Genomic DNA, 114,274 nt, shown 5'->3' on the forward strand with positions numbered 1-114,274 from the left:
TGCACGCAAGTGCTCGCTCTCCTTGGCTGCCGGGACCCGCGTACATCTCCGCTTCGGGACGATGGTGGGATTGACTTCTATGGACAGCTCGCGCTGCAGGGCCGACTCAATACTCGCCTGCCACTCGGCGGTATCGACACCCGGACTAACGTCTGGCTAATTGGTCAGGCGAAGCACTATCCGACAAGACCGATACAGACGGCAGTGGTTAGAGAGCTAGTGGGCTCTGTCGAATTGGCGCGCACCAAGGGTGCAATTCATGAATGGGCAGGCTTAGAGCTGCGCCCCTTCGACGCAACGGTGCTGCTCGTATTCACGACTGGATGGTTCTCGTCCGGATCAGAGTCACTTCTCGCTCAATCAGGCGTGCTGTCCATGAACGGTGCGCAATTGGCGACCTTCTTATGCGATGCTGGCGTAGGGTTCAGAGGAGATCCGCCAGTGTACGACAGCGTAACGTTTCAGGCTGACCTCCTCGCCCGCGATTGATCTCCTGGACTTCGTGGTGGCACGTTGACCGCAAAGGTTACTCGGCTACGGAACGTGGTGGAGTTCCGGTTTAACGTATAGCGTTAATGACGCTCGCCGTTATATACTGGTTCCGTGATCAGATCGTTCGGCGACAAGGAGACCGAACGGCTGTGGCGTCGTGAACGCGTGAGGTCGATTGATCCGAGGATCCATCGAGTCGCATTGCGCAAGCTTCGTCAGGTGGGGTCCGCGGAGTCCATCGAGGACCTCCGTGTCCCACCCGGCAACCGCCTCGAAGCTCTCAAGGGCGACCGTGCCGGGCAGCACAGCATCAGGATCAACGACCAGTGGCGGATCTGCTTCGTGTGGACCGCCGCCGGACCAGAGGAGGTGCAGATCGTTGACTACCACTGACAAGATCGAGCCGATCCACCCGGGCGAGGTGCTCATGGAGGACTTCATCGAGGGCTTCGGCATCACGCAGAACAAGCTCGCCGTATCCATCGGCGTTCCGCCGCGACGGATCAACGAGATCGTGCACGGCAAGCGAGGGATCACCGCAGACACGGCGCTGCGGCTCGCGAAGTACTTCGGCACCTCGGCCGAGTTCTGGATCAACCTGCAGAGCCATTACGAGCTTGACCGCGCCGAGGACGCAGCAGGTGAGCAGATCGCGGCGATCGCGCCGCTGCAGGTCGCGTGACCAGCTGCGTCGTGCAGCGCCCCGGAGGCGTCTGTATCGCCGTCACCGACCTCGGCGGCGACGGCCCTGTCGTCGTGCTGCTGCACGGGCTTGCCGGGAGTTCGAGGGAGTTGCTGCGCACGGCGCGAGCCTTGCAGGATCATCGGGTCCTGATCGTGGACCAGCGAGGGCACGGTGCGAGCACGCGGCTTCCCGATGATCTATCCCGTGACGCCTTCGTCGGCGACGTCGTGGCGGCGATCGAGGAGCTCGCCCCAGGGCGTCGAGCGACGCTCGTCGGGCAGTCGATGGGAGCCCACACTGCTTTTCTCGCAGCAGCAGCGCATCCAGACCTGGTCGAGGGGCTCGTGATGCTCGAAGGTCATGTGTCGGGGAGCGACGATCCGCGCGAGGCTGCTGGTCTCGGCGCGTACTTCGCGTCCTGGCCGGTTCCGTTCCGGGGAGAGGCCGCTGCCCGCGAGTTCCTCGGTGATGACGCGATCGTTGATGCCTGGGTGGCGGATCTCCAGTCGACGGATGATGGGCTCGTCCCGCGTTTCGACTCCGCGGTCATGCAACGCACGATCGAGGCTGTGCATGAACCGCGCTGGGACGAGTGGGAAGCTCTGCAGGTTCCGACGCTCGCGATTTTCGCCAAGCACGGGATGTTCAGCGATGCCGACAAGGACGAGCTGATCCGGCGCAGGTCCGAGACGGTCAGAGTCGATCTCTCCGGCGGCAGCCATGATGCGCACCTCGACGCCTTCGACGAGTGGATCGACGTGCTTCGCCGCTGGTTATCCCGCGATCAGGCCAGCGACTCGCGGACCAGTGTCCGCTGAGGTTGGTAGCTGCGGCGACGTGGTCGAGTTTAGATTCAACGTGTAAAGCTGCAAGTCACGATCGATTTCGGGCGCATTTCGGGACTGCCGCATGGATAGGTGGCATCTTGACCTGATCGTGCGGCAGTCCCGTTTTTCTTGCCGCATGTGTAGATGGCGTGGGCTAGCTTCCAAAGGCCCGCACCGATTTCTGGTTGCGCTGACCCCGGCGCGCCCGCGCTACGATGCCGGCACAGGAACGACCCCGCTGCCTGCCCTGGACCTCCGTGGTTCGCCGGCGGCCGACGACCCGGACGGAGCGCAGACCATTACCGGCACCGCCTTCGGCATGCTGCCCATCCTTCCGGACTCAAACAGCAGCGGCATCAAACCCGGGCCGATTCACAACCTGACGGCTAGGTCCGAACCCCGCACTGCGACGCGGTTTCATCATCCCGCGCCGGGTCGCACCGCGAGCGGATCCCGCAGCAACGGATCCCGCTGCGGCACCTCCGCGTACCGATCCTCACGATGAAGACACCCCATGACAAGGTGGTTGAGCCTGTGGCTGCTGTCCAGCCGCGGCTTTTGGGTTGACCTAGGGCGGGCTGCCGTTGTCCTCGACGAGGAGACGTTTACCCATTGAGTGCGTCCGTTCTGGGGGCAGGCGAACTATCGCAGGGCTTCGCCGAGGCGAGCGGCGGGCGTGAGGTCGGCGGCGAGACCGCCGCCGGTCGCAGCCCGGGCAAGAGCGCGACCCAGCGAAGGTGCCTGCTTGAACAGATTGTGACCGGCCACAAAAATGACAGAGTCTGCCTCCCACACGGCCACGCCGTCCTCGCTCCATGGGAGGTCGGTCACCCAGCAGTGAAGAAAGTCGCGCGGCTCTGGGTGGAGACCGGGCAGCGCCCGTGTCACGTATTCGCGCGCGCGTTCGTCCAGCGATCGAATCGCCGCAGGGTCGATGAACGTTCCGTCGTCGCGGACGCCGACGGTGTCGCTGAGTCCGACCGAATAACTGCTGTTGCCCGGTAGCGGCGTCGCGTACACGCCGACTTCGCCGAAGACGCCGCTGCTGTCCTGCAGGCACGCGACTCGTGCCGGGGCGGCGGCTTTCACGTCGAAGGTCAGCCGGACGTGTGCGGCAAGGCGAACCGGCAGCGACAGGCCGACACTGCGGGCCAGGCGGGCGGTTTCGCGGCCGGCGCACACGACCACCTTGGAGTAGACAGCCCGGTCGGTGACGCTGCGCACCTCGACCGTCCCATCGCCGCGGGGATCGATGGAGATGACCTCTGCGGTGGTGACGGCATCTGCGAGAGCACCCGCGAGTGCCGTGATCGCGGCGCGGGTGCGGATCGCGCCGCCCGACTCGTCGAGCACCGCTGGCCCCGAGTACCCAGCGAGCAGCGGCATTCGCTGGGCGAGCTCGGCTGCATCGATTTCGTGCGCTTCCACGCCGCCGACCTCGTCGAGCACCCGCAGCCGCGCCAGGGCGCTGTCGCCGATCGCCACGACACCGTCTGATGAGACCAGCTCGACGTTGAAGTGTTCGGCCCACTCATCCCATACACCGCGGCTTTCGCGCGCGAAAGCGACGAGTCGCGGGTCGTCGTGGGCATGCCGGAAGATCCGCGACTCGCCCGCGGACTGACCCGCTCCGGGCAGACCGGCCTCGTACAAGCGCACCGGCACGCCCTGCTCCCGCAGCGCGTACGCCGTCGACAGACCGACGATCCCGCCCCCGATCACTGCTACCTCGGGTGAACGCGTCGGGGCAACGTCGTCAGTTCCTGTCATCGCGGTTCCTCGATCTGTTAGGGATGTGAGATAGACCTCAAAAGTAAGGGGCCGCTGCCACGACGTCAACGGGCTGTGTCAGCCCGAAGTCACCGCGCGCAACGACTCCTCATGTCGGGGTTAGTACTCCCGGTCTGTGGTGTCAGGCGGGAAGTTTGGAGCCCAACACGTCGAGCTTCTCGATCGTCGGTTCGGAGAACAACGCACCGGTCTGCTCGCCGAGAGCTACCGCAACAGGGCCGGACAGGTGAGCGTCACGTCCGGCGTCATCGGGGAACACGTCGAAGATCCCGAAGGAGGAGGGCCCGAGGCGGATCGCGAACCACGCGGTGGTCGCCGGCTCTTCCTCAACAAGCGCACGGCCGCTGTCAAGGAACTCCTTCACGTCGTCCTCCTTGCCGGGCAACGCGTCAAACCTGACCAGCAATCCCTTGGTCACGCTCATGATGTCTCCTCTTCCTTTGTCGTGGTGCCCGCGAGTTGGGACACGATCGCCTCGGAGAACGCCAGCAGGTCCTTCCGGCGAGCGGCAGAGAATCCCGGCCGATTCACTATGGCTATGGTGATCGCTTCTATGTCGTACGAAAAACGAAAGTATTAGCTCGTTGAGGGATCCCTCAGCGGGCATTCATTCGGGCAGGGCTTACGTACGCCAAGAACTTCAGCCGCACCATCCACCGCCGACCTATTGCCTCCTCAGTGGTCCGGGCCTGCATCGGAGTCCTCTGCACGAGATGTGTCGTCGTTCTGCGCCGCGTCGTGGACCGCGCTGTCATTGTTCTCTGCGCTGCGTGAGCGGCGCCGCGCCTCGCGCCGTTTGCGCTCCCGGTAGCTATAGGCGGCCTCGAGCACCGACTCTTCACTTTCGAAGCCAGACCCAATCGCACCCGCGATCGTCGCAGCGGCGGTCGCGAACAGGGTCACCAGGAGATACTCGCCCAGTCCGTATTCGCCTCCGGCGTACTGGCTGAACACCTCCGGAGTGAAAACGATCAGCGCGGCAGTCAGGTTCAGGACGAACAGCCCCGCATAGCCGCACGTCAGCCCAATAGCGAGGGTCAAGACAGTCGACGCGTTGAACAGCACCGTTCGTTCACGTTCCTGCGGCGGCAGATCTTTGGCTCGTTCCCAGAGTCGGTGATAGACGATGAGCCAAGTGATCATCACCGTAATTGAGGCAACGACGACGGCGACCAGCTGCCACGCTGCCATGGTGAGTGCGAGTTCCCACAGCGTGGCGTTCAACAGATAGAACGCGCTGAACGCGAACGCTCCCACCAGCGCCCCTCGGAGACCGGAGACCAGCCGCCACGGACGATTATCCCGGACCATTCCCACGAGCAGCCGCAGGCGCCCGCGGTTCGCGAAGATACGGACGTCGACCCCGTCTTGGTCTGGGGTCGTCCACTCGAAGGCGCCGCCCAGAGCCGGGACCCGCGACCGCCGATGCGCCTGGGACCCGTCCTTCAGAATGGTCTCGCCGCGCATGTCCCCAATGAGCTGTGTCACCACTTCTGACACTCGCCTTCGTAGGCTCATGGCCCCGAAGGCCGGCAGTGAAACCACCGCCACGTTCCGACTGTGGTCGGCGTCAGCGACGACGGGGCGCCGGTCGATCATCAGTGGGAGGTCGGTCACGCATACCGCGAGGTCCCAGCCATGTTCCCGCTTACGCTCGGCTGCCAGGTCCATCATCTCAAACTGCTTCTCGTCACTGGGAGGCAGCCTCTCTCGGTGCACCTCTACTCTCCAGTGACCGTCAGAGAGCTGCTCGGCGAGTAGGCCAGGCAGTTCCCGTTCGAGATGCTTCGCGACTGTCAGGGTGGTGGCGACCGGATCGGCCATCACCCCGACCACTACCTCCCCCGTCGGGCTTTGCGTCGTCCCGATGGGTTCACTCTTGTGAGTCGTCAAAAGTCGACTCCTTCCGCGTTGTCAGTTCGCGTGCTCCTATCGGCTTCTCTGAATCGGCCCGGGTTCTCTGCCGCTGCTTTGTGGGTGCGGGCTCTCGGGTGAGGGCCTCGTTGTGCAGCGTCTCGGACTCTACCAGGGTCAGCATCCCCAGGGAGCTGTGGAGGCGGCGGTTACTGTACCAGTCGACCCAGCCGGCGGTCGCGTACTCGACGTCCGCGAAGCTCCGGTAAGGCCCTGTGTGGAAGACGGTGGTGCGGATGCACTCGGTCTTGAACAGCCCATTGACCGTCTCCATCAGCGCGTTATCGAACGCATCGCCTACGGTCCCGATCGAGGCAGCGATGCCCTCGAGGTCGAGGTGCTCGGTGTACCGGATCGACGTGTACTGCGATCCGGCATCGCTGTGCGCCACCAAAGAGCCTGGTGAGATCTGTTTTCCCTCGCGTTCCCGCTGCCACAGCGCGATCCGCAGTGGCGTCATGACGAGATCGGTGCGCATGCTCGAGGACGCGTGCCAGCCCACGATCCGCTGAACGAACACGTCGACGACGAACGCGACGTAGACGAACCCTGCCCAGGTGCGGACGTAAGTGAAATCAGTGACCCAGACCAGGTTCGGAGCCGGGGCCGTGAAGTCGCGATTGAGCAGGTCACCGGCACGTTTCCCGTCCAGGCCAGGGATCGTGGTGCGGATCTTCTTCGCCCGCCGGATACCTTCGAGGCCGAGGGTGCGCATCGCCCGGTCCACCGCCCCACGGGAGGTGCCGGCCAGGCCTTCCTGACGGCGGAGCAGCGCGACCCACTTCCGCCGCCCGTAGAGCCCTTCAGGGGTCATCTGCCACCGCCGGGTGGTGGCGTTGAACGTCCAGGCCAGCTCACGGATCTTGTCCTCGACCAGAGCGTCTGTGACGGTCCGATCGGCGACGCGGGCCGGCTGCTTCGAGGACCGGTAGGTGCGTGCAGCGATCGCAAGGCCCTGCTGACGCAGGACGCGGAGGATCGGCTCGACTGCATAGCCCTCGGTGCGCATCTCGTCGATGAAGGCCAGGATCAGCGGTTGCGGGGGTCGAGCTCCCCCGCGAAGAAGATTGAAGCCCGACGTAGGATCTCGTTGTCCTCGCGCAGCCGCTTGTTCTCTGCTTTCAGGCGCTTGACCTCGGCGGACTCCTCGCTGGTGACACCGGGGCGGGTTCCATCGTCGACCTCGGTTTGTGCGAGCCAGCGCCGAACGGACTCCCGCGAGACGCCTTCCTGCCGGGCGACCGCGGTGACTGCGGCGGTCAGGGTGGGGTACTCCTGGAGGTGCTCCCTGACGAGCCGCACGCACCTCGCGCGCAGCTGGGGATCGATTCTCTTCGGCATACTGTCCATCCTTCCGGACTCAAACAGTAGCGGCATCAAACCCGGGCCGGTTCATTACGCGAGTGCTGGTGAGCTCTCGTGGGTTTGATGATAGGCGTTCTCGATCTCGACCGGGGTTCGGTAGTTCAAGGAATCGTGGATGTGGTCGTGGTTCCACCAATGCACCCAGTTCATCGTCGCGAACTCAACCTCGGTCACGGAGGGCCATGCAGGCCGGGCGTAAATCAGTTCCGCTTTATGGAGCGCGTTGACCGTCTCGGCCATCGCATTGACGCTCCTATAGTTGTCAACTCGCGATTTCACCGGTGCGGGGGTTGACCTTAATGAGGTGGTAGACCTCGCGAATGACGTAGCGCTTCAAGCAACGGATGATGTCTCGCTTGCTCTTGCCTTCAGCGGTCCGACGCGCGACGTAGGCGATGGTCGGCTCATGGAACCTCATCCGGACGATCACGGTGCGGTAGATCGCGGCGTTCAGCTGCCGGTGCCCACCATGGTTGATGCGATGTCGACCGCTGGTCATCCCGGACCCGGTCGGGGCGGGGCTGATACCGGCGAGCTTCGCGAATGCGGCTTCGGAGTGGATCCGCTCGGGATTGTCGCCGGCGACGATCAGGACCTCGGCTGCGGTATCGACGCCGATGCCGAACTGCTCCAGCAGTTGCGGTGCGGTGCGATTGACGAGCGCCTCGATCGACGCCCGGAGTTCCTTGGCTTCGCTGTCCAGGTGCTGCCATCGGCGGGCCAGGGAGCGCAGCGCATGGCGGAGAGAGTCTGAGGGCGTCTCGAGGTTCCGAGGGCGCAGTGCTGCGAGGTGGCGAGCGAGCTTGATCGGCGTCATCCGGTTCGTCTCCCGGCGCAGTGTGTCGTCGGCGTGGACGAGCAACGCCTTCATCGAGATCATCGCGGCGGACCGATCGATCACCGCCGAATCGTGCGCGATTTTAAGCTGCCTGATCATCTCGACGCTGCTGTCCGCGGTCTTCGGGATGACCGTCGCGAAGCCCGCGAGCACGGATCGGGCGGCGTTTTCCGCGTCGAGGGTGTCTGACTTCCCGTTCATGCGCCGCTGGCGGCGGTCAGGGCGTCCTGCTTCGACGACCTTGTGTCCGTGTCGGCGCAGGAAGGAAGTGAGGGTGGCGCCGTAGGAGCCGGTGCCCTCGATGCCGAACGCGACGATCTTCCCGAACGAGTCCGCCCAGGTGAGAAGCTGTTTGAAACCGCCGGTATCGGTGGGAACGGTGAGGGTAGCGAGGATGCCGCCGATGGTGTCGAGCACCGCGGCGACGTGGATGTGCTTGTGGGTATCGACGCCGATGACGACGTGCCCGGAGTGGATGGTTTCGAGTGTGCTCATCGTGCCTGTCTCCCTTGACGGTTAGCGTGGTCTCACGCTGTCGCCGGCGGGTGGACAGGACTGTCACGGGGACGCTCTCTACATGCTGCTCCAGGCTCCTATTAGGTCACGCCCGATCCGGCGGCATCGCTTGCTGCGTGCCCGGCCGGACGGTCGACAGATCAACGCAAAGGCACCCTGCGGGCCAATCGTAAGCAAGGGTCAGACCGCGTCGGCCGGGACTCCCCAATCCTTGCGGAACCGGGTAGAAAGAGACTGACAGACGTAGGTGTCCTGCCAGGACCAGAACGAGACGCGGGTATTCGTCCATGGATCGAGCTCGGCCACGCGGGTCATGCATTCCAAGGAACCCTCGTAATCCCCGCGGGCCTCGTGGAAGCGCGCCTTGGCCAGCAACGACGGAACGGACATGCACAGGAAGCTGTCCGCTGGAACCGCAGCCAGGGAGACGTAATGCCGGGCCAGCTGCCAGTCGCCGCGCATCGAATACAGCTCCGCAGCCGTCCAATAGAGCAGCGGACGCAGCATATCCATCTGGGCCGTCTCCAGCTGCGGGGCGGCCCGGGAGATGGTCGCCGCGGCGGCATCCCAGTGGCCGAGGACCAACTGGGTGCGAGCCAACCACGCCTCGGACCAGAGCGAGATGCGCAGTGATCCGCCGCGGAACTTGGTGGGCCCGGCGGACTCGAACTGCGCCTGCGCGGATTCCACCTCGTCCGTGCGTAGCGCGAGCCAACCCGAGCCCATCTCCATGCGCTGTTTCTGCGCGTTCTCCTCGCAGCGTTCAAAGGCCTTGGCGTACGCCTTGCGGGCTTCCTTCAACTGTCCGGTGGCGAACAGCCCCAGCCCGTAAATTGCTTCGGTTTCGATATAAGCGGGCGTCGTGGGCTCGGTCAGGGACATGGCCTTCTCGGCCCACGAGATCATGGCCGGACCATCCCACTGAGCCACTCCGCGCAGCACCAGACGCTGAGCGATCTGGCCGGCGATTGCGGGTTCCTGCTTGATGTTCACGCTGCGCCATGCGGCACCGAGCTGGTTCTCGGCGCTGCGATTCTGGCCGGTGACCACGGAAAGATACCCCAGCACCGAGGACCGCAGGGCGGAAGGTTGCATGTCGTCCACCGCGGCGGCCCATGCCTTGGCCTCGGCGATATTGCCCGAGCCGATAATGGCGTCCACTGCGCGCAGGAGCAGGTTGTTGCGCAGTCTGGTGTCGTCGGTCAGGCGCGAGGCGGACAACAGGGCGTTGGCGGCGTCGTGCCAGGCACCCTGGGCGGCTTGTTCCGTGGCGAAGGCCTCCAGCCGGGCGGCGAGTTCCGGATTCGCCGACGGCGCCGAGCTCACCAAGTGGCCCAGCCGCCGGGACTCGTCCGAGACCGCGCGGCTCGCGCGGTGGTGCAGTTCCACGCGGCGGCTGGGCAGCATGCGCTCGTAAATGGCCCCCGCGGCGGAGGGCTCGAAGAACTTCTCCTGACTGCTCGCCTGATTCAACTCCAGGGTCAGCAGGTCGGCCCGATGTCCCTCGTCCAGCGCGGCGAGCATGCGGGCCTGATCAGTGATGCCGCAGACCTCTGCGATTTCGGTGAGTGAGGAATCCTCACCCAGGAGAGCCACCGCCTCCGCGACCTGGGTGAGATCCTCGGAAGCGGCCGCCATAATGCTGCCAACACGAGCGCGCACCCGGCTGCTGGGTGGGAGGTCGGGGAACCAGGAATACCAAGTGTCCGACGGCATCTCGTGGAGTAACTCGTTGATTTGCTGAGGATTGCCGCGGGTGTGTCGGACCAGCTCGTAACTCGCGGCCGAGGAAAGGTCGATGTTGAAGCGGCGACGGGCCAATTCCTGGGTGCCGCGGGGGTCCAACGGCTCCAACGTGATCTGTTGGATCTCGTGACCGGTGAGTTGGTCCAGGACGGTCGCCGGCATGCCCTGGGCTTGTTTGCGGTCCAGCGCCAGCACGAACATGACCTTCTTGGCATGCAAACGACGAAGCACGAAGGACAGGATGCGAAGACTTGCCTCATCAATCCAGTGCGCGTCGTCGATGACGACCAGGACGGGGGAGCGATCCTGGAGAGATTCCAGGTGGGTACCGAGCGTGGCCGCGTGATTCATGAGACGATCCGGGCTCAGAGCCTGGGAGCCCACGGGAGTCTGGGCGATATCGATGTCGTAGCCCTTACCGGAACGGACCGGGGAGGTCATGATCAGCTGACTGTAACCGGCCAACTGCAACTGGGCCTCCCACTGATCACCCTGGGCCCGCAGAATCCTGGGAGGACGTGCGCCGTTGCGCACGTGGGTGAGGAACTCCGAGATCAGTGAGGTCTTCCCCATTCCGGATTCCCCCTTGATGACTACGGTGTTCACGCGACCGCGGCGCGTGTCCCTGAGTAGGTCGCCCAACCGTTCCAGGGCGGGATCCAGTCCGATCAACACACGATGCATGGTGCCGTGGGTGGGCACAATGGGTTGCGGAGACTGGCTCACGATCACTCCTGACGGTCATCGGCAGCGGGGACTACCTGCGGATACTGTACGCGCCGGGTAAGTCTGTTCGACTCACCCGGCGCGTAGCCAGTGTGGGCTGTCAGCCCATGTCACCACCGCTGACCTGGATCACCGACCCGGTCATGTAGGAGGCCTCGTCGGAGGCCAGGAACACGATGGGTGCGGCTTGTTCGTCCAGAGTTCCGTAGCGCTTGAAGAACGTGGACTCGGTGACTTGGTCCACCACGTCCTTGACCCACGCTTGCTCCTGCTCACCCTCCGGTCCGGGGCCGCGCTGAACCTTGCGCGGGGGTGCCTCGGTACCACCCGGCGCAGTGGCCATCACGCGGATACCGCGGCCCGCGGTCTCCATGGCCAGTGCCTGGGTAATGCCGTTGACACCGCCCTTGGCCGCCGAATACGGCACACGGTTGATGCCGCGCGTCGCATTCGAGGACACGTTGACGATGGTTCCGGATCCCGCTTCCAACATGGTGGGCAGTACCGCGCGGCACATCCACAATGTGGGGAACAGCGAACGGTTGATCTCCTTCTGGATCTGTTCGGCATCGAAGTGCTCGAACGGACGCATCAGGATGGCGCCGCCCACGTTGTTGACCAGGATGTCCGCGCGACCGTGGCGTTGCAAGGTCTCGGACACGGCGAGCTCGGCGCCGGCGAACTGCTCAAGATCGACACCGGTCACCGCGCTCGCGGATCCCTCGGAACCGTTCTTTGCGACGTGCTCGTTGATGCCGTCAGCCACCTGCTCCGCCAATTCGGAACGGTCCACCAGAACCACGGCGCCGCCCTCGGCGCCGATGCGTTCCGCGACCCGCTGACCGATGCCCTGAGCTGCACCGGTCACCAGCACCACCTTGCCGTTGAAACGGCCCGGGCTCAGTGCGCTGAACGGTTCGGGCAACGGGGTCACTCGGACTCCTTCTTGTCGATGGCGCCTTCCATGGTCTCCTTGGCGTCACGTGCGTGAGCCATGATGACATCGCGGGCACGCTCGACGTTCTTGTTCTCGAACGCCTCGACGAAGTCCAGGTGATCCTGGATGACGCGATCGAAGATCACGGTTCCGGACTCGAACGTGGCCTCCATCTGATCGCTCAGGTCCAGGCGACGGTAGGACTCCAGCAGCGAAGGGTTGTTGGAGACCGTGAAGAGGTACTCGTGGAACTCCTTGTTGTAGCGCACGAAGTCTTCGGGCTTCTTGACCTCGGTGCCGCTCACGCAATCCGCGGTGGCCTCGGCCAGGCGGCGAAGGTTCTTCACCTGCTCATCCGTGATCTTCGGCATCATGAGCTCAGTGATGGCGAGCTCAAGGCCCATGCGGGCGTCCAACTGCGCGAAGGAATCTTCCTTGGCGAAGGAGAGACGACCGGTTTCCATGGAGGACACGGCCTCGGACTTGGACATCGAATCACCGGACTCCGCAACGTCCTCGGAGCTGGCCGGCGCACCGGTCTCGGGATCGCCGCCGGTCTTCTCCTTGGGAGCAAAGCGCTCGAAGTAGAAGTTGGCGGGCTCGATGCCCTCGGTCTCGAGCCACTTGGCTACGGCGTTGACCATGAGCGGGGGGCCACACGGGTAGATGTCGACGTCGCCGTCGTTGAGGTGGCCCGGCTCGATGATCTGGGTGACGTAACCGGTGTGGGGTGCGGAGGTGCCCTCTTCGGAGGCGGTGTAGTCCCACGTGAAGTTGGGCAGCTTGGCCTTGTACTCCTCGATCCATTCCAGGCCCACGATGTCTTCCTCGCGGGTCACACCGTAAACCAGGTGCACGGCGTGCTCCGGCGGGTTCTCCGAGAGCTTCTCCAGGATGGACAGCAACGGGGCCAGACCGGTACCGCCGGCCAGCAGCAGCGGACGCTTGGGGTCGCGAAGGAAGAAGGAGCCGAACGGGCCGGACAAAGTGATCTCGTCGCCCACTTCGGCGCGGTCACGCAAGTACTCGGACATGGCGCCCTTGGGAGCGGTACGCACCATGAAGGACGCAGCTTCGGTGTTGGGACCACTGGAGAACGAGTACGAACGCTCGACATTCGCGCCGGGGATCTTGAGGTTCACGTACTGGCCCGGCAGGTAGGCCAACTCGGAACGCTTGTCGATCTCAAGGGTGAAGGACATGGTGGTCTCAGAATGACGGTCCAGCTGCGTGATCCGCGAGGTGTACGAGGAGGCCGAGGTCTTGGCGGACTCGGAGGTCGCGGGAATGTTCACGGCCATGTCCGATTCCGGCATGGTCTGGCAGGTCAGGATGTAACCCTTCTCGAACTCTTCGTCCGTCAGTGCGTCCTCGATGAAGTCTCCCGGGTCGAACTCGCCGGACTCGCAGAAGGACTTGCAGGTACCGCACGCGCCTCGCGGCAGTCGGAAGGAATGTTGATGCGCGCCTTGTAGGACGCGTCCATGATGGTTTCGTAGTCATCGACCTTGATGACCTTGGTGACGCCATCTTCGAAAGTTAGTGCAACCTGGTGCGGCATGGGTGATCTTCTCCTACTAGCGGTGAGCCGTGGTCATGGGACGGGTTCGTTCACCGCACTAGCTGTGGTGTGTAAATGAGCCAACCGGTGCGGACAGCGCCGGTGCCCGGACCCCTGAGGCGGGGGCCGGGCACCGGTCCGTCCGTCACAGCGAGTGGACTTAGATCATGTAGATGTCGACCACGTGGTGAATGTAGTCGTTCTTCAGGACAACCTTCTTGTCCATGATCTTGGGCTGCTCGCCGGCCATGTTGATGGTGTACAAGCTGTAACCGAAGTAGGTCTCGGTCACGTTGTAACGGAAGTAAAGGTTGAACCAGTTGAACCGGACCTTCACCTCGTCACCGTTCTGCTCCAGGATCTCAACATCGGTGATGTTGTGACCGGTGCGCGGTTCCGGCAGGGACGTGGCCGATGAACGGTCGGTCTTGATGCGGAACACGCGGTCCTCGATACCACCGCGGTTGTCGTAGTAGATCAGGGAGATCTCGCGCTGCGGATCCTCGGTCAGCTCGCCGTTGTCGTCCCAGGCGGGCATCCAGTAGGAAGCGCTCGGGTCGTAGCACTCGATCCAGGCATCGAAGTCGCGGTCGTCCAGCAGGCGAGCCTCTCGGTACAGGAAGGCCCGCACCTTTTCGATGGTGGGTGTGCGTTCTTCGGTCAACGTTTCAGTCATGGTCTCGCAATCTTTCGTCGTGTCAGGGAATGGCCGGGCGTGGATCAGGCAGAAGCCGGATCGTTGTCCTGCTCTTCCACGGCAACTTCACCGACACCGATGGCAACCCCATCAAGGACGCGCAGGTTGAGATCTGGCACGCAGATGCTGCCGGCTTCTACTCCCAGTACGCTCCCGGCCTGCCCGAGTGGCTCTTCCGCGGCACCGTCAAGGCTGACGAGAACGGCTACTTCGAGATCAACACCATGCAGCCGGCTCCGTACCAGATTCCCACCGACGGCGCTTGCGGCCAGTTGATCGGGGCTGCTGGTTGTCACGCGTGGCGTTCGGCCCACATCCACATCAAGGTTTCCGCTCCCGGCTACCAGCTGGTCACCCAGCAGCTGTACTTCCCCGGCGACCCGCACAACGAGGACGACATTGCTTCGGCAGTGAAGCCCGAGCTGATGTTGGACGTGAAGGAGCGCCAGGACGGCGAAGGCAACCAGGTCGAGTACAACTACGTGCTCGCCAAGGAGAACGAGAGCAAGTAAGTCGCTCTCAGCCCGTAGCGATCACGCGTGATCGCTACGCTCACAAGAACGCGCCCCGATCCCAACGGATCGGGGCGCGTTCTTGTACCAGATCACCGGCGTGTCGCTCGCGTCGTGAGATTTGAGATCAGCGCAGGCGGTGAGATGCACAGGATTACTGCAGTAGTTGGGACTTGGTATCAGAATTTCTTACTATTCAGTAGTCATAATGTGAAGTCATGAGAATCACCGTGCTTGTTACTTGCATCTGGATGTAAATGACGCCTACAGTGTTGATGTCAGTCGAAGAGGCCCGGGTGCATCCCCCCAAGCGCGCCCGGAAGTTCCCCCGACTGGCCGGCGTCCCGTATCTCCCCCGATCGGGATGTCCGACGGGTCCTGTCGATTCCCCCAAGCGACAGGACCCGTCCCCTGTTTAAGAGCGATTTCGACTCACCGACGGGTAGGTCCCGGGTTCGTATGGCGAACCCGGGCCTGTTAGATCAGGTTCATGTTCTCCAGCCGGGGAATCACCTTGTCCGCCATGTTCACCAGGGCTTGCATCTCCTCGGTGCTGAGGTTGTCCATGAACGCCTCCCGCACCATGGTCAGGTGCGAGGGCGCGGCGCCGTTGATGACCTGGCGTCCGTGCTCCGTGATCTCCACGATGAGACCCCGGGCGTCCTGGGGGCTCGGCTTGCGGCAGACCATACCGCGCTTCTCCATGCGGGACAGCATGTGGGACAGCCTGGAGCGTTCCCAGTCCAGGTACCGCAGCAGTTCACGCGAGGGCAGGCTGCCGTCCTGTGACTCGGACAGGGGTACGAGCACGTGGTATTCGGAGCTCGACAGCTCGCTGTCGCGCTGGAGCTGTCGGTCGATGGCGCGCTCCATGCCACGAGAGAGCGCCAGGAAGCTGCGCCAAGCGGCGTCCTCGTGCTCTGTCAGCCAGGGCACGGAATTCGCGGAGGAGGGCGTCTGCATGATCTGTGGAACTTTCTGTTGAGGCCGGTTCCGGCGGGAGTCAACGGATCAGTCGCGGGGGCCGCGCCGGATCCAATCCGAATCGTAGTAGTTGGGGCCGCGGTCACGATCACGGTCGCGTTGTCGTGCCTGCTCGGCGTAGTTGGTCGGGCGGAGCGGGGAATCGTCGTCATCGGGGCGGGTCAGCATGGCCATGGCCACCAGTCCGAAGCCCAGCACCGATCCCACGACCATGGTCATTCCGGCCACGATGAAAGCCAGAATGTAGTCGTCCACGAGGCCCTCGGGGATGGAACTGCCCATGACCGGCTCCACCAGGAACGATGCGCCGATTCCCAGCAGCCCGATGAGCAAGAGGGACCCCGGGATGAGCCACAGTTTGGATCGTCTGTGGATGGCCACGGCATCCGGATCGCGGAACAACGGGATGATCTGGAACTGAACCATTACGTATCCCACAACACCCAGCAGGGCCAGGGTGGAACCCACGATCCAGCCTTCGGCAAAACCGATCGCCATCAGTCCCAGTCCCACCAGTGCGCCCAGCAGGATTACAGTGAAGGACAGGCCTCGTCCCATGCGGCGCGCGGCCTTGGGGGATACATTGCGCTGCGCGCTTGGTTCCCCATTGAGTTCGACGTTCCGCGGCTCGTTGGCCGTAGCGGACGGTGTGGGCCCGGGGGCGCCGGTCGTGTCGGATTGCGGCACCCGCACGCCGTAGCGGGGGCGCTCCGTGTCGCGATCCCGGGAGTTCTCCGAGTTTTCGGAAGGATTGCTCGTTGAATTCATGATGTTCACCCCGACAAATGAAGCGGCCGATCGCCGCGTCCGACGCGGTATGTATGCAGCCACTGTAGCCCCGGTGGCTGCCCCTGATGACGGTGGTCAGCGTCATAGCAAGCTCGCACAATGATGACGTATCATCAAAATAAACCATTGATGTGAGGATCGCACCGTGACCGACGCGAAAAAGCAGGACAAAGACAAGTATTCGACCGCCGGGGCCTACGTCCACGCCGGTGAGGGATTCAATCGTGACACCACTTATATCGAGGATCGGATCGTCGCCGACCCCGAGTCCGCCGAACTGAGCGAGGGTGCGCAGGTATGGCCGGTCGAGGCGGGGCGCTACCGGCTCGTTGCCGCACGTGCGTGCCCCTGGGCCAACCGGACCCTGATCGTGCGTCGCCTGCTGGGCCTCGAGGACGCCATCTCCGTGGGTCTGCCCGGACCTACCCACGACGTCCGCTCGTGGCAGTTCGACCTGGATCCGGAAGGTAAGGACCCCGTGCTCGGCACCGAACGCCTGCAGGAGAATTACTTCAAGCGTTTCCCCGACTATCCGCGGGGCATCACGGTGCCGGCCATCGTGGACATTCACACCGGTGAGGTCGTGACCAACAACTTCCCACAGATCACGGAGGATTTCGCCAAGGAGTGGGCCGAGTTCCATCGAGAGGGTGCCCCGGATCTATGGCCCGCGGAGCTCGAGGACGAAATGCTCGACGTCATGAAGCGCATCTACACCGAGGTCAACAACGGTGTGTACCGGTGCGGTTTCGCAGGTTCTCAAGAGGCCTATGACAAGGCCTACGACCGGTTGTGGGTCGCCATGGACTGGCTCGAGGAACGCCTGGCGGACAAGCGGTACCTGATGGGCGATCACATCACCGAGGCGGACGTGCGGCTGTTCACCACCCTGGTCCGTTTCGACCCGGTGTACTACTCGCACTTCAAGTGCTCGCGCCAGAAGCTGACCGAGCTGCCCAATCTGTGGGGTTACGCCCGAGACCTGTTCCAGACTCCCGGTTTCGGTGACACCGTGGACTTCCAGCAGATCAAGGAGCACTATTTCATCGTGCACGAGGACATCAACCCGTCTCAGATCGTTCCCGTGGGTCCGGATCTGAGCAATTGGATGTCCGAGCACGGTCGTGAAAAAATGGGTGGTTCCCCGTTCGCGGACGGTGCTACCGCACCGGGTCCGGTGCGCGCCGGTGAAGAGGTCGACCCCGCGCACACGCCCCTGCGCTAATTCCAGTCCAGTAAAGTTTTTTCGAATCAGAGGAGAGTAGTGACTCCGTATCGTAATCAGCGCGCCGCAGATCTGCCCGCTCGGCTGTCGCGTTCATGGCTGTTGACCTCGGCGGCGGACACGTCTTTGTTCGCTCCGGCATTGGCCTCGGAAGCGGACTCGGTGATCTTCGACATCGAAGACGCCGTGCCCGAAGAGGACAAGGACACCGCCCGGGCCAACATGATCCAGGCCATGCACGACGGTGCGAGCGCGTGGGTCCGTGTCAATGACATCACCAGCCCCCACTGGGAGAAGGACCTGGCTGCCCTGAGCGAGGTCAAGAACCTCCGTGGCATCGTACTGGCCAAGACCGAGCACCCCGATCACATCACCAAGACGGCCATGATGAGCCGCGCCGGCACCCCGGTGGTGGCGTTGATCGAGTCCGCGGTGGGCCTGATGAACGCCTACGACATCGCTCGTGCGCCTGGTGTGTTCCGGCTGGCCTTCGGGGTGGGTGATTTCCGTAAGGACACGGGTGCCTCGGGCGATCCCATGGCGCTCGCCTTCGCGCGTTCCACCCTGGTCACCGCGTCTCGCGTGGGCGAGCTGCCCGGCCCCATCGACGGTCCTAGTAACGGCGCCACCGGTGACGAGCTCGAGGCCGCATGCAAGGTAACCCAGTCCATGGGCATGACCGGCAAGCTCTCCCTGGACCCGAACCAGACGGACGCCATCAACCACCTGCTGGCGCCCAGCGAGCAGGAGATCCGCTGGGCTCGCGAAATGATCGAGAAGGCCAATTCCGGTCACGCCGGCGCGGACGGTTCCTACCTCCCGCGCTTGGCTCGCGCCAAGAAGGTCTCGGAATTGGCCGAAACCTACGGTCTCTGGAACAGCTAGTACCGTCCTACGGTCTTTGGAACGGCTAGCGCTTTTCAGGACGACGCCGCTGCGCCCCGTTTCCTGCCTCACGGCGGGTTGCGGGGCGCAGCGGTTTCGTTATGGAGTGCGAGGGTTTCGGCGGCGGGTCACAGGCCCCAGCCGGTCATGAATTCGCGCACGCGCGGGTCCGCCAGGGAATCGGCAATGAAATGGCATGCGAGCGGCTCGTCGTGGCCGTTGGGAACACCCAGCACGTACAACCCCGCCTTGGACGCCGCCGTAGTGCCGGCGGGGGAGTCTTCAATGGCCAGGGCGTGATCGGGATCCACACCCAGTCGGCGAACGGCCTCTTCGTAGATGTCAGGAGCGGGCTTCCCGTGGGGGACATCGTCGGAACTGACCCACGTGGTGATGACTTCGTCCAGTCCCAGGGCGTGCACCTTGCGATCCAAGACCTGCGCCGTGGAGTTACTGGCCACCGCGACGGGCATCCGCTCGGCAAAGGCACGCACTGTTTCCAGGGCGCCGGGCAGGGGTTCCAGCACGGAAGAGACGACCTCTGATTCGACCTCAATCAGGTGATCGTAGACCTCGCTCAAGCTCGGCTTCTCACGGCCTTGCTCCTCGGCTACCTCACCCGCGCGGTCGGTGGTCCACTGCGCGACGTCAGCCGCGGACAATCCCATGAGCTGCTTGTGGGCAGCCTGGTTGTACTCCACGCCGTAGTCCGCCGCGACCCGTTCCTGCACACCGGCCCATGCGGTCTCGGTATCCATCAGGACGCCGTCGCAATCGAAGACCACGGCGGAGGGGTGCCAGTCTGCTGGCGGTGCGGGCAAAGAAGGCTTCACGGGGTAATCCTCACATGACGAGCGTGGTCGGGTACGGAACGGGTAATAGCATCGAAGAGCAAGATCCAGTGGACGGCCGGCGAAAGGACCACACCGTGGTAGCAACCCAGAATTCTCGCGTGAACCTGTCCGCACTGGACCTGGTTCCCATTATCCAAGATCGGCCGGTCGCCCAGTGCGTGCGCGACGCCACAACATTGGCCCAACGGCTCGAAGCGGCCGGATATGCACGGGTCTGGTACGCGGAGCACCATAATTCGGAGTCTTTCGCCTCCTCGGCCACGGCCCTGCTCATGGGGCAGGCCCTCGCCGCCACCTCTACTATTCGTGTGGGCTCCGGGGGCATCATGCTGCCCAACCATGTGCCGCTCACCGTGGCCGAGAGCTTTGGCACCCTGGAGAACTTGTACCCGGGGCGCGTGGATCTGGGACTGGGGCGGGCACCCGGAACCGATATGCGTACTGCCCTGGCGTTGCGTCGTGGTCAGGGTGGTCACGACACGTTCCGGCAGGACATTCACCAGCTCGAGCGGTACTTCGGCGGTCAGAACGGCGAGCCCATTCGCGCGGCGGTCGCCCGTGACACCAACGTTCCGCTGTGGATCCTGGGCTCCTCGACCGACGGCGCCCTGGTGGCGGCATCCCTGGGTCTTCCCTACGTGTTCGCATCGCACTTCGCCCCGGCCATGATCATGCAGGCCCTCGAGGTGTACCGGACGTCCTTCGACGCGTCGGCACCCACGGCCACTCTGGATGAGCCCTATGTCATGATTGCCGCCAATGTGCTCGCGGCCGATACCGAGGCCGAAGCCCGCAGGCAGTTCACGACCCACCAGTTGCTGGTGCGCGGGATGGCCCGCAACAACAGGGGCCCGCTGCAGCCCCCGGTGGATGAAGTGGATGTGACTCCGGCCGAAGCCGCCTTCGTGGAGCAGCACCTGGCGGTCTCCGCCGTGGGAGCCCCGCACCAGGTGGTTGAGCAGCTCGATCAAATCGTGGAGGTCACCCGGGCGGACGAGCTGATGCTCAACAGCTACGCGTTCGATCCGGAGGTGCGGGCGCGCAGCTTCGAGCTCACGGCAAAGGCATGGTCGGAGTCGTGATGCTCTGAGCCGCCGACGGACAGTCGCACAGGTCATGTGCGCGGGGGACCATCACCCGGCTGATTAGAGTGGAACCATGGCGGACAGCGGATCACACTCAGGCGAGACCTCACTGCAAACATTGGCTTCCCGCTACGGCGTGGCCACCGAATACCAAGGCTTTGACGGCCAGCCCAAAACCGTCCCGGACGACACCTTGGGCAAGGTTCTCACCGCGCTGGGTGCGGACGTTTCGTCCGAGGCCGCGGTGCGGGAGAGCCTCCGGGCCCGAGACGAGGCGCCCTGGCGGCGCATGCTGCCTCCCTCGGTGGTCGCCGAGGTCGGAACCTACACCACGGTGGACGTCACCGTCCCCGCGGGTGCCGAGACCCACGTGCGACTGTGGCCCGAAGACCGACCGGAGGCCGCGCGCGACCTGGACGCAGCGGCGTCGTCGGACACCCGCACGGTGGACGGGACGGAACGTGAGCGGCGTCGTTACGAACTCCCCGAAGACCTGGAACTGGGCTGGTACCGCTTGGAAGCGGTGTGCCCGAAGGTCAAGGAGGGGCAGGCCGAAACGATCTACGTGGCCGTGACACCGCAGCGGTTGAACACGACCGACAAGTTGCGCGGGCAGCGGCGCTGGGGGTACATGGCGCAGCTGTACTCCGTGATGTCCTCACGCTCGTGGGGCGTGGGGGACCTGTCCGACCTGGCGTCCCTCGCGGCCATCAGCGGCACCCAGGGCGCGGACTACGTGTTGATCAACCCGCTGCACGCCGCTGAGCCGGTGCCTCCCATCGAACCTTCGCCGTATCTGCCGTCCAGCCGACGCTTCTTCAATCCGCTGTACCTGCGCATCACGGACGTGGCCGAGTTCGCCTATCTTCGTCCCAACGACCGCGAGGTGGTCGAGCACCTGGCCGCCGTGCAGCGCAAGACCGTACTGGACCCGAGCAGCATCGGGCGTGACGCAGCCTACGAGGCCAAGCTCAAGAGCCTCGACCTGCTCTTCACCGTGCGGCGCTCGCCGTATCGCCAGCAGCAACTGGAATCTTTCGTTGCGCGCGGCGGCCAAGCGCTGCAGGACTTCGGGCTGTGGTGCGCCCTGCGTGAGGAGCTCGGCGAGGAGTCACCGGAATGGGACGACGGCGCTGCGTCACCGGACGCTCCCTACGCACGAGAAGCGCGCACGCGCCTCGAGAAGCGGATCAATTTCTACGTGTGGCTGCAATGGCTGCTGGACGAACAGCTCGAAGCGGCGCAGCGCGCGGCCCACAGGGCGGGCATGGACATCGGCGTGGTGCACGACCTCGCCGTGGGTGTGAGCAAGAACGGTGCCGATGCGTGGACCCTGCAGGACACCATGGCCGGCGGCGTGAGCGTGGGTGCGCCCGCGGACATGTACAACCAGCTCGGCCAGGACTGGAGCCAGCCCCCGTGGCACCCTGAGCGGCTTGCCGAGGCCGGCTATCAGCCGTGGCGGGACATGCTGCGCAACATCTTCCGACATGCCGGCGGCATCAGGATCGACCACGTGGTCGGCCTGTTCCGACTGTGGTGGATTCCGGACGGTAATCAGGCCTCCGAGGGGGCTTACGTGTATTACGACCACGAGGCCATGGTGGGTGTGCTGGCCCTGGAGGCAGAACTCGCCGACGTGGTGGTGATCGGCGAGGACCTGGGCACCGTTGAGGCAAGTGCACGGCAGTACCTGGAACAGAAGGGTGTGCTGGGCACGTCCATCCTGTGGTTCGAGATGGCCGAGGACGAGCCCCTGGACCCGTCCGAGTACCGCGAACTGTGCATGGCCTCCGTCAACACGCACGATCTGCCGCCCACGGCTGGTTACTTGGAGGGTGTGCAGCTCGAACTGCGCGAGGACCTGGGGTTGCTCGCTCGTTCCCCGGAGGAAGAACGCAAGGAAGCCCAGCAGCAACTGGATACCTTCTTCACGGCGGTGGAGGCGGCCGGTCTGCTCCCGGAGGGGGCCGACAGCAGCGAAGAGGCCAAGATCGAAGCGCTCTACCGTTACCTCGGGCGGGCGCCGTCCATGCTGTTCAACGTGTCCCTGGTGGACGCGGTGGGGGAGAAGCGGATTCAGAACCAACCCGGCACGAGTGACGAATATCCCAATTGGCGGGTTCCCCTGGCCGACGGGAACGGAATGTACGTCCTGCTCGAGGAGCTGAACCGGATGGATCGGGTGCGGTCGCTCGTCAAGGCCGTGAACGAGACCCTGGGCACGAGCTCGCGCGAACCCGGAGTGTCGGTGCCGGAACCGCTTGAACACCGGGATATCGCGGAACCGCGCGGAAAATGAGGGTCAAAAGTCAGGGGTTCCCCCGTCGGAAAAATTAGGTTAGATTAGTCTTACCTAATCTCCTGGGTGAGGAGTTGGGAACCGCACACGTGTTCTGGGGTGTGCGCCGGGTCATGGACGGCGCACACCCCGAACTCGTGTTAAAAGCACTCGAGTTTGCCCCCTGGGCACCTACCGCTAAGATAGTCCTGCGCTCAATCGCACCGTTTTTAACGTTGAGTTTGCGAGAGAGACCGTAGAAGCCTAGAATTTAAGGTTGTCGTGTGGTGGAGTCCATCTACCGGCACCTGATCTTCACCGTCTTCGTCGTGGCGAGTGCCCTGACCGGTACTGACGCGGGGCAATTAAGCACCACCGCCCAGCGCACGAACGGTGGCATTTTCTTGAGGTGACGGATCACTCTTGGCCGCAGCTGTCAGCGTGAACACAAAACATTGACAGCGACCATGCGTGCCGTCATTTCGTCGACATTAGACATTGGAGGAGAACACTATGGCAGCGCACTGCCAGGTGACCGGAGCTCAGCCGGGCTTTGGACACAGCATCTCGCACTCGCACCGCCGCACCAAGCGCCGGTGGAACCCGAACATCCAGAAGAAGCGTTACTGGGTGCCCTCGTTGCGTCGCAACGTCACGCTCAACTTGAGCGCCAAGGGCATCAAGGTGATCGATGCTCGCGGCATCGACTCCGTGGTCAACGAGCTCATTGCACGTGGGGAGAAGATCTGAGATGGCCAAGGACAAGGACGTACGTCCCATCATTAAGCTGAAGTCCACCGCAGGTACCGGCTTCACCTACGTAACCCGTAAGAACCGCCGTAACAATCCTGACCGCATGGTCATGAAGAAGTACGACCCGGTGGTTCGCAAGCACGTCGATTTCCGCGAGGAGCGCTAAATCCATGGCAAAGAAGTCCAAGATCGCCAAGAACGAGCAGCGCAAGGTCATCGTCGAGCGCTACGCCGCTAAGCGCGCAGAGCTGAAGAAGACTCTCGTGGATGAGAACGCAACCCCGGAGGCTCGCGAAGAGGCTCGCCTGGGTCTGCAGAAGCTCCCCCGCGATGCTTCTCCCATCCGCGTTCGTAACCGTGACCAGATCGATGGCCGTCCCCGCGGTACTTTCCAGCGATTCGGAATCTCCCGTGTTCGCTTCCGCGAGATGGCTCACCGCGGCGAATTGCCGGGTATCTCCAAGTCGAGCTGGTAATTTCTCACTCGGAAGCACTGGGCGCGTATGCTCCCTATTTCCATAGAGAACGCCAATTAAGTCCAGGAGGACAAGCACATGGCTAAGAACCGCAGCGAACTCGTTGCCGAGGTTGCCGAGAAAGCCGGCACCACTCAGGCCGCCGTCAACGGCGTCCTGGATGCAATGTTCCAGGTCTTCGAGAGCTCCGTTTCCAACGGCGAGAAGATCACCATCCCGGGTTGGATGTCCGTTGAGCGCACCGACCGTGCCGCTCGCCAGGGCCGCAACCCGCAGACCGGTGAGACCATTCAGATTCCGGCCGGCCACGGCGTCAAGCTGACCGCCGGCTCCAAGCTGAAGGCTGCTGTTTCCTCCAAGTGAGGTAAGCCTGCGCGGGCGTCATGCTCGTGTTAGTTCAAGGGACCGTCCACGTTTTTCGTGGGCGGTCCCTTGTTTGTCTCCGAGTTCGTGGATTCCCCAGCGGTCGCGCATAATGGAGGGGAATTCATTGGCTGATCAGATCCCCGGAGGTGTGCGGTGTCTTCGCGTGCGCGCCGTCTTGCCCGGGGCTGGGCCGCGTCGCTGATCGCCACGAGCCTGGGCGCCGCGTCTCACGCCGCCGTTGACGGCACGTGGCCTCCGGTCATCCTGATTCTCCTGTCCGCCGCGCTGGCCGCGCCCGTGTGCATGCTGGTCGCGGGTCGCGTGCTGTCCCGCATGAGCGTTGCCGCGGCCGTCGTGGCAAGCCAAGGACTTCTCCACGGACTCTTCGCCCAATCCGGGCACGGCGTGACTGCCGTTGACCACACGCATCACGTCACGGGCGCGGTTGCCGAGGGCACCCCGCAGCTCGTGGTGACCCTGGCGCCGGATCTGGCGCACCACGGCGCGGGGATGCTCTCCGCACACGTGATTGCCGCGGCCGCCACGTACGCCCTGTTACGCCACGGTGAGGTTGCCGCGGTGCGGCTGCTCGACGCCGTGTCGTTGCGCGTGCTCGCATTGGTGAGCGTTCCCGTGCTGCCCGTGATTCGCGCGGTGCCGCGGCGAATCGCGTGGACTTCTCCCCGTGCCCTCACGGATCAATTGCTGCTGCCGGTCGTGCACGGCTTCAGGGGGCCTCCCGCGCGCGGGACGGCCCCGGCTTTCGCCTAGTTCTTCAGCGTCGATCATTGGCGCTGCGGCGGGACCGGGAGTGCCGTCTCGGCCACTCTTCACATTCCGCTTCTTGCCGCCTCCCGCGGCACCAATGCGTCCGAGACGCAGGAGAATTCCATGCACACTTTTGATGCCTCAACCCCCGTTCCCGCCGCGCCCTCAGCACGGACGACGCCGCTTCGCGCGGTTGCGCGCGCCACTTCCGATCGCCGTCCGCTCGCGGTGGTTCTGCTCGCGGTGCTCACGGCCCTGTTCATGCTTGTGAGCACGGCACAGCCCGCGGCCGCCCATGACGAGATGATTGGTTCCGACCCCGAGTCCGGGGCTTCCCTGGACGCTTCCCCCGAATCGCTGACGCTGACCTTCTCCGGAAACGTCATGGACATCGGGCGTGAAATCCGAGTCACGGACTCCGCCGGTGAATCCCTGGTGGAACGTGAGTCCACCGTGGAACGCCAGCGCGTGATCCAGCCGCTCGCCAACCCCGGGTCCACCGAGGATGAAACCTACACCGTGGTGTGGCGTGTGGTTTCCGAGGACGGCCACCCCATCGAGGGAACCTTCGAGTACACCGTGGGACAGGGAGCCGGCGAGCAGGCCGGTCAGGGCCCCACCCAAGAGCCGTCCTCGGCTGCCACGGGTGAACAACGTGACGACACCGCTACCGAGGCCGCAGAGCCCGCCGGTGATTCCGGTACCCCCGGTTGGCTGATCCCTGTCATCGGTGGCGTGGGTGCCCTTGCGCTGCTCATCGTGGTGCTGGTTCTGGCCACCCGTCGGAAACAGCGCTGATCGCCCCGTATCCCCGTAGGTTTCTGGGTTTCGCGTCCTATGTCGGTCGAGGCATGGTTCGCCCGCGCCCGATCTGATCACGGCGGAACTCAGGTTCGAGAAAGACACCATCATGAACATGCCCATTGAGACTTCTACCCGTTCCCTGCCCCGGCCCTTGCGCCGTAGCGTGACCACACTGCTGGCTGCGGGCTTCGCCGTTACGGCACTCACCGGCTGCTCGGCCGACGGCAACCAAGCGAGCGGCGACACCCAAGTCCCGGCGGCGTCGGCAGAGGGAAATGCCGCGACCGAGCAGGTCGTGGAGCTGACCGACGGCTGGGCCAAGGCCGCTGACTCCAACATGACCTCCGTGTTCGGCTCGCTCAAGAACACCGGCGACCAGTCCGTGACATTCGAGTCCATCGACGCGGGGGACACTGCCGGTGTGGCAGAGCTGCATGAAACCGTGATGAACGACCAGACCGGCTCCACCGAAATGAAGCGGGTCGAGGGCGGCTTCGAGATCGCTCCGGGGGAGACCAAGACGCTCGAACCCGGCGGCGACCACATGATGCTCATGGAGCTGCAGTGCGCCGTGAAGTCGGGGACGGATCTCACGGTGGAACTGGGTTTCGACAATGGTCGGACGCAGCAGATCACCGTCCCGGTGCGTGACTACGCCGGAGCGCAGGAGCACTACGCGCCGGGCGAGGAGCACAGCGGGCACGGGGAGCATTCCGAGATGCCCAGCCCGGAATCTTCGGCCCTTCCGGAATGTCATGAGCACTGACGAGACCCCTGCTCGTGAGGGCCTGCAGCGGCGATCGCTCCTGATCGGAGCGGTCGCCGGTGCGGGCGTCACCGGCATCGGAGCGGCCTCGGCAGTAGGCCTGAACGAGGCTTTCGGGGCCGCGGAGGATCCCACCGCCGATCATTCCGACGCCGCTCGCCACGGATTGCAGGTCGAGCCGTTCCACGGTGCTCGCCAAGCCGGCGTGGCCACGCTGCCACAGGCCTTCAGCGCGTTCATCGCGCTGAACCTCAACCAGGGCGCGAGCAAAGATTCCTTGCGGCGCATGCTTCGTGTACTCAGCGACGACGCCGCCGCACTCACCCAGGGCCGCGCCCCGCTGTGGGATCAGGGACCGTGGCTCGCGGAGAATCCGTCGCGGCTCACGGTCACGTTCGGTTTCGGTCCGAAGGCCATGGCGCTGATCGATGCGGCTCGCGCGCCCGAGTGGCTCAAACCGCTACCGGCCTTCGATATCGATCAGTTGCAGGATCGGTGGAACCAGGGCGACCTGTTGCTGCAGTTGTGCTGCGACGACAAACTCACTCTGGCGCACGCCCAGCGGGTGCTGCTCAAGGACTCGAGGTCCTTCGCGAAAGTGCGCTGGATCCAGGACGGTTTCCGCAACACGGTGGGGGCCACGCCCGCGGGTCAGACCATGCGTAATTTGTTCGGTCAGGTGGACGGCACGGTCAATCCGTATCCGGGCGAAGAAGATCACGAGAAGGTGGTCTACGGGCGGGACGGTTTTGAACCGTGGATCGAGGACGGCACATCACTGGTGTTGCGCCGCATCCACATGAACCTGGACACCTGGGACGAGGCCGACACCCCCGCGCGCGAAGACTCGGTAGGGCGGAAACTGGCCGACGGCGCACCCCTGACCGGTTCCCAGGAACACGACGAACCGGACTTCGAGGCCAAGGGGCCTCTGGGGTTCCCGGTGATCGCCTCCTACAGCCATATCCGGCGCTCGCGCACCGACAATCCGGACGAGAAGATCTTCCGCAGGGTGTACAACTACGACCTACCGGTGGCGGACGCTTCCGGTATGAGTCGCTCGGGTGACATCAGCGGGGGAGTGTCCAACACGGGCCTGATCTTCGCGTCCTACCAATCGGATCCGATCCAGCAGTTCGTTCCCATTCAGAAGAAACTGGACGACATGGACATGCTCAACACCTGGACGGTGCCCATCGGCTCGGCGGTGTTTGCGATTCCGCCCGGGTGCGAGGAGGGTGGATTCATCGGAGACGGGCTCTTCTGATCGGATGAATCACTGCATCTCAGGGTCAGCGGATAAGGACACGGGAATGGCCGCCGCGCGCGGGGCCGAAGGAGCACACGAATGAGCACTGCCACTGGGGCGAAAACCCCGGGAAGCACCAAGCCCCAGCGATCCGAGATCTCGGGGTTGAGTCTCAACCCCTGGATCATTGCCGTGGTGGTCGTGGCCGCCATGATCGGCATGACCGCCGCGCTGCTGTACGGCGGTGCATCGGACCCCCGCGAGGTCGCGGACCCGGGAGCTCTGGTTCGTTGGGGTCTGCCCGCGCTGGAAACCGTGCACAACATCTCCATGGCCGTGGTCATGGGCGCCCTGCTGCTGGCCATCGGCGTGGTCCCGCGTTTCGCAGATCTCACTCGGAAGCGTCCGCCGCGCAACAGCCGAGACCAGTCGGCCGAACCGGATCACCCCGTGTATTCCTCGGTGCTCCGGCTGGCGCAGGCGGCTGCGGTCGTGTGGACGGTTTCCGCCATTGCGGTGCTGATCTTCACGTACTCGGACGTCTCGGGTACCGGGCTCGGTTCGGGACAGAACTACACCCAGCAGTTGACCCACTACATCACCGAGATCGCCACGGGCCAGGCTCAGGCGACCGTGGTGATCGTGGCCGCGGTGGTGACCACCCTGATCTTCGGTGTGCGTGCCCTGCTCGGACTGTTCTGCACCCTGGCGCTGAGCATGATCGCGCTGGTGGCGCTCGCGCTCAACGGCCACTCGTCCGGCGGCGCGGACCACATGGGTGCCGTGAACTCGCTGGGTCTGCACCTCATGGGTGTGTGCTTGTGGGTGGGCGGCCTGATCGTCCTGGCGTGGGCCAGCCCGCTGCTCGCCAAGGAATCCACGGTGATCGCCCACCGCGGCGAGACCAAGCACCGCGTCCCGCTGTTGTCCGTGGTGCTGCGCCGCTATTCCGTGGTGGCCCTGGGCTGCTACTTTCTGGTGCTGCTGTCCGGCATCATCAACGCCCAGGTGCGCATCGGCACGTGGGAGCAGCTGAACTCCGGCTACGGGCGCATCGTGCTGGCCAAGCTCGTACTCACCCTGCTGCTGGCCCTGGTCGGTTTCGCTCACCGGCAGTGGCTGATCCCTGGTGTAGAAGACGGCTCCCGGTCCCGCACTGCCACCCTGTGGCGCGTGATCGTGGTGGAGCTGGTGCTCATGGGACTGCTCATGGGTATTGCCTCCGCGCTGAGCCGCACGGCTCCGCCCGTACCGGAGGAGATGCCCACCGATGCTTCCCCGGCGCGTTTGCTCACGTGGTACGAACTGCCACCCGAACCGACCTTCGCCTCGTGGTTCACCACGTGGCGCATCGACTGGTTCTGGGCCGCAGTGGTCGTCTTCTTTGCCATCGTGTACCTCTGGGCCGCGATCAAGGTGTGGCGCCGCGGGGACAAATGGTCTGTGCTGCGAACCGCGTCCTGGCTGATCGGCCTGGTGCTGCTCATGTACGCGACGTCCGGCGGCGTGGCGGTGTACGCCCGCGTGCTGTTCTCCGCCCACATGGTCGAGCACATGAGCCTGACCATGATCGTGCCTCTGTTCCTGGTCTCCGGTGCACCCATCACGGTCATCCTCAAGGCGCTGGAACCCCGCGGCGACGGCACTCGCGGTCCACGCGAATGGATCCTGCGCCTGGTGCACTCCACGTGGGGCAAGATCGTGACCCACCCGATCTTCGCCGCGGCCAACTTCGCCTTCTCGATCGTGCTGTTCTACTTCACGGATCTGTTCCACATCACACTGCGCTACCACGTGGGCCACGAGTTCATGATGATGCACTTCCTGTTCACCGGGTACATGTTCGCTCTGGTCCTCATCGGCATCGACCCCATCCCCAAACGGCCCAGCTATCCCATGCGGTTGGTGCTCCTGCTGGCCACCATGGCCGCCCACGCGTTCATCGGTATCTCCATCATGAGCATGACCGCGGTGCTGCAGGCCGGCTGGTTCGGCAACATGGGCCGCCCCTGGGGCCCCAGCGCCCTGGAGGATCAAGAGCTGGGCGGCATGCTCATGTGGGGGATCGGTGAGTTCCCCACATTCCTGCTGGCCGTGATCGTGGCCATTATGTGGGCCCTCGAGGGCAGCAAGGAGAACCGTCGCGTGGACAGGCAAGCGGACCGCACCGACGACGCCGAGCTCAAGGCCTACAACGAAATGATGGCCAACCTGGCCGAACAGGACGAACGACGCCGCCGCTGACGTCCCAGCACGCGTCCCGATCTCGCCTCGGGCCGGTTCGCACTCGGGCCGGCACGGACATCAAGGTTGCCGACCCGCGGGACGGGGTGAGCGGCGTCGTCGTCCATGGCGCGGGCCCGTTCGCCGAACGCGCGTCACAGACCGCAACGCGCGTGCCCGGGAAGATGCGCGCGGCGGCTAACGTTGACCTGGAAGACCTGATTTTGCATGCCTGGAAGGACTCATCACACTGTGAAGACACAGCGGAGCACTACCCCCGTACGAGCTTCCGAGCTCACCGGCCGCGCCTGGCTCAACACCGGCGACCGGCAGCTGGATCTGGAGGCCCTGCGCGGCAAGATCGTGGTGTTGGACTTCTGGTCCTTCTGCTGCATCAACTGCCTGCACGTGCTGGACGAGCTGCGCCCGCTCGAGGAGAAGTACTCGGACGTGCTGGTGACCGTGGGCGTGCACTCGCCCAAGTTCGAGCACGAGGCCGATCCCGAAGCGCTCGCCGCCGCGGTGGATCGCTACGAGATCACCCACCCGGTGCTCGACGATCCCGAGCTCAAGACCTGGGACGCCTACACGGCGCGTGCCTGGCCCACCCTGGTGGTGCTGGATCCCGAAGGTTACATCGTGGCGCACCTGTCCGGCGAGGGTCACGTGCAGGGCCTGGAATCCCTGGTGGAGGAGCTCGTGGCCGAGCACGACGCCAAGGGCACCCTGCACCGCGGCGACGGTCCCTACGTGCCGCGCCCGCGTCCCGAGGGCGACCTGCGCTTCCCGGGCAAGTCCGTGCGTCTGCCGGACGGCTCCTTCCTGGTCACCGATACCGGCCACCACCGCCTGGTGCAGCTCGAGGACGACCTCACCACGGTGCGCCGGGCCATCGGTTCCGGTACCAAGGGCTGGGCGGACGGCCCCGCGGATGCCACCCGCTTCAACGAGCCGCAGGGCGTGGCCCTGCTGCCCGAATCGGTGCGCGCGACCGTGGGTTACGACCTGATCGTCGCGGACACCGTCAACCACCGCCTGCGCGGCGTGGAATTGTCCACGGGCAAGGTGCGCACCCTGGCCGGTAACGGCGTGCAGCGCCTGCTCGACGACGCTCGCGCTCGCGGCGTGGACCCCAACGAAATTCCCGCCGACGCCGCTCCCACGGACGTTGCGCTGTCCTCGCCGTGGGACGTGCTGTGGTCCACCGCAGCGGACACCCTGGTCATCGCGATGGCCGGCACCCACCAGCTGTTCTCCTTCGACCCGCGCACCGGTCAGGTCGCCGTGCTCGCGGGCACCGGTGACGAGGGCCTGCGCGACGGCGCCGCGAGCGAGTCCTGGTTCGCCCAGCCGTCGGGTCTGGCACAGGATTCCTCCGGGACGGTCTGGGTTGCGGACTCCGAGTCTTCGGCACTGCGCCGCGTGCGCTTCGACGAGTCCGGTGCGGTGTCCTCCGTGGACAGTCCGATCGGTGAGGGGCTGTTCGACTTCGGCTTCCGCGACGGCGCTGCCGACCAGGCCCGCTTGCAGCACTGCCTGGGCGTTGCCGTGCTGCCCGACAACTCGGTGGCGATCGCGGACACCTACAACGGCGCGATCCGTCGCTACGACCCCTCGACCAACGAGGTCTCCACGCTGACCCGCGGGCTGGCCGAGCCGTCCGGCGTGATCCTGGACGACGCGGACGAGCAGCCCGTCATGGTGGTTGTCGAAGCCAACGCTCACCGTTTGGTGCGCGTGCCGGTGCCCAAGGACGCTCAGACCGTGGACGAGGGTGCGGCACAGATGCAGCGCAAGCGCACCCCGATCGCACCGGGTGCCCTGGACCTGGTGGTCCGGTTCTCCGCTCCCACCGGCCAGAAATTGGATACCCGCTGGGGCGACCCCACCCAGCTGAAGGTTTCGTCCTCCCCGGCCGAGGCACTCCTTGAGGGCGACGGCACGGCGCAGGGTCTGACCCGCACGCTGCGCCTGGCCGACGGCGTGACCGAGGGAGTTCTGCACATCACCGCCCGTGCTGCCGCATGCGACGGTTCCCCGGACGGCGAGATCCCCGAGCACGCCGCGTGCCACCTGTACCAGCAGGACTGGGGCATTCCGTTCACGGTTTCCGATGACGCCGAGTCCGAGCTGACCCTGGAGCTGCGCGGGCTCGACTGATCCCGCCGCTGATCGGTGACATGAGAAAGGCCGCTACCGTCCGTGGGGACGGTGGCGGCCGTTCTCATGGTGAATTCTGCCTCGACACGGGGTGGCCAGCACGATTCAGTGCTTGTGGGTCAGTGTCTGGGCGTGACCGTGGCCTCGTCCTCGCTCACGTCCAGGGTGGCCTTGAACGTGAACGGCACTTCCTCCGAGACCTTGCTGGTCTTGCCGTCCATCAGGTTGACCGAGGTGAACTCGATCTTGGCCGTGCCCGGGCTGTCCATGAGCCCCCACTTGTCCGCATTGGGTCCACTCAGCCGGATGTCAGTGGTGGGGTATTCGGTGATGGACCACTTGACGTTGTCCTGGACTCGTCCCGAGAACTCGTAAGAGAACGGGCAACTGGCCGGGTACAGGGTGTCCTGCTCGGCGCACGTGTCCAGGTACGTCTTGGTCTGCTCGCTGACCTGCGACTTCAGTTCATCCGAGGGCCTGGCGTCCAGCGTGAGATCGGTCTCTGCATCTGGATCGGTCACCAGGGTCTGTTCGGGCTCGGCCGTCACCATGGGGGACGTGTAGGAACCGGTGTAGATCCCGGGGTAGAAGACCGCGAAGTCACGGGCGGAGTCGGTCAGCGCCACGGATTCCCCGTTGATGTCCACCGCGGTGGAACCGGGCATGGTCACGTGCATGGTGGGCAACGTGGTTCGGTCGAAATCCCACACCGTGAAGAATCCCCACTGGGTGTCTGCGGGGTGGAGAGTGAACTCGGAACTGTGTTCCTGCCCGTCCAAGGTGTAGTCGGCGCGGACCACGGCTTGGTCGCTGGTCGAGGACACCGTGGAGATCTCCACGTCGTCCAATTTCTCCGCAGCGGCCTCCAACGGCTCACCGTCCAGCAGGGCCGCGTTCGAATCGGGAACCTCGGCGTTGAGCGCACCGAGAGCCGCCGCGCCGTCGCCGGCCTGGAGCGCGTCGAAGTAAGCCTTGACGTCCGTTTCCGGGCCGTACTGGTACTTGTTGACCAGGGCGATCGTGACCGCCGCGGCCGCGACCGAGAGCACAATGAGAAAAAGCCATGCCCCTACGGCCTTCAGTACGCGGTCGGTTTGTTCCATGGATCATCACGTTAGCCCATCTACCGGAGCTAGACCGAAGACGGCGCAATACGACGATTCATTGATCCGGGCCTGCCAAAACTCCGCGTTAAGCTGGTGCGGGTCCACACCAACGGCAGCGGGAGAATCTCAGCACACCATGGCAGAAACAGTTCGGCAGGTTCCGGAGAAATATTCCGCTCCGCAGCATGTCTTTCACCCGCGCATCACCTCGTACGGGCGCAGAATCTGGGCCGCGGTGCCGCCGCTCTTGCTGGTGGCCGTGGTCTTGCTCGCGCTCTACTACCGCCGCCCGCGCGGGCCCGTGCTCGCGGTCCTGATCTTCCTAGCCCTGGTCGGCGGAATCATCGCCTACGGATACCTGCGCCCCGCGCTGACCGTGATCACGCAGACGCACTTCTTGAAGTCGCGCTGGATCGGATTTCACGCCGTACCCCGCGACCGGGTACACCAAGTGGTCACGGTGGACAAGCTCCTGCCGCCGCGCCCCAAGCCCGGGAAACCTCGCGGCCGGCCGTACTTGTGGCTCGTGACGGAGACCGGCAAGCGGGCCATGGCCCTGGACGGCATCGTGTGGGACACGGCCTCGCTCAAGAGTTTCGCGGACCTTTCCGGTGCGCAGCACGTGAACTTCAAACAGGCCACGCCGGACCAGGTCAGTAAGCACTGGCCCAAGTTGGTTTCCTGGCACGTGCGTTACCCACGGTTGCGCTACGCGGCCTCGTCGCTGGCTCTGGTGCTCGTGATCGTCCTGGTCGTCTGGTTGACCTTCGTCCAGACCACGTTCCAGTAACAGCCGCACAAACGCCGACGCCGCCGTGAGACTCCCTGGGGAGTCTCACGGCGGCGTCGGCGTTTCTATGCGCTCGGCGAGCGTCAGGCGCTGGTGCTGCCGCCCTGGCCCTGGCCCTGCCATGGGGCGTCGTCGGCGCGGTGACGGCCACCGGCCTCAGGACGATCACCGGTGGCATTGCCGTCACGGGTGTCCGTGCGGAGAGCGTCGGCATCGGAACGGCCACCTGCCGTAGCGCGATCACCGGCATCCGTGCGGCGCGTGTCCGCCGTGCGGTCGCCCGTGTGAGCGGCACCGTTGTCACGATGGGTGCCACCCGACTCGCGGTCGGCCTTCTGCCGCGCGCGCTCGATCTCGGCTTCGCGCTCCTCGGTGGCCTCGCGGGTCAACTCCGCACCGGCCTCCTCGTCGCGGGTGAGGTTCTCACCGGTCTCGGGATCGAACACGTGCATGCGGCGGGCATCCAACCAAATGTTGGCCGCTGTGCCACCGCGGATGCGGGATGAAGCGTCCAGGGACACGACCACCTGCGAAGGCATCTCGTCCGCGTCCAAGTCCTTGGCCAGCTCGTCGAGCTTGTGCTTGACGGCCTGGTCCTGCTCGAACTGGATGTAGCCGTACTGCTGGTTACCCAGCCACTCGGTGTGGGTGAACTCGGCCTCGAACGTGGTGCCGTGGGGCACCTTGGCCTCGTCCACGAACTTGGAGTCCTCGAAGTGCTCGGGGCGCAGGCCCAACAGCACAATGTCGTTCTTGCCCGACACTTTCTGCTGCACGCGCTCCGGGACGTCGATGTCACCGATGGGCGTCTTGAACACGTTGCCCTCGATGCGCGCCGGCAGGAAGTTCATGGACGGCGCTCCGATGAAGCCCGCCACGAACAGGTTGACCGGCTGCTCGTACAGCTCACGCGGGGACGCGATCTGCTGCAGCACGCCCTTCTTGAGCACGGCCACGCGGTCACCGAGGGTCATGGCCTCGGTCTGGTCGTGGGTCACGTAAATGGAGGTGATGCCCATCCGGCGCTGCAACTGGGCGATCTCCGTGCGCATCTGACCACGGAGCTTGGCGTCCAGGTTGGACAGCGGCTCGTCGAAGAGGAACGCATCCGCGTCACGCACGATCGCGCGGCCCATGGCCACACGCTGCCGCTGACCGCCGGACAGGTTGGCCGGCTTGCGCTCCAGATGATCGTCGAGGTCCAGGGTGTCCGACGCCGCACGGACCTTACGGTCGATCTCGTCGTTGGAGAACTGACCCTTGGACAACCGCAACGGGAACGCAATGTTCTCGTAGACGGTCAGGTGCGGATACAGGGCGTAGTTCTGGAACACCATGGACAGGTTGCGGTCGCGGGGAGCCTTGTCGTTGACGCGCTCGCCGTCGATGAGCAACTCGCCGCTGGTGATGTCCTCGAGTCCCACGACCATGCGCAGGAGGGTGGACTTACCACAACCCGAGGGGCCCACGAGGATCAAAAATTCGCCGTCGGCCACGTCGATGGAGACGTCATTGACCGCCGGAAAACCGTCGTCGTACTTCTTGACGAGGTTCTGCATGGTAATAGCTGCCATGTCTACTCAGTCCTTACTGTGCTTGAGCTTGAAGTGTTGAGGGACCGGCGGGGATCAACCCTTGACCGCGCCCTGGGTCAAACCGGAAACGATCTGGCGCTGGAAGGCCAGGACCAAGAGCACCACGGGAATGGTCACGATGATCGCCGCGGCGGAAATGGCGCCGGCGGGATCCTCGAACTGCGAGGCACCCGTGAAGAACGCCAGTGCCGCAGGGACCGGTCGGGCCGCCGATGTGGAGGTCAAACCGATTCCGTACACGAAGTCGTTCCAGGCGATGAAGAACGCAATGATCGCGGTGGTGAACACACCGGGTGCGGTCAGCGGAACGATCACCTTGCGGAACGCCTGCCAGGTGGACGCGCCGTCGACCTGGGCCGCGCGCTCCAGATCCCACGGGATCTGCTGGAAGAAAGCGGCCAGCGTCCAGATGGAGATCGGAAGGGTCAGGGACAGGTAAGGAATGATCAGACCGAGCCAGGTGTCGTACAGGCCCACCTGACGCCACAGGTTGAACAGCGGCGTCACGATGGAGATCACCGGGAACATGGACACCATCAGCGCGGTGGTCAACACGATGCGCTTGCCCGGGAAGTCCAGGCGGGCGATCGCGTAGGCGCACAGGGTGGCCAGCACCACGGCAATGAACGTGGCGATCAGCGAGATGCCGATGGAGTTCCACAGAGCGGGCAGGAACAGGTCCTTGGCGTCTCCCACGAAGATCTGTTCGTAGTTGTCGGTGACGAACTGGGAGGGCAAGAACTTGCCGGAACTCAGATCGGCCGGGGACTTGAACGAGGTCATCAGGATGGACAGCACCGGGAACAGCGCGTAGATCAACACCAATACGGTGACGATGGCCCATCCGAGCTTTTGTTTAGTGCTCAACATGGCGGTTTACCTACCCTTCCCAGAGCCGGCCAGATCCACCTTGAAGACCTTGATCGCGGTGAATGCTATGAGCATCACGCACAGGAACAAGATCACGGAGATCGCCGAGCCGAGGCCAATTTCCAGGCGTCCGATGGAGGTTCGATACGCGAGCAGCGAGAGCGCCTCCGTGCCGTACTGGCCCTGGGTCATGATGAAAATGTTGTCGAAGATACGGAACGCGTCCAGCGCGCGGAACACCACGGCGACCATGATGGCGGCCTTCATGTTCGGCAGGATCACCTTGGTCAGGCGCTGCCACGCGGAAGCGCCGTCCACGCGGGCCGCCTCGGAAAGTTCACCCGGAACCTGTGCCAGCCCTGAGAGCAGCAGCAGCGAGATGAACGGCGTGGTCTTCCAGATCTCGGACGCCATGATCACGCTCAACGCCGGGCCCTGCGAAGCGAACCAGTTGAAATCGGGGCCGATACCGGGCACCCAGTCGAACCAGTTGTTCACGTAACCGGTGGTGATGTCGAACGCGTAGAACCACGCGAATGCGGACACCACGGTGATGATGCCGTAGGGCACCAGGATCGCGGTGCGCAGCAGGCCACGGGTGGACTTGATTGCGCTGTGCATGACCAGCGCGAGCGCAAGACCCAGCACCAGTTCCACGAGCACAGTGACCACGGTGATCAACAGGGTGACACCCAGGTCTCGCCAGAACAGTCCGTCCGAGAAGACCGTGGCGTAGTTGCCCAGGAACACGAATTCCTTGTCACCGGGTGCAGTGAGGCGGAAGGAGAACAAGGAGTCGTAGATGGCCTGCACAATGGGGTACAGGGTCACCAACAACATGATGATGAACGCCGGGCCGGCCAGGAGCCAGCCAAGTTTGCGTTCTGCCCGTACGCGGTCCGAGATCTGCCGCTTGCGCTTGGGCGCTTGGGTCGTCTGAGGTGCTTGGGTTGAAGAGTCGACTGTTGAACTCACAGCAGCGCATCTCCCTTCAGGACTTGCTCAATAAAGGCAGTGGTCTCCTTGGGAGTGTTTTCGTTCACGCTCTGCGGGGGCGTCCACTCCTGCTGGATAGCGGTGGAAATCTCGTTGTAGTACGGAGTCTGCGGGCGAGGTGCTGCGTTGTCCAGAGATTCCCGGATGACCGGCGCCTGCGGGTACGCCTCGCGCACCGCGGCGTCGTCGAAGGCCTTCGCGGAGGACGGCGGGTTGCCGTTGGTCGCGAAGTACTGGGACTGGTGTTCGGGAGTGACAATGCATTCAACGGCCTCCCATGCGAGCTCCTGATTCTGGGAGTCGGCACCGACACCAATGTTGATGCCACCCAGGGGCGGAGCGGACGGGGTGTCGGCATTGACGCGGGGCCACTGGGCCCAACCGATGTCGTCCACGACCGCCTTGTCCAGCGACCCTTCTTCCACGGCGCCGTTGGACGCCGCCCAGACGAACGGCCAGTTCACCATGAACGAGCCCTTGTCCCCCTGGAACTGGATCATGGAGGAGTTCTCGTCCTGGGTCGGAAGCCCAGGTCCACCCAGGCCCTCCTTGCCAATGGTGCCCACGATGTCCGCGGCCTTCTCGCCGGCCTTGGTGTCCAGGGTGATGTCCGCGTCCTGGCCCTCTTCGCCGGCGGTGATGATCTCGCCACCGGCCGAGGCAACCAGCCCGTTGACCCACACGGTCATGGACTCCGCTTGGGTTCCCTGCACACCCAGGTACTTGTCCTGAGTGCGTGCGGCATCAATGATTTGATCCCACGTGACGGGCTTGGACATGTCCAAACCAGCAGCCTCGGCGACCGACTCGCGGTACCAGAGCAGTTGAGTGTTGGCCCAGAACGGAACGGCCACGACCTCACCGTTCCACTTGGCGCCCTCGAGCGGGCCTTCCAACGTGTCCGCCGTGGTCCGTTCGACAACATCCGCCGGCGGCTTGGCCAGGAACCCGGGCTCGGCGAGTTCGGGCACGAACGGCGGATCCAGGCTCATGATGTCCATTGAGGTGTCACCGGCGGCCAGGCGACGGGCCAACTGCTCGCGCTGCGACGATGCATCGCGGGGCAACAGCGACGTTTCGATCTTGTACTTCCCGTCCGACGCCGCGGAGCACTGTTCCGCGATCTCGGCCTGTCCGCCGTCGTCCGGGTTGATGTACCACGTGAGCGTGGGCGGACCCGATTCTTGCGAACCGCACGCCGTCAGCAACATTGCCGACGCGCCCGCGAGCGCCGCAGCGCTTCGGATCCGGCGCCCCCTCCGCGCCGTACGTGGTGTGTGAGTGGCTTTCACTATGTTTCCTCCCCTGTGGCAAGGTCATGCACTGGGCAGTGAGCCCGTGGACCCGAGGAGGGCCATCAGGCTGCTCAGCTTTTACTCAGTCTATTGGTGGGGTATTTCACACCGACTGACCGACGCGGTCACGAAAGCACAACGGCAATGATTGCCATGGTGACCATCGAGAACACTGTGGTGACCAATACTGTGTCACGGCTCACAGTGGTTGCGCGGTTATACCGTACCGCCGCCACGTAAAGATTTTGAGCGGTGGGCAATGACGCCATGATCACCGCGGCGTAGAGGACGTGGCCGTCCAAGCCGAGGAGTAGCCCCAGGAACAGTGCCAGGGCGGGGTGGATGAAGAGTTTCGCGAACGAGGCGATCAAGGCGTCGGTGCGCTCACGCTTGTCGGACAGGGGACGCGAGCCCACCAGGGACATGCCGAAAGCCAGCAGCATGGCGGGGATACTCGCACCGGCCACCAGCTCAATGGGTTGTAGGACCAGGTCGGGTAACTGCCATCCGGTCGCACCGAACAGGATGCCCAGCAGTGATCCCACGATCAGGGGATTGGTGAAGGTGTTCTTGATGATCGACCACGGAGTGGGCCGGTGACCGTCCGTGAGCGTGTCCATGATCGTGAGGTACAGCGGTGAATTGACGGCCAGCTGGAACAGCATCACGGGGGCCACCTGAGACGCGTCCCCCAACACGAACATCGCAATGGGGATACCCAGATTGGCGGCGTTGACCTGCGCGGCGGCCTGTGACCCCATCACCACGGTGGCGGCGTCGCGCTTGAGGGCGAAGCGGGCAACGGCCGCATACAACAGCATGGTGACCCATGCGGAGACGGCTGCGATCAAGAGGGGAGCGGAAAACATCTGGGCGATGTCCGCCTGCGAAATGGTGAGGAACAGCAGCGGCGGTGAGGCCACGTAGAACGAGAGCTTGGACAGCACCACTTGCCCGTGCGGACCCAGGAAGCCCGAGCGGCCCACCAGGAATCCCACCCCGATCACGGCCCAGATGATGAAGAATCCGGAAAACACGCCGCTCACGGGCGAGTCCCCTCTGCAACGAAGTTCGGGTGCTGTTCTCCTCGCGGGAGAGAAGGTCCGGGAGCCACCGCCGTGGCTACAGTGCCGCTACAGCGGCGTCTTCCTGGGCTTCGGTGTGATCGCGCGCCTGTGGCGGGCGCACCATGTCACCGGTGACGGCATCCGCGGGGTCCGAGCCCAGGGCCACGATCTTGTTGTTCTCGTCCACGTGCACCACGTGGGGGTTGTAATTCTGGGCTTCCGCGGTGTCCATGAGCCCGTAGGAAATCAGGATCACCAGGTCGCCCGGGTGCACCAGGTGGGCTGCGGCGCCGTTGATTCCGACCACACCGCTGCCGCGCTCGCCGGCGATCGTGTACGTCTCAAGACGGGCACCGTTGTCGATGTCCACGATGGAGACCTGCTCGCCCGGAAGGATATTGGCCGCATCCAGGAGGTCCTGGTCGACGGTCACGGATCCCACGTAGTGCAGGTCGGCCTGGGTCACGGTTGCTCGGTGGATCTTGCCGGTAAACATGGTGCGCAGCATGGGTGCTCCTCGACGCGTGCAATAAGTAACACGAACCCCGGGTCCTCGAAAGGTTTCCCGGGGTGGTGGCGCGATATGGAGCGGCTGACGGGAATCGAACCCGCGTATCAGGCTTGGGAAGCGTGCGCTCTACCATTGAGCTACAGCCGCGCGTTGCACCAATCAGACCTAACGGCCCGATTGAACGCCACCGAGTCTACAACAACTTCAGCGGGGACTTTCTTCCCAGGCCCCCGAACCACGAGGTAGGAGCGCCCATGATCCGGCCAGCCGATCAGCGTGACCTGATTTCGCTCCCAGCTGTGGAAGTGGCCGCGGGCAAGATCTTCGAGGACGTTGGCATGCCTGAGATCGCACTGGACGTCCCGCCCAGTCTGACCTGGCTGGGTGGCTTCCAACGAGCGGGCCGGTTATGGGTCGCGACCGACGACGCCGGAGAGCCGGCCGCGTACTGCGCTGTCGAGCTGATCGGGGCCAATGCCCACATCGCGCAGGTTTCGGTTCACCCCAGGCTGGCCGGGCGGCGCATTGGTGCGGCCCTCATCGACACCGTGGGTGATTGGGCCGAGACCCAAGGCTTGGACGGACTGTCCCTGACCACGTTCCGAGACGTTCCGTGGAACGCGCCCTACTACGCGCGCCTGGGCTTCCGCGAACTGCCGGAGGGAGAGTGGTCCCCGGAGCTGCGTGCTGTGGTCGACCGTGAAACCGCGCAAGGACTGGATCCTGCCGCGCGGGTGGTCATGATGAAACCTCTGTGACCGGTACCGGTGCACTACCGTGTAAGCGTGCTCATCTCCGATCGTGACATTCGCAGCCTCATGGATTCCGGCCGTGTGCGGCTGGAACCGTACGACCCAGCCATGATCCAGCCCGCCAGTGTGGACGTGCGCCTGGACCGGTGGTTCCGGTTGTTCGACAACCACAAGTACGCACACATCGATCCCGCCCAGGAACAGCCCGAGCTCACACGGTTGATCGAGGTGGATCCCCAGGAACCGTTCGTTCTGCACCCCGGCGAGTTCGTCCTGGGTGCCACGTACGAGAAGGTCACACTCCCCGACGACGTCGCCGCGAGACTCGAGGGCAAATCCTCCCTGGGTAGGTTGGGCCTGCTCACGCACTCCACCGCGGGGTTCATTGATCCGGGTTTCTCCGGGCACGTCACACTGGAGCTGTCCAACATGGCCACGCTGCCCATCAAGCTGTGGCCCGGCTCCAAGGTGGGGCAGCTGTGCTTCTTCCAGCTCTCGTCCGCGGCGGAGCATCCGTACGGCAGCGGGGCCTACGGGAACCGGTATCAGGGACAGCGTGGCCCTACGGCCTCACGGAGCCACGTGAATTTTCACCGCTCGCCGGTCGAGTAACGTGCCGATTCTTGGGCCGACGTTCATATGCGTCTCGACGGATATGACGATCGCCCCGCCGATCAGGCCTGAACGGTCGTGAAGCCCTTGGGCGGCTTGGGTGTGAACAGCAGCAGGACCAGTCCCACTCCCACCACGCTCAGGATCCCCAGGATGCCCCAGATCTGGGCGCCGAAGGCGGTGACGAAAATACCGAACATCGTGGGCGCCAGGAAGCTCACCGCTCGGCCCGTGGTCGCGTAGAGGCCGTACATCTCGCCGTCCCGACCGGACGGGGTCAGTCGGCCCAGGTAGGTTCGCGACGCCGCTTGAGCAGGTCCCACGAACAAGCACAGCGCCAGGCCGCACACCCAGAACGCGGTGGAGCCCTCCCAGAACAACAAGACGGAACCCGCGACCATGATGCCGAGCAGCGACACGACGATCACGGCACGGGGGCCGGCGGCGTCGTCGAACTTGCCGCCCACGATCGCGCCGAGCGCTGCGGCGATATTGGCGACCACCGCGAAAATGATGACCTCGGACATCGAAAAACCAAAGGTACCCGCCGCAAGAACGCCGCCGAACGTGAAGATACCGGCGAGCCCGTCGCGGAAGATGGCGGAGGAGAGCAAAAAGTAGACGGTGGCGGGGGAACGGCGCCAGACCCTGGCAATGGTGCGGAACAAATCTCTGTACGAGGCCAAGATGCCGCGGCGCGGGGCGGGTGAGGCGTCGTCGTCGTCGATCTCGAGTGGGCGGTAGGGCATGCTGCGAGCGCGCAGCATCAGGGGCAGTGAGAACACCAGAACCCACACGGCGCTGAACAGGGCCACAGAACGGTAATTGAGGGCGTCCTCGGTGGCGATCCCCAGAAAACCGGGCTGGACGAAGCCGAAGAGCACGAACGCCAACGCCACGATGCCGCCCAAGTAGCCGGCACCCCAGCCCCAACCGGAAACCGCACCGATCTTCCGGGGGCCGGCCAGACCGGGGAGCATGGCGTTGTAACTGACCTCGGCGAACTCGGCCACGATGCTGGCGATGGCGATCATTGCGACACCGAAGATCAGGAAGGACGGCTCGGGGCGGGCGAAGAACGCGAGGCCCGTGAAGAGCGCCAGCAACACCGTGTTGACACCCAAGAAGCGGGAACGGGAGCGAGGTGCGTCCGAGCGCTGCCCGATCAACGGGGCGGTCAGGGCGATGAAGAAGCCCGCGATGGCCATGCCCGCGCTCAGCACGGCAGACGTGTGCTCGGGTGAGCCGAAGGACGAACTTGTCAGGTACACGGTGAACACGAAGGTGAGCATGATCGCGTGGAACGCTGAGGATCCCGTGTCCCACAAGCACCAGGCGAGGACCTGTGCGCGCGTTCCCACGGTCTCCCGGGCTTGAGTGGTCATGGCCCCCACCCTAGGGCCCAGATGTGACCCGCGGGTAAAGAATTAACGGGGTGGCGCGCGAGCTTTTCGTTCCTCGGTTCACCCAGAGGAAAATGTGGACGTGTCATCTATGCGCTTTGTTAGGATTGGCAGGAATCTTCCGGCCCGTCCGCCTGGGTAGAACCGTGCCTTTCGTGGGGGTCATGTCCATGCTATTTGTGACCTCCAGAGAGGTTTAGGTTTCTATGCTCGCTGTGCTGCTCCTCCACGGCCTTGCAGCCCTGTGTGCGCCAGCGATCCTCAAACGAACCGGACGATCCGGCTTCTACGCCTTGGCACTGGTGCCCCTTGGTTCGTTGATTTGGCTGTTCACTCAAACTCCCCGCGTCTACGGTGAATCCGGCGAGTGGTACAGCACCCTCGAGTGGATCCCGCAGCTGGGGATCACCCTGGCCTTCCGCATGGACGCGCTCGCCTACATGATGAGCCTGCTGATCCTGGGTGTGGGCGCACTCGTGTTGATTTACTGTGCGCTGTACTTCAAGTCCGATGCGGACGGGATCGGGGCCTTCGCAGCGCAGCTCGTGGCGTTCGCCGGGGCCATGTTCGGTCTGGTCACCGCGGACGACCTCCTGGTGCTCTTCGTCTTCTGGGAAATCACCTCGGTCCTGTCGTTCCTGCTGATCAGCTACTCGCGCACCAAGCTCGCCGCTCGTCGCGCCGCGTTGCAGGCGCTCGTGATCACCACCGCGGGTGGCCTGGCGATGCTCGTGGGCATGATCATGCTGGGCGAGGCTGCGGGGACCTACCGCGTCTCACAGATTGTCGACGCCGCCCCGGAACTGATGGCGACGTCCGCCACCCTCAACGTGGCCATTATCCTGATCCTGGCCGGCGCGATCTCCAAGTCCGCGCTGTTCCCCACACACTTCTGGCTTCCCGCGGCCATGGCCGCACCCACGCCGGTCTCCGCATACCTGCACGCTGCGGCCATGGTCAAGGCCGGCATCTACCTGGTGGCACGCTTCGCTCCGGGGTTCGCCGCGACCGAGTGGTGGTTGCCGGTCACGGTTTCCCTGGGTCTGGCCACCATGATCTTCGGCGGCTGGGTGGCCCTGCGCCAGTTCGACCTCAAACTCATCCTCGCCTACGGCACCGTGAGTCAGTTGGGCTTCATCACCGCGGTCATCAGTTTTGGTTCCGCGGACACGGCCATGGCCGGCATGGGCATGGTCATGGCCCACGGTCTGTTCAAGGCCACCCTGTTCCTGTGCGTGGGCATCATCGACCACCAGGCCGGAACGCGAGACATCCGCAGGCTCTCGGGTGTGGGGCGCAGTGCTCCCAAGTTGTTCGTCGTTTCGCTCATCGGTGCCGCGTCCATGGCGGGTGTGCCACCGCTGTTCGGTTTCGTGACTAAGGAAGCCGTGCTCACCGCACTCGTGGACCACAGCGCGGAACCCCTGGGCATGATCATGCTCGTGGGCGTGGTCATCGGCTCCATCCTGACCTTCGCCTACAGCGCGCGCTTCATGTGGGGTGGCTTCGCCCGCAAGCCAGGACAATTCTCCGAACTGGACACCGCAGAGGATGGCCAGTCGGTCATCGGTGACTTCAAGCCGGTCCCGTGGGGTTTCATCCTGGCCCCGGCCGTTCTGGCAGTCCTCACCGTAGTGTTCGGTCTGTACCCCAAGCCCATGGAAGCCGGTATCAAGCCCTATCAGGAGGAGTTCTCCGACGCCGCCGAATCCGGGGTGCACTTGGTGCTGTGGCACGGATTCACCGTGGCCCTGGGCCTGTCCGCGCTGATCATCGCCTTGGGTGCGGTGCTGTACTTCGCTCGCCGCCCCGTGGGCCAGTTCCAGGACAGGCTGCCGGAGGTTCCCACCGGTGACTTCGTTTACCGAAAGATCGTCAACGCACTGGACCTGGTGGCCGTGTGGGTCACCGGTCGCACACAGCGTGGTTCGCTGAAGTTCTACCTGTCGGTCATCCTGGTTACCGCGATCGTGGTGCCCCTGATCGCGCTGTTCTGGTACGAAACCCCGCCGTTGGCCGACACCCGCTACGCGGATTCCCCGGGCCAGTTGGTCACCGGCATTGCCATGATCGTGGCGGCACTGTTGGTGCTCACCGCGGGCAAGCGGTTCCTTGCGGTGCTGCTCGTTTCCGTGACCGGTTACGGCCTTGCGCTCATCTTCGCCCTGCAGGGTGCCCCGGACCTGGCGCTGACCCAGACGCTCGTGGAGACCATCATGCTGGTGGCCTTCGTGCTGGCGCTGCGTTCGCTGCCCGGTCCACTGTGGAACCGCCGACCCGCCGGTCGCAAGGCCTTCCGCGTGATCTTCGCCGTGGCGTTCGGGCTGTTCATGATGGCCCTTGCGGCCTTCTCGATCTCGTCCCGCTCCGCCGAGCGCATCTCGCTCGACCTGCCTCGCCTGGCTTACGAAGAGGGCGACGGCGCCAACGTGGTCAACGTGATCCTGGTCGACATCCGCGCGTGGGACACCTTCGGTGAGATCACCGTGCTGGTCGTGGCGGCCACCGGCATCGCCTCGTTGATCTTCGTGAAGAGCCGTGGCGACAGGTTGCGCAGCGAGCGGCACCAGCTGGACACGTCTGAACTCAAGATGATCCGCACGATGAACGCGGCCGCCCATTCGCAGAACGTCAACACCGAGCAGCTGGATCTGGCCCGTCGCTTCTCATCACGCCCGGATGCCGACCCGTTCATCCTGGCCGGCCGGACGCTGGCACCCGAACGGCGCTCCATCATCTTCGAAGTGATCGCACGGTTGCTGTTCCACACCTTCATGATGGTCTCCATCTACCTGCTGATCGCCGGGCACAATGACCCCGGTGGCGGCTTTGCCGGTGGCCTCATGGCCGCCCTGGCGCTCACGCTGCGCTATCTGGCCGGCGGCCGTTACGAACTGGAACGGGCCACCCCGGTCAATGCCGGTTGGATGCTCGGTGCGGGTCTGGCCATCGCCTCGCTCTACTCGATCGTGCCCGTGCTTTTCGGTGGCACCGTCATGCAGAGCTACACGTTCGAGTGGGACATGATCGTGTTCGGCCACGTGAAATTCGTGACCTCCGTGATCTTCGACATCGGTGTCTACCTGATCGTGATCGGACTGGTCCTGGACATCCTGCGTTCGTTGGGCGGGCGCATCGACGAGCGTAAGGAACGTGAGGCCTTCGACGGCACCACCAAGAAGGGCGGTGGTTCTCGCATCCGCGTGACCCGCAGCGGTCCGTCCGTCTCCGCGCAGCGCGTGGGGGACTCCGCTTCCGCAACCACGTCCAACGGACCCGGAGCCTCGGCCACGGGTGGCAACCCCACGGAGGTGCAGGGATGACTGTCAACCTGACATTGCTCGTGGTCATGGGCGTGATGTACTCCGTGGGCGTGTACTTGCTCCTGGAACGCTCCATGACCCGCGTGTTGCTGGGCATCATGCTCTTGACCAACGCCACCAACCTACTGATCCTGCACGCGGGTGGCACCCCCGGATTCGCTCCGCTCTACAACAAGGATCTTGACGGATCCGAGTACTCGGATCCCCTACCGCAGGCGTTGATCCTGACCGCGATCGTGATTTCGCTGGCCACCACGGCGTTCATCCTGAGCATGATCTACCGCTCCTGGACCCTGGCCCGCCGCGACGAGATCCAGGACGACCTTGAAGACCGTCGCGTGGCACAGCAGTCCGCCTACGACGCCGAGGACGACGACGCCATGCCCCAGGACTCCTCCGAGTTCACCGACTCGGACACTCCGCCCGTACGGCCACGTCACAACGAAGAGGAAGCCACTGAGTCCCCCGGACATCACCGAGCACAGCACCTGGCTGCCCCTTCATCACCGGACTACGTCGAACACGCAGAGGGCCATCGCCATGAGGGTCACGGACCCGAGGACACCGGAGAGGAGGGTCGATCATGAACTATGACTTCGCGCAGCTAGCTCCGCTGGCCGTGGTGATCCCCTTCCTGGGCGCCGCGATGAACATGTTGATCGTGCACCGGAACCGGTTGCAGCGCTTCGTGACGATCGGTGCCATGAGCGTGACTCTGGCGTTGAACGTGATGATCATGATCACCGTGTGGAACCAGGGCCCGCAGGCCATCCACCTGGGTGATTGGGCCGCACCCTTCGGCATCGTGATGGTCGTCGACCAGCTGTCCGCCCTGATGCTCGTGGTCTCCGTGGTCGTTTCCTTGGCGGTGTTGATCTACGCGGCGGGCGAGGGCGTCGCCGACGGCGACGACGAGGGCCCCATCTCGATCTTCTACCCCACCTTCTTGATCCTGGTGGCCGGTGTCTCCAACGCGTTCCTCGCCGGAGACCTGTTCAACTTGTACGTGGGTTTCGAGATCCTGCTGACCGCCTCCTACGTGCTACTGACCATGGGCGGAACCGTGCAGCGCATCCGTGCCGGCGTCACCTACGTGGTGGTCTCGGTGATCTCCTCCGTGCTGTTCCTGATTTCGATCGGCATGATCTACGGCGCCACAGGCACGGTGAACATGGCCGATCTGTCCATGAAGTTGGCGGACCTGCCGCAGGGCACCCAGATGCAGCTGCACCTGATGCTGCTCATCGCGTTCGGCGTGAAGGCCGCAATCTTCCCGCTGTCGTTCTGGCTGCCCGACTCCTACCCGACCGCCTCCGCACCGGTGACCGCCGTGTTCGCGGGCCTGTTGACCAAGGTGGGCGTCTACTCGATCATCCGTACCGAGACCCTGTTGTTCCCCGGAACACAGATCAACGACCTACTCATGTGGGTCGCCCTGCTCACCATGCTGGTGGGCATCCTGGGTGCGCTGGCCCAGATCGACATCAAACGTATGCTCTCGTTCACGCTGATCAGTCACATCGGGTACATGATCTTCGGCATCGCAGTGGGGACCGAGGCCGCGTTGGCGGCAGTGGTCTATTACATTGCCCACCACATCGTGATCCAGACCAGCCTGTTCCTGGTTGCTGGCCTGATCGAACGGCGTGGCGGCTCCACCAACGTGGATCGCCTCGCGGGCATGCTCAAGATCTCACCGTTGCTCGGCATTCTGTACATGATCCCGGCCCTGAACCTTGGTGGCATTCCGCCGTTCTCCGGCTTCCTGGGCAAGGTGGGGCTCCTGGAAGCGGGCGTTGCCCGCGGAACCGGCCTGGATTACCTGCTGGTCGGTGTCAGCGTGTTCGTGTCGCTGCTGACCCTGCTCGCCCTGATTCGCGTGTGGATCCGCGTGTTCCTGCGCAGCGTGGACGACGCCGAGTATCCGGACCCCGTGCTGCGCTCCACCACCGTGGACGGCAAGCGACCGCGGACTTCCGGGCCCGCATCCCGCGACCAGTCCAGCACCTTTGCCGGTCGTGGCGCCGTGGTGCTCATGCCGAGCTTCATGGTGGGCGCAACCACGGCGCTGGTGATCGTGGGTGTTGCGTTGACCGTCTTCGCCGGGCCGCTCTTCGATTTGGCGGATAACGCTTCGCAGAACCTGATCAACCCGGACCGCTACATCGATGCCGTCTTCGCCCCGGTGGGCCAGGGTGGCGTGAGCGAGGAGGCGCAGTGAGTACTTCCCCCACCCTGAAGCGTTCCCAGAGCACGTTCCGCGCCGATATCCCGCTGCTGTTGTGGTTGGTCGTGGTGTGGGGTGCCCTGTGGGGCGATTGGAGTCTGGGAAACCTAGTGTTCGGGTTGATCCTTGCGCTGATCGTGACCCGCGCGCTCACTTTGCCTCCCATCACACTGTCCGGCCGTTTCAACGTGCTCCACTTCGCGGTGTTCGTGGCAACGTTCATCTGGCAGGTGGCCAAGGCTAGTTTCCACGTCTTCAAGCTGGCTCTGATTCAGGGACCCAAGGTGCACAACGCCGTGGTGGGTGTGAAGTTGCGGCAGAACAACGACCTGCTGATGACCGCGGTGGGCCACACCATGGCCCTGATCCCGGGCTCCCTGGTCATCGAGGTGGATCGCGCGTCGGGCATTCTGTACTTCCACGTTCTGGACGTATCGAACGAAGAACAGGCCGAGATCTTCCGCAAGTCCGCACTCAGGATCGAAGCCGCCTGGATTCGCATCATGGGCACCAAGGAACAGCTGAAGGAATTGAAGCACGAGTCCAAGGGCGATGACACGACCACGACCGGCATGATTCATTCGCCATCCACTCAGATGCACCGCGCAGGTGGGGCAGCTGAGCGGGCTGATCGGGGAGAGGAGTAAGCCGTGTTCGAGATAGCAGTATGGATCTGCGGGGTCTTCCTGGTACTGGCTGCGGCCGGGGCCATATACCGACTGGCCAAGGGGCCCTCCCTGCTGGATCGAGTCATTGCCAGCGACGTATTGCTGGCCATCGTGGGTGCCTCCTTGGCCATCGAGATGGTCTACAACCACCACATGAACAACATTTTCCTGTTGGTCATTGTCTCGCTCATCGGGTTCTTGGGATCCGTGACCGTGGCCCGCAACGTGGGAACGGGGAAGTCATGACGTTCGAACTCATTCTGGATATCGTGGCCGCGGTGTGCATGGTGGTGGGCTGTCTGATGTCTCTGGCGGCAGCCGTTGGTCTGGTGCGTTTCCCTGACCTGCTGTCCCGGATGCACGCGGGTACCAAGCCCCAGGTGTTCGGCCTGCTGTTGTTGTTGACCGCGGTGGCCATCGAGGGGCGGGACCCCACCATGATCCCGTTGCTGATCCTGGCCTGGTTGTTCATGCTGCTGACCGTTCCCGTCTCTGCCCACATGGTGGGGCGGTCCGCCTACCGGTCCAAGCACCTGCACGAAGAGAACCTCACCCAGGACGACCTTAAGGACGTCGTGGATTACGCGAGCACCCGGCGCGAGGATTAAAAATCTCGGCCCGGCAGGGGCTGAAGTTGTCGTAGAACCGCCAAGTGGTTCGTATGCTTGGTGAAGAACTGTGAACCATGAAGAGGAGCGTTCGATGAGCAAAGCAATTGATTTGGCCAGCACCGCGGCATCGCTGGGCGGAACCGCAGTGGCCACGAAGGTCCTGACCGCGGGGTGGAAGAAGGTCACCGGCAACGAGCCCCCGGCTAAGAACCCGGACCCGGACGAGGCCTGGCGCGACATCATCGTGTGGGCTCTCCTCACCGGTTTGGTGACCACCCTGGTCAAGGTGGGCGTACAGCGCGCCATGGCCAAGATCAACGCGGATAATGACCAGGACAATACGTCCCAGTCCGAGATCTGAGGTCTTTGAACTGTCGGAAGCGGCGGGGTTGCGTTCATCGAACGTCTCCCCGCCGCTTTTTGTGATCTGACGTTCTGGTCTAGGATGAGCTACTAACGACAGGGGAGCGCCCGAGCGGCGCTGAGAGTGCGCACCAGCGCAGACCCTCGAACCTGATCCGGGTCATTCCGGCGATAGGGAGTCGAGTATCTCAAAGGGCCCGTGCACGTTCCGTGTGCGGTTCTTTCCCCTCCTGTACTCATCAGGAGGATGAAACATGACACAGGTCAAGACCAGGACAACCCGTACGCCTCAGAAGTCATGGCGCGTGGTGGACATCGTGGTGGCGGCGGTATTGGCCGCCGTGTGCGCCGTCGTCTTCTGGGCGTGGGCGAACCTGCTGTACCCCGTGGCAACCACCGCTGCGGTGGCTTATCCACCGGCCACCGGCCTGATCGGCGGCGGTTGGCTCATCGCCGGAACTCTGGGTGCCTTGGTCATTCGCAAGCCCGGAGCCGCGGTTTTCTGTGAGCTGCTTGCGGCCGTTCTCGAAGGATTCTTGGGCACGCACTTCGGATGGACCGTGGTGATCTCCGGCCTGGTGCAGGGTGCTGCGGTGGAGATCGTGTTCCTGTTGACCCGTTACCGAAAGTTCGGTTTGGCCGTTGCTGCCGCCGGTGGCGCGATGGCGGGGCTGTTCATGGGCGTCAGCGAGAACATCATATACAACTTCGAATGGGCCCTGGACCAGCAGGTGGTCTACGCATCTCTGACCACGTTGTCCGGTGCGATCATCGCCGGTGTTCTGATGTGGTTGGTCACCCGGGCGCTGCAGAAAACGGGGGTGCTCAACGGCTTGGCGTCGGGCGCAGCGCGGCGATGACGTCGCACGTGGCCGTGGATCAGCGCGGGGCGGAGGTGGTGCTCACGGAGTTCGGGTGGCACTACCCGGGACGCGAACAGCCGTCCCTGAATTCGGTCAGCGCGCACATCCGACCCGGCGAGCGAGTGCTGCTCCTGGGCCCGTCCGGGGCCGGTAAGTCAACGTTGCTGCACGCGATGGCCGGGGTCGAGCAGGACCCGGACGGGGAATCCCGATCGGGGGAACTCACCGTCAACGGTGTGGATCCGCGTGACGCTCGCGGGGCGGTGGGCTTCATGCACCAGGACCCGGAGACGCAGGTGATCCTGGCGCGGGTGGGTGACGACGTCGCTTTCGGCCTCGAGAATCTCGCCGTACCTCGCGACCAGATCTGGGCCCGCGTGGGCGCCGCTCTTGCCGAGGTCGGGTTGGATCTCCCGCTGGATCACTCCACGACCGAGCTGTCCGGTGGGCAGAAGCAACGCCTGGCGCTGGCCGGAACCATGGCCATGCGCCCGCAACTGTTGCTGCTGGACGAACCCACGGCCAGTGTGGACGAGCAGGGTGCAGCGGAACTGCGTGACGCCGTGGAACGCGCCGTGGCGCAATCCGGCACCACGATGATCGTGGTCGAACACCGGGTCGGCCTCTGGGAGTCCGTGGTGGACCGCGTGATCGTGCTCAATGACGATGGACGGGTGGCCTTCGACGGCCCCACGCGCGAAGTCCTCGGAGACGCCCGCGAGCTATTGCAACGCCAAGGCACGTGGGTTCCGAACTGGACACCGCGCACCATGGCACCACCGGCGCGCGATGAGCAGGCGACCCCGCTGCTGGAGGCGCGTGGACTGGCCGTGAGTCGAACGCAACCGAGCTCGCGAACGGTGGCGCGGCGGCGTCGTCGGGAGCGGAAGGCCTGGGCCAAGGGAACCCCCACCCAGGCCGATATATACCGCAACAAGAATGTGATTCCCGCGGCCGCGGACATCGACCTGAGCGTGCGCGCAGGCCAGGCCCTGGCCATCACGGGCGAGAACGGTGCGGGCAAGTCCACGTTGGCACTGACCCTTGCGGGACTATTGTTGCCGTGCGCGGGAACCGTTCACGCCACCAAGGCCCTCGCCGGGGACGCGCCCGCGGACCCCTCACTGTGGGAGGGGACCGAACTCATCACCCGCATCGGCAGCGTGTTCCAACACCCCGAGCACCAGTTCCTGTGCTCAACCGTGCGGGCGGAACTGGAGTACGGCCCGCACCAGGCAGCTCGCCGCGGTGCGGGACCGGGTGTGGACGAGGAACGAATCGAGTCCCTCCTGGCCAGGCTGGGACTCGGGGGCATTGCCGATGCCAATCCGTTCACGCTCTCCGGCGGTCAAAAGCGGCGACTCTCCGTGGCCACCGTGCTGGCCTCCGCCCCCGACGTGCTCATCCTGGACGAACCCACGTTCGGTCAGGACGCCCAGACCTGGCGCGAGCTGGTCGACATGTTGGTCGAAGAGCTGGAACGCGGCACCGCCGTGGTGGCCGTGACCCACGATCGCGAACTCATCACGGCGCTCAACGCCGTGGAACTGAGGTTGGGAGCATGAGCGTCACTACTATCGCGGACACCGCCCGGTTCAGCCCCGTGGGTCGCTCCAACGCGGTGATCAAACTGCTGGGCGCACTGCTCATCACCGCGGTGCTGGTGGTGAGCGCGGACCCCGTCACGAGCGGCATCGCGCTGCTGGGCCAGTTGCTCCTGCTCAGCGCGGCGGGACAGAAGCCGCTCCGCCTCTTGCTGACCCTCTGGCCCATCACCGTGGCCGCGCTCATCAGCGGCTGGGGAACGGCCATGCTGTCCCCGGAGGGGGGCACGGTACTCCTGAATCTGGGGTGGATCACCGTGACCACGGGGTCGCTGGCGGCCGGCGCGGCCATTGCTCTGCGTGGTTTAGCAATCGCGCTGCCCGGCATCACGGTGTTGCTCACCACCGATCCCACAGATCTGGCGGACGGTCTGGCGCAGACCCTGCGGTTGCCGGAACGTTTCGTGCTGGCCTCCCTGGCCGCGCTGCGCCTGGTGGAGGTCATGGTCAAGGAATGGTCGGTGCTGGCCTCGGCGCGGCGCGCCCGCGGTGCCGGTAACGACCGCGGGCCGGTGGGGATGGCCAAGGAATTCGGCGGTCAGGCGTTCACGTTGCTGGTCCAGTCGCTGCGTCGCGCCACGCGGTTGGCGATGACCATGGAAGCGCGCGGGTTCGGCGCCGGGAAGCGCACATGGGCCCGGGTGCCCCGCTACGGGCGCGTGGACCTCTACACGGGCGGCGCCGCGGTACTGATTGCGGTCGGTGCCCTCTCGGTATCCGTGCTCCTGGGCACGCACCGGTTCATTTGGCAGTAACCGAGGCCGTGGCTTCCGCGGGCGCAGGCACCTGCGAACCGCTAATGGGCGACCCGAGTGACCCAGCAGTGTTGCCGGGGCGATTCGAGGTGCCGCGGGTCAGTGACCGACCAGGTAGCCGGTGAGCAAATCCGTGAGCTCGCGAGTGTGGGGCAGCGGTTGTTGATCCAGGCGCACCACCGGCACGGCGAGCCGCACGGACGAGGTGAGCCATACGGCGTCGGCGCGCAGGAGGTCCGCCGGGTAGATCGGACCGTAGTCGATGCGCCACCCGTCCTGGCGAGCCGCCGCGAAAATGCGTGCCTGCGAGGTGCCCGGCAGAATACCGTGCGATGGTTCCGGGGTCACCAGGGTGCGTTCGCCGTGGCCGGTTCGCGCGCAGATCACCGACGACGTCGCCGCCTCGAGTACCCGGCGATCGGTCGAGGTCGTGAAGATGGCCTCGTCCGCACCCAGATCCCGCGCGTGCCGCAACGCGGCCATGTTGACCGCGTAAGAGAGCGTCTTGGCGCCGGGGAGCAGCCACGCGCAGCCGGAGTCCTCCGCCGGATCGTGACCGCGTTGCAGCAGCACGGCGGAGACGCCATTGCGCCGCACCGCGAACGTGGCTTCGCCGACCGGGGTGACCGTGAGCCATGCCCATGGGGATCCACCGGGGGCACCGCGGCTGATGCTGAGTTTGATTGCGTGCTCGGCGCCCAGTCCGGCATCGCCTCCGGGTCCGGCGTTCCCCAGCCCCAGTTCAATGGCTTGCCGACAGGACTGTTCCGAAGGCACCGGGAGCTGAGCCAAGCGGGCGGACGCGCAAAGCCGCCTGTAGTGCGCCCCGAACTTGTAGACCTCACCGTTGAGGGCGTGCATGGTCTCGAACACGCCGTCGCCGCGGGTCAGGCCCTCATCGTCGATGAGGACGAGCGGCCGGGAGGGATCCACCAACTGTGGCCCCTGATCCACGGGAGCCATCATGACGACCGCGCGCTGAACGTCGCTCACGACTGTCCCTGCCCGTCCTCGGGGGATTCTGTCAGCTCGGGGGCGGGCCCGGGGTGCAGAACTTCCGCGTTCTCCCAGACCGGATCCGCTGCAAGATAGGACTGCTCCTGCTCGGCCCAGACATCCCAGAATTTTTCGTAGGAACGGCCGTCTCGCTCCATGGCCCGCTTTTTTCGCAGCGCGGCGGGGAGCTCGACCCACACCGACGAGTTAAGTAGCGGGCGGGCGAGATCATTACACGCACCCACGCCCTCGACCAGAATGATCTCCGCAGCGCGGGTAAGCCTCGGCGTGCCAGGTTCGTTGGTCAACCAGTCCCACGCCGTCCAATGGGCGTCCTCGCCGCGGCGGAGGGGTTTGAGAACCTCATTCACATACTGGCCTATACCCTGTTCCAAGCCGTTCCAGCCCGGATAAATGTCCTCCAAGTGGAAAACCGTGACATCGTGCCGGCGTTCGAGCACTGCCGCGAGCTGGGCGGTCAGAGTGGTTTTCCCGGCCCCCGAGCGGCCGTCAATGCCAATGATGAACGGTCTTTGCGTGGGCACTGGAAGTAACCGTGCCAGGTTCACGCCTTCCGGATAGGCCGCGAACAAGGCGTCGTCGAAATTTTCCTCGGGGTCGATCACGATGACTTGAGCCTCTTCGAGACTTCCGAAACCACGTGCGGGACCGCCGCCTGGATCTGTTCCCAAGCGAGGTCGAAGTCCTCGGCGTCGCCGTACCAGGGGTCGGCGATATCCAGCTCGTCGTCGCCAATGTCCTCCGCGCCGAACGAGCGCATGAGTCGCACCTGATCGGCCTGATCATCGCCCAGCCGGCGGCGCAACTCTGTCTGGTGCGCGGCCGTCATGGCCAGCATCAGATCGGCGTCCTGGAGTTCGTCGTCGGTGATGCGGTGGGCCTGGTGATCGGGTAACTCCAGGCTATTGCGGGACAGTACGGTGACGGCGCGGGAGTCCACGGGATTGCCGTGCTCCTCGTCGCTGATGCCGGCGGAGATCACGCTCACCCGATCCTGTAGACCCTCTTTGGTCAACTCTGCATCGAGCAAGGCATGGGCCATGGGGGAACGACAGATGTTGCCGGTGCACACCGTGACGATTTTGAACATGATCTCCACTGTACGAAACTTTGCACCGATGTGACGGCTCCGGAACGATCCGCCCACAAAAATGGGGGCTCGGCACCTATCGGCACCAAGCCCCCATCATGGAGCGGTTACTGACTCACCGCTTGTCGTTACTTGTCGGTTGAGTCGTTCCCCTGCTTCCAAGGGGCCTTGTCATCCGGGGTGGTTTCCGCGATGTCATCCACTGGCGATGAAGACCACGCGGTCTGGTACTCGAACGGAATTTCCTTGCCGTCCTCGTCCGTCTGGCGGTACCACTCGGTGACCGACGGATCGTGCGAGTCGAAGTCCTGACCGGCGGCGCGATGGCCCTCGGCATGCTCGACCTGCAATGCGAAGTCATCGCCGTGTTCGGCCAACCCGGTGGAAATGGCCTTGTCCACTGCAGATGCGGCGAAGCGCGAACGCAGGGTGGCCGGATCCTTCCGGAGATCCTTGAACAGCGAGATCATCATGCCGGCCATGATGATGGCGAACGGCAGTGCGGAGACGATCACCAGGTTCTGCATCCCGGCCAGGGCGTTGTCGCCGCCCACCAGCAGCATCACGATTGCGATGCCGGCCAGGCACAGGCCCCAGAAGATCACGATCCACTTGGACGGAACCGGCTTGCCCTTCTGGGTCATGGTGCCCATGACCACGGACGCGGAGTCTGCACTGGTCACGAAGAAGATGCCGATCACGATCATGGCCAGCACGGAGGTGATGGCAGAGAGGGGCAGCTGGTCCAGTAGTCCGAACAGCATGGATTCGGCGCCGTCCTCGACGGTCAGGTTGGCACCGTTCTGCGCGTAGTACATGGCCGAACCGCCGAAGACGATGAACCACAGGACACACACGGAAGCAGGGACCACGAGCACCACGGTCACGAACTGACGGATGGTGCGGCCACGGGAGATCTTGGCGATGAACATGCCCACGAACGGTGCCCAGGACATCCACCAAGCCCAGTAGTACACGGTCCAGGTGCTGGAGAACTCAGCAGCGGCGGGGCCCCATGCGGCCGACTGACCGGTCATGAAGAGGTACTCGGAGATGTAGGTCGAGAACACGGACGGGATCAGACTGAGCATGAACACCGTGGGGCCCACGACAAACACGAACAGGGCCAGGATGAAGGCCAGCACCAGGTTGGTGTTGGAGAGGTAACGAATACCGCGGGACACACCGGACACCGCCGAGACGATGAACGCGATCGACAGAATGCAAATGACCACGATGGCTGTCGAGTTACCGGCCGAGCCGATACCGCCCACGATGTTCAGGCCTTGGGAAATCTGAATCGCGCCGAAGCCCAAGGAGGCAGCGGTACCGAAGAGAGTTGCGAAGATGGCGAACACGTCGATGAGCTTGCCGAGCGTGCCCTCCACCTGGCGCTGACCCAGCAAAGTCGTGAAGATGCGGGAGATCAACGGTGCACGGCCGCGGCGGTACGCGCCGTAGGCCACGGAGACACCCACCACGGCGTAGATGGCCCAGGGGTTGAGAGCCCAGTGGAAGGCGGTCTGGACCAGGGAGTACACGACCATGGAGTTGTCGCCGGCCTCGGCCACGCCCTCGAAGCCGGGGATGCCGCTTTCGAAATATGTCATGGGCTCGAAAGCGCCGTAGAACATCAGGCCGATGCCCATGCCCGCAGCGAAGAGCATGGCGAGCCAGGAGAAGAAGGAGTATTCGGGCGGCTCGTTGTCACGGCCGAGCTTGATGCGGCCGGTGCGAGTGAAGCCGATGACCAACATGAAGAGCACTGACGCGGTGGAGAGCAGGATGAAGAACCAACCGGTGTTGGCCGTGACCCAGGCCAAAGCCGTGGAAGAGACGTTGGTCAGGGTCTCGGTGGAGAGGATGCCCCACAGGATGAAGCCCAGGATCAGGGCCGCGGTGACCAGAAAGACCACCTTGTCGGTACCGAAGGACAGTTTGCGATCTTCCACGCCAACACCCGGAACCAAGGCCGGGTGGATTCCGTGGGGGTATGTCAGCTCGTCGAAGATTCGGCGGGGACGGCTTCGGTTGTCCCGGTAGATGATCTCACCGTTGGGGGATTCGGTGGTCGCGGTCGAACTGGAACCGGGTTGGTTCTCTGAAGAGTGTGGCGGCGTGCTCAAGACGGTCCTCCTGGACATGGCGTCGAGTGAATGAATCGTGGAATCGAGTAGGGGTGCAACTCCTAGGTAGGGCGGGTCCTGCGCTGTCTGGCAAGCGCCGATGAGGAATCCCGCGCACAAACACACAATTGTATCGATTTCTGAGTGATTAGTCAGACTGCCTGACTGTGACCTTGTGAGCGTTAAGTCCGTCACATTGAGTGGATATGACTCAACTTTACTTGACTTCTAGCGCTCACGTGGCAGACTTGAGTCATAACAACTCAAGTTTGGACTTTTCTCGACCGTTCGCGTGAGCAGCGGTGTCGGGAACAAGCAGAACAAGCAGTCGAATGAAAGGACTCGCAACTATGTCTCGTGCAGTAGGTATTGACCTCGGCACTACCAACTCCGTTGTCGCCGCCCTCGAAGGTGGCGAACCGGTAGTTATCGCCAACGCGGAAGGCAACCGCACTACGCCTTCGGTCGTGGCGTACTCCAAGGACGGCGAAACCCTGGTGGGTGACGTCGCCAAGCGTCAGGCCGTGACCAACGTTGACCGCACCATCGCGTCCGTGAAGCGTCACATGGGTACCGACTGGAAGACCCAGGACATCGACGGTAAGAAGTACACGCCGCAGGAAATCTCGGCTCGTATCCTCATGAAGCTCAAGAACGACGCCGAGGCGTACCTGGGTGATGCGGTCACGGACGCCGTGATCACCGTTCCCGCGTACTTCAACGACGCCGAGCGTCAGGCCACTAAGGAGGCGGGCGAGGTCGCGGGCATGAATGTGCTCCGCATCATCAACGAGCCCACCGCCGCGGCCCTGGCTTACGGTCTGGAGAAGGGCAAGGAAGACGAGCTCATCCTGGTCTTCGACCTCGGTGGCGGTACGTTCGACGTCTCGCTGCTAGAAGTCGGCAAGGATGACGACGACTTCTCCACCATTCAGGTGCGCGCCACCGCCGGTGACAACCGTCTGGGCGGTGACGACTGGGACCAGCGCATCGTGGATTGGCTGCTCCAGCAGGTCAAGTCCAAGACCGGTGCGGACCTGTCCAAGGACAAGATTGCCCTGCAGCGCCTGAAGGAATCCGCTGAGCAGGCCAAGAAGGAACTGTCCTCGGCTACCTCGACCAACATTTCCCTGCAGTACCTGTCCGTGACCCCCGAGGGTCCGGTGCACTTGGACGAGAAGCTCACTCGCGCCAAGTTCCAGGAACTGACCTCCGACCTGTTGGCACGCACCGAGAAGCCCTTCAAGGACGTCATCGCAGAAGCAGGCATCAAGGTTTCCGACATCGATCACGTGGTGCTCGTGGGTGGTTCCACCCGTATGCCCGCCGTGGTCGAGAAGGTCACCGAGATGGCCGGTAAGGCTCCCAACAAGGGCGTGAACCCGGATGAGGTCGTGGCCGTTGGTGCTGCGATCCAGGCTGGCGTGCTCAAGGGTGACCGCAAGGACGTCTTGCTGATCGACGTGACCCCGCTGTCCCTGGGTATCGAAACCAAGGGTGGCGTGATGACCAAGCTCATCGAGCGCAACACGGCCATCCCCACCAAACGTTCCGAGACCTTCACGACCGCGGAGGACAACCAGCCGTCCGTGTCCATTCAGGTCTTCCAGGGTGAGCGCGAGTTCACCCGGGACAACAAGAACCTGGGCACCTTCGAGCTGACCGGTATCGCACCGGCTCCGCGCGGCATGCCGCAGATCGAGGTCACCTTCGACATCGACGCCAACGGCATTGTGCACGTGTTCGCCAAGGACAAGGGCACCAACAAGGAACAGTCCATGACCATCACCGGTGGTACTTCCCTCTCCAAGGAAGACATCGACCGCATGGTCAAGGATGCTGAAGCCAACGCTGAGTCGGACAAGAAGCGCCGCGAAGCCGCTGACCTGCGCAACAACGCCGAGCAGACGGCCTACTCCGTGGAGAAGCTGCTCAACGACGACGAAGGCGCACTGCCCGAGGACGTCAAGTCCGAGGTCCAGGCCGATGTCGACGCCGTCAAGACCGCACTCGAGGGCACTGACGACGACGCCGTCAAGACCGCGTTCGACAAGCTGCAGTCCTCGCAGACCAAGATCGGCGAGGCCCTGTACGCGCAGTCCCAGGCAGACGGCGCAGCTGACGCCGGTGCCACCGGTGCGGACGAGGCTCCCAGGGAAGACGACGACATCGTTGACGCTGAAGTGGTCGACGATGAAGAAGACAACAACGGAAAGAAGTGAGCATGAGCGATTCCGAGAACACCAAGGGCCACGGCCAGTCCGTGCCGGAGGGGGACCCGGAGCACTCCGCTCACGCCCAGTCCGGTGAGCAGCAGTCTCAGGGCGAACCGGGGTTGACCGTGGATGACATTCTGGGCACCCCGCAGTCCGAGGGCGTAGAAGCTGCCGATGCGGCGTCGTCGACCACCGACGACGCCGCCCCGGGCGGCGACAGCGCCGCGCAGAAGCTCGCGGACGAACGTCTTGAGGATCTGCGCCGCTTGCAGGCGGAGTTCGTGAACTTCAAGAACCGCACCACGCGGGAACGGGATCAGCTGCGGGACTTCGTCTCCGCGGACATGATCACCGCGTTGCTGCCGGTTCTTGACGACATCGAAGCCGCTCGCAAGGCCGGCGACCTCACGGACGGACCGTTTGCCGCGATCGCCAACAAGCTGGACGAGACGCTGACCCGTCAGGGTCTGGAACGGCTCGGAGAGGTTGGCGAGGCATTCGACCCCAACATTCACGAAGCCGTGTTGCAGCAGCCCACCGAAGAGGTGGAACCGGACCACGTGTCCATGGTGCTGCGATCGGGTTTCAAGATCGGTAACCGGGTGGTCCGCGCGGCTCAGGTAGCCGTGGCGGCACAGCCGTAAAGCGCCACAAGGTCAGGGCGGGTCTTCATGACAAGACCCGCCCTGACTCGCACAAAACACATATTCTTAGTTGAAAGGAGGCGTCATGGCCAGTCAGGACTGGATCGATAAGGATTTCTACAGTGTCCTGGGCGTCTCCAAGGACGCATCCCAGGCCGATATCAAGAAGGCCTATCGAAAGCTGGCCCGCAAGTATCACCCGGACCAGAACCCAGGGGATGCTGCTGCGGAGAAAAAATTCAAGGACATCACCGAGGCTAATTCGGTGCTGTCCGACAAGGACGAACGCGAAGAGTACGACGCGATCCGAGCCATGGGCTCCGGTGCTCGATTTGCCGGTTCCCCGGGTGGCGGAGGCGCGGCCGGTGACGCGAGCTTCGAAGACATCTTTGGCGGAATGTTCGGCGGTGGCGGCCGCGGTGGCCGTCGCACGAGCTACTCCACGTCCGGCGGGGGGTTCTCCGGCGGGGGCGGATTCGAGGATCTGTTCGCGCAGTTCGGCGGCCAGGACGGTGGCACCCGGTTCACCACATCGGGCGGACCGGCCTACGGCGCCCCCGGTGGTTACGGTGGCTATCAGGGCCCGCCCGCCAAGGGCGAGGACATCCACACCACCACGACCATCCCGTTGCGTTCTGCCTACAACGGCACCACCGTGAAGCTGCGCCGTGGCAACGGTCAGACCACCACGGTGCGCGTGCCCAAGGGCGTCAAGGACGAACAGCGCCTCAAGGTTGCGGGTAAGGGTCATTCAGGCCCGGGCGGCAACGGCGACCTGTTCGTGACCGTCAAGATCAAGGATCATCCGTTCTTCAGCCGCGACGGACAGAACGTGGCCGTCACCGTACCGGTGACCGTGAGCGAAGCCGCTCTGGGTGCCACCATCGAGGTGCCCACCCTTGATGGCAATCACGTGAACGTGAAGATTCCCGCGGGTACGTCCTCCGGGCGTCGCTTCCGGGTCAAGGGCAAGGGGTTCACCTCCGGCTCCAAGACCGGGAACATGATCGTCACGGTCGACATCGAGCTTCCCAAGACCCTGGACGATCAGGCGAAGGAGGCTGTGGAAGCGTTCGCCAAGGCCACCGAGGATTTCGATCCCCGTGCCGGCCTGGGCGAGAAGGCGGCTGAGTGACATGGCCCTTGATTTCACGCAACCCGTGTTCGTGATCTCGGTAGCCGCCGAGCTCGCGGACATGCACCCCCAGACCCTGCGGCAGTACGACCGACTGGGTTTGGTGAATCCTTCGCGAGCATCGGGTCGGGCGCGGCGCTACTCCCAGATGGATGTGGAGAAGCTGCGCCAGATCCAGGGATTGTCCCAGCAGGGGGTGTCCCTGGAGGGCATCAAACGGATTATCCAGCTCGAAAACCAGGTCAGTGCGCTGCAGTCACGCATCACTGAGCTTTCGGAAGAACTGGAAAGAGAACGCGAGAAATCACGGGTCTTCGCCGCGGACCCTTCAGGGGACGTGGTCAGGCTGACCCACGGAGGCCACCGCACGCCCCGTAAGGTCTCCCAGTCACTCATGCTGTACCGCCCGGCCAAGCCGCGCAGCAAGAAGTAGTGAGCGAGCGGCGTCGTCGAGACGCCACATGAAAAACGCGCCGGTCTCCCAGAGGGGAGGCCGGCGCGTTTCGCTGTCGCGGCTACTTTCCGGAGCGGTCCTCGGAATCGACGACCTCGTTCGGCTCGGTGTACTCGCCGGTCTCGTAGTCGTACGGGATGGGGTTGCCGTCCTCATCCGTGCGCTGATACCAGTCGGTGACCTCGGGGGCGGTGGAATCGAAGTCCGCACCCGCAGCCCACTTGCTCTTGTCACCGGAAGCGCGCTCGACGGCCAGGGTGAAGTCGTCGCCGTACTCGTCGATGCCATGGCGGACGGACTTGTCGATGGCCCAGCGGGAGTACTTCTCGCGAATGATCATCGGATCGCGACGCAGGTCCTTGTGGAAGGCCACGACCATGCCGAACATGATCACGGTGAACGGCAGCGCGGTCACGGTGATCATGTTCTGCAGACCGGTGAGCGCGTTCTGACCGCCCACGAGCAGCATGACCACGGCGATGCCCGCCATGCACAGGCCCCAGAACACCGTGACGGTCTTCTTGGGCTCGGGGTTACCCCGCTGGGACATCTGCGAAGCCACCACCGAAGCGGAGTCCGCCGTGGTGATGAAGAAGATCGCAAGCATGACCACCACGATGCCCGCCATGATTCCGGCGCCGGGTAGGCCGTCCAGGACCACGAAGAAGATTTCCTCGGGTGCGGGAAGAGTGGCCGCGGTGCCGTCCGGGGCGATCGCGTTGGATTCCATCTGCTGGCGGATCGCGGTGCCGCCCAGCACGGTGAACGCGAGCACCACGATGGAAGAGGGGATCAACAGCACGCCCAGGATGAACTGACGGATGGTGCGGCCGCGGGAAATCTTGGCCACGAACACGCCCACGAACGGTGCCCAAGAAACCCACCAGGCCCAGTAGAACGTGGTCCAGGAGGAGAGGAACGTCTGCATCTCCTCGCCGTCGGCCATGGAGGCGGAGAGCATGTTGGGCAGTTCACCGAAATAGGTGACCACCACGGACGGGATGAAGTTCAGCAGAAATGCGGTGGGGCCCACGATGAAGAAGAACAGGGCAAGGCCCACAGCGAGCACCATGTTGATGTTGGACAGCCAACGGATGCCCTTGGCCACGCCGGAGACCGCGGAAGCGATGAAACCGGCGGTCAGCACGGCAATGATGATGAGTGCTGCACTGTTGCCCGTGGGGCCCAGTCCCGCGAAGATCTCCACGCCACGGCCGATCTGCAGCGCGCCGATACCCAGGGACGCGGCGGTGCCGAAGAGCGTGGCCACGATGGCGAGCATGTCGATGATCTTGCCCGCGGTGTTGTCCGTGTTGCCGTTGCGGAAGAAGGGAGCGAACACGGAACTCATCAGCGGCACACGACCGCGGCGGTAGGACGCGTAGGCCACGGCCACGCCCACCAGGCCATATATGGCCCACGCGTTGAGACCCCAGTGAAGCGCTGCCTGGGCGGCGGCCTTGGTCATGGCGTCCACGGTCGCCGGATCAGCGGATCCTGGGCGCGGGGACAGGAAGTAGGTCATCGGCTCGAACGGGCCGAAGAAGATGATGCCGATACCGATACCCGCGGCAAAGAGCATGGCCGCCCAGGAAGCGGTGGAGTACTCGGGCTTGTCATTGTCCAAACCCAGCGGGATGCGACCGTACTTCGACAGTGCCACGTAGAGCAGGTAGAACAGCAGGCCGATGGCCAGCACGTTGAAGACCCAGCCCATGTTCACCATGGTCCAGTTCAACGCCGCGGTGGACGCCTCAGTAAGTGACTCGGTGGCAACCACGCCCCAAATGATGAAGCCGATGATCAACGCGCCGGCCACTCCGACCACCAACCGGTCGATCCCGTAGCGGACCTTCTGGTCATCCACGGACACACCGGGCACCAGCGCCGGGTGAATGTTGTGGGGGTAGCTGATCTCGCTCAGGAACGACCGCGTGGCGTCCATGCGACTCGCGGGCCTGCGAACATCCACGCGCGGCGGCGTGGGGTCGGCCTCCGCATCAGCCGGGTTGGGCGGACGCTTACTACTGGAAGACACGGGGACTCCTGCGGGGGTAGTCGGTCAGCAACCTTTCCAGGTTAGGGTGGCGAACCACTTTTCCCCACATTTAGGTAACGGTGGTGCGGTATGTGTCCGGCGCGCATCTGAGGTGGCGCTAGAACCGTGAACCACGCGTGAGGGGCCGTTAGAACCTTTCTACGTTCGCAAAAGGGTTCCAACGACCCCACAGATGGTGGGTAGGGCGCTACCGGCACTTCAGATGTGCCACTGTGGCTGAACTACTGACTGCTGGGGGAGGACGTGCTCTCCGGGGAGGCGGATTCGCTCGGTTCTTCGGAAGCGCTCTCCGAAGGGTCGGCCGATGACGAGGAATTCGTCGAGTCCGAAGAACTTTCCTTCAACCCAGTCGCCTGAAAGTCGCCGAACACCAGACCGCAATCGCCTTGTTCGCTGGTCAGCCGGGCATCGATATTGAGTCGAACCACGTCCGCCACGGAGAACTTAACCTCTTCTGGTTCCGAGAAGGTGACGTTGTAGGTGCCATCTCCAAGTGGACGGCCCTGTTCGTTCGTGAATGAGACCGTTGCCTTGCACGCGGTGTCACTGTCCTCGGTGTTGATACCGAGTTTGCCTTCTACCTCGCTGTAATCACCGGCAAGATTGACACCGAATTCGGAAGAGGATCCGCTGTAGGACTCAAGCAACCATGCCTCGGCGTACTTCTCGTTTACGGTCTCAGCACTATCTACCTGAGGTCCGGAGGAACCGCCGGAAGTAATGGGTTTCGTATCCTTGAAGGGCATGGTCTGGGGTGGGCGCGCCACCTCCAATGTCACTGTGGCAGCGTTGCTATCACCGGCGTCCGGGTCCTGACCCACGACCTCGCCGTTCGGTGAATCGGGGGCGAAGACATCAGTTTCCTCGACCGTGAAGCCGAGGGTTTCCAAGTCGCGGCGAGCGTCATCAACAGATGAACCCATGACATTTGGAACGGCTGGGGGATCCCCGGCTACGGTGAGTGTCACTCGCGGACCGTCACCCTCGACGGGGGTGCCCTCTTCGGGGTCCTGGGCTATGACAGTTCCGGCGTCTTGGGATGAGGACTCAATCTGGGAGTCGAATCGAACGCCCAGCTCTGTCAGCTGCTCCTCTGCGCTGGATTGATCTTTGCCAACGAGGTTCGGGATCTCATTTGCGGGTGCAGCTTCGGTAGTGGTCTCGGCCGAGGCAGGTTCGTCTGTGGAAGTCTCGGATGAGTCACCGCCGTTGCAGGCGGTAAGCGCGAGAAGACAAGACAGAGCCAGACCAATGCCGGCTGTCGATCGTGAACGCATCTGTAACTCCTAGGGGTGAGGGGGTGAATGAGTTAGTTGAGGACGGCGTCTTCGATCGCCAAGACTTCGTTGGTTGAATCGCAAGAAGAGCCCAGTTCTGGTCGATGCTGCGCCGAAATGGTGATGTCCAAGTCCCCGTTTTCCTGAGCGGTCGCTTGAATACGCTGGATTGCACCGCGGGATATTCGGTAATTCTCTGATATCCCGGCACCCTGGGCAGTAACGGCATATGATCCGGAATTGTTATCGCCGGAGAACCCTTTGAGGGAGAAACTCACCCGGTCGCCCTGTTCCAGAGACCTGATGGTGAAGGTAGAGGTCTCCTGTGGGCAGGACTTAGCCTGCATTTCCACTCCGCTGACGGTGGCGGTAGTGCCATCACGTTGTACTTGGTATTTCTCCGGTGTTGGATCAATGCTCTCCATGAGCGTCCGGCCATTCGTGTGTCCCTCGCCTGTGACGTTCGGCTGAATAAGGGATATGGCAAGGGCGGTGATTCCGACAATCGTCAGGGCGGCCGCAGAGACTAACCGAATTTTCCAATTCAGTTTAGAGTGCATTGAGCTTTTGGATATCCTAACGAATAAAATTAAAGCAGCGCCTAGAAATGAGAAAGCGGCCAGGAGGCTTAGTGTCGGGATTGAGTCGAAGGGTATGTTTTTACTGGTTACGCCGAAGAATCCCAGGACAGTAAGTGCTGACGCGAAGAATGAGAAGGCCCCGTAGAATATTTTGGCAGCCTTTGCGGCACGGCTGCTTGGCCTTCGTCTGCCCGGTTGGCTCGGCTGGCCGCCACCCCTGTTCCCCATGTGTGTCCCCTGACCTGCATGAGCGCCCACTCATGTCTTATCTAGGGAGTGTGGGCAACAGAGCCCACGGGGATCAATGGGTCGAGGCAATAAATAGCGAAAAACAGCATATAAACACCATTGTTACGCGCCAGCGACTAGGGGTAACAGTAATTACATGCATAACCATGGAAATAGCTGATGCTCGTTGATGGTCAGGCGAAGATGGCTGACAGCTCATGCGCAGTGAGGACCCTCGGGTGCACGTGAGGGCTCGTTAGAACCCTTCTGCATCCGCAAAAAGGTTCTAACGGCACCTGAGGTGTTGGAGGCGGTTCTTTCGAGCCCTGAGATGTTCCCCCTCGATGGATCACGCGCGGAGTAGCAGCCCACGCTACGTAGGAACCGTCATCCGCAACATCGATGATCACCGACGGCGGTACGTCAGGTCCCTCGGGATCCGCCCGGCCTCGGTGGCCTTGCGCTCGAAGCTCGTGAGGATGCGGCCGTCCCAGCGGGGAGCCCAGCCCTGCTCGGGGTTTTCGTCGGTCGCGGCGGGGCCGGGGTTTACATTCTCGAAGTCGGAGGAGGCGCCGTCGAGGACCTCGCGCATGACCACCGCATACTCCTCCCAGTCGGTAGCCAGACGCCACAGCCCACCCTGCTCTAGCACACGGGCGGCGAGTCCGGCGAAGCGCGGGGACACCAAGCGGCGCTTGTGGTGGCGAGTCTTGTGCCACGGATCCGGGAAGAACACCCACAACTCATGGACGGAACCGGGTTCCAGCATGTGCTCGAGTACCTCGGGGGCGTTCGCCTGTGCCACGCGAACGTTGGTCACACCCGCCTGGGATGCCTTCATCAGCAGATCTGCGATGCCCGGCTTGTAAACCTCGACAGCCAAGTGGTCCAGCTCGGGGTGCGCGAGTGCGTGATTCACGATCGCCTCACCCAAGCCGGAACCGATCTCCACCACCAACGGTGCCTTGCGACCGAACAGCGCCTCGTGGTCCAACCGGAAAGACGGGTCCACAGAGGTATCCGTCATGACGCGGGGGATGTCCAGCACCCACTGGGATGCGTATTCATCCCAGGCTTTTTGACGCTTGGGGGAGAGGCGATCCCCACGGCGCACGAACGAGTACGGCTGCTTGTGGAAGACCGGTCGTTCGCCCGGGGCCTTCGACGGCGCTGCCTCGCTACCGGCGGCCGCATCGGCGCCAGCGCGGGGGGCGGATTCGACAGCCGCCGCGTCCGCGGAAACCGAAGCGGCGTCGTCGGCACCGGAAGTGCCAGAAGAAGCGGAAGGAGCAGAAGAGGCGGCCTGCGGATCGGGAGTCTGGGAGGAATCATTGCTGGAGTTCATCGTTGAACATCCTAGGTCCCCGAGCGACATATTGACCCACCAGCAGGCAGCGAGGCCCTAGCATTGAGTGGCCCGCAACAGCCTCGAGAGCCCAGGATCAAGCCGGGAACCACGCAGAGCGGCGCACCACCCGAAGGAGCAGGACACCTATGAGTCAGAGTTCCGCCGAGTCCCACCCGTTCCGGAGTCGTTTGGCGCTGAACCCGCGGGTGGATCGTGTGGTGTTGATCGGTGCGCTGGGTATCCTCTCGGCGGTCAGCCCCATGGCCACGGACGTGTACCTCGCGTCCATGCCGGATATGGGTCAGTACTTCGAATCGACCGCGTCGCTCGTTCAGCTCACCCTGACCACCTACATGATCGGCATTGCGCTGGGTCAGTTCTTACTGGGCCCGCTGTCCGACGTGCTGGGTCGGCACAAGCTCATGGTCGCCGGCAACGCGTTGTTCGTGGTGGCATCGCTGGGCATCGTCTTCGCGACCACCATTGAAATGGTCCTGATTCTCCGCGGCATCCAGGGCATCGCCGGTGCGGCCGGGGTGGTGATCGCGCGCGCCATGGTCTCGGACATGACTTCGGGACGCACGGCCGCGCAGCTCTACTCCGTCCTGGCGCTGATTACGTCACTCGCGCCCGTGGTCGCCCCATTACTGGGCGGCGTGATCGCCACGGTGGCCCAATGGCAGGCAGTGTTCTGGTTGCTGACCGGCTTCGGCCTGTTGATGCTCGCCTGCTCGGTGTTCGTGATCCCCGAAACGCTCCCCAAGGCACGGCGCTCGCAGGGCGGTTTGGGCCGCATTGTGCGCAACGCGGTCACGGTCGTGAAGGACCGTCGATTCACGCTCTACGCCATGGTCTTCGCCTTCGGGTTCGGCTCGCTGTTCGCGTACGTCTCGGCGTCCTCCTTCGTGATCCAGAACGTCATGGGCTACAGCGCGCTCGCGTACTCGGTGATTTTCGCCGTCAACGCCGCCGGTGCGATCGTCACCGCCACCCTCAACACCAAACTGGTCAAGAACCATGAGCCGCGCTCGCTCCTTCTCATGGGCGTGACCGGCATGAGCGTGACCGCGTGCCTCAACATGATCCTGGTGCTGCTGGGCGTCGTGGGTATCCCCACGCTGATCCTGCTGTTCCTCATGCAGTCCTGCATCGGTTTCATCTTCGGCAACGCGGTGGCCCTGGCTCAGCAACGCGCACACGCTCACGGCCTCTCCGGCACCGGCTCCGCGGTGGTCGGCATGTCCCAATTCATCTTGGGCGGCATCGTCTCGCCGCTGTCCGGTCTTGCCGGGGACCACTCCGCGGTTCCCATGGTGATCACGATGGCCGCATGCGCACTCGTCGCACTGGGTGCGGTTCTCGCCGCCCGAAAGTAACGCACCTCCAGATTCACGAAAGACGACGACGCCGCTCGCGCGAGCGGCGTCGTCGGCGTCCTGAAGCGCAGGCTAAGCAAGCTGCGAAGTCGACACAACCACCCGGGAAACACCCGGTACCTGGTGATTGGCCCTGAATGTGGTTCAATTCCACCCAACGAGATACAGCTCACAATCGGTGACGTATCACAGATCCCACCTCACGATCAGAGGCCTCTCTATGATTGATTCACTCACTAATGCCCTGGATACTGCAGGCGCTTTCATTTGGGGACCGTGGTTCCTCATCCCCCTGCTCTTGGGAACCGGTGTTTATCTGACCATCCGTCTGGGTGGTATTCAACTGTTCAAATTGATCCCCGCGCTGCGGCTCGCGCTGTTCGAGCGCAAGGACAAGGACGCCCTCGGAGGCGACGTTTCCCAGTTCCAGGCCTTGACCACCGCTCTCGCGGCCACCGTGGGTACGGGCAACATCGTGGGTGTTGCCACGGCTATCGCCATCGGTGGTCCCGGCGCACTGTTCTGGATGTGGGTCACCGGTGTTGTCGGCATGGCCTCCAAATACTCTGAGGCGTTCCTGGGTGTGCGGTTCCGTACCCGCGATGCCGCCGGTGAGATCTCGGGCGGACCGCAGTACTACTTGAAGCGAGGCATTCCTAACGGCTTCGGCACGTTCCTCTCGTTGTTCTTCGCGATCGCCGCAGTGCTCGCCTCCTTCGGCATTGGCAACATGACCCAGGGCAACTCGATCTCCGCGAACGTGGAGTCCTCGTTCGGTGTGCCCGTGTGGATCACCGGCCTGGTGCTGGCCGCTCTGACCCTGTTGGTCCTGGTGGGCGGCATCAAGTCGATCGGTAAGGTCACCGCCGGTCTGGTTCCCATCATGATCATCTTTTACGTGTTGGGCGCCCTGTACATCCTGATCGTGAATGTGGACGCCGTTCCCGCAGCCTTCGGGCTGATCTTCGGTGACGCCTTCACCGGAACCTCCGCCGTGGGTGGCTTCGCCGGTTCCGCGATCATCCTGGCCGTCCAGATGGGCGTCGCCCGAGGCATCTTCTCCAATGAGTCCGGCATGGGCTCGGCGGCCATCGCTGCTGCGGCTGCGCAGACCACCCACCCGGTGCGTCAGGGCCTGGTGTCCATGACCCAGACCTTCATCGACACGATCATCGTGGTGACCTGCACGGGCCTGGTCATCGTGACCACGGGTGTGTGGGATCAGGGCAGCGATAGCGCGGCCACCATGACCGGTGAGGCATTCACTCACGGTCTGCCCGGCGTGTGGGGTCACCTGATCGTGACCGTGGGCCTGGTGCTCTTCGCATACTCGACCATCCTGGGCTGGGCCTACTACGGCGAACGATGCATGGAACGACTCTTCGGCCGCCGCGCCGTGATGCCCTACCGCGTGTTCTTCTCGGTGGTCGTGTTCATCGGCGCCACGGTTCCGTTGGCTCTCGTGTGGTCCTTCTCGGACGTCATGAACGGTCTGATGGCGCTGCCCAACCTGTTGGGTCTGCTGATCCTGTCGGGGCTGATCGCTCGCGAGACCAGGCACTACTTGCGCAACGATCCCAAGCTGCGGGCCACCAAGGGCGACGTGGACACGTTCATGAAGGACCACGACGGCGGTATTGACACGTACGAGCACACCAACCGCTGATCATGCAGCGACAGTCCGCACGACGAATTGATCGAGTCGGCTGAGCATGTCAGACGACGGCTAAGGCCCCCGGAATTCGAATCCGGGGGCCTTAGCCGTGCCGACATGCGGTCAACCCCGGCGCCGGTTCCACGTCGGTACTGGCCAGGCCGTGGTGAGGAGTACTCTCTGACGTTATGACTCACGAGCACGTGGCAGAAACTTCGCATGACCGACCCGGTCTCAGCCGAGGTCTCAGCAACCGACACATCCAGCTGATCGCGATCGGCGGCGCCATTGGCACCGGCCTGTTCATGGGATCGGGGCGCACGATTTCCCTTGCGGGACCCTCCGTGGTGTTCGTGTACATGATCATCGGGTTCTTCTTGTTCTTCGTCATGCGGGCCATGGGGGAGCTGTTGCTCTCCAACCTGCACTACAAGACGTTCGCGGATTTCGCCGCAGACCTCGTGGGGCCGTGGGCCGGGTTCTTCGTCGGTTGGTCGTATTGGTTCTGCTGGGTGGTCACCGCGGTGGCCGAACTCGTGGCGATCACCGCGTACGTCCAGTTCTGGTGGGCCGAGGTCCCGTTGTGGCTGCCTACTCTGGCGGTAGTGGCCGTGATTTTCATCCTGAATGTGGCCAGCGTGAAGAACTTCGGTGAGATGGAGTTCTGGTTCGCGCTGATCAAGATTGTGGCCATCGTGTCCTTGATCGTGGTGGGCGTGATCATGGTGGCCACGCGTTTCACGTCCCCGGACGGTCAGGTGGCTCAGGTGTCCAACCTCTGGAACGACGGCGGCTGGTTCCCCAACGGCGCCATGGGTGTGGTCGCGGGATTCCAGATCGCAGTGTTCGCGTTCGTGGGCCTGGAACTCGTGGGAACCACCGCGGCCGAAGCGCGCAACCCCCGCAAGACCCTGCCCCGGGCCATCAACTCCGTGCCGGTGCGCATCCTGATCTTCTACGTCGGAGCGTTGCTGGCCATTCTCATGGTCACCCCGTGGAGCTCGGTGGATCCCGGGCAGTCTCCGTTCGTGTCCATGTTTTCCTTGGTAGGGCTGGCCGGTGCCGCGTCCGTGGTGAACTTCGTGGTGCTGACGTCCGCAATGTCCTCCGCCAACGCCGGGGTGTTCTCCACATCCCGCATGATGTTCGGCCTCTCCGCGGAGGGCAGCGCGCCCCGTTTCTTCCGTCGCCTGAGCAAGGCGGGAGTACCCGCCCGCGCGCTCGGGTTCACGGCGCTCGTGCTGTTGCTGACCATCCCCGTGCTCTACGCGGGTGACTCGATCATCGAGGCCTTCACCCTGATCACCACCGTGGCCGCCCAGCTGTTCATGTTCGTGTGGTCCATGATCCTGGTGTCCTACATTTGCTATCGCCGTAAGCACCCGCAGCGCCATGCCGCCTCCGAATACAAGATGCCCGGCGGGCTGTTCATGTGCGCCGCGGTGCTCGCCTTCTTCGCGTTCGTGGTCTGGACGCTCACCACCGAGCCGGAAACCGCGGCCGGCCTGGTGTCCCTGCCCATCTGGTTGGGCGGACTGGGTATCGCTTGGGCCTTCGTGCGCCGCACGGCAACCCACAAGCAGGCCTTCCAGTGGTTCAAGGCCGAGATGGAGAAGCCGGTCGATCACGCCGAACTCGAGCGGTAATGTGTCGGTTCCGCTGAGCCGCCCAGTGCTGACCAGTGCCTAAGCTGGAGGCATGACTCGACTTCCCGCGCCCCTGACCCTTTTCTGCCCGTCCGGTTCCGGGACGGTGCGCACCTATGGCGCGCACGTGATGTCCTGGGCGCCCACCGGTTTCGATCCGGTGTTGTGGGTCTCGTCCCAGGCCAAGGACAGCGTGGGAGATGCAATCCGCGGTGGTGTGCCCATCTGCTTCCCGTGGTTCGGCCCCGGCCGCTCCGGCGACATGAAGCCCGCCCACGGTTTCGCGCGCATCGCTGAGTGGAAGCTCGCGGACAGGATTCGCAACTACGACGACGCCGCTGCTGCCACCGCGCGCTTCATCCTCACCCACGAGGACATCGACCGGCAGCTGCGCGGCGCGTTCCCGCACAAGTTCCGCGCCGTCTACACCGTGGATTTCGGCGCCAAGCTGACCATGTCGCTGACCGTGACGAACACCGGCTCCACCGCGTTCGAGTTCGAAGAAGCCCTGCACACTTACTTGTCGGTGGGCGACTCCCAGCGGATTGCCATCGAGGGGCTGGAGGGCGCCCGCTACTTCGACAAAGTTTCCCAGCAGGAACAGTCACAGTCGGGACCCATCACCATCACGGACGAGACCGACCGCGTTTACTACTCCGAGGACACCGTCCAGGTCAAAGACCCCGCGATGGCCCGCACGATTACCGTGGCCAAGGAAGGCTCGGCCAACACCGTGGTGTGGAATCCGTGGACCGAGAAGTCCAAGGCCATGGACGACTTCGCCGATGACGAGTGGCAGTCCATGGTGTGCGTCGAGACCGCCAACGTTCTCGACAACGCCGTGCGATTGGACGCCGGTGCGTCCCACACCATGACCCAGCGTCTTTCGGTGGGCCGCGGGGCCTAGATCCCAGAACCGCTGCAGACGCGGAGACGACAGTGGCGGGTGCCCGGGGTCATCCCCGGGCACCCGCCACTGTCACCGGGCTTGGCATTTTCCCGGGCCGTTACGTGGGATCACTACTTCGTGGGCGAGGCAGCATCCGGGCGCTTGGGGGTGTGTGCAGAGTCGTTCGCCTGGACGATCGACATGGAACCGGTTTCGGACAGCGCGGGCTGCTCCGAGGTCAGGTCCACGGTGTGGTCGATCTGCGCGTCCAAGGCGCCTGGGTGCTCACCCATGAACCGGTCGATCTCTTCGGTGGTCGCGGTGAAGTGAGGATCGTGCTTGAGGTAGAGCCGGGTTTCGCGCACCACCAGGCCGGACAGGATCACCAGTCCGATCAGGTTGGGGATGGCCATGAGCCCGTTCATGATGTCCGAGAAGGACCAGACCAGGGTCAGGGGAGCCAGGGCGCCCAGTCCGGCGGCGATCGAGAAGAGCACGCGGTAGATGGCCGCAGCCTTGTAACCCGCCAGACGTTCCATGTTGCGCTCGCCGTAATAGGCCCAGCCGAGCACGGTGGAGTACCCCAAGAGCACCAAGCAAATCGTCACCACAATGCCGCCCCATTCACCGGGCAGGCCGGTGGAGAAGGCGATGGAAGTCATTGTGCCCGGATCTCCCTGGTCCCACACGCCTGTGGTGAGGATGACGAAACCGGTGATCGAGATGACCACCAGGGTGTCCACAAAGGTCTGGGTCATGGAGACCAGGCCCTGGCGCACCGGGTGGTTGGTTTGCGCCACGGATGCCGCAATCGAGGCGGTACCCATGCCGGATTCGTTGGAGAACAGCGATCGGGCTGCGCCCATCTGGATGGCCATCATGATCGTGGAGCCCACGAAGCCACCGGTGGCTCCCATAGGGGTGAACGCTCCGGTGAAAATCAAACGGAAGGCTTCGGGGATGCCCTGGAAATTGACGCCGATGATGTACAGACCGGAGACGATGTACAGCACGATCATCAGCGGCACCATCAACGTGGTGACCTTGGCGATCGAGCGAATGCCGCCCAACAGCGCCAGACCGGTAGCAATGGCGAGCACTACAGCAGTAAGAACGGGAGGAACAGAGAACGTATGTTCCAAGTTGCTTGCAATGGCGTTGCCCTGGGTCATGTTGCCGATACCGAAGGTCGCCACCACGCAGCACACTGCGAACATGAGGGACAAAAAGCGCCCGAACTTATTGGGAATACCGCGCACCAGGTAAACCTGCGGTCCACCGGTGAGCTGACCGGCCGAGTCGCGCGTGCGGAATCGGACACCCAGGAAGCACTCCGCGTACTTGGAAGCCATGCCGAACAGGGCAGTGATCCACATCCAGAACAACGCACCCGGACCGCCGATGAAGATCGCGGCTGCGACGCCCACAATGTTGCCGGTGCCCACGGTTGCGGCCAGTGCGGTGGACATGGCCGCGAACGAGGAGATCTCGCCCTTTTCGCCGTTCTGCTTGGAGCGTCGTCCGAAGCCCAGGCTCATGGCCTTGCCGAACAGCACGAATTGAATGCCGCGCAGTCGGATGGTCAGGAAGACGCCCACTCCCAGGAGCAGGGGGATCAGAAGCCAAGGCCCCCAGATCACATCTCGGATGGCATCCATTACTGATTGCAGCGTGTCCATGGGGGTCGCGGCTTTCCTCGAGGGGGTCAACGAATTGTCAGTTAAGGTACCAGCGAGTCACCTGTGACTTACCGCTCATCTGACGGCGAGTCCGCTTAAGACGGGAGCGTTACGGTCTGGGGCTTTAAACGGCGACGACGCCGCAGCGTCTCGCTGCGGCGTCGTCGTACGTTCCGAATAGGAAAGGAGCCTACTTCTGGACCACCAGGGCTGCACCAATGGCGGCCATGAAGGCGTCCTTGGACAGGGTCATGCCGGACTCGGAGGGGCGGATGCCGTCGTCCTGGGTCATCTCCGGGTTGCGGAAGTACATGGTGAGCAGGCCTGCGGAGAATGCCAGCAGACCGGCGCCTGCCAGGCGCTTGGAGACGAACGGGGTCACGAGCATGGCGCCGATGGCCAGTTCCGAACCTGCGATGAACTTGCCGAAGGTCTCGGAATCCCAGTCCGCGAACTGGGGCACGCCGGTCGCGGCGAACTGCTTGAGGCCCTCTGCGGACTCTTTGTCCAGGCTCAGCTTGCCGTAACCGGACTGCAGCAGGAATGCGCCGGGTACGGCGCGGAGGATGGCGTTGGAAATGCGCACGTCAATGCCCTTTCGGTGGGAAAGCACGGGCGATCTACAGGACCCGCGTGAATTGTCGGTTTCATGCTAACAGCGGATGTATGTGATGTGTCAACAGTTGCTGCGGCAAGGTGCCGTCAGCGAACGGCGCTGGAAGCACACTGGCCACCCTGCCTAGGGTGAACTCGTTCACGAGCGCGCAGCATGTGCGCCGGGCGAAAGGAGCATACATGGATATTGGAACCATGAAGAAGGTTCTGTTGGTACTGACCAGCCATGACACCTTGGGCGACACCGGAGAGGCCACGGGCTACTTCGTGGGTGAGGCGGCACACCCCTGGAAGGTGTTCCGCGACGCCGGATACTTCGTGGACTTCGCGTCCATCGAGGGTGGCCAGCCGCCACAGGACGGGCTGGATGAGGAAGACCCCATTCAGGTGGAGTTCACCACCGACGAGACCGTTAAAGCATCCCTCTACAACACCCCCAAGATCGCCGTGGTGGATCCCTCGCAGTACCACGCCGTGTTCCTGGTGGGCGGCCACGGAACCATGTGGGACTTCACCGGCAACAAGAATCTGCAGAAGCTGATCGCGACCGTGTACGACAGCGGCGGTGTGGTCGGCGCGGTCTGCCACGGTCCTTCCGGCCTGGTGGACGTGGAGCTCGCCAACGGTATCGGTCTGCTGTCCGGCCGCAAGGTAGCAGCGTTCACCAACGCGGAGGAAGAAGAAGTGGGCAAGACCAAGGTGGTTCCCTACCTGCTCCAGGACAAGCTCGAAGAGCAGGGTGCCACGGTCAAGGTCGCCGATAACTGGGAAGACAACGTGCAGGTGGACGACCACCTGGTCACGGGCCAGAACCCGCAGTCCGCCGGCAGCGTGGCCAAGGAAATGACCAAGCTCCTCACCGAGGTAGTGCTCGAGGAAAAGGCCGAAGAAGAAAAAGCCTCCGAAGAACTGCGTGCCGAGAAGGACGCGGAGAAGGCGGCCGACGAAGTGGACTGACTCCTCAGCTATCAGCAACTGATCACCACGGGTGAGCAGTGAGAACCAGCGGAAGCGGCCCGGGATTCCCAGGCCGCTTCCGCTGTCTGCGAGACCGGCCAACAACACAGGAGCATCCCTGGCATTTGTGCGCGAAAACACTAAGACTTGAAGGGAGAAAGTGATCCCGAAGAGAAGGAGTGGATATGTCTGAGTTCAGCGGGCGCGTGGCATTGGTGACCGGAGCGGCGTCGGGAATCGGTGAGGCGATTGCCAAGGATCTGGCCAGGCGCGGTGCCAAGGTCGTGGTGACCGACATCGATTCGACCGGTATCGACAACGTGGTCCAGGCCATCATGGCCGCCGGTGGTGACGCCGCAGGTATTCGCCAGGACGTCTCCAAGCGCGAGGATGCGCAGGCGTCCGTGGACTTTGCCGTGCAGACCTACGGTGGCTTGCACTACGCCGTCAACAATGCGGGTGTGGGCGGCCAGGTCGAGGCCTTGGGCGAGACCGATATGGACGCGTGGGACCGCACCGTGGCCATCGACCTCAACGGTGTTGCGTACGGCATGGCCGCCGAACTTCCGGTGATCGAGCAGCATGGCGGTGGGGCCATCGTGAACATCGGCTCGATCCACTCGACCGTGGCCACCGGTGTCGGAAACAGCGCGTACACCGCCGCCAAGCACGGCGTGGTGGGCCTGACCAAGCAGACCGCCGTGGACTACGGACAGCGCGGAGTGCGCATCAACGCGGTGGGTCCGGCGTACATCGAAACCCCGTTGCTCGCGAACCTCCCTGCCGGTGCCAAGGAAGCATTGATCAACGCCCACCCCATGGGTCGTCTGGGCACCTCGGAAGAGGTCGCGCAGCTGACCACGTTCTTGCTGTCGGAGGGCGCATCCTTCATGACCGGCGGCTACTACCTGGTGGACGGTGGCTACACGGCCATCTGATCCGTCGCGTCTCTGAAACGTGCGGCCCGGAGCCTGGAAAAGGTCCGGGCCGCACGCCTGTTCCCAGTCAGTGGTGAGTGGGCCTGTGGCATGCGTCCTAACCCGCCAGTAGGTGACGTGTGTACACTGGCTAAGTTCCCTCGTGCATTTCACGAGGTTGGCGCGCCGGTCCAAGGCGCGCAGTTCGCGCCCCAGATTTGGCTTATGGCGCGTGCGCGCGGAATCGTTTCGCGTGGACCAACCTGAAAGACTTTCCTTGTCTACTAATTTCGTAAACCTCGGCGTGCCCGAGGTCCTTTCGGCTGACCTTGCCCGTACCGGCATCACCGAAGCCTTCCCCATTCAAGAAAAAACCCTTCCCGATTCGCTGGCCGGCCGGGACGTCCTGGGCCGTGGTCGCACAGGCTCCGGCAAGACCGTGGCCTTCGCGTTGCCGCTCGTGGCTCGCCTGGCTGGCATGGTCGACGACGCCGCTCGCGCACCTCGTCGCGCCAACCGCCCCACCGGGCTGGTGCTGGCTCCCACCCGCGAGCTAGCAACCCAGATCGACCGCACCGTGGCCCCGCTGGCCAAGGCCGCCGGCCTGAGTACCACCGTGATCTTCGGCGGTGTGTCCCAGAAGCGCCAGGAGCAGGAACTCGCCAAGGGCGTTGACATCGTGGTGGCTTGCCCGGGCCGCCTGGATGACCTGCTCAAACAAGGCGTTCTGACCCTGGATGAGATCCGCGTGACGGTCCTCGACGAGGCCGATCACATGGCCGACATGGGCTTCTTGCCCGTGGTCACCCGAATCCTGTCCCGCACGCCCAAGGGAAGCCAGCGTCTGCTGTTCTCCGCAACCTTGGACAATGGCGTGGACACCCTGGTCAAGAAGTTCCTGAGCAATCCCGTGTTGCACTCGGCGGACGTTGCCAAGGCAGCGGTGACCACCATGGATCACCACGTGCTGGTCGTGAACAACGACGACAAGCAGGCGCTCATCGAGACCCTGGCCTCCGGTACCGGTCGCCGCGTGATGTTCACGCGCACCAAGTACCGCGCCAAGAAGATGGCCAAGAAGCTCAACCAGTCGGGTATCCCCGCGGTCGACTTGCAGGGCAACCTGTCGCAGAACGCTCGTGACCGCAACCTGGCCGCGTTCTCCGAGGGCGAGGTGCGCGTGCTCGTGGCCACTGACGTGGCCGCCCGCGGCGTGCACGTTGATGACGTGGAGTTGGTCGTTCACATCGACCCGCCCGCCGAGCACAAGTCCTACCTGCACCGCTCCGGTCGTACGGCTCGCGCCGGCGCTTCCGGTTCCGTGATCACCATTTCCACGACCGAAGAGCGCGGCGACGTGGACAAGCTCATGCAGAAGGCCGGCGTACGCGCTCGCATTGACGCCGTATCTCCCGGTTCCGAGATCGTCGCGGACCTGGTGGGCGAGCGCGCCGAGCGCGTTGCCTACCAGCCCGCGCCCCAGTCCGGTAACGGTGGCGGCCAGGGCGGCCGTGGTTCCAAGCCGCGCTCGGGTGGTCGTTCCGGTGGCCGTAACGACGCCGCTCGCTCCGGCGGCCGCAATGGTGGCCGTTCCGGCTCAGGCCGTTCCCGCTCCGAGCGAGACGGTTCCCCTCGCGGCGGTGAGGCTCGCACCGAGGGCAAGCGTTCCGGTGGTACCCGTTCGGGCGGTGCGCGCAGCAACGTGTCCCGTTCCGACGCCGCCGGTTCCGGCAACCGTCGCTTCGGCGGCAAGTCGCAGGGTTCCGGTTCGGCATCGGGCGCTCGCAGCGACAAGCCTCGCGGTGAGCGCAGCGGCTCCGGCCAGCGTTCGCACTCGTCCGGTCAGACTCCGGATCGCGCAACCGCCGCGGCACAGCGCCGTCGTCGGGCGAATCGCCAGGACCAGGGCACCCGCTAAACTCGGGCACTGATCAAGTAGGGCGGCCAGTTTCGATCGAAACTGGCCGCCCTACTTTCTGTCGTCTGAAAGTGCTGTTCAGCTATTCAGCGCGTGAGCGTCACGGCTTGAGCATCCTCAGGAAGTCCAGGGTGAGCTCCGAGTGGTTGGGAACGTGCACCACACCGGGCTGGGGTGGGATCTCCTGTTCGCCCGGGACCGCCACGGTGATGATGCCTGCGGCAACGCCGGATTGTGCGCCCGAGGGGGAATCCTCGATGACCACGCAGTCCTGCGGCTCCACACCCAGGCGCTTGGCGGCCTGGAGGTAGGCGTCCGGATCAGGCTTGGGCTTCACACCCGCGGCGACCTCTTGGTCACCGATGATCACCTGAAAAAGGTTGTCCGGCGCGATCGATGCCGTGTACTTGGCGACGTCCGTGGTCGCATTGGTAACGATCGCCGCGGGGATCCCGGCCTCCGCGAGGTCTTTGAGCAGCGGCTCGACGCCCGCGATAAAGCCCGGAGGGTTCTCTTCGAGGATCTTCTCGAGCACGGTGTAGAACTCCTGGAACACCTGGTCCAGGTCACCGGGAACACCGAGCTCGCTGAGGCGCTCGACCGTCTTGGCGATGGGCTTGCCCAGGGTCGCGTCCGTATCGGCCTGGGTCCATTCCCCGCCGTGCGTTGCCGCCAACTGCTCCTTGCCCTGGGCCCACAGGGGCTCGGTGTCCACCAGGGTTCCGTCGTGGTCGAAAAGTACTGCGCGAGGGAATGAAGTAGCGGTCATAGTGTCACTGTACTGGCCGCATCTGACACCAAAGTGGGCGTGACTGGCGCCAAGATAGGGCGACAGCTGGTCTTCGTGAGGTGGGCGCTAGGATACTCAGCCGCTTGGGGACAGCCCGAGGGCTGCCATCAGTCCGGGTGCGATGAGATTCATGGTTCGGCGGCTCAGCGCCCCTGCGGGTTCAGCTTGGTTGAGATCTTCATCCCAGAGTTCCGTCAAGGAATCGCATACGATCCATCCGTGAATGCTCTCGCCCGCGGGGAGGGCGATAACTGTCGGAAGGTTCGCATGGCGGTTTGTCGTGGTCACGCGAACCGCAAGCGCGGTGTCGAAGTTTCTATTTCGAGGATTGTGAGAGACGACGACCCACATTTTCGAGCCCACGGTCTGATCCAGTGTCGCTTCCCAAATTTGCCCCCGGAGCATCCGGGTCACTGGGGGCCCGCTGTGCCGCGAGGCCGTTGGGTAGCCCGCTTGCGTCGACTATCCCGGGAGTCTTGGATTTCCACTGCGATTTGGGCGTACTGAAGGTCCATATGGAACTCGCGAATTCGCTGGAAGCCCATTTCAACAACCGCATGAAGAAGGGCCGCATCGGATGACTTTTCGGAGACGTTACCGGGGAGGGTCTCAAGTACCTCGGGCGCTCGTCTGAGAGCCTCAAGATCTGCTTCGTCCCGATCTGAGAGGGGGAGGGATAGACGCCGGGTCTTTTGTGGGGATGACATGCATCAATCTTTGCAGCATAAATTGAATCACTCAAGAGCGGTGGGGCCGTAATTCACCTTGTTGTCTGGGCAGGGAGGTCGCAATCTTCGATGGCGGCGCACTTACGATGAAGACATGAGCACCTACGAAATGCATCCCCGCGAATTGCACCGATCCGGTTCTGCATGGCGACGCGCGTTGCCGGGGATGATGTCCACGGTGGCCATGGTGTTGGTGATCTGGGTCGTCTTCGGGCGGATCCTCGTGGATGCACTGGGGTCGCTCGTGTGGGTTTACGCCTTCGCGTTGGGACTTCCGCTCATGGTGCTGCACACGGTGGCCGCGGTGCTGTTCAGCAAGGACGCCAAGTTCTACCCCTCCCAAGCGGTCACCCAGCGCGCGGGTCTCACGGCGATTGGTTCATGGATCGTCACCGCGCTCTTCGGATTCTTCCTCCCGGACTCCACGCCGGACGGTCCAGAATCCGTGTTCACCGCCCTGACCGGCCCGGACATGTTGGGCATCTCCTATGGTTTCGCCAATACCTTCGGTGTGATTTCCATGGCCATGGCGGTCGCCCTGGTGCTGCTGGCGCTCACCGATCTCCGTAACACCCGGCGGGCCATGAGCGGAGAACCGCTCAGCGAGGACGAGCTGCTTGATCGTATGGAGGCCCAGCACGCCCGTGGTGAGTCTGGACAGGAAGGCGGCGCAGCGGCGTCGTCGGAATCGAACCTGCAGTGACGCGACCCCTGAAGACGGCGCGACTGATCTTGCGACCCTACTCGGTCGACGACGCCGCGTTCGTCCAGGACCTCTATTCGCGCGCGGACGTGCAGCGATACCTGGGCGACGGTGCGCAACGCGTGCGGACTCCGGAGGCCGCGCGAGCCAAGATCGCGGCGTGGAACGAGCGCTACGTGGCCGATCCGGTGCAGGGGTTGTGGGCGGTGTGCCTGGCGGACGGAACCATGACGGGGTCTCTGCTGCTCAAACCCATTCCCGACAGCGGTACCAAGGCGGAGCGGGACATCGAAATCGGCTGGCATTTCCACCCCGACCACTGGGGCCGCGGTTACGCAACCGAAGCAGCGCGGGTGGTCCTGGAGCACGCTTTCGCGGCCGGTCTCGATCGCGTAGTGGCCGTGACCAATCCGGCCAACAAGCCATCCCAAGCGGTGTGCCTGCGACTGGGCATGACGCACCTGGGGCTGAGCGAGGCTTATTACGACGCCGCCTGCGAACTTTTCGAGCTCACGGCACCGGCCGTGGGGAAGGGGCACTCGCGTGGCGAGCAATCCTGATCTGGTCATCGGCGAGGACGGGCTCGCGCGGCCCGTGTGGGCCGCCAAGGACCCGTTGCTGCGCGACTACTACGACACCGAGTGGGGCATGCCAGTCCGGGACGAGACCGGGATGTTCGAACGGGTGACGCTAGAGGCGTTCCAGGCCGGGCTGTCGTGGCGCACGGTCCTGGCCAAGCGACCGGCCTTCCGGGAAGTGTTCAAGAACTTCGACCCGGGCATCGTGGCGGAGTTCGGCCAAGCGGACGTGGACAGACTGTTGGAGGACGCCCGCATCATCCGGAACCGACAGAAGATCGTCGCGGCCATCAACAACGCCAAGGCCACGGTGGCCCTGCGGGAGGACGGAGGACTGGTGGATCTGGTGTGGTCGTTCAAACCCGCCGACACTCCGCGACCCGAGACGTTCGCGCAGGTCCCGACCGTCTCCAACGAGTCCAAGGCCTTGTCCAAGGAACTCAAGAAACGTGGATTCTCGTTCGTCGGGCCGACCACCATGTTCGCTTTGATGGAAGCGATCGGCATGGTGGACACCCACCTCCTGGGTAGTCACCGGCGAGGGACCTCCGGGGTGTGGGCCTGACACTTAAGGAAGCGTTCGTGTCTGATCGATACGGTGGAACGGAAGGCGCTGATCCGCGCCCCATCGCCACCAGCTTCTCCGGCTAGGAAAGGACATCACATGGCTCGTTTCACCGACAAAGTAGTGATCATCACCGGCGCAGCATCCGGCCTGGGCCTGGAATCCGCCGTTCGCATCGGCTCCGAGGGCGCCAACCTGGTCCTCGTGGACCTCAAGGAAGACGCACTGGAAGCCGCCAAGGAGCTGGTCCTCGAAACCGCCCCCGAGGCCAAAATCCTGACCGTGGCCGCCGACGTCTCCGACGAAGCCCAGGTCCAGAAATACGTGGACGCCACCGTCAACGAGTTCGGTAAGATCGACGGGTTCTTCAACAACGCCGGAATCGAAGGGCGGCAGAACCTCACCGAAGATTTCGGCGCCGATGAATTCTCCAAGGTGCTCTCCGTCAACCTCAACGGCGTGTTCTACGGTATGGCGGCCGTCCTGAAGGTGATGCGTGAGCAGGGCTACGGTTCCGTGCTGAACTGCGCGTCCGTGGGTGGCATTCGCGGTGTGGGCAACCAGTCGGCTTACTCCGCCTCCAAACACGGCGTGGTGGGTCTGACCCGCAACTCGGCGGTCGAGTACGGCCAGTACGGCATCACCATCAACGCCATTGCCCCGGGTGCGATCATGACCGCCATGGTCGAGGCGTCCCTCAAGCAGATGGACCCCGAGAACTGGGAGGAAGCGGGCATGCAGTTTGTATCCGTGAACCCGTTCAAGCGGTTTGGCAAGCCTGAAGAAGTGGCCTCGGTGGTCGCGTTCTTCCTGTCCGGCGAGGCTCCGTTCGTCAACGGCACGGTACTGCCTATCGACGGCGGGCAGTCCGCCAAGTACTGACGGTTGCGGCGGCGTCGGCCCGCTCGCCGACGCCGCTCACGAACTTGCCCCGCGAATCTCAACGATTCGCGGGGCAAGTTCCGTTCTCGAGATTTATTGGCCGCGGCGGCGCAGGTAGGTGTGCCCGTTGGCGTCCTTGACCATCTCGAAGTCGTCCTGGAGGTTCTGGTACCAGTCCTTGGCCTCGTCACTCATTTCGGTATTGCCGCGCAGGTTCATGGAGCTGCGGTTGGCCGGGCCCACGAAGCGCATCACGAAATTGTCGAAGCGACGGAACCGGCTCGGTTTGCGCGGAGTGGGCTGCTCGGACGGGGAATCGCTGGCCACGGTGGGTCCCTTCGGAAACGGCGGGCGAGGTGCCGGAATGCGGCACCGGTGACGGACACTATCTACTGTCCAGCTTAAGGCACTAAGTGAGAAGGTGGGGACGCAACGAGGGCCCCTGACCGTTTCTGATCAGGGGCCCTCGACATCATGCACAACCGTCAGGCATCAGGCCTGTTGGGTGTTGTCCTTGACGTTCTTGGCGGAATTCTGAGCCGAGCCCTTGAGCTGGTCTGCTTCACGCTGACCCTGGGACTTGACCTCTTCAGCACCGGACTGTGCGGTCTCCTTGACGGACTGCGCGGCTTCCTTGGCCGGCTCCTTCAGGTCCTGCGCGATATCCTGTGCGGCTTCCTTGGTGGAGTCCACGGCGCTCTGGACGTGCGGCTGAACGCGGTCAGCGGCATCGGCCACGAGTTCCTGTTCCTTCTTGCTCGAAGGCAGGAGCGAACCGACCAGCCAGCCGGCACCGAGGGCAATCAGGCCGGCGGCCAGCGGGTTGCCACGGGTCTTCGCCTTGGCTGCGGCCGGAGCATTGCTGACGGCGTTGCCTGCCTGATCCATGCGGTAGGAGGCCTCGTCGCGCAGATCGTGGGCGGCGTGGTGGCCAGCGACACGGGCGTCGTCCGCGGAACCCATGATGGATTCACGCACACCCTGGATCTTGTTGCGGGCCTTGTTCTTCTGGCGATCCACGACGTTTTCGGGGGTCACCTTTTCGGTGACGGCGTCCACGTCTGCGCTCAGGCGAGCACGGGTGGCTTCGATCTCGGCGCGGATTTCTTCGGGGTTCTGCTGGCTCATCGGGTCTCCTTGGAAGGCTTCACGGTATCCGGGATTTCGCTGACGGTTTCGCGGGTTCTCGGCAGCGGATCGCGAGTGGCGTGAGCCATCTTCCGCTTGCCCTGGTCGAGATTCTTCTTGCCCACTACGGCGAGGATCGCAGCGATGATCGCCCAGATGACCGCGACGATCAGCGCGGACCAGCCCAGGCCCATCACGTTGCCCAGGCCCCACATGAGTGCGAGGGACAAGAACAAGAGGACGAAGTGGCCGGCGACACCGGCACCGCCCAGGATGCCCGCGCCCTTACCGGCGTCTTTGGCTGAATCCTTGGCTTTCTCGACGGACTGAGTTGTCTCCGCCTTGGCCAGCGCAATTTCCTGCTGGATCAAGGTGGTCAGGTTGGTGCTCAGTGACTTGAACATCTCACCGAGCGATTCGTGCTCCGCCCGCTGCTCAGGCTCTGACGGTGGAATGGGGTGGCTCATCGACGCTCACCGTGCTCTCCGGGGTAAACGGAACCGGGAACCTGGTCGGTGTAGGTGCGGGGAGCCTGACCCTGTGCGTCAGCGTGGTACGCGTAGGTCTCGTCCGCAGCGGGAGTGCCGTAGACGCGCGGCTGATTGACGGCAGCGGCGTTGTTGCTGTTGCCGATCTCGTCGCTGTCCTTGGCACTGCGAGTTGCGCGGCCGGCCAGCAGGCCGATACCCGCGGCGATCGCCAGGAAGGTACCGGGACGGCGAGCGGCGAAACGGCGGACGTCGCCGAGCAGATCCTCGGCGTTCTTGTTCTCGAGGGAGGAAGCAAACGAATCAACGGTGCCGGAGACATTGCCGAGCAGACCGGATACGTAGTCGGTTTCAGGCTTCTTGCCCTGAGAAATGGCGCTGACCTCGTCGCTCACGGAGCGCGCGGTGGACGCGAGACGCTCCTGCTGCGGGCCCACGTAGCTCTGCAGATCGTCCTTGAGCTGGCCCAGGAGATCCTTGGCCTGGTGTGCGGCTTCGTCCTTGGCGGCTACGGCCTGGTCCTTGGCCGTCTCCTTCACTCGGCGGCCGGATCCGGCTGCCTCGTTCTTGAGCTGCTGGCCTTCGGCCTTGCTGGATTCCGCCGCGATGTCCTTCTTGGAAGGCACTTCGGTGGAACCCTGGGTGTTGGCCTTCTGGCCGCCCGGACGCTGGTTGTTCTTGTTGCTCATAGTGGCACCTTTCATACAACACATGGTCGACTTGATAAGGGTACAGATCTTTTCCCAACAAGAAAGGTTGCGTATTAACTTTTCAGCTCTGGGCGGCGAGCCTGGGGTGTGGGGTCATGGGCATCACATCCCCCGACTTGCTTTTTCGCGCTTTGACCCCTTCACATTCAGACTTGAGCGTAGTAGACTCAACTTAGCTGAACTAGCAAGGATCACAACTGTCAGAAGGAGCTGCTATGGACACCAAATTCACCACTAAGTCTCAAGAGGCGTTGGCTGCAGCGGCCACGAATGCCTCGACCGCGGGTAACCCGCAAATCGAACCGGCACACCTGCTCAAGGCGCTGATGGACCAGCGCGAGGGTGTGGCGGTTGCCGTGCTCAAGGCCACCGGCGCCAACGTGGACGCCGTTTCCGTGAAGGCCAGCGACATCATCAACCAACTGCCCAGCGCCTCCGGCGCGAACACGCAGCAGGCACAACTCAACCGGGCGGGACTGCAGGCGCTGCAGGCTGCGGAGAACTACGCGCGTGAACTCGGCGACGACTATGTCTCCACCGAGCACTTGCTCTTCGGAGTCGCCTCCGGCAGTGACAAGGCCGCGAATGCTCTCGAAGAAGCAGGCGCCGGTCCCGCAGAACTGCGCAGGGTGATCCCTGCCGTCCGCGGGGATCGCAAGGTGACCAGCCCGGACCCGGAGGGAACCTTCCAGTCCCTGGAGAAGTACGGAACGGACCTCACCGCCATTGCCCGTGACGGAAAACTGGACCCGGTGATCGGCCGTGACTCCGAGATCCGCCGCGTGGTCCAGGTGCTGTCCCGCCGTACCAAGAACAACCCCGTGCTGATCGGTGAACCCGGTGTCGGTAAGACCGCCGTGGTCGAGGGGCTGGCTCAGCGCATGGTCGCCGGCGACGTACCGGAGTCCCTGCGTGGCAAAACACTGATCTCCCTGGACCTGGGCTCGATGGTCGCGGGTGCCAAGTACCGCGGTGAGTTCGAGGAACGCCTCAAGGCCGTCCTTGATGAGATCAAGCAGTCCGAAGGTCAGATCGTGACCTTCATCGACGAGATTCACACCGTGGTCGGCGCCGGTGCCTCGGAGGGTTCCATGGACGCGGGCAACATGCTCAAGCCCATGCTGGCGCGGGGCGAGTTGCGCCTGATCGGTGCGACCACCCTGGACGAGTACCGCCAGAACATCGAGAAGGACGCCGCCCTGGAACGCCGCTTCCAGCAGGTGTACGTGGGTGAGCCATCGGTGGAAGACACGGTGGCCATCCTGCGTGGCCTCAAGGAACGCTACGAGGCACACCACAAGGTGCAGATTGCGGACTCGGCACTGGTTGCAGCAGCCACGCTGTCCAATCGGTACATCCCGAGCCGTCAGCTGCCGGACAAGGCCATTGACCTGGTGGATGAGGCCGCTTCGCGGTTGCGTATGGAGATCGACTCCGCCCCGGAGGAGATCGACCAGCTGCGCCGCCAGGTGGACCGCCTGACCATGGAGGAACTTGCCCTCGAGGACGAAACGGACCCGGCGTCCGTCGAACGCCTTGCAGCGCTTCGCCAGGACATGGCGGACAAGCGGGCCGAATTGGATGCACTCAACGCTCGTTGGGAAGCCGAGAAGGCCGGTTTGAACCGCGTCGGTGATCTCAAGGCCAAGATCGACGACCTGCGCTCGCAGGCCGAACGCGCCCAGCGCAACGGTGATCTGGGGGAGGCTTCGCGACTGCTGTACGGCGAGATTCCTGGTCTGCAGAAAGACCTTGACGCTGCACAGGCGCAGGAGGAAGAGGCCGGTGAAACCCCCGAGGACACCATGGTCTCGGAAGAGGTCACCGCGGATGACATTGCCGAGGTGATTTCCGCCTGGACCGGTATCCCCGCGGGCAAGATGCTGCAAGGTGAGTCCGAGAAGCTCCTCGACATGGAGGAGATCCTCGGTAAGCGTCTGATCGGCCAGAAGCCCGCTGTGCGCGCCGTGGCGGATGCCGTTCGTCGTTCGCGTGCCGGGATCTCGGACCCGGACCGCCCCATCGGGTCGTTCCTGTTCCTGGGCCCCACCGGTGTCGGTAAGACCGAGCTGGCCAAGTCCCTCGCAGATTTCCAGTTCGACGACGAGCGCGCTCTGATTCGTATCGACATGTCCGAATACTCGGAGAAGCACTCCGTCTCCCGTCTGGTCGGTGCCCCTCCGGGCTACGTCGGCTACGACGAGGGCGGCCAGCTGACCGAAGCCGTGCGGCGTCGTCCGTATTCGGTGGTCCTGTTGGACGAGGTGGAGAAGGCTCACCCCGAGGTCTTCGACATCCTGTTGCAGGTCCTCGATGACGGGCGTCTGACCGACGGCCAGGGCCGCACCGTGGACTTCCGCAACGTGATCCTGATTCTGACCTCGAACATGGGCAGCCAGTTCCTGGTCGACCAAAACTTGGACATGGAGCAGAAGAAGGAAGCGGTCATGAACGTGGTCAATGCCTCGTTCAAGCCCGAATTCTTGAACCGTCTGGACGACATCATCATGTTCGATCCGCTGTCGGTCGAGGACCTCGCCAAGATCGTCGACATCCAGGTGGCTCAGCTCGCCAAGCGGCTTGAACCGCGCCGTCTGACGCTGGATGTCACCTCGGCAGCCAGCGAATGGTTGGGCCTGGCCGGTTACGATCCCGCCTACGGTGCTCGCCCGCTTCGCCGTCTGGTGCAGCGCGAGATCGGCGACCGCCTGGCTCGCGGCCTGCTCTCCGGAAACATCGTGGACGGTGACACGGTGGTCGTGGACGTCAACCCTGACGTCGCCACCGAGGGCCTCACGGTTACCTCGTCCCACGACGACGCCGCCGGCTCGCCTTCCAGCGGCAACGACGATGACATCGTGGACGCGGAGATCGTCGAAGACTGATCCGCGGTATTTAGACAGACACCAACCCAGTCCGACCGATGCAATACAGCGCCGGTAGTGGCCCCGAGGGGGTTGCTACCGGCGCTTCTGCCTGTCCGCTGTCTCGGTGTGGAAGCGCGGAATGATCAGCGCGCCCCGTGAACCGCTCTTCGATCCGGTGGAGTTCGATTGGCGGGAACCGGTCGGGGCTGTCCGGCGATGGCGACTGCGCCGATAATCGCGGCTGCGAAAAACATCACGGGTGCGGAACTGAAGTCTTGCAGCGCGCCGAGAAGCCAAGCGCCAACGGCCTGTCCGAGTGCCAGGGCCACAAAAAGAACGACCGTTCCCGCAGCGGCCGAGCGTGGGGTCAACCGCATGGCCCACACGATCAGGACGCCCGTCATGGCGGTGTAGCCCGCGCCGAACAGTGACACCGCTGCGAAGGCGATCACCGGGTGCCCGGGGTCCACTCCGACGCCTGCGGTGCCCACTAGCATCGCCAGATTGGTCAGCGACCACGCCCGACTCAGCGACCAGCGTTGAACGAGTCGGGCGGCCAACGCGCCGGCAACGCTCATGGCACCCAGCAGAATCCAGGCCGTGACCGAATATGACTGCCCGGTGAAAAAACTGGGGGAGGCCGCATCGAGCGCCGATCGGCCGAAGGTCCATACTGCGGCACTTCCCGCCCCCGAACACAGGGCGATAGCGACGACGCGTCGCAAGGCGAGAAGGTCGTGCGGGCGGACGTGTGCATCGGCAGCCGGCTCACCGAACCTTGAGGTGTGGTGAGGGTGCCCGGCGCGAGCCGAGGTGAGTGTGGCCACCGTGGCAAGCGCCGTGGTGATGGCGATGATGGTCCATCCGGTACGCCAATTCTCGGTTGTCGTTGCCAACAACAGGCCGGCGGCAACGAGCCCCACGCCCGTGCCCGAATTGACCGTGGTCTGGGCGCCTTCTCTTTTGGCTTCCCCGATGATGCGCGAGATCAGTCCCACGGTTCCCGGTGTGGCGAAACCTGCGCCGGTACCGGCCACCACCACGCCGATCCCCAAAACCGCGGTACTGGGGGCAGTCGCCACCGTGAGTGCGCCCGCCGAGGCAGAGGCTCCAGCGCAGACCACGAGGAGACGAGGCCATTTGGCTCCGAGCGCGGCAATTACGGCGGCGACACAGTAGGACAGGAAACTACCCGCCTGAATCATGCCTGCGGTGGCGCCAGCGAGATCGAAGGCCTGCTGGAACTGCGGAAGAAATAGGCCGTATCCGAACCGCGCCAAACCGTACGTGGCGGCGATGAGTCCCATGCTGCTGAGGATGAGGCGCACAGGAAACTCCTTTCTAAAACGATCGTTACATTTATAGTAACGTACGTTCTAGTTTTCTCGGTTTAGAGTTGAGTTGATGATGGTGACGAGAACCCCGGCGCGGACCCGATTGTTGGAGGCGGCGGATCGACAGCTGTTCACGCGTGGCGTTCAGGCGACCCCGGTGGACGATCTTCTGCGCGAGGCGGAGACCTCCGCGGCAACGCTTTACGCGCAGTTCGGAAGCAAAGACGGTCTGCTGGCGGAAGCGCTCGAAGGTCGACTGGCGAATTGGCAGGCCGCCTGGGACGCGCACATTGCCGAAGCTTCTGACGACACGTCTCGTTTGCTGGCGATTTTCGACGCTCTACTCGCATACCGCGAACGTGGCCGCCCATCGGCACGGTGGTGTGCCTTCCTCGCCACGGCATCGGAAATGTCCGAACCGCCGAAACCAGTGCGTTCCATTCTGGAAGCGGACTCGGCATTACTGCGGAAACGACTGCTTCATCTCTCGCGGCCACTGGCCGAAGAGCGAGCGGCGGAATTGGCCGATGCCGTGGAACTCATTTACTCGGGTGTTCTGGCCTCGCTCCTCCGGGATGACCCCGTGGATCCGATAGCTGTTGGCCGTCGCTCGGCAGCGGTGGTAGCCGCTTCCTATGGTTCTTAGAAAGGACCCCGCATGAGCGCTACATCGAGTCTGGCCCGCGTGGACGATTTGCTGCGCTCGCGGAACTCCGTGCATCACGCAGTAGTTCTCCTGGAAAGCGCAGACGGGTCTCGGCGCCACACGGCGACCACCGGTCGGGCGAAACTGGATGGACGATTCATCACCGCGTCCATCAGCAAACTCTTCGTTCACGCCATCACGTACGCGCTCGTGGATCGAGGGATTCTCGAGCTCGACCAGCCAGCCGCTCAGTGGCTCGGTGCTGACACTCTTCGCGTTGTGCATGTCATCAGTGGGCGCGACTATGGCGACGAGATCACACTGCGCCATCTCGTGACGCACACCTCCGGCCTTCCCAACCTGGAAACGGCCGGAGTCAACGGGGCACCGTCCCTTGAGCAGCAGGTCTTGCGGAGGGACCGTGAGGTGCCCCTTTCGGAGGTCTTGGACCTCCACCGCCACGTGGCCGCCAAATTTCCGCCCGGCGCGGGTCGCAGGGCGCAGTATTCGGACACCAACGCCGACCTGCTGGCGTTGATCCTCGAACGCACCACGGACACGCCCTACGAGCAGTTGATCAGGGACTACGTCCTGGAACCATTGGGCCTTGGTCGCACGGGCCTCGTTCACACTAATACGACCGATACAGCCCCGGTCTTCCGACGACGCCGCCCCGTCACCTTCCATCGCTATATCTCGTCCCAGCGTGGTTCCGGAGGAATCGCGGCATCAGCGTCGGACCTCATGAAGTTTTTGCGCGCTTTCACGGAGGGCGAGCTGTTCTCCCCGGAGCACCTGTCGAACCCTGATTGGCGACGGACCCAGTACGGGCCGCTGCAATACGGCCCGGGCGTGATGCGATTGCAGCTCCCACGATTGATGTCGCCGTTCTTGCCCGCCCCGGAGATCATCGGGCACTCGGGGTCGACGGGCAGTTTCGCGTTCTACTGCCCGCCCTATGCGACCTACATCGTGGGTACCGTCAACCAGATGTCTGGTATCCCGTTCGAATACGTCTACCGGTACCTCAACGCGTTCGCGCGGTAGGTGGCGCGAGCGGCGTCGTCGGTGGGGGGGAGGAAAGCACACAGCGCCGGCGACCTTCCCGAATAGGGGCGGCCGACGGCGCTGTGCAGTGCGAGGACGCTACTTGGCTGGTTCGTCCTCCACGTACTTGTCCTCGCGGTAGTCGTAATCAATCGGACGATCGTCTTCGTCGGTGCGCTGATACCAGGCGCTGATGCGCTCCGAGGTGGAATCAACGTCGTGACCGGCTGCAGACGGGCCCTTCTCGTGGCGGATCTCGATGGCGAAATCGTCACCGTGCTGGTCCATACCCTGGCGCACGGCGTTGTCCAACGCCTTGCGGGCGTAACGGTGTCGCAGGCTCATGGGGTCGGTGCTCAAATCCCGCAGGAACGCGGGGATCAGGGCGAGCAGGATGATCGCGAACGGTAGCGCCGCCACGGTGACCAAGTCTTGGAGCCCCTGCAGCGCATCCGAACCGCCCACCAGCAGCATCACGGAGGACACACCGGCCAACGCGAGGCCCCAGAAGATGGTGATCTTCTTGTCCGGGTGCGGCTTCCCCTGCTGGGACATGGACGCCATTACCAGAGTTGCGGAGTCTGCGGAGGTGATGAAGAAGACGGCCAGCAGGATAATGATCGCGATGGGCGTGATCTGGCTGAGGGGCAGCGCGTCCAGCATGAGGAAGAGCATTGCCTCGGGGGATGCAGCGCTGGCGATGTCCGCGCCGGAACGCTGCAACCAGATGGCGGTGCCGCCGAAGATGGAGAACGCGAGCACGCAGATCAGGGTGGGTGCCAGAAGCACCACGGTCACGTACTGGCGCAGGGTGCGACCGCGCGAAATGCGGGCCACGAAGACACCCACGAAGGGCGCCCAGGAAACCCACCAGGCCCAGTAGAACAGGGTCCAGTAGCGCATGAACTCTTCGGCTTCGGGACCCCACGACGCGGACATGGAGATCATCTGGAACATCTCGCCGAAGTAGGTTCCGACCACGGAGGGGATGAAGTTCAGCAGAAACACGGTGGGGCCGGCCACGAACAGGAAGAACGCGACGATGGCCGCCAGGACCATGTTGAAGTTGGAGAGGCGACGAATGCCCTTGGCCACTCCGGACACGGCGGAGATCAAGAACACGCAGGTCAGTGCGGCAATGATGCCGATCAGCAGGCCGTTGCCCACCTCGCTCATGCCGGTGATGATCTGCAGACCACTACCGATTTGCAGGGTGCCCAGGCCCAAGGAAGCGGAGGTCGCGAACAGGATGCCGATGATCGCGAAGGTGTCGATCAGTCGACCGCCCACGGTTAGGTGCGCACGCTGACCGAAGATGGCGGACATCAGCAACGGCCGACCGCGGCGGTAGGCCGCGTACCCCACGGCCGCGCCCACCAACGCGTAAATGGCCCACGCCTGCAGGCCCCAGTGGAAGATGGTCTGCGCCATGGCCGAGTGCATCGCCTGGTACGTTTCGGCTTCCGCACGACCCGGCGGAGGAGTCATGTAATAGGTGATCGGCTCGTACACGCCGAAGAAGATCAGACCCACACCCATGCCCGCGGCAAAGAGCATCGCGATCCACGAACCCATGGAATAGGCGGGAGCTTCGCCGTCCTTGCCGAGGGGAATCCTGCCGTATCGGGAGAAACCCACGTAGAGCAGGAACAGCAGTACGACCGCGGCCAGCAGTGTGAAGACCCAGCCGCCGTACGTTACGACGCCGGTCAGGGCTGCGGAAGCGACCTGGGTGAGGGTTTCGGTGGACACCGCTCCCCACACCACGAATCCCACGATCAGCGCACCGGCCACACCGAACGTGATCTTGTCGGTGCGGTAGCGGACGCGCTGTTCTTCCACGGAGACACCGGGGATCAAGCCCGGGTGTGTGTCGTGGGGGTAACTGGCGGGGGGATCGTCGGACCCGGATACCGGGCGGGACGAGGAGCTCATAACGGAACCTGCGTTCTGAACTGAAAGGCGACGGATGTAACCGCCCGGACCCCAAGACCTTACAGGGTTCTACGAGCACGCCAGCGACTTGTTCAAGTGCGGCAGAGACATGAAGGTGTCCACCGAAAAGGCACTAACCGACGAGTAGGCACTGTCCATAAGCTCATGAGGGGCTGGAAACGACCCGGGGAGTGGGCAATTTCACGTTCAATGGGGAACCAACATGACAATTCAATATCGATCCATGATCCGTTCGACGTTGGCTTTCGCCGCAGCGTCGTTCATGATCGTCAACGCCATGCCGGCCGCGGCCGCAGAAACTGAAGAGGACTCGTTCTCGTTCGCGACGCTGGGTATGTGCGACCAAGAACCTGTGCGTAACCTGTACTGAATCACCATGAATGGTGACACCAGCGCGAATAATTACCTGAAATTCACCGTAAACCCGCACGTTCCGGCGGGTGGGTCAACCACCGGGTCCAGCTCAGGCGAAGTGGTCAATTACGAGCGGGTTCGCTTCGACCGAGGTCATGTAGAGGGTTTCTCCCAATGTGAGTGACCCCTCGTCAGCAAGGGCGGGTAAAAGCATGTAACCTGGACCTACGAAAAACTGACAAGATACTCCGGGGCCGTACTGTGTGCGCAGTGCGTTGAACAGTGCCGCCCATCGGACACGAGACGCAGAGGGGGTCACGCCATGGGGCGCGGCCGTCAAAAGGCGAAGGCGACACGGCAGGCGCGGGAGATGAAGTACTTCAGCCCGCAAACCGACTACTCGGCGCTGCAGCGCGAGCTGCGGTCCAACAAACCGTCCACCCGAGCCGTAGACCACGAGGATCGTCATGAGGAAGAAGATGATTACTCGGCCTACGCGGAGAAGTACTCCGACTACGACTGACCTGGTTCACGCGGAAACCCACTGAGGCCCGCACGACCGGCAGTGCAGCGCATGCGTCACGCGAACGTGGAGCACCACGTTTCGGGTCCAAGGACGTTGTAGTTCACAAGGAACCGCCCCACACCACGAGTGGTTGGGGCGGTTCCTTGTGCGCTTTTCTTCCCGCTCCGCGAATGACTCAGTGGGCGTACTTGCCCGTCATGAGCACCCCGCCGCCGTTCACGCCCTTGGCGCCTTGGACCCAGTCCAACCCGGCGTCCTTGGCGGACGGATCCACGGGGCCCACATGACCCATGATCCAAGAGCTCACGCCGCGCTTGTTGAGGTGCTCCACCGCGGCATCTGCGACTGAGGGGTCAACGATTGCGACCATGCCCACACCCAGGTTGAGGGTGCGTTCCAGATCGGGCTGGGGAACGTTGCCCAGCTGACCGACCAGCTGGAAGATGGCGGGCAACTCCCAGGTGGAACGATCCACGGTGGCCTGCAATCCTGCGGGCAGCACGCGTGCCAGGTTGGCTGCCAAACCGCCACCGGTCACGTGCGAGAAACCGCGCACGCCGTGGCCCGTCTGCCCGTCTTCTCCGTTGACGGGGAAGGCCCGAGCCAGGTCCAGGACATCGGCCGCGTACACGCGCGTGGGCTCAAGCAGTTCTTCGCCCAGGGTGCGTCCGAGTTCCGAGACCTGACGATCCAGCTGCCAGCCGGCCACATTGATCACCCGGCGCACCAGGGAGTAGCCATTGGAGTGAATGCCGGAGGATGCCATGCCGATGATCACGTCACCGGACTGCACGCGGTCCGGGCCGAGCAGCTCGTCGGCCTCGATGATGCCGGTGGCCGCTCCCGCGACGTCGTACTCGTCCGGGGCCAGCAGGCCCGGGTGCTCGGCAGTCTCGCCACCGACCAAGGAGGTTTCGGCGGCGTCGCAGGCCGCGGCAATGCCACGCACGATGTCCGCGATGCGCTCTGGAACCACCTTGCCGGTGGCGATGTAATCGGTCATGAACAACGGCTTGGCGCCCACCACCACGATGTCGTCCACGACCATGCCCACCAGGTCCCAGCCAATGGTGTCGTGGATGTCCAGGCTCTGGGCGATGGCCACCTTGGTGCCCACACCGTCCGTGGAGGTCGCCAGGTAGGGCTTGCGGTACTTGGTGAGTTCCGAGACATCGTAGAGACCGGCGAATCCGCCCACCCCACCGACCACGTTGGTCGAGTGAGTGGCCTTGACCGCGGACTTCATGAGTTCCACGGCGCGATCACCGGCTTCAACGTCCACTCCGGCGCTCGCGTAGGTCACGGACTGGGCGCTGGCGCCGTCTTGGATGTTGCTCATGCGCTGTTCTCCTGGGTGGCAGGTGTCTGAGGTTCGGTCTCGTTCAGCTCGTGGTGCTTCGCCGACGGCGCTGAGCTGCCCGGCGCTTCAAGCACGGCCTTTCCGAGCTTGTCGGCTTCGGGCAGGGGAGTGGGGTACGTGCCGGAGAAGCATGCGGTGCACAGGATCTCCCGCGGCTGCTTGGTCGCCTCGACCATGCCTTCCTGAGAGATGTACCCCAAGGAATCGGCACCCAGCGAGGCGCGGATGTCTTCCACTGCCAGCCCGTTGGCGATCAGCTCCGCACGCGAAGCGAAGTCGATGCCGTAGAAGCACGGCCACTTGATGGGCGGGGATGAGATCCGAATGTGGATTTCCGCCGCACCGGCTTCGCGCAGCATGCGCACCAGTGCACGCTGGGTGTTGCCGCGCACGATCGAGTCGTCCACGACGATCAGCTTCTTGCCCGCGACGATCGAACGCAGCGGGTTGAGCTTGAGCCGGATGCCCAGTTGTCGGATGGTGTCCGAGGGCTGAATGAACGTGCGTCCGACATATGAGTTCTTGACCAGGCCGTGACCGAACGGAATACCGGCTGCCTCCGCGTAGCCGATGGCCGCGGGGGTTCCGGACTCCGGGGTGGGCATGACCAGATCGGCCTCGACCGCGTGCTCGCGAGCCAATTGGCGGCCCATTTCCACGCGGGATTCGTACACGGAGCGGCCGTTGATGGTGGTGTCCGGGCGGGCCAGGTACACGTACTCGAACACGCAACCCGCGCGCTTGGGTTCGGCGAATTGACGGGTGCGCAGGCCGTTCTCGTCCACGGCAATGAACTCGCCGGGCTCGATCTCGCGAACCAGCGAGGCGCCGACGATGTCCAGGGCGGCGGTCTCGGAAGCGACCACCCAGCCGCGCTCCAATCGACCCAGCACCAGCGGGCGGATGCCCTGGGGGTCGCGAGCGGCGTAGAGCGTGGTCTCGTCCATGAAGGACAAGCAGAAGGAGCCGGTGAGCTTGGGCAGCAGGTGCATGGCGGCGTCCTCGAGCGAATTATGAGGATGCTCCGCCAGCAAGGCCGTGATCAGCGCGGTGTCCGTGGTGTTGCCCTGGGCCATTTCGCCGCGCGACGGGAAACCGGATTTGTCGATGAGCTGGTCGTACAGCTCAGCCGAGTTGGTCAGGTTACCGTTGTGCGCCAACGCCACGGTTCCGTGTGGGGTGGCACCCAGCGTCGGTTGTGCGTTGGCCCAGTGCGATCCACCCGTGGTGGAGTAGCGGCAGTGGCCCACGGCCACGTGCCCCTGAAGGGTGTTCAGGACGGTCTCGTCGAAGACCTGGGAGACGAGCCCCATGTCCTTGTAGACCGAGATACGGTCGCCGCTGGACGTGGCAATGCCCGCGGACTCCTGCCCGCGGTGCTGCAACGCGTAGAGACCGTAATACGCAAGTTTGGCTACGTCCTCGCCGGGGGCCCACACACCGAAAACGCCGCACGCGTCCTGGGGGCCTTTTTCGCCGGGGAAGATGTCATGAGTGAGTTTTCCATCGGATCGAACCACAACAGAAGTGTCTCACGATCCGGGGCGGTCACCACTGTCGTGTACGTCATCAACCTGTGCGGTGACATCGCGGGTGCGCTTGAGCGAAATCTTGTCGATGATCAATGACACGACCGAGCCGAGGCCTGCACCGACCACCAGGCCGATGACCAGGAAGAATCCCATGATGGAGCCGCGAGTGTAGAACTGGGATTCCGGACCCAGCAGCCCGAACAGGACGCCGGCCACGGCACCCAGAATCGCACCGGTGATGAGGAATGCGAGCAGATTGGGAGCGCGTCGAATGGTCATCTTCTCTTCGCGCGAGGGCTCGTCGGATGCGTGTTCGGGGGTGGTGTGGGGCATGGAACTCATGGGTTCCAGGCTATCGCGGGTTCGCCGTGACCGCTCACACCAGCGCTGGCGGGGGACCGGGGGTTTGCTGACAACCCGGTCAGCTGAACAGCGGTAGCCAGTCCGAGAGGTCGGTTCTGGTTCCCGACGCCGCCACGGTCCCGTTCCCCACGGCGCTCGCCCAGTCGAGTTGTCCGGTGGCCAGCCGGAGCCAGGTGAGAGCATCGGTCTCCACCACGTTCGGGGGAGTACCGCGCGTGTGCCGAGGCCCGGCCACGCACTGGGTCACACCGAACGGGGGTACGCGTACTTCCACCGAGTTGCCCTCGGCGCGGGTTGCCAGCTCTTCCAAGCAGTAGCGCACGGCCAACGCCGTGGTCTTACGCGGTGTCGATTCGGGGTCCTGACGCCACTGGGTCAGTGCCAGGGTGCCGTCCGCGGGATTGATCTTGCGACGCACGCTCACGGTGCAGTGCCTCCAGGAATAGGTGCGACATGGCTGGTGCGGAACAGTTCGCGACAGCTCGGGTCAAGACGGCGTGGGACAGAGGATGAGTGTGCGGGTCAGGCGAGCAGGTCCAGAACGGGACGCGCGAGCTTGATGGCCCCCACGGGTTTCCCGGCCCCGGTAATGGGGCGCAGGACCTTGTCCAGGACGCGAGCGACGTCGTCGGAGGAAATGGCACCTACCTGGGCGAGGAGTGTGAGGCCCACCAGCGCATTGGCTCGAGAGGAACCGTCGAGCATCTTGATGGCCACGGACCAGCCGCTACGCGTGCCCAGACCCAGCACACCTTCCGCGCCGAGCTTGGTGATCACGTCGAGTTCCTCCATGATCACGGTGTTGGAGCGGCCGGGGCCTTGAACGTATTCGGGGTAGTCGAGCATGGAGGTCGCGACCGTGGCGGCGCGGGCGTCGGCCTGAATATTACGTGCCGCGCGGCCCAGCGTGGAGTACATGCGAGCCAGGCCGGTAAGCGTGAGGGCGGTAAGCGGTGCACCGCAACCGTCGATGCCCACGTGCTGGACCTGTTCACCGGAGAAGTCCTCGATGGTCTCGACCACGAGCTTCTGCAGCGGGTGCTGCGGATCCAGGTAGCTGTCCAGGGGCCATTCGTTGACCACGCAGGCCCACAAGAAGGCCGCGTGCTTGCCCGAGCAGTTCATGCACATGCGGTTCTTGCCACGCTCGGTGCGGATCAGCCAGGCGCGGGTGTCCTCGTCCTGCGGCCAGTCCTTCGGGCACTGCAGGGAGTCTGGGGTCAGGCCTGCCGCCTTGAGGATGGAACTCACGGCGTCCAGATGGTCGAACGTACCGGTGTGGGAGGCGGCTGCGGTGGCCACCTGATCCCCGCGCAACGGCGCGCCGGCCTTCATGGAGGCGATGGCCTGGAACGGTTTGAGCGTTGAGCGGGGGAAGATCAGTTCGTCCGGGGCGCCCAGTGACAGGGCCACGGAGCCATCGGGTGCCAACACCACGGCCGAGCCGCGATGCCGGGATTCCACGAACCCGCTGCGCTCCACCTCGGCGAGATCGACGGCCTGTTCAGAACTGAATGTGTGCATGAAGTCCAGTATGTCAGCGCGATCATGCGAAACGTTGGAGTAGGTGGACCCAGTGCCGATACGCTGAGCACGTGAAGGTTTTGGTGGTGGGCCCAGGCGGCCGAGAACACGCGATAATCAAGTCCCTGCTGGCAGATCCCAAGGTCAGTGAAGTCCACGCTGCGCCAGGTAACGCCGGGATCGCCCAGGATGTCCCCGTGCACGCCGTCAACGCGCAGGATCCCGAGGCGGTCACCGAGCTGGCTCGCCAACTGCATGCGGATCTCGTGGTCGTGGGCCCCGAGGCGCCACTGGTCGCGGGCGTGGGGGATGCCCTGCGCGCGGCCGGCTTCCCGGTGTTCGGGCCCTCCAAGGATGCCGCGCACATCGAAGGCTCCAAGGCGTTCGCCAAGGAGATCATGTCCGCCGCCAATGTGCCCACCGCGCGTGCCGTGGCCACCTCCGACATGGCCGATGTGCGCGAGGCGCTCACTGAGTTCGGCGCCCCGCACGTGGTCAAGGACGACGGTCTGGCCGCGGGTAAGGGCGTGGTGGTCACGGACGAGCGTGACCGCGCAGAAGCCCATGCCCGCGAGTGCATCGAGGCCGGCGGCGCGGTGGTGATCGAGGAGTTCCTGGACGGCCCTGAGGTCTCCTTGTTCGTCATCACCGACGGTGAGCGCGTGGTTCCGTTGATCCCCGCGCAGGACTTCAAGCGCGTGCGCGACAACGACCAGGGCCCCAATACCGGTGGCATGGGTGCTTACACGCCTCTGGGCTGGCTGCCCGAGGGCTTCACGCACGAGGTCGTCGAGCGCGTGGCTCGGCCCGTGGTCAACGAATTACGACGCCGCGGCGCACCCTTTGTAGGCGTGCTCTACTGCGGCCTGGCGGTCACCAAGCGCGGCGTGCAGGTCATCGAGTTCAACGCGCGTTTCGGAGACCCCGAGACGCAGTCCGTGCTGGCAATGCTCGAATCCCCGCTCGGGGAGCTCATGCTCGACGCCGCGCAGGGTCGCCTTTCCGAGGACCGAGCGCTGCAGTGGAAGCCCGGCGCATCCGTGACCGTGGTGCTTGCCGCCCAGAACTACCCCGGCGCCCCGCGCAAGGGCGACGTCATCACCGGGCTGGAGCAGGTCGGGACCGTGGACGAGACCCACGTGATCCATGCCGGCACCGCCACGAATGACGCAGGAGAGGTTGTTTCCGCAGGTGGCCGCGTGCTGGCCGTGGTGTCCCACGGGGCGGACCTCAACGAAGCGCGTGAGCGTGGTTATCGTGGGATGGAAGTGATCTCCCTCCCCGGCGCGCACTACCGCAGCGACATTGCGCTCGCTGCTGCCGAGGGGCGCATCACCTTCCCGACCACAGCTGAGGAGCAAGCATGAGTGAGCACCCCGCACCGCTCGAGATCCCCGGGTGGAAGCACGCCTATACGGGCAAAGTTCGTGAACTCTACATTCCGGACGAATCCCGCCTGCGCGCTACTGGCGTGGCCATCAACGACAACGCCGAGTATCGCGCCGGATCCGTGCTGGTGGTCGCAAGTGATCGGATTTCCGCTTTCGACCAGGTGCTGCCCACCGAGATCCCGGACAAGGGCATCATCCTGAACCAGTTGTCCCTGTGGTGGTTCGAACAACTCACTGGGATTCCCAATCACATTCTCACGACCGACGTGCACGAGTCCGTGCGTGGTCGCGCGGTGATCTGCAAGAACCTGTCCATGTTCCCGGTCGAGAACATTGTGCGCGGTTATCTGACCGGCTCCGGCCTCAAGGATTACAACGCATCGGGGTCGATCTGCGGCGTGAAGTTGCCCGAGGGCCTGGAAGATGGTGATCGGTTGGAAAACCCCATCTTCACCCCCACCGGCAAGGCGGAACTGGGCGAACACGACGAACCCATCACCTTCCAGGAAATGGCTGATGTGGTGGGCAATGCGGTTGCCGATCGTCTCCGCGAGCTGTCGCTCAACATTTATCTCGAGGCCGAGGAGATCGCACGGGAACGCGGGATCATCGTGGCCGACACCAAGATGGAGTTCGGTCTGGACTCCTACCGCGGTGCCATCACCCTGGGTGACGAGGTTCTGACCCCGGATTCATCCCGGTTCTGGGACGCCGAGACCTACAAGCCGGGTCAGGCCCAGCCCTCGTTCGACAAGCAGTACGTTCGCGACTGGTTGCGCTCCGACGAATCCGGGTGGGACGGCAACGGGCCGGTACCGGAACTTCCCGAAGACGTGGTCGAGAAGACCCGTGCACGATACGTGGAAGCCTATGAACGACTCACCGGGCGCGCTTTCGACCCCAAGGGACCCTTCTACGAAGTCGCGGGCCCCACGGAGTACTGAGCGCGCGGAGTACCAAGCGCGGGACAGCAACGCGGTCCGTGATTTTTGATCTTGACGCCTTGATTCCTGAGTACTTGATTCCTGAGTACCGGGGCTCCTTGGCCGCCCTGACTGGGGTCGGGGCGTTGGATCCTAGCCTGCTGGGACCGCGAAGTCATCCGGTGGATCATCCCAGCGGGCGGCGCTCATCGCCACCTGTACCAAGTGGGCGTCGGTGTCCTTGAGGGGTGTGCCCTCGTTCACGTAGTGCTCGCGGGCTGCGATCTGCAAGTGATCCGGCAGGGAGCCGTCCGCTCGAACGATCCGCCACCAGGCGACGTCGTCCCCGGCGAGACCGCGGGACATGATGCGCGCCGCAAGCCTGGCCGAACTCAGCCCCGCGAGTTCGGCCACATCACCGTAGGACAGGACCGAACCGGGCGGTACCAAGAGGACCACGTTGCGCACTGCTCGTGCGGCGGCGTCTCCGGTGAGCGGGTAGGGCGAATCAGGCATCGCCAAAGGGCATCCGCACGTCCAGAACCCATCGATCGTCCTGGGGGCCGTAGGTGACTTCACCATTGAGCAGCGCAACGCGCTCCTGGATCCCGTGCAGACCGTAACCGGAGGTCATCGGGAACTCACCGTCATCGGACCTGTATGACTGCTGCAGTTCGTTCTCCGTGCGGATCATCACCGAATTGGCATCCGTGGTGAGCGACAGCAGGCATGTCGAGCCCGCAGGGGCGTACTTGATGATGTTGGTGGACGCCTCCTGGAGGATGCGTGCCGCGGTACCGCGTACGGAGGTGGGCAGTTTCTCGAAACCGTCGACGGTGTTCACGGTGACCGAGAATCCGGCTGCTGTGAGACTCGCGCTCAGGGAGTCGACCAAGCTTTCCAGGGAACCGGTCGTCAAACCGGACGAGTTGTCATTGCGGCTCGCAGCGCCCGGGGATTCGCGCAGAATGTGCAGCAGAGTACGCAGTTCCTGCAAGCCAGAGCGGGCCGCGTTCTCCATGGTGGAAATGGTGTCGTGCAGAACTACCGGGTCGTTCTGTCGGTGGGATCCCGCGGCCTGCATGGTCACCAGGGTGAGCTCGTGGGCGACCACGTCGTGGAGGTCACGTGCGAGCTCCAATCGTTCCTGTTCGCGCAACTGCTGGTGAGCGGCCTCGATGCTCCTCAGCCGCGCTTTGTTCTCGCGATGCTGGATCACAAAGAATCGCAACGCCACGCCGATGAGCACACCAGTCACCAGGGGCGTTCCCATGATCCACAGAACGTCCGTGGTGCTCTCCACCACCACGGCCGTGATGGTCCACGCTGCGAGGATCACGCTGTAGATGATGGTCATGACCCGAGGCAACATGCTCACCGTGGCAATGGTGACGATGACCGCGCAAATCAGGGTGAAACCGTAGTTGTGCGTGAACAGTGCGAGAGCCAATGGAACCAGAAGTAGGGCGCTCGCAATTCCCGGGCGCCACGCGATCAGTGCCAATGAGACGTAGCCCAGGATCATCTGAACGGCAATGACAACCATCGTGGCGGGGGCTTGATCCACCGATTCCAGCGCCCGAAGATCGTCGAAGAGCGCGATGGCGGCGAAAAGTACCAGTGTGACTCGAAGCCAGACCGGGAGTGGGCTGGTGCGGTTAAATCCCTCCCGCACTGAGGTGGAACCAGCCGGTGCGGCGATTACCACCCGCCGCAGAGTTGGGGGACGTACCGGCACAGGACGCTACCGGGTCCCTTTTCCGCCGGGCCCTGCTGAGCACTCAAGGTGGGGCCACCCAGGGTGAACAGGAGCGAGCACGCGATCAGAGCTGCTGCGAGGGCTCGTTTGAAACTCGTCAAAGAGCCGGTTTGGTCAGCATGGATGCGGGAAATGGCATGAGGAGAGTTCATGCCATCAGTTTATGATCAGATTATGAGTTTGTGCACCCTTATTTTGGTAGATGACCATCCACTCATGCGTGACGCGTTGCGGAATTTATTCGATGCGGAGCCCGGTTTTCAAGTTTTGGGTGAAGCGTCGGAGGGCGCGGAGGCGGTGCAGAAATGCCTCGAGCTTGACCCGGACGTGGTGCTCATGGACATCAGAATGCCCGGAATGGATGGGATCGAGGCCACTGCTGAGATCGTTCAGCAAGCTCCGCGTTCAAAAGTTTTGGCTCTCACAACCTTTTCTACTCTGGAGTATGTTGTCCCGGCACTGAGAGCGGGTGCCTCCGGATATCTGGTCAAAGACGCCCGACATGAAGAAATTGTTTCGGCGGTGCTGCAAGTTCGCGAGGATGAAATGACGCTGTCGCAGTCTGTGGCGAATTCGTTGGCCAACAATGTTCTCGGTGATGTGCCCGTTCCCTCGGTGCGCAGAAGTCGGAGCGCAACACCCAGTACACCGCCCGCGGCCCCCGCCGCAGCGAGCCAACAATCCTTCGTGCCGGACCTGACCGCACGGGAACTGGAAACCCTGCGCTGGATCGCCAAGGGGCTCAACAACAATGAGATCGCGGACCAGATGAAGGTCTCCCACGGCAGCGTCAAGGCGTACGTGTCCCAGCTGTGCGACAAATTGGGTGCACGGGACCGCGTGCAGGTGTTGATCGCGGGCATCCAGAGCGGTCTGGTCGAGCCCGAACTGACCGAAGATCTGACGCAGTGAAGTCACTCACAGGCTTTTAACAGGTTAGAGGCCTCAACTCTGGCCATTTGGCCATGTTCTCCCGGTGGTGAAGTGCGGCAAAGTAATACATGAACACGACGAAGGAAGTGTTCATCGACTCAGGACCTTGAGTGGACGCGGCGAGTGTACGGTGCCGTAGCACGAAAGCTTGGGTCACGCTGAACTCGCGGCGGGGGTCTTGTACGGCCCTCCCCGGTTAGAGCTCCGGAAGACTTGGATCACCTTGCGTGACGCTCCGAGACTCCCGTCGCGTCAGCACCATGAGAAGTAGAGTGCGGCCCCTCTCGACCAGGAGGGGCCGCACTACTTTTTTCAGATCAGAAATGTGGCGCTGGTCGGTCTGCGATTACTTCTCGGCTCGGGGTACCAGGCTGTAGAACCAGGTGATGTGATCGCGCAGCAAACGGGTCGCTAGTTTCCCATCGCGATCGGTCACTGCCGTGAAGATGTCCCGGTGCTGGGTTTGCAGCGTGGCTCGGATGCTTGGCCAATCCTCAAGGGTCGCTACCGTCTCTTGCACGTAGCCGATGGTTGCTTCGCGCAGCGACACCATGATGGTCTCCAGTACCACGTTGCCGGCCAGCGAGGTCAAGAGCAGGTGGAACTGGGCGTCCAAGGCATGGAACTCGTCATTGGAGATCTCCGGGTCGTCCATGCGGTCCAGAAGATCGCGGGCATGGCTCAGGATGTCGTCCCGGTCAGTGTGATCGTCGTTCTCGCCCGAGGCTGCGTCCCAGGCTGCCTGGGTCTCCAGCAGGAGGCGCGTGGTGACGACGTCCTTGACCGGTAGCGCCCTGGTGGCGATGTGCATGCGCAGTGCCCATCCGAGAGCGGCCGAGGGTTCGGAAATCACCGTGGCACCGGCTTGCGGGCCTGATCCGGTGGCAGAGCGCGCCAGGCCCATGGCGTCGAGGATGCGTATTGCCTCGCGTACGGACGCCCGGGAAATGCTGAAGTGCTCCGCAAGAGCCCGTTCTGCAGGCAGCTTGTCGCCCACCCGGATCTTCCCGTGGCGCAACTGCTCCTCGAGCCAGTTCAACACCACCGTGTAGGCGGGGGTGGCAACCATGCGATCCTCCTGCGGTCGTTGAAAGAAAACCGCCCGCCACCCGTGATGCACGAGTGGCGGGCGGTTTATGCATCGCCAAGTCTATGCGGCGGGAAGCATCCAAGCGAGCACGTTGGACTGCAGGAACACCAAACCGCACAGCACGATCAGCATGCCGATGGACCAGGGGATCACCGAACGGAAGATCTTGGACTCCTGCCCCTGCATGCTCACTGCGGTCGCGGCAATGGCCAGGGACTGCGGCGAGATCATCTTGCCGACCACGCCGCCGGAGGTGTTGGCCGCGGTCATCAGGTAGGGATCCAGTCCGGATTCCAGAGCGGCGGTCTTCTGCAGGTTGGCGAACAGCGCGTTGGCGGAGGTATCCGAACCGGTCACGGCGGTGCCCACCCAACCCAGGACGGGGGAGAAGAATGCGAACGCCGCGCCCAGCCCGGCCACGAACGTACCGATGGAAATGGTCTGGCCGGAGAAGTTCATGACGTAGGCCAGAGCCAACACGGACGCAATGGTCAGGGCGGAGAAGCGCATCTTCCACGCGCTGCGCCCGATCTCCGCAATCGCGTTGCCCACGGTGAGCTTGAAGCGGCCGTGGTGGTTGAACACGGAGTAGATGATGGCGACCAGCAAACCGGAGATCAACAACAGGGTGCCGGGGCTGGAGAGCCACTGGAAGTTGTAGACGGAACCGGAAATGGGTTCACCGGCAGAGTTGAGCAGGTGACCGTGCAGGCCGGGCCACGGGATCTTGATGTCGGTGGCGGCCAGTGCCTGAGGAATATTGACACCCCAGGTCCACAGCTTGGCGATACCGAAGACCACGACCACCAGGATGTAGGGCAGAACAGCCATCCACGCACGCACGGGGGTGAGGCCTTCCACGCTCTGGGGGCGATCAATGCCCAGATCCGCACGGACCTCCTCGGTGCCTTTGGGCTTCCAGAAGCGCATGAGGATCACGGCGGCGGCCAGGCCGGCCAAGGATGCCACGACGTCCGTGAGTTCGTAGGAGAAGTGCGTGGCGCACCACCACTGGGCGATGGCGAACGTACCGCCCACGGCCAGCGCTGCGGGCCAGGCCTGCTTGAGGCCCCGAACGCCGTCGACGATCATGAGCAGGAAGAACGGGACCACGAACGCGAAGAACGGTGCCTGGTGGCCGACCACGGCGCCGATGTGGGCCGGATCCAGGCCGGTGAGCACGCCGGCGGTGGTGATGGGGATGGCGATGGCGCCGAAGGCCACGGGCGCGGTGTTGGCGATCAGTACCACCGTGGCGGTCTTGAGTGGCTTGAGGCCCAACGCCAGGATCATGGTGGCGGTAATTGCCACGGGCGCACCGAAACCGGCGAGGGCTTCCAAGAGGCCGCCGAAGCAGAACGCGATCAGCATAGCCTGGATACGCAGGTCGCCGCCGCCGATGGTGTCGAAGATGGTGCGCAGATCCTCGAAACGTCCGGACAGTACCGTCACCTGGTAGAACCACAGCGCCATGACCACGATCCACACGATGGGGAACAAGCCGTAGACGGCACCCTGAGTGGCGCTCAATGCGGCCAGCTGCGCGGGCATGTTGAACCCGAAGATCGCGACGAGCAGGGCGGCACCCAGAGCGGTGAGGCCGGCAACGTGCGCGCTGGTCTTGAACGCCAGCAGCATCACGAAGAACGTGAGCAAGGGGATGCAGCCCACCAGGGCTGAAAGTCCGACACTGCCACCCACGGCGTCGGTCATGGCGGTAAATGTGGTCACGCTGTCTCCTGTGCGCTCCGGTGGGTCCGTTTGTATGGTCGGACCACAATGGTCAGACCACGAAGCATACATGATGCTCGTCACACCGCACAGTTACTTCCGGAGCGCTTTGCCGGGGTGATCAAGAAGCTTGCTTGTGTGATCACGTTCACTCACCTAGCATGGTCAGACCACAGGAGCCAGAGTTATCGGAGATCAACGTTGTGAGAATCGCACTGTTCGCCACGTGCATCGTGGACGCTATGTATCCCAAGGTGGCGCTGGCCACCGTGCGCGTTCTGGAGCGCCTCGGCCACGAGGTGGTGTTCCCGCAGGGACAGGGTTGCTGCTCGCAGATGCACGTCAACAGCGGCTACTTCGACGACGCGATGCCGGTCATCCGTAATCACGTCAAGGCCTTCACCGAGGTCGAGTTCGACGTCGCCGTGGCGCCTTCCGGCTCGTGCGTCGCCTCGCTGGGACACCAACAGCCGATGGTTGCACGCAAGTGCGGGGATGACCTGCTGGCCGAACAGGCCGCGGATGTTGCCGCCAATACCTATGAACTCTCCGAACTGTTGATCGACGTGCTGGGCGTGACCGATGCCGCCGAGCAGCTCGGTTCGTGGTTCCCGGACACCGTGACCTATCACCCCTCGTGCCACGGCATGCGTTTGCTGGACCTGGGGGATCGACAGAAGGACCTGGTGAAGTCCGTGGGTGGCATCGACTACCGGGAACTCCCGGATGCCGAAGAATGCTGCGGATTCGGCGGCACGTTCTCCTTCAAGAACCCGGACGTCTCCGGAGCCATGGCGGAAGCCAAGCTGCGCAACATCGAGGCCTCGGGCGCGTCCCTGTGCACCGGAGGCGACTCATCCTGCTTGATGCACCTGGGCGGTGCCGCATCCAAGCGCAAGGCGCCCGTGCGCACCGTGCACTTCGTGGAGATTCTGGCCTCCACCAAGGAGAATCCCCTCGTGGTGGAGGGGCCCGTGGAACTGTCCATTCCCGCGCGAGGTGCGCGAGTGGCGTCGAACGCTGGAGGTAACCGATGAGCATCACCGATCTGGGCATGCCCGCGGTGCGTCCCGTGCACGGGCAGGGCAATCTGCACGCACAGGTCGCGTTCCCCAAGGCCGCCAAGGAAGAACTCAAGAACGATCAGATGCGGGCCAACATCCGGCACGCGACGCACACCATCCGCGGCAAGCGCGCCAACGTGGTGGGCGAGGTCCCGGACTGGCAGCAGCTGCGCGATGCGGGGTCCGCGATCAAGGAACGCGTGATGGCCAATCTGCCCGAGCTGCTCGAAGCGTTCGAGCAGAACGTGATCGCCCGCGGCGGCGTGGTGCACTGGGCGCGTGACGCGGATGAGGCCAACCGGATCGTGACCGAGCTCGTGCAAGAGACCGGCACGTCGGACGTCATCAAGGTCAAGTCCATGGCCACGCAGGAAATCGGTCTGGACGCGCACCTCGAGGAACACGGCATCACCGCGACCGAGACGGACCTCGCGGAGTTGATCGTGCAGCTGGGTCACGACAAGCCCTCGCACATCCTGGTGCCCGCGATTCACAAGAACCGCGAGGAGATCCGTGAGATCTTCCGCCGCGAAATGCCCGAAACCACGGACGAGCTCACGAGCGAACCGCGGGTTCTCGCTGAGGCCGCGCGGCAGCACCTGCGGGAGAAGTTCCTGGCCACGCGCGTGGCGATCAGCGGTGCGAACTTCGGCATCGCCGATACCGGCACGCTGTCCGTGGTCGAGTCCGAGGGCAACGGTCGCATGTGCCTCACGCTCCCGGACACCCTGATCACGGTCATGGGGATCGAAAAGCTGCTGCCTTCGTACGAGGACCTCGAGGTCTTCTTCCAGCTGCTGCCGCGGTCCTCGACCGGCGAGCGGATGAACCCCTACACCTCGCTGTGGACGGGGGTCACGCCCGGCGACGGGCCGCAGAACTTCCACGTGGTGCTGCTCGACAACGGCCGCTCCGCGGTGCTGTCCGATCCGGATGGTCGTTCCGCGTTGCACTGCATCCGCTGCTCAGCCTGCCTCAATGTATGCCCGGTCTACGAGCACGCCGGCGGTCACGCGTACGGTTCCACGTATCCGGGGCCCATCGGCGCAATCCTGTCGCCGCAGCTCACGGGCATCACTTCCGAGGAGAACGCATCCCTGCCGTACGCGTCTTCGCTGTGCGGCGCCTGCTACCAGGTGTGTCCCGTCAAGATCAATATTCCGGACATTCTGGTGCACCTGCGCGACGAGGACATTCGCACCAAGCACGGCGAACGCACCCAGGACGACGCCGCCCCGGCTCCCGTTTCTCACGACCTCGCCACGGAATCCGCGGACAACTGGCGGTCGGAGAAAGCGCTGACGGGTGATGCGGATTCCGAGCGGACCGATCCTGGCACACGTTCTCGAGGTGCGACCGTGCGCGGAGCAGCGAGTGACGTTGCCGCGTCCGTGCGATCCGCGGGACGCAAGATTTCTAAGTCCGCTCCGGCCAAGAAGGTCCCCACCCAGATGGACGCCATGATGAAGGGGGCCTCGTTCGTGATGTCCTCGGGTAAGCGCATGTCCCTGGCAGAAAAGGGTCTGCCGCTGGGCCGTGTGGTCGCCGGACGCGATCACGCCATCGGTTGGCTCCCCGGCATGGTGGGTGGTTGGACGCAGCAGCGAGACATCCCCGAACCGCCCAAGCAGTCCTTCCGCAACTGGTGGAAGAAACACGAGGGTGAGACCGAACAGCGACTGGCCCAGGACGGCGTCGTCGCTTTTGCTTCGAGCGAGGAATCTGCGGACGGGCCCGCGACCACGCGACGGACGGAGCAGGACGATGCTGTACCGGCGATCCCGCCGGAGAACTCTGCAAAACAGCCCACCGCCGAGCCGGACCAGCTCGGCAACGGCACCAACGACCAGGACGGAGCACAGCGATGAGCGCGGACGCCAAAACCGAGATCTTGGCCCGCATCCGCGGCGCGCTGGCCGATCAGCCAGCCGTGGCGGAGACTCCGCGGGAGTATCGGAAGACCTCGGAATTGTCCCGCGAGGAGATCGTGGAGATGCTCGAGGACCGGTTGCTGGACTACAAGGCCAATGTGTTCCGTGAAACCGCGGAGACCGTGGCGGAGCGGATCGCGACCCAGCTCGGCGCGTCGGCTCGTTACGTGATCCCCGATGTGTTCGATACCGCGTTCCTGCCGGAAGATACCGCTGCTCGCCGTGCGATCGTCGATCCGAACGATGCTCGTAAGGCGTCAGCTCTGGGTGTGCGCGAACTGAACCAGGTGGATGCGGTGGTGACGTCCTCCACGGTGTCCTGTGCGCAGACGGGAACGATCTTCCTGTCCGGCAGGCCCAATGAGGGACGTCGCGCGATCACCCTGGTCCCGGATCACCACATCTGCATCGTGCCGCTGGATTCGATCGTGGAACTGATCCCGGAAGCCATGGCCCGTGTGGAGCCGACCGCTCCCACGACCATGATTTCCGGGCCATCAGCGACTTCGGACATCGAGCTGGAACGAGTGGAGGGCGTCCACGGCCCCCGCACCCTGGATGTGATCCTGCTGGGCTGATGGAGCCGGCGTCCCCGGACCGCTCGGACAGCCTCATGTGAGGCAAGAACAGCCACCCAGCGTGGTGTGAGGGAAGTGCTGAATTCTTGCAAGAATTCAGCACTTCCCTCACCTAAAACTAGGATCCTGCAGTTTCCTCACCTGAGGTTCGGATCTCGCTCCCGCGCAGGACAGTCCGAGCAGCTGCGCGGTTCACCAGGAAGTGTCGCCTCGGGTCAGGGCGTCATAGCCGGAGTCCACGAACAGCACCTGGCCGGTGACCTTGCCCGCCGCGGTCGAGGTCAGGAAGCAAATGGCCGACGCAATGTCCTCGGCACGAGCGGGGCCGTTCAGCGGAGAGGGCATGCCCTGTTCCATCTGCTGGCGACCCTCTTCGGTCGCGAAAAGCTGCTCGGTCATGGGCGTGATGACCACACCGGGAGCCACGGCGTTGAGCGAGATTCCCGCGCCTGCGAACCGTTCGGTGGTGGCGTTGCGGCGGACCCAGCGGGCCACGGCCTGTTTGGAAGAAGAGTAGTTGAGGTAACCGGCCATCCCACCGGCGGCCACCAGCTGCTCGCCAATGGCGGCGGCGGTTTCGCGGTCGCCGTTGAGCATTGCGTCCAAGAGTTCATCATTGGCGGGGTGCAGTGACGCGGCGCTTGCGGTAATGCACACGCGGGGCGCATCGGAGTTGCTCAGCAAGGGAAGCAGCCCATTGACCGTGCCCACCGCACCGAAGAAGTTGATGGCCACATCCAGGGGAGCCTGCAAGGAGGTTCCCGCGTTGGCGATTACTCCGTCCACCACGGAGGTCTGCTGGGATACCTCTTCGACCATCCCGGCGAGGCCCTCCTCGGTGGAGAGGTCCGCGACAACTTCGGTGTTCTTGAGGTCAACGCCGATGACCCGGTGACCTTGGTCGATGAGCTGAGCGGCGGCGGCCTGACCGATTCCGGATCCGGCACCGGTGACCACGTAGACGCGAGGGGCAGCAACTTCAGTGGTGGGCACAATCTCTCCTCAGTGACACGGCCGACCCGGGCGGCGCGGCCGTCAACTTAATGGTGACACGCGTATCTGAAAGCAAGGGCTCGAGGCACCCCGTGTGGGGAAAAGCGGCCCTGCAATCTAAGGTGATGAGGGTGCAGAATCCATGCCGGGAATCGGCATGTGCATCACATGAGACTTCGATGCCCGTCAGTAGCTCGGCAGCGTGGGATCCACGTCTTGGATCCACGCCAAGACTCCGCCGTCCAGGTGTTTGACGGTGTCCTCCCTCAGTGCGTAGTCCGCGCGCAACGCACCGAGTGCCTGAGCGGAGCGCACCCCGGCCTTGCAATGCAGGATCACGTTGCCCTCCACCGAATCCGGTAGCGCGGACACACCTCGGTCCAGGATCTCCTGGAGCCGGACCTGCACGGAGCCCGGGATGGAGACCAGGTCTCGCTCCCAGTCATCGCGCACGTCGATCAGCGTGAAGGACGTTTCACCCAATGAGCGAGAGGTCAGTAACACAGCCAACTCGGAAGCGGTGAGGGTTTCGTGGGAGGCGGGAGAGGCGTCGTCGGCGGTGGGGAGGCCGCAGGCCACGGCGACCTGCGAGAGATCGGTGACCGGCGGACGATCAGGGTCCGGCAGGATGGAGAGCTCGCGCCAGGTCTGGGCTAGAGCGTCATGGATGAGCACGCGACCCACCAGCGGGCGGCCGATGCCGGTGATGAGTTTGAGCGCTTCGGTGACCATGACCGAGCCAATGGTGGCCGGGAGCATGCCGAGTACACCACCCTCCGCGCACGACGGCACCTGACCCGGCGCGGGCGCCTCCGAGAAGAGATCACGGTATACCGGACCGTGGCTGGACCAGAACACCGAGACCTGGCCGTCGAAGCGCAGGATGGAGCCCCACACGACCGGAATCCCCACGAGCTCCGCGGCGTCCGAGACGAGATAGCGCGTACCGAAATTGTCCGCGCCGTCCATGATCAGGTCGTAACCGGAGAAGATGTCCAGGGCGTTGTCGGTGGTCAGGCGCTCGCCGTGCGCGTTGACGGTGACCAGGGGGTTGAGGCGGGTCACCGCGTCCGCGGCGGAATCAACCTTGGGGCGGCCGATGTCCGCCATACCGTGCACTACTTGGCGCTGCAGGTTGGACACGGAGACCACGTCGTCGTCGATCACGCCGATGGTTCCCACACCCGCGGCCGCCAGATACTGCAGGGCCGGGGCACCCAAGCCACCGGCTCCGATGATGAGCACGCGCGCGTTCTTGAGGCGCCGCTGACCCTCGACCCCGAGTTGCGGGAGCGTCAGGTGGCGGGAGTAGCGCTCGAGTTCCTCGTGGTTGAGCTCCGGCGTGGGCTCGACGAGGGGCGGGAACGGGGAAACTGCGGTCATGAAACGTGCGACTCCTAGTGCGAGGGGGCGGACGAAGTGGGAGATGACAACGGCGCGGCTGACGGCGCCAACGGGTCCGCTCGCGAAGCTGACTGCCCGGACGACGGCGCGGCTGACGGTGCCGGCGGGTTCGCCGGTAAAGAGGACTGGTCGGATGAGGGCGCGGGCCAGTCCCCGCGAGGAGCGTTAGCTCCTCCAGCTTCCGCTCCGGCGGACGCGCTATCCGTCCCGATCCGCCCCGCCATCGGCGAGGACGCGACGGCGTGCGTGCGGCGTGCGATCCGGCCTGCGCCGCGCGCCAACCGTCCGGCCTCCACCGCATGGCGCATGGCCTGGGCCATGTTCACGGGATTCTGGGCGCGGGTCACGGCGGAGGCGAGCAGAACCGCGTCGCAACCGAGCTCCATGGCCAACGCCGCCTCGGATGCCGTACCGATGCCAGCATCCAGCACCACGGGAACGCTTGCGCGAGCGGCGATCAGCTCAATATTGTGTGGGTTCAGAATGCCCAGACCCGTGCCGATCGGCGCACCCAGCGGCATGACGGCGGTGGCCCCGGCCTGCTCGAGGTGTAGCGCCAGAACGGGGTCATCGGAGGTGTACGCGAAGACTTTGAAACCGCGCGCCACAAGCTGTTCGGTGGCGTCGAGTAGTTCGAGACCGTCCGGGAGCAGTGTGTCCTCGTCCGCGATGACCTCGAGTTTCACCCAGTCCGTTTCCAGCGCTTCCCGCCCCAGCTCCGCGGTCAGCAACGCGTCCCGTGCCGTGTAACAACCGGCGGTGTTGGGCAGCACCTTGATGTCGTTGCGGTGCAGGATCCCGTAGAGGCTGTCCCGGGGTGTCGACGTCGCTGCGTCACCAACCGAAGAGGCGGTCCCGTTACGAGGTGCTTCAGCACCACCGCT

The 114,274-nt window shown here is 63.9% G+C and carries 109 protein-coding genes, 1 tRNA gene, 4 pseudogenes and 1 riboswitch (2 of these 115 only partly in view); of the genes and pseudogenes, 59 read left to right on the plus strand and 55 right to left on the minus strand.

What is annotated here, in order from left to right:
- From CKW39_RS01055 to CKW39_RS01070, 4 genes are all read left to right on the plus strand, one after another.
- On the plus strand, positions 1-489 hold the 3' portion of the coding sequence (locus CKW39_RS01055) for a restriction endonuclease (protein WP_158222893.1). Its footprint begins 315 nt before the window's first position; only the last 489 of its 804 coding nucleotides appear in the window; its start codon lies off the left edge, out of view; its stop codon occupies positions 487-489.
- Between the two features lie 114 nt (positions 490-603).
- Positions 604-885, plus strand: a complete 282-nt coding sequence (locus CKW39_RS01060) for a type II toxin-antitoxin system RelE/ParE family toxin (protein WP_044496366.1) — start codon at positions 604-606, stop codon at positions 883-885.
- A complete protein-coding gene (locus CKW39_RS01065; protein WP_095796343.1) occupies positions 872-1,174 on the plus strand; it encodes a HigA family addiction module antitoxin in 303 nt (100 codons plus the stop codon). Before CKW39_RS01060 ends, CKW39_RS01065 begins: the two co-directional genes overlap by 14 nt.
- Entirely contained in the window at positions 1,171-1,995 is an 825-nt protein-coding gene (locus CKW39_RS01070; protein ID WP_095796344.1) for an alpha/beta fold hydrolase, read from the plus strand. The genes CKW39_RS01065 and CKW39_RS01070 overlap by 4 nt, the downstream gene beginning before the upstream one ends.
- A gap of 651 nt (positions 1,996-2,646) precedes the next feature.
- Here the strand turns inward: CKW39_RS01070 and CKW39_RS01075 are convergent.
- From CKW39_RS01075 to benB, 11 genes and pseudogenes are all read right to left on the minus strand, one after another.
- Complete coding sequence (locus CKW39_RS01075) at positions 2,647-3,774, minus strand: FAD-binding oxidoreductase (protein WP_173674262.1); 1,128 nt, start codon at positions 3,772-3,774, stop codon at positions 2,647-2,649.
- A gap of 142 nt (positions 3,775-3,916) precedes the next feature.
- Positions 3,917-4,219, minus strand: a complete 303-nt coding sequence (locus CKW39_RS01080; RefSeq protein ID WP_094450912.1) for a putative quinol monooxygenase — start codon at positions 4,217-4,219, stop codon at positions 3,917-3,919.
- Between the two features lie 251 nt (positions 4,220-4,470).
- Positions 4,471-5,688 (minus strand): hypothetical protein, encoded by a 1,218-nt coding sequence (locus tag CKW39_RS01085; protein ID WP_095796345.1) that lies wholly within the window; start codon positions 5,686-5,688, stop codon positions 4,471-4,473.
- Between the two features lie 82 nt (positions 5,689-5,770).
- Positions 5,771-7,050: pseudogene (locus tag CKW39_RS01090) on the minus strand (IS3 family transposase); the annotation flags it as partial.
- A gap of 54 nt (positions 7,051-7,104) precedes the next feature.
- The gene (locus tag CKW39_RS15850) at positions 7,105-7,314 is read right to left on the minus strand and encodes an integrase core domain-containing protein (protein WP_095796346.1); all 210 of its coding nucleotides are present in this window, start codon (positions 7,312-7,314) and stop codon (positions 7,105-7,107) included.
- Between the two features lie 22 nt (positions 7,315-7,336).
- Positions 7,337-8,407 carry an IS110 family transposase gene (locus tag CKW39_RS01100; RefSeq protein ID WP_095796305.1) on the minus strand — a complete coding sequence of 357 codons (1,071 nt, stop codon included), beginning with the start codon at positions 8,405-8,407 and terminating at the stop codon, positions 7,337-7,339.
- A gap of 201 nt (positions 8,408-8,608) precedes the next feature.
- Positions 8,609-10,900 (minus strand): AAA family ATPase, encoded by a 2,292-nt coding sequence (locus CKW39_RS01105; RefSeq protein ID WP_095796347.1) that lies wholly within the window; start codon positions 10,898-10,900, stop codon positions 8,609-8,611.
- A 100-nt stretch (positions 10,901-11,000) separates the two neighbouring features.
- A complete protein-coding gene (locus tag CKW39_RS01110) occupies positions 11,001-11,834 on the minus strand; it encodes a 1,6-dihydroxycyclohexa-2,4-diene-1-carboxylate dehydrogenase (RefSeq protein WP_305778352.1) in 834 nt (277 codons plus the stop codon).
- Positions 11,831-13,282, minus strand: a complete 1,452-nt coding sequence (locus CKW39_RS01115) for an FCD domain-containing protein (RefSeq protein WP_254049241.1) — start codon at positions 13,280-13,282, stop codon at positions 11,831-11,833. Before CKW39_RS01115 ends, CKW39_RS01110 begins: the two co-directional genes overlap by 4 nt.
- Positions 13,198-13,398: a hypothetical protein gene (locus CKW39_RS15665; protein ID WP_254049213.1), complete on the minus strand. Its 201-nt coding sequence runs from the start codon at positions 13,396-13,398 to the stop codon at positions 13,198-13,200. The genes CKW39_RS01115 and CKW39_RS15665 overlap by 85 nt, the downstream gene beginning before the upstream one ends.
- Before the next feature lie 160 nt (positions 13,399-13,558).
- Positions 13,559-14,074, minus strand: coding sequence for a benzoate 1,2-dioxygenase small subunit (gene benB, locus CKW39_RS01120; protein WP_095796348.1), 516 nt, complete (start codon positions 14,072-14,074; stop codon positions 13,559-13,561).
- A gap of 68 nt (positions 14,075-14,142) precedes the next feature.
- Between benB and CKW39_RS01125 the strand changes: the two are divergent.
- A pseudogene (locus CKW39_RS01125) lies at positions 14,143-14,607 on the plus strand (catechol 1,2-dioxygenase); the annotation flags it as partial.
- A 477-nt stretch (positions 14,608-15,084) separates the two neighbouring features.
- Here the strand turns inward: CKW39_RS01125 and CKW39_RS01130 are convergent.
- Together CKW39_RS01130 and CKW39_RS01135 are read right to left on the minus strand one after the other, a co-directional pair.
- On the minus strand, positions 15,085-15,570 hold the full coding sequence (locus CKW39_RS01130) for a MarR family winged helix-turn-helix transcriptional regulator (RefSeq protein ID WP_095796349.1): 486 nt from the start codon (positions 15,568-15,570) through the stop codon (positions 15,085-15,087).
- A 48-nt stretch (positions 15,571-15,618) separates the two neighbouring features.
- Complete coding sequence (locus CKW39_RS01135) at positions 15,619-16,359, minus strand: hypothetical protein (RefSeq protein WP_095796350.1); 741 nt, start codon at positions 16,357-16,359, stop codon at positions 15,619-15,621.
- A 166-nt stretch (positions 16,360-16,525) separates the two neighbouring features.
- Here CKW39_RS01135 and CKW39_RS01140 point away from each other — a divergent pair, with 166 nt between their 5' ends.
- Together CKW39_RS01140 and CKW39_RS01145 are read left to right on the plus strand one after the other, a co-directional pair.
- A complete protein-coding gene (locus tag CKW39_RS01140; RefSeq protein WP_095796351.1) occupies positions 16,526-17,605 on the plus strand; it encodes a glutathione S-transferase family protein in 1,080 nt (359 codons plus the stop codon).
- Between the two features lie 39 nt (positions 17,606-17,644).
- Positions 17,645-18,490 carry a CoA ester lyase gene (locus tag CKW39_RS01145; RefSeq protein ID WP_095796352.1) on the plus strand — a complete coding sequence of 282 codons (846 nt, stop codon included), beginning with the start codon at positions 17,645-17,647 and terminating at the stop codon, positions 18,488-18,490.
- 128 nt (positions 18,491-18,618) lie between these two features.
- Here CKW39_RS01145 and CKW39_RS01150 read toward each other — a convergent pair whose 3' ends face one another.
- Positions 18,619-19,323: an HAD family phosphatase gene (locus CKW39_RS01150; protein WP_095796353.1), complete on the minus strand. Its 705-nt coding sequence runs from the start codon at positions 19,321-19,323 to the stop codon at positions 18,619-18,621.
- 119 nt (positions 19,324-19,442) lie between these two features.
- Between CKW39_RS01150 and CKW39_RS01155 the strand changes: the two genes are divergently transcribed.
- The 13 genes from CKW39_RS01155 to CKW39_RS01210 all read left to right on the plus strand — a co-directional run bounded on the left by CKW39_RS01155 (position 19,443) and on the right by CKW39_RS01210 (position 32,275).
- Positions 19,443-20,426 carry an LLM class flavin-dependent oxidoreductase gene (locus tag CKW39_RS01155; protein WP_254049214.1) on the plus strand — a complete coding sequence of 328 codons (984 nt, stop codon included), beginning with the start codon at positions 19,443-19,445 and terminating at the stop codon, positions 20,424-20,426.
- Between the two features lie 76 nt (positions 20,427-20,502).
- Positions 20,503-22,731, plus strand: a complete 2,229-nt coding sequence (gene malQ / locus CKW39_RS01160; RefSeq protein WP_095796355.1) for a 4-alpha-glucanotransferase — start codon at positions 20,503-20,505, stop codon at positions 22,729-22,731.
- 263 nt (positions 22,732-22,994) lie between these two features.
- Positions 22,995-23,123 carry a hypothetical protein gene (locus CKW39_RS15855; RefSeq protein ID WP_256382218.1) on the plus strand — a complete coding sequence of 43 codons (129 nt, stop codon included), beginning with the start codon at positions 22,995-22,997 and terminating at the stop codon, positions 23,121-23,123.
- Between the two features lie 100 nt (positions 23,124-23,223).
- On the plus strand, positions 23,224-23,460 hold the full coding sequence (gene rpmB / locus CKW39_RS01165) for a 50S ribosomal protein L28 (protein ID WP_016997590.1): 237 nt from the start codon (positions 23,224-23,226) through the stop codon (positions 23,458-23,460).
- Position 23,461: 1 nt separating this feature from the next.
- On the plus strand, positions 23,462-23,629 hold the full coding sequence (rpmG, locus tag CKW39_RS01170) for a 50S ribosomal protein L33 (protein WP_016997591.1): 168 nt from the start codon (positions 23,462-23,464) through the stop codon (positions 23,627-23,629).
- A gap of 4 nt (positions 23,630-23,633) precedes the next feature.
- Positions 23,634-23,939, plus strand: coding sequence for a 30S ribosomal protein S14 (rpsN, locus tag CKW39_RS01175; RefSeq protein ID WP_016997592.1), 306 nt, complete (start codon positions 23,634-23,636; stop codon positions 23,937-23,939).
- Positions 23,940-24,017: 78 nt separating this feature from the next.
- On the plus strand, positions 24,018-24,302 hold the full coding sequence (locus CKW39_RS01180) for an HU family DNA-binding protein (protein ID WP_095796356.1): 285 nt from the start codon (positions 24,018-24,020) through the stop codon (positions 24,300-24,302).
- Positions 24,303-24,458: 156 nt separating this feature from the next.
- Positions 24,459-25,076 carry a hypothetical protein gene (locus tag CKW39_RS01185; RefSeq protein ID WP_095796357.1) on the plus strand — a complete coding sequence of 206 codons (618 nt, stop codon included), beginning with the start codon at positions 24,459-24,461 and terminating at the stop codon, positions 25,074-25,076.
- A gap of 120 nt (positions 25,077-25,196) precedes the next feature.
- Positions 25,197-25,871 (plus strand): copper resistance CopC family protein, encoded by a 675-nt coding sequence (locus tag CKW39_RS01190; RefSeq protein ID WP_095796358.1) that lies wholly within the window; start codon positions 25,197-25,199, stop codon positions 25,869-25,871.
- Positions 25,872-25,983: 112 nt separating this feature from the next.
- On the plus strand, positions 25,984-26,643 hold the full coding sequence (locus CKW39_RS01195; protein WP_095796359.1) for a copper chaperone PCu(A)C: 660 nt from the start codon (positions 25,984-25,986) through the stop codon (positions 26,641-26,643).
- Positions 26,633-27,910: a Dyp-type peroxidase gene (locus tag CKW39_RS01200; protein ID WP_095796360.1), complete on the plus strand. Its 1,278-nt coding sequence runs from the start codon at positions 26,633-26,635 to the stop codon at positions 27,908-27,910. The genes CKW39_RS01195 and CKW39_RS01200 overlap by 11 nt, the downstream gene beginning before the upstream one ends.
- A gap of 81 nt (positions 27,911-27,991) precedes the next feature.
- Positions 27,992-30,136, plus strand: a complete 2,145-nt coding sequence (locus CKW39_RS01205) for a cytochrome c oxidase assembly protein (protein WP_095796361.1) — start codon at positions 27,992-27,994, stop codon at positions 30,134-30,136.
- 207 nt (positions 30,137-30,343) lie between these two features.
- Positions 30,344-32,275 carry an NHL domain-containing thioredoxin family protein gene (locus CKW39_RS01210; protein ID WP_095796362.1) on the plus strand — a complete coding sequence of 644 codons (1,932 nt, stop codon included), beginning with the start codon at positions 30,344-30,346 and terminating at the stop codon, positions 32,273-32,275.
- 119 nt (positions 32,276-32,394) lie between these two features.
- On the opposite strand, the gene CKW39_RS01215 is transcribed toward CKW39_RS01210, so the two are convergent.
- Positions 32,395-33,378: a hypothetical protein gene (locus CKW39_RS01215; RefSeq protein WP_095796363.1), complete on the minus strand. Its 984-nt coding sequence runs from the start codon at positions 33,376-33,378 to the stop codon at positions 32,395-32,397.
- 139 nt (positions 33,379-33,517) lie between these two features.
- Between CKW39_RS01215 and CKW39_RS01220 the strand changes: the two genes are divergently transcribed.
- Complete coding sequence (locus CKW39_RS01220; protein WP_095796364.1) at positions 33,518-34,171, plus strand: hypothetical protein; 654 nt, start codon at positions 33,518-33,520, stop codon at positions 34,169-34,171.
- Between the two features lie 83 nt (positions 34,172-34,254).
- Here the strand turns inward: CKW39_RS01220 and CKW39_RS01225 are convergent, their stop codons facing one another.
- From CKW39_RS01225 to CKW39_RS01255, 7 genes are all read right to left on the minus strand, one after another.
- On the minus strand, positions 34,255-35,745 hold the full coding sequence (locus CKW39_RS01225) for an ABC transporter ATP-binding protein (protein WP_254049215.1): 1,491 nt from the start codon (positions 35,743-35,745) through the stop codon (positions 34,255-34,257).
- Positions 35,746-35,799: 54 nt separating this feature from the next.
- Positions 35,800-36,636: a carbohydrate ABC transporter permease gene (locus tag CKW39_RS01230; RefSeq protein WP_095796365.1), complete on the minus strand. Its 837-nt coding sequence runs from the start codon at positions 36,634-36,636 to the stop codon at positions 35,800-35,802.
- Between the two features lie 6 nt (positions 36,637-36,642).
- Positions 36,643-37,611, minus strand: a complete 969-nt coding sequence (locus CKW39_RS01235) for a carbohydrate ABC transporter permease (RefSeq protein ID WP_095796366.1) — start codon at positions 37,609-37,611, stop codon at positions 36,643-36,645.
- Positions 37,608-38,924: an extracellular solute-binding protein gene (locus CKW39_RS01240; RefSeq protein ID WP_371514520.1), complete on the minus strand. Its 1,317-nt coding sequence runs from the start codon at positions 38,922-38,924 to the stop codon at positions 37,608-37,610. The genes CKW39_RS01235 and CKW39_RS01240 overlap by 4 nt, the downstream gene beginning before the upstream one ends.
- 128 nt (positions 38,925-39,052) lie before the next feature.
- Positions 39,053-39,973 carry an AEC family transporter gene (locus tag CKW39_RS01245; protein WP_095796368.1) on the minus strand — a complete coding sequence of 307 codons (921 nt, stop codon included), beginning with the start codon at positions 39,971-39,973 and terminating at the stop codon, positions 39,053-39,055.
- A 76-nt stretch (positions 39,974-40,049) separates the two neighbouring features.
- Complete coding sequence (gene panD, locus CKW39_RS01250; RefSeq protein ID WP_095796369.1) at positions 40,050-40,502, minus strand: aspartate 1-decarboxylase; 453 nt, start codon at positions 40,500-40,502, stop codon at positions 40,050-40,052.
- A 76-nt stretch (positions 40,503-40,578) separates the two neighbouring features.
- Positions 40,579-40,652 (minus strand) — tRNA-Gly (locus tag CKW39_RS01255).
- 107 nt (positions 40,653-40,759) lie between these two features.
- Here CKW39_RS01255 and CKW39_RS01260 point away from each other — a divergent pair.
- Together CKW39_RS01260 and dcd are read left to right on the plus strand one after the other, a co-directional pair.
- The gene (locus CKW39_RS01260; RefSeq protein ID WP_095796370.1) at positions 40,760-41,263 is read left to right on the plus strand and encodes a GNAT family N-acetyltransferase; all 504 of its coding nucleotides are present in this window, start codon (positions 40,760-40,762) and stop codon (positions 41,261-41,263) included.
- Between the two features lie 27 nt (positions 41,264-41,290).
- Positions 41,291-41,869 (plus strand): dCTP deaminase, encoded by a 579-nt coding sequence (dcd, locus tag CKW39_RS01265; RefSeq protein ID WP_095796635.1) that lies wholly within the window; start codon positions 41,291-41,293, stop codon positions 41,867-41,869.
- A 62-nt stretch (positions 41,870-41,931) separates the two neighbouring features.
- Here dcd and CKW39_RS01270 read toward each other — a convergent pair whose 3' ends face one another.
- Positions 41,932-43,254: an MFS transporter gene (locus CKW39_RS01270; protein ID WP_095796371.1), complete on the minus strand. Its 1,323-nt coding sequence runs from the start codon at positions 43,252-43,254 to the stop codon at positions 41,932-41,934.
- 224 nt (positions 43,255-43,478) lie between these two features.
- On the opposite strand from CKW39_RS01270, the gene CKW39_RS01275 reads away from it, so the two are divergent.
- The 10 genes from CKW39_RS01275 to CKW39_RS01320 all read left to right on the plus strand — a co-directional run bounded on the left by CKW39_RS01275 (position 43,479) and on the right by CKW39_RS01320 (position 53,686).
- A complete protein-coding gene (locus CKW39_RS01275; protein ID WP_095796372.1) occupies positions 43,479-46,595 on the plus strand; it encodes a Na+/H+ antiporter subunit A in 3,117 nt (1,038 codons plus the stop codon).
- Positions 46,592-47,182 carry a Na(+)/H(+) antiporter subunit C gene (locus tag CKW39_RS01280; RefSeq protein ID WP_095796373.1) on the plus strand — a complete coding sequence of 197 codons (591 nt, stop codon included), beginning with the start codon at positions 46,592-46,594 and terminating at the stop codon, positions 47,180-47,182. Before CKW39_RS01275 ends, CKW39_RS01280 begins: the two co-directional genes overlap by 4 nt.
- Positions 47,179-48,816, plus strand: a complete 1,638-nt coding sequence (locus CKW39_RS01285) for a Na+/H+ antiporter subunit D (RefSeq protein WP_095796374.1) — start codon at positions 47,179-47,181, stop codon at positions 48,814-48,816. The genes CKW39_RS01280 and CKW39_RS01285 overlap by 4 nt, the downstream gene beginning before the upstream one ends.
- On the plus strand, positions 48,813-49,469 hold the full coding sequence (locus CKW39_RS01290) for a Na+/H+ antiporter subunit E (protein ID WP_095796375.1): 657 nt from the start codon (positions 48,813-48,815) through the stop codon (positions 49,467-49,469). The genes CKW39_RS01285 and CKW39_RS01290 overlap by 4 nt, the downstream gene beginning before the upstream one ends.
- A gap of 3 nt (positions 49,470-49,472) precedes the next feature.
- The gene (locus CKW39_RS01295) at positions 49,473-49,736 is read left to right on the plus strand and encodes a monovalent cation/H+ antiporter complex subunit F (RefSeq protein WP_095796376.1); all 264 of its coding nucleotides are present in this window, start codon (positions 49,473-49,475) and stop codon (positions 49,734-49,736) included.
- Complete coding sequence (gene mnhG / locus CKW39_RS01300) at positions 49,733-50,098, plus strand: monovalent cation/H(+) antiporter subunit G (protein ID WP_095796377.1); 366 nt, start codon at positions 49,733-49,735, stop codon at positions 50,096-50,098. Before CKW39_RS01295 ends, mnhG begins: the two co-directional genes overlap by 4 nt.
- A gap of 94 nt (positions 50,099-50,192) precedes the next feature.
- A complete protein-coding gene (locus CKW39_RS01305; protein WP_254049216.1) occupies positions 50,193-50,462 on the plus strand; it encodes a DUF4235 domain-containing protein in 270 nt (89 codons plus the stop codon).
- Between the two features lie 90 nt (positions 50,463-50,552).
- Positions 50,553-50,659: riboswitch (TPP riboswitch) on the plus strand.
- A gap of 59 nt (positions 50,660-50,718) precedes the next feature.
- On the plus strand, positions 50,719-51,324 hold the full coding sequence (locus tag CKW39_RS01310; RefSeq protein ID WP_095796379.1) for an ECF transporter S component: 606 nt from the start codon (positions 50,719-50,721) through the stop codon (positions 51,322-51,324).
- Entirely contained in the window at positions 51,321-52,892 is a 1,572-nt protein-coding gene (locus tag CKW39_RS01315) for an ABC transporter ATP-binding protein (RefSeq protein WP_095796380.1), read from the plus strand. Before CKW39_RS01310 ends, CKW39_RS01315 begins: the two co-directional genes overlap by 4 nt.
- Entirely contained in the window at positions 52,889-53,686 is a 798-nt protein-coding gene (locus CKW39_RS01320) for an energy-coupling factor transporter transmembrane protein EcfT (protein WP_095796381.1), read from the plus strand. The genes CKW39_RS01315 and CKW39_RS01320 overlap by 4 nt, the downstream gene beginning before the upstream one ends.
- A gap of 99 nt (positions 53,687-53,785) precedes the next feature.
- Here the strand turns inward: CKW39_RS01320 and CKW39_RS01325 are convergent, their stop codons facing one another.
- The 4 genes from CKW39_RS01325 to CKW39_RS01340 all read right to left on the minus strand — a co-directional run bounded on the left by CKW39_RS01325 (position 53,786) and on the right by CKW39_RS01340 (position 57,919).
- Positions 53,786-54,679 (minus strand): aminotransferase class IV, encoded by an 894-nt coding sequence (locus CKW39_RS01325; protein WP_254049217.1) that lies wholly within the window; start codon positions 54,677-54,679, stop codon positions 53,786-53,788.
- On the minus strand, positions 54,676-55,374 hold the full coding sequence (locus CKW39_RS01330; RefSeq protein WP_254049218.1) for a uridine kinase: 699 nt from the start codon (positions 55,372-55,374) through the stop codon (positions 54,676-54,678). Before CKW39_RS01330 ends, CKW39_RS01325 begins: the two co-directional genes overlap by 4 nt.
- Entirely contained in the window at positions 55,305-55,793 is a 489-nt protein-coding gene (locus CKW39_RS01335; protein WP_254049219.1) for a low molecular weight protein-tyrosine-phosphatase, read from the minus strand. Before CKW39_RS01335 ends, CKW39_RS01330 begins: the two co-directional genes overlap by 70 nt.
- 128 nt (positions 55,794-55,921) lie before the next feature.
- Positions 55,922-57,919: a BCCT family transporter gene (locus CKW39_RS01340; protein ID WP_095796383.1), complete on the minus strand. Its 1,998-nt coding sequence runs from the start codon at positions 57,917-57,919 to the stop codon at positions 55,922-55,924.
- A 350-nt stretch (positions 57,920-58,269) separates the two neighbouring features.
- Between CKW39_RS01340 and dnaK the strand changes: the two genes are divergently transcribed.
- The 4 genes from dnaK (at position 58,270) to CKW39_RS01360 (ending at position 62,347) form a co-directional block, all read left to right on the plus strand.
- Entirely contained in the window at positions 58,270-60,141 is a 1,872-nt protein-coding gene (gene dnaK / locus CKW39_RS01345) for a molecular chaperone DnaK (RefSeq protein WP_095796384.1), read from the plus strand.
- On the plus strand, positions 60,138-60,779 hold the full coding sequence (locus CKW39_RS01350; RefSeq protein ID WP_095796385.1) for a nucleotide exchange factor GrpE: 642 nt from the start codon (positions 60,138-60,140) through the stop codon (positions 60,777-60,779). The genes dnaK and CKW39_RS01350 overlap by 4 nt, the downstream gene beginning before the upstream one ends.
- A gap of 85 nt (positions 60,780-60,864) precedes the next feature.
- Positions 60,865-61,914 carry a DnaJ C-terminal domain-containing protein gene (locus tag CKW39_RS01355; RefSeq protein ID WP_095796386.1) on the plus strand — a complete coding sequence of 350 codons (1,050 nt, stop codon included), beginning with the start codon at positions 60,865-60,867 and terminating at the stop codon, positions 61,912-61,914.
- Position 61,915: 1 nt separating this feature from the next.
- Positions 61,916-62,347, plus strand: coding sequence for a heat shock protein transcriptional repressor HspR (locus CKW39_RS01360; protein WP_095796387.1), 432 nt, complete (start codon positions 61,916-61,918; stop codon positions 62,345-62,347).
- Positions 62,348-62,429: 82 nt separating this feature from the next.
- On the opposite strand, the gene CKW39_RS01365 is transcribed toward CKW39_RS01360, so the two are convergent.
- From CKW39_RS01365 to trmB, 5 genes and pseudogenes are all read right to left on the minus strand, one after another.
- Complete coding sequence (locus CKW39_RS01365) at positions 62,430-64,313, minus strand: BCCT family transporter (protein ID WP_095796388.1); 1,884 nt, start codon at positions 64,311-64,313, stop codon at positions 62,430-62,432.
- A 335-nt stretch (positions 64,314-64,648) separates the two neighbouring features.
- Positions 64,649-65,350, minus strand: coding sequence for a PASTA domain-containing protein (locus CKW39_RS01370; RefSeq protein WP_254049220.1), 702 nt, complete (start codon positions 65,348-65,350; stop codon positions 64,649-64,651).
- 39 nt (positions 65,351-65,389) lie between these two features.
- Positions 65,390-65,704 (minus strand): annotated as a pseudogene (locus tag CKW39_RS15895) (PASTA domain-containing protein); the annotation flags it as partial.
- A 32-nt stretch (positions 65,705-65,736) separates the two neighbouring features.
- On the minus strand, positions 65,737-66,264 hold the full coding sequence (locus tag CKW39_RS01375; RefSeq protein ID WP_095796390.1) for a hypothetical protein: 528 nt from the start codon (positions 66,262-66,264) through the stop codon (positions 65,737-65,739).
- Between the two features lie 655 nt (positions 66,265-66,919).
- A complete protein-coding gene (trmB, locus tag CKW39_RS01380; protein WP_254049221.1) occupies positions 66,920-67,858 on the minus strand; it encodes a tRNA (guanosine(46)-N7)-methyltransferase TrmB in 939 nt (312 codons plus the stop codon).
- A 149-nt stretch (positions 67,859-68,007) separates the two neighbouring features.
- Here trmB and CKW39_RS01385 point away from each other — a divergent pair, with 149 nt between their 5' ends.
- From CKW39_RS01385 to CKW39_RS01400, 4 genes are all read left to right on the plus strand, one after another.
- Positions 68,008-69,237 (plus strand): multidrug effflux MFS transporter, encoded by a 1,230-nt coding sequence (locus CKW39_RS01385; RefSeq protein ID WP_095796391.1) that lies wholly within the window; start codon positions 68,008-68,010, stop codon positions 69,235-69,237.
- A 220-nt stretch (positions 69,238-69,457) separates the two neighbouring features.
- Positions 69,458-70,903, plus strand: a complete 1,446-nt coding sequence (locus CKW39_RS01390; protein WP_095796392.1) for a sodium:alanine symporter family protein — start codon at positions 69,458-69,460, stop codon at positions 70,901-70,903.
- Between the two features lie 176 nt (positions 70,904-71,079).
- The gene (locus CKW39_RS01395) at positions 71,080-72,537 is read left to right on the plus strand and encodes an amino acid permease (RefSeq protein ID WP_095796393.1); all 1,458 of its coding nucleotides are present in this window, start codon (positions 71,080-71,082) and stop codon (positions 72,535-72,537) included.
- A gap of 52 nt (positions 72,538-72,589) precedes the next feature.
- Positions 72,590-73,444, plus strand: a complete 855-nt coding sequence (locus CKW39_RS01400; RefSeq protein ID WP_095796394.1) for a D-hexose-6-phosphate mutarotase — start codon at positions 72,590-72,592, stop codon at positions 73,442-73,444.
- A gap of 113 nt (positions 73,445-73,557) precedes the next feature.
- Here CKW39_RS01400 and CKW39_RS01405 read toward each other — a convergent pair whose 3' ends face one another.
- Together CKW39_RS01405 and CKW39_RS01410 are read right to left on the minus strand one after the other, a co-directional pair.
- Positions 73,558-75,105, minus strand: a complete 1,548-nt coding sequence (locus tag CKW39_RS01405) for a sodium:alanine symporter family protein (protein WP_095796395.1) — start codon at positions 75,103-75,105, stop codon at positions 73,558-73,560.
- A gap of 190 nt (positions 75,106-75,295) precedes the next feature.
- Positions 75,296-75,691 carry a hypothetical protein gene (locus CKW39_RS01410; protein WP_095796639.1) on the minus strand — a complete coding sequence of 132 codons (396 nt, stop codon included), beginning with the start codon at positions 75,689-75,691 and terminating at the stop codon, positions 75,296-75,298.
- Between the two features lie 209 nt (positions 75,692-75,900).
- Here CKW39_RS01410 and CKW39_RS01415 point away from each other — a divergent pair, with 209 nt between their 5' ends.
- From CKW39_RS01415 to CKW39_RS01425, 3 genes are all read left to right on the plus strand, one after another.
- Positions 75,901-76,677, plus strand: coding sequence for a type 1 glutamine amidotransferase domain-containing protein (locus CKW39_RS01415; protein ID WP_095796396.1), 777 nt, complete (start codon positions 75,901-75,903; stop codon positions 76,675-76,677).
- A 185-nt stretch (positions 76,678-76,862) separates the two neighbouring features.
- Positions 76,863-77,615 (plus strand): SDR family NAD(P)-dependent oxidoreductase, encoded by a 753-nt coding sequence (locus CKW39_RS01420; protein ID WP_095796397.1) that lies wholly within the window; start codon positions 76,863-76,865, stop codon positions 77,613-77,615.
- A 256-nt stretch (positions 77,616-77,871) separates the two neighbouring features.
- Entirely contained in the window at positions 77,872-79,512 is a 1,641-nt protein-coding gene (locus tag CKW39_RS01425; protein WP_095796398.1) for a DEAD/DEAH box helicase, read from the plus strand.
- Between the two features lie 100 nt (positions 79,513-79,612).
- Here the strand turns inward: CKW39_RS01425 and CKW39_RS01430 are convergent, their stop codons facing one another.
- Positions 79,613-80,281, minus strand: a complete 669-nt coding sequence (locus CKW39_RS01430) for an HAD family phosphatase (protein ID WP_095796399.1) — start codon at positions 80,279-80,281, stop codon at positions 79,613-79,615.
- A 96-nt stretch (positions 80,282-80,377) separates the two neighbouring features.
- Positions 80,378-80,707 (minus strand): type II toxin-antitoxin system PemK/MazF family toxin, encoded by a 330-nt coding sequence (locus CKW39_RS15900; RefSeq protein WP_095796400.1) that lies wholly within the window; start codon positions 80,705-80,707, stop codon positions 80,378-80,380.
- A gap of 417 nt (positions 80,708-81,124) precedes the next feature.
- Here CKW39_RS15900 and CKW39_RS01440 point away from each other — a divergent pair, with 417 nt between their 5' ends.
- From CKW39_RS01440 to CKW39_RS01455, 4 genes are all read left to right on the plus strand, one after another.
- Positions 81,125-81,733, plus strand: coding sequence for a hypothetical protein (locus tag CKW39_RS01440; protein WP_216823136.1), 609 nt, complete (start codon positions 81,125-81,127; stop codon positions 81,731-81,733).
- On the plus strand, positions 81,730-82,293 hold the full coding sequence (locus tag CKW39_RS01445; protein WP_165189173.1) for a GNAT family N-acetyltransferase: 564 nt from the start codon (positions 81,730-81,732) through the stop codon (positions 82,291-82,293). The genes CKW39_RS01440 and CKW39_RS01445 overlap by 4 nt, the downstream gene beginning before the upstream one ends.
- A complete protein-coding gene (locus CKW39_RS01450; protein ID WP_095796401.1) occupies positions 82,277-82,876 on the plus strand; it encodes a DNA-3-methyladenine glycosylase I in 600 nt (199 codons plus the stop codon). Before CKW39_RS01445 ends, CKW39_RS01450 begins: the two co-directional genes overlap by 17 nt.
- 99 nt (positions 82,877-82,975) lie before the next feature.
- Complete coding sequence (locus CKW39_RS01455) at positions 82,976-83,758, plus strand: glucose 1-dehydrogenase (protein WP_095796402.1); 783 nt, start codon at positions 82,976-82,978, stop codon at positions 83,756-83,758.
- 93 nt (positions 83,759-83,851) lie between these two features.
- On the opposite strand, the gene CKW39_RS01460 is transcribed toward CKW39_RS01455, so the two are convergent.
- From CKW39_RS01460 to CKW39_RS01475, 4 genes are all read right to left on the minus strand, one after another.
- Positions 83,852-84,085, minus strand: coding sequence for a hypothetical protein (locus CKW39_RS01460; RefSeq protein WP_095796403.1), 234 nt, complete (start codon positions 84,083-84,085; stop codon positions 83,852-83,854).
- A 165-nt stretch (positions 84,086-84,250) separates the two neighbouring features.
- Positions 84,251-84,886, minus strand: coding sequence for a DUF3618 domain-containing protein (locus tag CKW39_RS01465; RefSeq protein WP_095796404.1), 636 nt, complete (start codon positions 84,884-84,886; stop codon positions 84,251-84,253).
- Positions 84,883-85,353 carry a phage holin family protein gene (locus CKW39_RS01470; protein ID WP_095796405.1) on the minus strand — a complete coding sequence of 157 codons (471 nt, stop codon included), beginning with the start codon at positions 85,351-85,353 and terminating at the stop codon, positions 84,883-84,885. Before CKW39_RS01470 ends, CKW39_RS01465 begins: the two co-directional genes overlap by 4 nt.
- The gene (locus CKW39_RS01475; RefSeq protein WP_095796406.1) at positions 85,350-86,063 is read right to left on the minus strand and encodes a hypothetical protein; all 714 of its coding nucleotides are present in this window, start codon (positions 86,061-86,063) and stop codon (positions 85,350-85,352) included. Before CKW39_RS01475 ends, CKW39_RS01470 begins: the two co-directional genes overlap by 4 nt.
- 236 nt (positions 86,064-86,299) lie before the next feature.
- Between CKW39_RS01475 and clpB the strand changes: the two genes are divergently transcribed.
- The gene (gene clpB, locus CKW39_RS01480; RefSeq protein WP_095796407.1) at positions 86,300-88,969 is read left to right on the plus strand and encodes an ATP-dependent chaperone ClpB; all 2,670 of its coding nucleotides are present in this window, start codon (positions 86,300-86,302) and stop codon (positions 88,967-88,969) included.
- Between the two features lie 125 nt (positions 88,970-89,094).
- Here clpB and CKW39_RS01485 read toward each other — a convergent pair whose 3' ends face one another.
- Positions 89,095-90,258 (minus strand): MFS transporter, encoded by a 1,164-nt coding sequence (locus CKW39_RS01485; protein WP_254049222.1) that lies wholly within the window; start codon positions 90,256-90,258, stop codon positions 89,095-89,097.
- Between the two features lie 97 nt (positions 90,259-90,355).
- Here CKW39_RS01485 and CKW39_RS01490 point away from each other — a divergent pair, with 97 nt between their 5' ends.
- Together CKW39_RS01490 and CKW39_RS01495 are read left to right on the plus strand one after the other, a co-directional pair.
- The gene (locus CKW39_RS01490) at positions 90,356-90,931 is read left to right on the plus strand and encodes a TetR/AcrR family transcriptional regulator (RefSeq protein WP_095796408.1); all 576 of its coding nucleotides are present in this window, start codon (positions 90,356-90,358) and stop codon (positions 90,929-90,931) included.
- 12 nt (positions 90,932-90,943) lie between these two features.
- Complete coding sequence (locus CKW39_RS01495; RefSeq protein ID WP_095796409.1) at positions 90,944-91,978, plus strand: serine hydrolase; 1,035 nt, start codon at positions 90,944-90,946, stop codon at positions 91,976-91,978.
- A gap of 99 nt (positions 91,979-92,077) precedes the next feature.
- Here the strand turns inward: CKW39_RS01495 and CKW39_RS01500 are convergent, their stop codons facing one another.
- Positions 92,078-93,913 carry a BCCT family transporter gene (locus CKW39_RS01500; RefSeq protein ID WP_095796410.1) on the minus strand — a complete coding sequence of 612 codons (1,836 nt, stop codon included), beginning with the start codon at positions 93,911-93,913 and terminating at the stop codon, positions 92,078-92,080.
- A gap of 244 nt (positions 93,914-94,157) precedes the next feature.
- On the opposite strand from CKW39_RS01500, the gene CKW39_RS15390 reads away from it, so the two are divergent.
- A complete protein-coding gene (locus CKW39_RS15390; RefSeq protein WP_158222896.1) occupies positions 94,158-94,304 on the plus strand; it encodes a hypothetical protein in 147 nt (48 codons plus the stop codon).
- A gap of 306 nt (positions 94,305-94,610) precedes the next feature.
- On the plus strand, positions 94,611-94,811 hold the full coding sequence (locus tag CKW39_RS01505; RefSeq protein WP_095796411.1) for a DUF3073 domain-containing protein: 201 nt from the start codon (positions 94,611-94,613) through the stop codon (positions 94,809-94,811).
- Positions 94,812-94,989: 178 nt separating this feature from the next.
- Here CKW39_RS01505 and purM read toward each other — a convergent pair whose 3' ends face one another.
- From purM to CKW39_RS01530, 5 genes are all read right to left on the minus strand, one after another.
- Positions 94,990-96,153 (minus strand): phosphoribosylformylglycinamidine cyclo-ligase, encoded by a 1,164-nt coding sequence (gene purM / locus CKW39_RS01510; RefSeq protein ID WP_095796412.1) that lies wholly within the window; start codon positions 96,151-96,153, stop codon positions 94,990-94,992.
- Complete coding sequence (gene purF / locus CKW39_RS01515) at positions 96,150-97,694, minus strand: amidophosphoribosyltransferase (RefSeq protein WP_095796413.1); 1,545 nt, start codon at positions 97,692-97,694, stop codon at positions 96,150-96,152. Before purF ends, purM begins: the two co-directional genes overlap by 4 nt.
- Positions 97,695-97,706: 12 nt before the next feature.
- Positions 97,707-98,048 (minus strand): hypothetical protein, encoded by a 342-nt coding sequence (locus CKW39_RS01520; RefSeq protein ID WP_095796414.1) that lies wholly within the window; start codon positions 98,046-98,048, stop codon positions 97,707-97,709.
- 79 nt (positions 98,049-98,127) lie between these two features.
- Positions 98,128-98,493 carry a sterol carrier family protein gene (locus CKW39_RS01525; RefSeq protein ID WP_095796415.1) on the minus strand — a complete coding sequence of 122 codons (366 nt, stop codon included), beginning with the start codon at positions 98,491-98,493 and terminating at the stop codon, positions 98,128-98,130.
- A 98-nt stretch (positions 98,494-98,591) separates the two neighbouring features.
- Positions 98,592-99,593, minus strand: coding sequence for an asparaginase (locus CKW39_RS01530; protein WP_095796416.1), 1,002 nt, complete (start codon positions 99,591-99,593; stop codon positions 98,592-98,594).
- Positions 99,594-99,664: 71 nt separating this feature from the next.
- Here CKW39_RS01530 and purD point away from each other — a divergent pair, with 71 nt between their 5' ends.
- Both purD and CKW39_RS01540 read left to right on the plus strand, forming a co-directional pair.
- Positions 99,665-100,960, plus strand: coding sequence for a phosphoribosylamine--glycine ligase (gene purD, locus CKW39_RS01535; protein WP_095796417.1), 1,296 nt, complete (start codon positions 99,665-99,667; stop codon positions 100,958-100,960).
- Complete coding sequence (locus CKW39_RS01540; RefSeq protein WP_095796418.1) at positions 100,957-101,928, plus strand: phosphoribosylaminoimidazolesuccinocarboxamide synthase; 972 nt, start codon at positions 100,957-100,959, stop codon at positions 101,926-101,928. The genes purD and CKW39_RS01540 overlap by 4 nt, the downstream gene beginning before the upstream one ends.
- Before the next feature lie 132 nt (positions 101,929-102,060).
- Here the strand turns inward: CKW39_RS01540 and CKW39_RS01545 are convergent, their stop codons facing one another.
- From CKW39_RS01545 to CKW39_RS15230, 3 genes are read right to left on the minus strand one after another with little or no spacing between them, the layout of a single operon-like run.
- The gene (locus CKW39_RS01545) at positions 102,061-102,423 is read right to left on the minus strand and encodes an MGMT family protein (RefSeq protein WP_095796419.1); all 363 of its coding nucleotides are present in this window, start codon (positions 102,421-102,423) and stop codon (positions 102,061-102,063) included.
- Positions 102,416-103,582, minus strand: a complete 1,167-nt coding sequence (locus CKW39_RS01550) for a sensor histidine kinase (protein ID WP_095796642.1) — start codon at positions 103,580-103,582, stop codon at positions 102,416-102,418. Before CKW39_RS01550 ends, CKW39_RS01545 begins: the two co-directional genes overlap by 8 nt.
- Positions 103,583-103,608: 26 nt before the next feature.
- Complete coding sequence (locus CKW39_RS15230; protein ID WP_129699595.1) at positions 103,609-103,818, minus strand: hypothetical protein; 210 nt, start codon at positions 103,816-103,818, stop codon at positions 103,609-103,611.
- Between the two features lie 22 nt (positions 103,819-103,840).
- Between CKW39_RS15230 and CKW39_RS01555 the strand changes: the two genes are divergently transcribed.
- Complete coding sequence (locus CKW39_RS01555) at positions 103,841-104,578, plus strand: response regulator transcription factor (protein WP_254049223.1); 738 nt, start codon at positions 103,841-103,843, stop codon at positions 104,576-104,578.
- Positions 104,579-104,945: 367 nt separating this feature from the next.
- On the opposite strand, the gene CKW39_RS01560 is transcribed toward CKW39_RS01555, so the two are convergent.
- The gene (locus CKW39_RS01560) at positions 104,946-105,668 is read right to left on the minus strand and encodes a FadR/GntR family transcriptional regulator (RefSeq protein ID WP_095796421.1); all 723 of its coding nucleotides are present in this window, start codon (positions 105,666-105,668) and stop codon (positions 104,946-104,948) included.
- Positions 105,669-105,749: 81 nt separating this feature from the next.
- The gene (locus tag CKW39_RS01565; protein WP_095796422.1) at positions 105,750-107,420 is read right to left on the minus strand and encodes an L-lactate permease; all 1,671 of its coding nucleotides are present in this window, start codon (positions 107,418-107,420) and stop codon (positions 105,750-105,752) included.
- A 203-nt stretch (positions 107,421-107,623) separates the two neighbouring features.
- Here CKW39_RS01565 and CKW39_RS01570 point away from each other — a divergent pair, with 203 nt between their 5' ends.
- From CKW39_RS01570 to CKW39_RS01580, 3 genes are read left to right on the plus strand one after another with little or no spacing between them, the layout of a single operon-like run.
- The gene (locus tag CKW39_RS01570; protein ID WP_095796423.1) at positions 107,624-108,457 is read left to right on the plus strand and encodes a (Fe-S)-binding protein; all 834 of its coding nucleotides are present in this window, start codon (positions 107,624-107,626) and stop codon (positions 108,455-108,457) included.
- Complete coding sequence (locus CKW39_RS01575) at positions 108,454-110,352, plus strand: LutB/LldF family L-lactate oxidation iron-sulfur protein (RefSeq protein ID WP_095796424.1); 1,899 nt, start codon at positions 108,454-108,456, stop codon at positions 110,350-110,352. The genes CKW39_RS01570 and CKW39_RS01575 overlap by 4 nt, the downstream gene beginning before the upstream one ends.
- Entirely contained in the window at positions 110,349-110,993 is a 645-nt protein-coding gene (locus CKW39_RS01580) for an LUD domain-containing protein (RefSeq protein ID WP_095796425.1), read from the plus strand. Before CKW39_RS01575 ends, CKW39_RS01580 begins: the two co-directional genes overlap by 4 nt.
- A gap of 192 nt (positions 110,994-111,185) precedes the next feature.
- Here the strand turns inward: CKW39_RS01580 and CKW39_RS01585 are convergent, their stop codons facing one another.
- The 3 genes and pseudogenes from CKW39_RS01585 to CKW39_RS01595 form a co-directional block, all read right to left on the minus strand.
- Complete coding sequence (locus CKW39_RS01585) at positions 111,186-111,986, minus strand: SDR family oxidoreductase (RefSeq protein WP_095796426.1); 801 nt, start codon at positions 111,984-111,986, stop codon at positions 111,186-111,188.
- 186 nt (positions 111,987-112,172) lie between these two features.
- A complete protein-coding gene (moeB, locus tag CKW39_RS01590; protein WP_095796427.1) occupies positions 112,173-113,369 on the minus strand; it encodes a molybdopterin-synthase adenylyltransferase MoeB in 1,197 nt (398 codons plus the stop codon).
- A gap of 233 nt (positions 113,370-113,602) precedes the next feature.
- A pseudogene (locus CKW39_RS01595) lies at positions 113,603-114,274 on the minus strand (thiazole synthase); its annotated part runs 201 nt beyond the window's last position; the annotation flags it as partial.

Source organism: Kocuria sp. WRN011 (genome assembly GCF_002295155.1).
In the GTDB taxonomy this organism is placed as follows: Bacteria; Actinomycetota; Actinomycetes; order Actinomycetales; family Micrococcaceae; genus Kocuria; species Kocuria carniphila.

Excerpts from the sequence above, each read along its gene's own strand:
- CKW39_RS01075 (WP_173674262.1), bottom strand. The coding sequence starts at position 3,774 with ATGACAGGAACTGACGACGTTGCCCCGACGCGTTCACCCGAGGTAGCA.
- CKW39_RS01080 (WP_094450912.1), bottom strand. The coding sequence starts at position 4,219 with ATGAGCGTGACCAAGGGATTGCTGGTCAGGTTTGACGCGTTGCCCGGC.
- CKW39_RS15850 (WP_095796346.1), bottom strand. The coding sequence starts at position 7,314 with ATGGCCGAGACGGTCAACGCGCTCCATAAAGCGGAACTGATTTACGCC.
- CKW39_RS01100 (WP_095796305.1), bottom strand. The coding sequence starts at position 8,407 with ATGAGCACACTCGAAACCATCCACTCCGGGCACGTCGTCATCGGCGTC.
- CKW39_RS15665 (WP_254049213.1), bottom strand. The coding sequence starts at position 13,398 with ATGCCGCACCAGGTTGCACTAACTTTCGAAGATGGCGTCACCAAGGTC.
- benB (WP_095796348.1), bottom strand. The coding sequence starts at position 14,074 with ATGACTGAAACGTTGACCGAAGAACGCACACCCACCATCGAAAAGGTG.
- CKW39_RS01130 (WP_095796349.1), bottom strand. The coding sequence starts at position 15,570 with ATGCAGACGCCCTCCTCCGCGAATTCCGTGCCCTGGCTGACAGAGCAC.
- CKW39_RS01135 (WP_095796350.1), bottom strand. The coding sequence starts at position 16,359 with ATGAATTCAACGAGCAATCCTTCCGAAAACTCGGAGAACTCCCGGGAT.
- malQ (WP_095796355.1), top strand. The coding sequence starts at position 20,503 with ATGGCGGACAGCGGATCACACTCAGGCGAGACCTCACTGCAAACATTG.
- rpmB (WP_016997590.1), top strand. The coding sequence starts at position 23,224 with ATGGCAGCGCACTGCCAGGTGACCGGAGCTCAGCCGGGCTTTGGACAC.
- rpmG (WP_016997591.1), top strand. The coding sequence starts at position 23,462 with ATGGCCAAGGACAAGGACGTACGTCCCATCATTAAGCTGAAGTCCACC.
- rpsN (WP_016997592.1), top strand. The coding sequence starts at position 23,634 with ATGGCAAAGAAGTCCAAGATCGCCAAGAACGAGCAGCGCAAGGTCATC.
- CKW39_RS01180 (WP_095796356.1), top strand. The coding sequence starts at position 24,018 with ATGGCTAAGAACCGCAGCGAACTCGTTGCCGAGGTTGCCGAGAAAGCC.
- CKW39_RS01190 (WP_095796358.1), top strand. The coding sequence starts at position 25,197 with ATGCACACTTTTGATGCCTCAACCCCCGTTCCCGCCGCGCCCTCAGCA.
- CKW39_RS01195 (WP_095796359.1), top strand. The coding sequence starts at position 25,984 with ATGAACATGCCCATTGAGACTTCTACCCGTTCCCTGCCCCGGCCCTTG.
- CKW39_RS01200 (WP_095796360.1), top strand. The coding sequence starts at position 26,633 with ATGAGCACTGACGAGACCCCTGCTCGTGAGGGCCTGCAGCGGCGATCG.
- CKW39_RS01205 (WP_095796361.1), top strand. The coding sequence starts at position 27,992 with ATGAGCACTGCCACTGGGGCGAAAACCCCGGGAAGCACCAAGCCCCAG.
- CKW39_RS01210 (WP_095796362.1), top strand. The coding sequence starts at position 30,344 with ATGCCTGGAAGGACTCATCACACTGTGAAGACACAGCGGAGCACTACC.
- CKW39_RS01215 (WP_095796363.1), bottom strand. The coding sequence starts at position 33,378 with ATGGAACAAACCGACCGCGTACTGAAGGCCGTAGGGGCATGGCTTTTT.
- CKW39_RS01220 (WP_095796364.1), top strand. The coding sequence starts at position 33,518 with ATGGCAGAAACAGTTCGGCAGGTTCCGGAGAAATATTCCGCTCCGCAG.
- CKW39_RS01225 (WP_254049215.1), bottom strand. The coding sequence starts at position 35,745 with ATGGCAGCTATTACCATGCAGAACCTCGTCAAGAAGTACGACGACGGT.
- CKW39_RS01230 (WP_095796365.1), bottom strand. The coding sequence starts at position 36,636 with ATGTTGAGCACTAAACAAAAGCTCGGATGGGCCATCGTCACCGTATTG.
- panD (WP_095796369.1), bottom strand. The coding sequence starts at position 40,502 with ATGCTGCGCACCATGTTTACCGGCAAGATCCACCGAGCAACCGTGACC.
- CKW39_RS01260 (WP_095796370.1), top strand. The coding sequence starts at position 40,760 with ATGATCCGGCCAGCCGATCAGCGTGACCTGATTTCGCTCCCAGCTGTG.
- CKW39_RS01270 (WP_095796371.1), bottom strand. The coding sequence starts at position 43,254 with ATGACCACTCAAGCCCGGGAGACCGTGGGAACGCGCGCACAGGTCCTC.
- CKW39_RS01275 (WP_095796372.1), top strand. The coding sequence starts at position 43,479 with ATGCTCGCTGTGCTGCTCCTCCACGGCCTTGCAGCCCTGTGTGCGCCA.
- CKW39_RS01280 (WP_095796373.1), top strand. The coding sequence starts at position 46,592 with ATGACTGTCAACCTGACATTGCTCGTGGTCATGGGCGTGATGTACTCC.
- CKW39_RS01285 (WP_095796374.1), top strand. The coding sequence starts at position 47,179 with ATGAACTATGACTTCGCGCAGCTAGCTCCGCTGGCCGTGGTGATCCCC.
- mnhG (WP_095796377.1), top strand. The coding sequence starts at position 49,733 with ATGACGTTCGAACTCATTCTGGATATCGTGGCCGCGGTGTGCATGGTG.
- CKW39_RS01305 (WP_254049216.1), top strand. The coding sequence starts at position 50,193 with ATGAGCAAAGCAATTGATTTGGCCAGCACCGCGGCATCGCTGGGCGGA.
- CKW39_RS01310 (WP_095796379.1), top strand. The coding sequence starts at position 50,719 with ATGACACAGGTCAAGACCAGGACAACCCGTACGCCTCAGAAGTCATGG.
- CKW39_RS01315 (WP_095796380.1), top strand. The coding sequence starts at position 51,321 with ATGACGTCGCACGTGGCCGTGGATCAGCGCGGGGCGGAGGTGGTGCTC.
- CKW39_RS01320 (WP_095796381.1), top strand. The coding sequence starts at position 52,889 with ATGAGCGTCACTACTATCGCGGACACCGCCCGGTTCAGCCCCGTGGGT.
- CKW39_RS01335 (WP_254049219.1), bottom strand. The coding sequence starts at position 55,793 with ATGTTCAAAATCGTCACGGTGTGCACCGGCAACATCTGTCGTTCCCCC.
- dnaK (WP_095796384.1), top strand. The coding sequence starts at position 58,270 with ATGTCTCGTGCAGTAGGTATTGACCTCGGCACTACCAACTCCGTTGTC.
- CKW39_RS01355 (WP_095796386.1), top strand. The coding sequence starts at position 60,865 with ATGGCCAGTCAGGACTGGATCGATAAGGATTTCTACAGTGTCCTGGGC.
- CKW39_RS01360 (WP_095796387.1), top strand. The coding sequence starts at position 61,916 with ATGGCCCTTGATTTCACGCAACCCGTGTTCGTGATCTCGGTAGCCGCC.
- CKW39_RS01365 (WP_095796388.1), bottom strand. The coding sequence starts at position 64,313 with ATGGACGCCACGCGGTCGTTCCTGAGCGAGATCAGCTACCCCCACAAC.
- CKW39_RS01370 (WP_254049220.1), bottom strand. The coding sequence starts at position 65,350 with ATGGGTTCATCTGTTGATGACGCTCGCCGCGACTTGGAAACCCTCGGC.
- CKW39_RS01375 (WP_095796390.1), bottom strand. The coding sequence starts at position 66,264 with ATGCACTCTAAACTGAATTGGAAAATTCGGTTAGTCTCTGCGGCCGCC.
- trmB (WP_254049221.1), bottom strand. The coding sequence starts at position 67,858 with ATGAACTCCAGCAATGATTCCTCCCAGACTCCCGATCCGCAGGCCGCC.
- CKW39_RS01385 (WP_095796391.1), top strand. The coding sequence starts at position 68,008 with ATGAGTCAGAGTTCCGCCGAGTCCCACCCGTTCCGGAGTCGTTTGGCG.
- CKW39_RS01390 (WP_095796392.1), top strand. The coding sequence starts at position 69,458 with ATGATTGATTCACTCACTAATGCCCTGGATACTGCAGGCGCTTTCATT.
- CKW39_RS01395 (WP_095796393.1), top strand. The coding sequence starts at position 71,080 with ATGACTCACGAGCACGTGGCAGAAACTTCGCATGACCGACCCGGTCTC.
- CKW39_RS01400 (WP_095796394.1), top strand. The coding sequence starts at position 72,590 with ATGACTCGACTTCCCGCGCCCCTGACCCTTTTCTGCCCGTCCGGTTCC.
- CKW39_RS01405 (WP_095796395.1), bottom strand. The coding sequence starts at position 75,105 with ATGGACACGCTGCAATCAGTAATGGATGCCATCCGAGATGTGATCTGG.
- CKW39_RS01415 (WP_095796396.1), top strand. The coding sequence starts at position 75,901 with ATGGATATTGGAACCATGAAGAAGGTTCTGTTGGTACTGACCAGCCAT.
- CKW39_RS01420 (WP_095796397.1), top strand. The coding sequence starts at position 76,863 with ATGTCTGAGTTCAGCGGGCGCGTGGCATTGGTGACCGGAGCGGCGTCG.
- CKW39_RS01430 (WP_095796399.1), bottom strand. The coding sequence starts at position 80,281 with ATGACCGCTACTTCATTCCCTCGCGCAGTACTTTTCGACCACGACGGA.
- CKW39_RS15900 (WP_095796400.1), bottom strand. The coding sequence starts at position 80,707 with ATGCTCCGGGGGCAAATTTGGGAAGCGACACTGGATCAGACCGTGGGC.
- CKW39_RS01440 (WP_216823136.1), top strand. The coding sequence starts at position 81,125 with ATGAGCACCTACGAAATGCATCCCCGCGAATTGCACCGATCCGGTTCT.
- CKW39_RS01455 (WP_095796402.1), top strand. The coding sequence starts at position 82,976 with ATGGCTCGTTTCACCGACAAAGTAGTGATCATCACCGGCGCAGCATCC.
- CKW39_RS01465 (WP_095796404.1), bottom strand. The coding sequence starts at position 84,886 with ATGAGCCAGCAGAACCCCGAAGAAATCCGCGCCGAGATCGAAGCCACC.
- CKW39_RS01470 (WP_095796405.1), bottom strand. The coding sequence starts at position 85,353 with ATGAGCCACCCCATTCCACCGTCAGAGCCTGAGCAGCGGGCGGAGCAC.
- CKW39_RS01475 (WP_095796406.1), bottom strand. The coding sequence starts at position 86,063 with ATGAGCAACAAGAACAACCAGCGTCCGGGCGGCCAGAAGGCCAACACC.
- clpB (WP_095796407.1), top strand. The coding sequence starts at position 86,300 with ATGGACACCAAATTCACCACTAAGTCTCAAGAGGCGTTGGCTGCAGCG.
- CKW39_RS01485 (WP_254049222.1), bottom strand. The coding sequence starts at position 90,258 with ATGGGACTCATCGCCGCCACGTACGGTTTGGCGCGGTTCGGATACGGC.
- CKW39_RS01490 (WP_095796408.1), top strand. The coding sequence starts at position 90,356 with ATGATGGTGACGAGAACCCCGGCGCGGACCCGATTGTTGGAGGCGGCG.
- CKW39_RS01495 (WP_095796409.1), top strand. The coding sequence starts at position 90,944 with ATGAGCGCTACATCGAGTCTGGCCCGCGTGGACGATTTGCTGCGCTCG.
- CKW39_RS01500 (WP_095796410.1), bottom strand. The coding sequence starts at position 93,913 with ATGAGCTCCTCGTCCCGCCCGGTATCCGGGTCCGACGATCCCCCCGCC.
- CKW39_RS15390 (WP_158222896.1), top strand. The coding sequence starts at position 94,158 with ATGATCCGTTCGACGTTGGCTTTCGCCGCAGCGTCGTTCATGATCGTC.
- CKW39_RS01505 (WP_095796411.1), top strand. The coding sequence starts at position 94,611 with ATGGGGCGCGGCCGTCAAAAGGCGAAGGCGACACGGCAGGCGCGGGAG.
- purM (WP_095796412.1), bottom strand. The coding sequence starts at position 96,153 with ATGAGCAACATCCAAGACGGCGCCAGCGCCCAGTCCGTGACCTACGCG.
- CKW39_RS01520 (WP_095796414.1), bottom strand. The coding sequence starts at position 98,048 with ATGAGTTCCATGCCCCACACCACCCCCGAACACGCATCCGACGAGCCC.
- CKW39_RS01530 (WP_095796416.1), bottom strand. The coding sequence starts at position 99,593 with ATGCACACATTCAGTTCTGAACAGGCCGTCGATCTCGCCGAGGTGGAG.
- CKW39_RS01540 (WP_095796418.1), top strand. The coding sequence starts at position 100,957 with ATGAGTGAGCACCCCGCACCGCTCGAGATCCCCGGGTGGAAGCACGCC.
- CKW39_RS01545 (WP_095796419.1), bottom strand. The coding sequence starts at position 102,423 with ATGCCTGATTCGCCCTACCCGCTCACCGGAGACGCCGCCGCACGAGCA.
- CKW39_RS15230 (WP_129699595.1), bottom strand. The coding sequence starts at position 103,818 with ATGAACTCTCCTCATGCCATTTCCCGCATCCATGCTGACCAAACCGGC.
- CKW39_RS01555 (WP_254049223.1), top strand. The coding sequence starts at position 103,841 with ATGAGTTTGTGCACCCTTATTTTGGTAGATGACCATCCACTCATGCGT.
- CKW39_RS01560 (WP_095796421.1), bottom strand. The coding sequence starts at position 105,668 with ATGGTTGCCACCCCCGCCTACACGGTGGTGTTGAACTGGCTCGAGGAG.
- CKW39_RS01575 (WP_095796424.1), top strand. The coding sequence starts at position 108,454 with ATGAGCATCACCGATCTGGGCATGCCCGCGGTGCGTCCCGTGCACGGG.
- CKW39_RS01580 (WP_095796425.1), top strand. The coding sequence starts at position 110,349 with ATGAGCGCGGACGCCAAAACCGAGATCTTGGCCCGCATCCGCGGCGCG.
- moeB (WP_095796427.1), bottom strand. The coding sequence starts at position 113,369 with ATGACCGCAGTTTCCCCGTTCCCGCCCCTCGTCGAGCCCACGCCGGAG.